98 protein-coding genes, 1 tRNA gene and 1 pseudogene (1 of these 100 only partly in view) are annotated in these 98,772 nt (G+C 37.5%); 27 read left to right on the top strand and 73 right to left on the bottom strand.

Annotated features, from left to right (window positions below; genetic code table 11):
* Positions 1-364: 364 nt before the first annotated feature.
* From rnr to ABH957_RS11000, 5 genes are all read right to left on the bottom strand, one after another.
* Complete coding sequence (gene rnr, locus ABH957_RS11020) at positions 365-2,791, bottom strand: ribonuclease R (protein WP_404511199.1); 2,427 nt, start codon at positions 2,789-2,791, stop codon at positions 365-367.
* Between the two features lie 222 nt (positions 2,792-3,013).
* On the bottom strand, positions 3,014-3,754 hold the full coding sequence (locus ABH957_RS11015) for an alpha/beta hydrolase (RefSeq protein ID WP_162836430.1): 741 nt from the start codon (positions 3,752-3,754) through the stop codon (positions 3,014-3,016).
* A 161-nt stretch (positions 3,755-3,915) separates the two neighbouring features.
* Entirely contained in the window at positions 3,916-4,149 is a 234-nt protein-coding gene (gene secG / locus ABH957_RS11010; RefSeq protein WP_002016062.1) for a preprotein translocase subunit SecG, read from the bottom strand.
* A 96-nt stretch (positions 4,150-4,245) separates the two neighbouring features.
* Positions 4,246-4,938: an LrgB family protein gene (locus ABH957_RS11005; protein ID WP_404442048.1), complete on the bottom strand. Its 693-nt coding sequence runs from the start codon at positions 4,936-4,938 to the stop codon at positions 4,246-4,248.
* Complete coding sequence (locus ABH957_RS11000) at positions 4,935-5,312, bottom strand: CidA/LrgA family holin-like protein (RefSeq protein WP_199674426.1); 378 nt, start codon at positions 5,310-5,312, stop codon at positions 4,935-4,937. The genes ABH957_RS11005 and ABH957_RS11000 overlap by 4 nt, the downstream gene beginning before the upstream one ends.
* A 284-nt stretch (positions 5,313-5,596) precedes the next feature.
* Here ABH957_RS11000 and ABH957_RS10995 point away from each other — a divergent pair, with 284 nt between their 5' ends.
* A complete protein-coding gene (locus ABH957_RS10995) occupies positions 5,597-6,547 on the top strand; it encodes a nucleoside hydrolase (protein ID WP_404454575.1) in 951 nt (316 codons plus the stop codon).
* Between the two features lie 50 nt (positions 6,548-6,597).
* Here the strand turns inward: ABH957_RS10995 and eno are convergent, their stop codons facing one another.
* The 11 genes from eno to ABH957_RS10940 all read right to left on the bottom strand — a co-directional run bounded on the left by eno (position 6,598) and on the right by ABH957_RS10940 (position 17,058).
* Positions 6,598-7,893 (bottom strand): phosphopyruvate hydratase, encoded by a 1,296-nt coding sequence (eno, locus tag ABH957_RS10990; protein ID WP_000103948.1) that lies wholly within the window; start codon positions 7,891-7,893, stop codon positions 6,598-6,600.
* 30 nt (positions 7,894-7,923) lie between these two features.
* Positions 7,924-9,453 carry a 2,3-bisphosphoglycerate-independent phosphoglycerate mutase gene (gpmI, locus tag ABH957_RS10985; RefSeq protein WP_002144920.1) on the bottom strand — a complete coding sequence of 510 codons (1,530 nt, stop codon included), beginning with the start codon at positions 9,451-9,453 and terminating at the stop codon, positions 7,924-7,926.
* The gene (gene tpiA / locus ABH957_RS10980; RefSeq protein ID WP_002159914.1) at positions 9,450-10,205 is read right to left on the bottom strand and encodes a triose-phosphate isomerase; all 756 of its coding nucleotides are present in this window, start codon (positions 10,203-10,205) and stop codon (positions 9,450-9,452) included. Before tpiA ends, gpmI begins: the two co-directional genes overlap by 4 nt.
* A gap of 32 nt (positions 10,206-10,237) precedes the next feature.
* The gene (locus ABH957_RS10975) at positions 10,238-11,422 is read right to left on the bottom strand and encodes a phosphoglycerate kinase (protein WP_002016070.1); all 1,185 of its coding nucleotides are present in this window, start codon (positions 11,420-11,422) and stop codon (positions 10,238-10,240) included.
* Positions 11,423-11,561: 139 nt separating this feature from the next.
* A complete protein-coding gene (gene gap / locus ABH957_RS10970) occupies positions 11,562-12,566 on the bottom strand; it encodes a type I glyceraldehyde-3-phosphate dehydrogenase (protein WP_002016071.1) in 1,005 nt (334 codons plus the stop codon).
* A 26-nt stretch (positions 12,567-12,592) separates the two neighbouring features.
* Positions 12,593-13,621 (bottom strand): gapA transcriptional regulator CggR, encoded by a 1,029-nt coding sequence (gene cggR, locus ABH957_RS10965; RefSeq protein WP_002089545.1) that lies wholly within the window; start codon positions 13,619-13,621, stop codon positions 12,593-12,595.
* Positions 13,622-13,756: 135 nt separating this feature from the next.
* On the bottom strand, positions 13,757-14,002 hold the full coding sequence (locus tag ABH957_RS10960; protein ID WP_002159911.1) for a glutaredoxin family protein: 246 nt from the start codon (positions 14,000-14,002) through the stop codon (positions 13,757-13,759).
* A gap of 9 nt (positions 14,003-14,011) precedes the next feature.
* Positions 14,012-15,319 carry an RNA polymerase factor sigma-54 gene (rpoN, locus tag ABH957_RS10955; RefSeq protein ID WP_404491652.1) on the bottom strand — a complete coding sequence of 436 codons (1,308 nt, stop codon included), beginning with the start codon at positions 15,317-15,319 and terminating at the stop codon, positions 14,012-14,014.
* Between the two features lie 510 nt (positions 15,320-15,829).
* Positions 15,830-16,096, bottom strand: a complete 267-nt coding sequence (locus ABH957_RS10950) for a hypothetical protein (protein ID WP_404511186.1) — start codon at positions 16,094-16,096, stop codon at positions 15,830-15,832.
* A 400-nt stretch (positions 16,097-16,496) separates the two neighbouring features.
* A tRNA-Arg gene (locus tag ABH957_RS10945) sits at positions 16,497-16,572 on the bottom strand.
* Between the two features lie 285 nt (positions 16,573-16,857).
* The gene (locus ABH957_RS10940) at positions 16,858-17,058 is read right to left on the bottom strand and encodes a hypothetical protein (RefSeq protein ID WP_002129884.1); all 201 of its coding nucleotides are present in this window, start codon (positions 17,056-17,058) and stop codon (positions 16,858-16,860) included.
* 912 nt (positions 17,059-17,970) lie between these two features.
* On the opposite strand from ABH957_RS10940, the gene ABH957_RS10935 reads away from it, so the two are divergent.
* The 8 genes from ABH957_RS10935 to clpP all read left to right on the top strand — a co-directional run bounded on the left by ABH957_RS10935 (position 17,971) and on the right by clpP (position 22,570).
* Positions 17,971-18,177, top strand: coding sequence for a DUF1657 domain-containing protein (locus tag ABH957_RS10935; protein ID WP_000216167.1), 207 nt, complete (start codon positions 17,971-17,973; stop codon positions 18,175-18,177).
* Between the two features lie 107 nt (positions 18,178-18,284).
* Positions 18,285-18,773 (top strand): YhcN/YlaJ family sporulation lipoprotein, encoded by a 489-nt coding sequence (locus ABH957_RS10930; protein ID WP_003192317.1) that lies wholly within the window; start codon positions 18,285-18,287, stop codon positions 18,771-18,773.
* A gap of 28 nt (positions 18,774-18,801) precedes the next feature.
* Positions 18,802-19,278 carry a stage V sporulation protein AC gene (gene spoVAC, locus ABH957_RS10925; RefSeq protein ID WP_002129887.1) on the top strand — a complete coding sequence of 159 codons (477 nt, stop codon included), beginning with the start codon at positions 18,802-18,804 and terminating at the stop codon, positions 19,276-19,278.
* Complete coding sequence (gene spoVAD / locus ABH957_RS10920) at positions 19,279-20,295, top strand: stage V sporulation protein AD (RefSeq protein WP_000938981.1); 1,017 nt, start codon at positions 19,279-19,281, stop codon at positions 20,293-20,295.
* Entirely contained in the window at positions 20,292-20,642 is a 351-nt protein-coding gene (gene spoVAE / locus ABH957_RS10915) for a stage V sporulation protein AE (protein ID WP_000575919.1), read from the top strand. The genes spoVAD and spoVAE overlap by 4 nt, the downstream gene beginning before the upstream one ends.
* Positions 20,643-20,651: 9 nt before the next feature.
* Positions 20,652-20,858 carry a DUF1657 domain-containing protein gene (locus ABH957_RS10910; protein ID WP_002034728.1) on the top strand — a complete coding sequence of 69 codons (207 nt, stop codon included), beginning with the start codon at positions 20,652-20,654 and terminating at the stop codon, positions 20,856-20,858.
* A 20-nt stretch (positions 20,859-20,878) separates the two neighbouring features.
* Positions 20,879-21,748 (top strand): DUF421 domain-containing protein, encoded by an 870-nt coding sequence (locus tag ABH957_RS10905; protein ID WP_002016080.1) that lies wholly within the window; start codon positions 20,879-20,881, stop codon positions 21,746-21,748.
* Between the two features lie 240 nt (positions 21,749-21,988).
* Complete coding sequence (clpP, locus tag ABH957_RS10900) at positions 21,989-22,570, top strand: ATP-dependent Clp endopeptidase proteolytic subunit ClpP (protein ID WP_001049163.1); 582 nt, start codon at positions 21,989-21,991, stop codon at positions 22,568-22,570.
* Positions 22,571-22,942: 372 nt separating this feature from the next.
* Here clpP and ABH957_RS10895 read toward each other — a convergent pair whose 3' ends face one another.
* From ABH957_RS10895 to ABH957_RS10775, 25 genes are all read right to left on the bottom strand, one after another.
* Entirely contained in the window at positions 22,943-23,191 is a 249-nt protein-coding gene (locus ABH957_RS10895; protein WP_002016081.1) for an HPr family phosphocarrier protein, read from the bottom strand.
* 23 nt (positions 23,192-23,214) lie between these two features.
* Positions 23,215-24,165, bottom strand: a complete 951-nt coding sequence (gene whiA, locus ABH957_RS10890) for a DNA-binding protein WhiA (protein ID WP_002016082.1) — start codon at positions 24,163-24,165, stop codon at positions 23,215-23,217.
* A gap of 88 nt (positions 24,166-24,253) precedes the next feature.
* Complete coding sequence (locus tag ABH957_RS10885) at positions 24,254-25,207, bottom strand: gluconeogenesis factor YvcK family protein (RefSeq protein WP_404454585.1); 954 nt, start codon at positions 25,205-25,207, stop codon at positions 24,254-24,256.
* Positions 25,208-25,210: 3 nt separating this feature from the next.
* Positions 25,211-26,092: an RNase adapter RapZ gene (rapZ, locus tag ABH957_RS10880; RefSeq protein ID WP_002016084.1), complete on the bottom strand. Its 882-nt coding sequence runs from the start codon at positions 26,090-26,092 to the stop codon at positions 25,211-25,213.
* Between the two features lie 20 nt (positions 26,093-26,112).
* The gene (locus tag ABH957_RS10875; RefSeq protein WP_002124062.1) at positions 26,113-26,571 is read right to left on the bottom strand and encodes an NUDIX hydrolase; all 459 of its coding nucleotides are present in this window, start codon (positions 26,569-26,571) and stop codon (positions 26,113-26,115) included.
* A gap of 215 nt (positions 26,572-26,786) precedes the next feature.
* Positions 26,787-27,593 (bottom strand): DUF368 domain-containing protein, encoded by an 807-nt coding sequence (locus ABH957_RS10870; protein ID WP_151305031.1) that lies wholly within the window; start codon positions 27,591-27,593, stop codon positions 26,787-26,789.
* 161 nt (positions 27,594-27,754) lie between these two features.
* Positions 27,755-28,711 carry a thioredoxin-disulfide reductase gene (gene trxB, locus ABH957_RS10865; protein ID WP_002089563.1) on the bottom strand — a complete coding sequence of 319 codons (957 nt, stop codon included), beginning with the start codon at positions 28,709-28,711 and terminating at the stop codon, positions 27,755-27,757.
* An 84-nt stretch (positions 28,712-28,795) separates the two neighbouring features.
* Complete coding sequence (locus ABH957_RS10860) at positions 28,796-30,307, bottom strand: tetratricopeptide repeat protein (RefSeq protein WP_113936266.1); 1,512 nt, start codon at positions 30,305-30,307, stop codon at positions 28,796-28,798.
* 145 nt (positions 30,308-30,452) lie between these two features.
* Complete coding sequence (locus tag ABH957_RS10855) at positions 30,453-30,959, bottom strand: acyltransferase (RefSeq protein ID WP_404442095.1); 507 nt, start codon at positions 30,957-30,959, stop codon at positions 30,453-30,455.
* A 53-nt stretch (positions 30,960-31,012) separates the two neighbouring features.
* A complete protein-coding gene (gene ppaX, locus ABH957_RS10850) occupies positions 31,013-31,660 on the bottom strand; it encodes a pyrophosphatase PpaX (RefSeq protein ID WP_002112826.1) in 648 nt (215 codons plus the stop codon).
* Positions 31,661-31,726: 66 nt separating this feature from the next.
* On the bottom strand, positions 31,727-32,539 hold the full coding sequence (gene lgt, locus ABH957_RS10845; protein WP_002016090.1) for a prolipoprotein diacylglyceryl transferase: 813 nt from the start codon (positions 32,537-32,539) through the stop codon (positions 31,727-31,729).
* 24 nt (positions 32,540-32,563) lie between these two features.
* A complete protein-coding gene (hprK, locus tag ABH957_RS10840; protein WP_002016091.1) occupies positions 32,564-33,493 on the bottom strand; it encodes an HPr(Ser) kinase/phosphatase in 930 nt (309 codons plus the stop codon).
* Positions 33,494-33,649: 156 nt separating this feature from the next.
* Positions 33,650-34,030 carry a phage holin family protein gene (locus tag ABH957_RS10835; RefSeq protein WP_002089574.1) on the bottom strand — a complete coding sequence of 127 codons (381 nt, stop codon included), beginning with the start codon at positions 34,028-34,030 and terminating at the stop codon, positions 33,650-33,652.
* Positions 34,031-34,144: 114 nt separating this feature from the next.
* Positions 34,145-34,594 (bottom strand): DUF4275 family protein, encoded by a 450-nt coding sequence (locus ABH957_RS10830; protein ID WP_404454589.1) that lies wholly within the window; start codon positions 34,592-34,594, stop codon positions 34,145-34,147.
* Positions 34,595-34,653: 59 nt separating this feature from the next.
* A complete protein-coding gene (uvrA, locus tag ABH957_RS10825; protein ID WP_002016096.1) occupies positions 34,654-37,524 on the bottom strand; it encodes an excinuclease ABC subunit UvrA in 2,871 nt (956 codons plus the stop codon).
* A gap of 5 nt (positions 37,525-37,529) precedes the next feature.
* Entirely contained in the window at positions 37,530-39,506 is a 1,977-nt protein-coding gene (gene uvrB, locus ABH957_RS10820) for an excinuclease ABC subunit B (protein WP_002016097.1), read from the bottom strand.
* A 150-nt stretch (positions 39,507-39,656) separates the two neighbouring features.
* Positions 39,657-40,088: a DUF4362 domain-containing protein gene (locus ABH957_RS10815; protein WP_404454910.1), complete on the bottom strand. Its 432-nt coding sequence runs from the start codon at positions 40,086-40,088 to the stop codon at positions 39,657-39,659.
* Positions 40,089-40,134: 46 nt separating this feature from the next.
* The gene (locus ABH957_RS10810) at positions 40,135-40,755 is read right to left on the bottom strand and encodes a hypothetical protein (protein ID WP_404454592.1); all 621 of its coding nucleotides are present in this window, start codon (positions 40,753-40,755) and stop codon (positions 40,135-40,137) included.
* Complete coding sequence (locus ABH957_RS10805; protein WP_404454595.1) at positions 40,752-41,513, bottom strand: MerR family transcriptional regulator; 762 nt, start codon at positions 41,511-41,513, stop codon at positions 40,752-40,754. Before ABH957_RS10805 ends, ABH957_RS10810 begins: the two co-directional genes overlap by 4 nt.
* A gap of 100 nt (positions 41,514-41,613) precedes the next feature.
* Positions 41,614-41,841, bottom strand: coding sequence for a hypothetical protein (locus ABH957_RS10800; RefSeq protein ID WP_404454598.1), 228 nt, complete (start codon positions 41,839-41,841; stop codon positions 41,614-41,616).
* Positions 41,842-41,857: 16 nt separating this feature from the next.
* Entirely contained in the window at positions 41,858-42,250 is a 393-nt protein-coding gene (locus ABH957_RS10795) for a hypothetical protein (RefSeq protein WP_012261978.1), read from the bottom strand.
* Positions 42,247-42,468 (bottom strand): hypothetical protein, encoded by a 222-nt coding sequence (locus tag ABH957_RS10790; RefSeq protein WP_002143738.1) that lies wholly within the window; start codon positions 42,466-42,468, stop codon positions 42,247-42,249. Before ABH957_RS10790 ends, ABH957_RS10795 begins: the two co-directional genes overlap by 4 nt.
* Before the next feature lie 17 nt (positions 42,469-42,485).
* The gene (locus ABH957_RS10785) at positions 42,486-42,875 is read right to left on the bottom strand and encodes a hypothetical protein (protein ID WP_404454601.1); all 390 of its coding nucleotides are present in this window, start codon (positions 42,873-42,875) and stop codon (positions 42,486-42,488) included.
* Positions 42,876-42,886: 11 nt separating this feature from the next.
* Complete coding sequence (locus tag ABH957_RS10780; RefSeq protein WP_002143740.1) at positions 42,887-43,084, bottom strand: helix-turn-helix transcriptional regulator; 198 nt, start codon at positions 43,082-43,084, stop codon at positions 42,887-42,889.
* Between the two features lie 122 nt (positions 43,085-43,206).
* Positions 43,207-44,229, bottom strand: a complete 1,023-nt coding sequence (locus ABH957_RS10775) for a YeiH family protein (RefSeq protein ID WP_219300926.1) — start codon at positions 44,227-44,229, stop codon at positions 43,207-43,209.
* A 152-nt stretch (positions 44,230-44,381) separates the two neighbouring features.
* Between ABH957_RS10775 and ABH957_RS10770 the strand changes: the two genes are divergently transcribed.
* From ABH957_RS10770 to abc-f, 4 genes are all read left to right on the top strand, one after another.
* Entirely contained in the window at positions 44,382-45,275 is an 894-nt protein-coding gene (locus ABH957_RS10770) for a LysR family transcriptional regulator (protein WP_044439365.1), read from the top strand.
* 51 nt (positions 45,276-45,326) lie between these two features.
* Positions 45,327-45,695 carry a MerR family transcriptional regulator gene (locus tag ABH957_RS10765; protein ID WP_404454605.1) on the top strand — a complete coding sequence of 123 codons (369 nt, stop codon included), beginning with the start codon at positions 45,327-45,329 and terminating at the stop codon, positions 45,693-45,695.
* A gap of 4 nt (positions 45,696-45,699) precedes the next feature.
* Positions 45,700-46,245: a flavodoxin family protein gene (locus ABH957_RS10760; RefSeq protein ID WP_404454608.1), complete on the top strand. Its 546-nt coding sequence runs from the start codon at positions 45,700-45,702 to the stop codon at positions 46,243-46,245.
* 265 nt (positions 46,246-46,510) lie between these two features.
* Complete coding sequence (abc-f, locus tag ABH957_RS10755; RefSeq protein ID WP_404511183.1) at positions 46,511-48,145, top strand: ribosomal protection-like ABC-F family protein; 1,635 nt, start codon at positions 46,511-46,513, stop codon at positions 48,143-48,145.
* 133 nt (positions 48,146-48,278) lie between these two features.
* On the opposite strand, the gene ABH957_RS10750 is transcribed toward abc-f, so the two are convergent.
* The 10 genes from ABH957_RS10750 to ABH957_RS10705 form a co-directional block, all read right to left on the bottom strand.
* A complete protein-coding gene (locus ABH957_RS10750; RefSeq protein ID WP_002068307.1) occupies positions 48,279-48,590 on the bottom strand; it encodes a heavy metal-binding domain-containing protein in 312 nt (103 codons plus the stop codon).
* Between the two features lie 65 nt (positions 48,591-48,655).
* Entirely contained in the window at positions 48,656-50,371 is a 1,716-nt protein-coding gene (locus tag ABH957_RS10745) for an ABC transporter ATP-binding protein (protein WP_002089591.1), read from the bottom strand.
* A 128-nt stretch (positions 50,372-50,499) separates the two neighbouring features.
* Positions 50,500-51,684: a PDZ domain-containing protein gene (locus ABH957_RS10740; protein WP_404454614.1), complete on the bottom strand. Its 1,185-nt coding sequence runs from the start codon at positions 51,682-51,684 to the stop codon at positions 50,500-50,502.
* Between the two features lie 95 nt (positions 51,685-51,779).
* On the bottom strand, positions 51,780-53,216 hold the full coding sequence (locus tag ABH957_RS10735; RefSeq protein WP_012261984.1) for a S41 family peptidase: 1,437 nt from the start codon (positions 53,214-53,216) through the stop codon (positions 51,780-51,782).
* A gap of 118 nt (positions 53,217-53,334) precedes the next feature.
* A complete protein-coding gene (gene ftsX, locus ABH957_RS10730; protein WP_002089596.1) occupies positions 53,335-54,228 on the bottom strand; it encodes a permease-like cell division protein FtsX in 894 nt (297 codons plus the stop codon).
* Complete coding sequence (gene ftsE, locus ABH957_RS10725; RefSeq protein ID WP_002016128.1) at positions 54,218-54,904, bottom strand: cell division ATP-binding protein FtsE; 687 nt, start codon at positions 54,902-54,904, stop codon at positions 54,218-54,220. Before ftsE ends, ftsX begins: the two co-directional genes overlap by 11 nt.
* A gap of 323 nt (positions 54,905-55,227) precedes the next feature.
* The gene (cccB, locus tag ABH957_RS10720) at positions 55,228-55,551 is read right to left on the bottom strand and encodes a cytochrome c551 (RefSeq protein WP_002089600.1); all 324 of its coding nucleotides are present in this window, start codon (positions 55,549-55,551) and stop codon (positions 55,228-55,230) included.
* A 456-nt stretch (positions 55,552-56,007) separates the two neighbouring features.
* Positions 56,008-57,106 (bottom strand): peptide chain release factor 2 gene (prfB, locus tag ABH957_RS10715; protein WP_100248371.1). Its coding sequence is split into 2 segments (ribosomal slippage): positions 56,008-57,033 and positions 57,035-57,106, totalling 1,098 coding nucleotides; the frame shifts between segments, so codons are not numbered across the junction.
* Between the two features lie 143 nt (positions 57,107-57,249).
* On the bottom strand, positions 57,250-59,757 hold the full coding sequence (gene secA, locus ABH957_RS10710) for a preprotein translocase subunit SecA (protein WP_404511181.1): 2,508 nt from the start codon (positions 59,755-59,757) through the stop codon (positions 57,250-57,252).
* Between the two features lie 253 nt (positions 59,758-60,010).
* Positions 60,011-60,949 carry a helix-turn-helix transcriptional regulator gene (locus tag ABH957_RS10705; RefSeq protein ID WP_085312788.1) on the bottom strand — a complete coding sequence of 313 codons (939 nt, stop codon included), beginning with the start codon at positions 60,947-60,949 and terminating at the stop codon, positions 60,011-60,013.
* 82 nt (positions 60,950-61,031) lie between these two features.
* On the opposite strand from ABH957_RS10705, the gene ABH957_RS10700 reads away from it, so the two are divergent.
* Entirely contained in the window at positions 61,032-61,475 is a 444-nt protein-coding gene (locus tag ABH957_RS10700; RefSeq protein WP_002139133.1) for a VOC family protein, read from the top strand.
* A gap of 103 nt (positions 61,476-61,578) precedes the next feature.
* Here ABH957_RS10700 and hpf read toward each other — a convergent pair whose 3' ends face one another.
* The 7 genes and pseudogenes from hpf to ABH957_RS10665 all read right to left on the bottom strand — a co-directional run bounded on the left by hpf (position 61,579) and on the right by ABH957_RS10665 (position 67,851).
* Positions 61,579-62,121 (bottom strand): ribosome hibernation-promoting factor, HPF/YfiA family, encoded by a 543-nt coding sequence (hpf, locus tag ABH957_RS10695; RefSeq protein ID WP_000671183.1) that lies wholly within the window; start codon positions 62,119-62,121, stop codon positions 61,579-61,581.
* A 320-nt stretch (positions 62,122-62,441) separates the two neighbouring features.
* On the bottom strand, positions 62,442-62,639 hold the full coding sequence (cspC, locus tag ABH957_RS10690; protein WP_404511197.1) for a cold shock protein CspC: 198 nt from the start codon (positions 62,637-62,639) through the stop codon (positions 62,442-62,444).
* A gap of 126 nt (positions 62,640-62,765) precedes the next feature.
* Positions 62,766-63,470 (bottom strand): ComFC family protein, encoded by a 705-nt coding sequence (locus tag ABH957_RS10685; RefSeq protein WP_404454619.1) that lies wholly within the window; start codon positions 63,468-63,470, stop codon positions 62,766-62,768.
* The gene (comFA, locus tag ABH957_RS10680) at positions 63,470-64,819 is read right to left on the bottom strand and encodes an ATP-dependent helicase ComFA (protein WP_404511179.1); all 1,350 of its coding nucleotides are present in this window, start codon (positions 64,817-64,819) and stop codon (positions 63,470-63,472) included. Before comFA ends, ABH957_RS10685 begins: the two co-directional genes overlap by 1 nt.
* Positions 64,820-64,949: 130 nt before the next feature.
* Positions 64,950-66,393, bottom strand: a pseudogene (locus tag ABH957_RS10675) (C40 family peptidase).
* 138 nt (positions 66,394-66,531) lie between these two features.
* Positions 66,532-66,846, bottom strand: coding sequence for a winged helix-turn-helix transcriptional regulator (locus ABH957_RS10670; RefSeq protein ID WP_002089608.1), 315 nt, complete (start codon positions 66,844-66,846; stop codon positions 66,532-66,534).
* A 162-nt stretch (positions 66,847-67,008) separates the two neighbouring features.
* Positions 67,009-67,851: a DegV family protein gene (locus tag ABH957_RS10665; RefSeq protein ID WP_002016143.1), complete on the bottom strand. Its 843-nt coding sequence runs from the start codon at positions 67,849-67,851 to the stop codon at positions 67,009-67,011.
* A 238-nt stretch (positions 67,852-68,089) separates the two neighbouring features.
* Between ABH957_RS10665 and ABH957_RS10660 the strand changes: the two genes are divergently transcribed.
* Complete coding sequence (locus ABH957_RS10660) at positions 68,090-68,725, top strand: YigZ family protein (RefSeq protein WP_404454622.1); 636 nt, start codon at positions 68,090-68,092, stop codon at positions 68,723-68,725.
* A 74-nt stretch (positions 68,726-68,799) separates the two neighbouring features.
* Positions 68,800-69,927 (top strand): LCP family protein, encoded by a 1,128-nt coding sequence (locus tag ABH957_RS10655; protein WP_002016146.1) that lies wholly within the window; start codon positions 68,800-68,802, stop codon positions 69,925-69,927.
* Between the two features lie 53 nt (positions 69,928-69,980).
* Here the strand turns inward: ABH957_RS10655 and wecB are convergent, their stop codons facing one another.
* Both wecB and ABH957_RS10645 read right to left on the bottom strand, forming a co-directional pair.
* On the bottom strand, positions 69,981-71,096 hold the full coding sequence (wecB, locus tag ABH957_RS10650; protein WP_002034751.1) for a non-hydrolyzing UDP-N-acetylglucosamine 2-epimerase: 1,116 nt from the start codon (positions 71,094-71,096) through the stop codon (positions 69,981-69,983).
* Between the two features lie 75 nt (positions 71,097-71,171).
* Positions 71,172-72,542, bottom strand: coding sequence for a UDP-glucose dehydrogenase family protein (locus tag ABH957_RS10645; protein WP_404511177.1), 1,371 nt, complete (start codon positions 72,540-72,542; stop codon positions 71,172-71,174).
* 449 nt (positions 72,543-72,991) lie between these two features.
* Here ABH957_RS10645 and ABH957_RS10640 point away from each other — a divergent pair, with 449 nt between their 5' ends.
* The 3 genes from ABH957_RS10640 to ABH957_RS10630 all read left to right on the top strand — a co-directional run bounded on the left by ABH957_RS10640 (position 72,992) and on the right by ABH957_RS10630 (position 77,874).
* Positions 72,992-74,065: a glycosyltransferase family 4 protein gene (locus tag ABH957_RS10640; RefSeq protein WP_002068377.1), complete on the top strand. Its 1,074-nt coding sequence runs from the start codon at positions 72,992-72,994 to the stop codon at positions 74,063-74,065.
* Between the two features lie 208 nt (positions 74,066-74,273).
* Positions 74,274-75,011 carry a polysaccharide deacetylase family protein gene (locus ABH957_RS10635; protein ID WP_107887206.1) on the top strand — a complete coding sequence of 246 codons (738 nt, stop codon included), beginning with the start codon at positions 74,274-74,276 and terminating at the stop codon, positions 75,009-75,011.
* Positions 75,012-75,195: 184 nt separating this feature from the next.
* Positions 75,196-77,874, top strand: coding sequence for a sigma-54-dependent transcriptional regulator (locus ABH957_RS10630; protein WP_404491487.1), 2,679 nt, complete (start codon positions 75,196-75,198; stop codon positions 77,872-77,874).
* A gap of 187 nt (positions 77,875-78,061) precedes the next feature.
* Here the strand turns inward: ABH957_RS10630 and exsM are convergent, their stop codons facing one another.
* The gene (exsM, locus tag ABH957_RS10625; RefSeq protein WP_404491486.1) at positions 78,062-78,475 is read right to left on the bottom strand and encodes an exosporium regulatory protein ExsM; all 414 of its coding nucleotides are present in this window, start codon (positions 78,473-78,475) and stop codon (positions 78,062-78,064) included.
* A gap of 189 nt (positions 78,476-78,664) precedes the next feature.
* On the opposite strand from exsM, the gene ABH957_RS10620 reads away from it, so the two are divergent.
* Positions 78,665-79,846, top strand: coding sequence for a chromate transporter (locus ABH957_RS10620; protein ID WP_404491484.1), 1,182 nt, complete (start codon positions 78,665-78,667; stop codon positions 79,844-79,846).
* Positions 79,847-79,886: 40 nt separating this feature from the next.
* Here ABH957_RS10620 and chbG read toward each other — a convergent pair whose 3' ends face one another.
* The 8 genes from chbG to ABH957_RS10580 all read right to left on the bottom strand — a co-directional run bounded on the left by chbG (position 79,887) and on the right by ABH957_RS10580 (position 86,359).
* Positions 79,887-80,591 (bottom strand): chitin disaccharide deacetylase, encoded by a 705-nt coding sequence (gene chbG, locus ABH957_RS10615; protein WP_404491482.1) that lies wholly within the window; start codon positions 80,589-80,591, stop codon positions 79,887-79,889.
* Between the two features lie 51 nt (positions 80,592-80,642).
* Positions 80,643-81,968, bottom strand: coding sequence for a 6-phospho-beta-glucosidase (celF, locus tag ABH957_RS10610; RefSeq protein ID WP_002034744.1), 1,326 nt, complete (start codon positions 81,966-81,968; stop codon positions 80,643-80,645).
* Positions 81,969-81,971: 3 nt separating this feature from the next.
* A complete protein-coding gene (locus ABH957_RS10605; protein WP_000989054.1) occupies positions 81,972-82,295 on the bottom strand; it encodes a PTS lactose/cellobiose transporter subunit IIA in 324 nt (107 codons plus the stop codon).
* A gap of 183 nt (positions 82,296-82,478) precedes the next feature.
* Positions 82,479-83,786, bottom strand: a complete 1,308-nt coding sequence (gene celB, locus ABH957_RS10600) for a PTS cellobiose transporter subunit IIC (RefSeq protein WP_012261997.1) — start codon at positions 83,784-83,786, stop codon at positions 82,479-82,481.
* A 16-nt stretch (positions 83,787-83,802) separates the two neighbouring features.
* A complete protein-coding gene (locus ABH957_RS10595; protein ID WP_002089627.1) occupies positions 83,803-84,105 on the bottom strand; it encodes a PTS sugar transporter subunit IIB in 303 nt (100 codons plus the stop codon).
* A 308-nt stretch (positions 84,106-84,413) separates the two neighbouring features.
* Complete coding sequence (locus ABH957_RS10590; protein ID WP_002016162.1) at positions 84,414-84,731, bottom strand: PTS sugar transporter subunit IIA; 318 nt, start codon at positions 84,729-84,731, stop codon at positions 84,414-84,416.
* Between the two features lie 9 nt (positions 84,732-84,740).
* Complete coding sequence (gene celB, locus ABH957_RS10585; RefSeq protein ID WP_242247621.1) at positions 84,741-86,042, bottom strand: PTS cellobiose transporter subunit IIC; 1,302 nt, start codon at positions 86,040-86,042, stop codon at positions 84,741-84,743.
* 14 nt (positions 86,043-86,056) lie between these two features.
* Entirely contained in the window at positions 86,057-86,359 is a 303-nt protein-coding gene (locus ABH957_RS10580) for a PTS sugar transporter subunit IIB (RefSeq protein WP_002139105.1), read from the bottom strand.
* Between the two features lie 224 nt (positions 86,360-86,583).
* Here ABH957_RS10580 and ABH957_RS10575 point away from each other — a divergent pair, with 224 nt between their 5' ends.
* The 3 genes from ABH957_RS10575 to ABH957_RS10565 all read left to right on the top strand — a co-directional run bounded on the left by ABH957_RS10575 (position 86,584) and on the right by ABH957_RS10565 (position 89,703).
* Positions 86,584-87,801 carry a dicarboxylate/amino acid:cation symporter gene (locus ABH957_RS10575; RefSeq protein WP_002089631.1) on the top strand — a complete coding sequence of 406 codons (1,218 nt, stop codon included), beginning with the start codon at positions 86,584-86,586 and terminating at the stop codon, positions 87,799-87,801.
* Positions 87,802-87,969: 168 nt separating this feature from the next.
* Entirely contained in the window at positions 87,970-89,127 is a 1,158-nt protein-coding gene (locus ABH957_RS10570; RefSeq protein ID WP_404491479.1) for an acyltransferase family protein, read from the top strand.
* A 195-nt stretch (positions 89,128-89,322) separates the two neighbouring features.
* Complete coding sequence (locus tag ABH957_RS10565; protein ID WP_219300911.1) at positions 89,323-89,703, top strand: VOC family protein; 381 nt, start codon at positions 89,323-89,325, stop codon at positions 89,701-89,703.
* 40 nt (positions 89,704-89,743) lie between these two features.
* Here ABH957_RS10565 and ABH957_RS10560 read toward each other — a convergent pair whose 3' ends face one another.
* Positions 89,744-91,744: a YhgE/Pip family protein gene (locus ABH957_RS10560; RefSeq protein WP_404491477.1), complete on the bottom strand. Its 2,001-nt coding sequence runs from the start codon at positions 91,742-91,744 to the stop codon at positions 89,744-89,746.
* A gap of 135 nt (positions 91,745-91,879) precedes the next feature.
* Here ABH957_RS10560 and ABH957_RS10555 point away from each other — a divergent pair, with 135 nt between their 5' ends.
* Entirely contained in the window at positions 91,880-92,764 is an 885-nt protein-coding gene (locus ABH957_RS10555; protein WP_002129960.1) for a LysR family transcriptional regulator, read from the top strand.
* A 67-nt stretch (positions 92,765-92,831) separates the two neighbouring features.
* Here the strand turns inward: ABH957_RS10555 and ABH957_RS10550 are convergent, their stop codons facing one another.
* Together ABH957_RS10550 and ABH957_RS10545 are read right to left on the bottom strand one after the other, a co-directional pair.
* The gene (locus ABH957_RS10550) at positions 92,832-93,917 is read right to left on the bottom strand and encodes a hypothetical protein (protein ID WP_044439412.1); all 1,086 of its coding nucleotides are present in this window, start codon (positions 93,915-93,917) and stop codon (positions 92,832-92,834) included.
* Between the two features lie 89 nt (positions 93,918-94,006).
* Positions 94,007-94,156, bottom strand: a complete 150-nt coding sequence (locus tag ABH957_RS10545) for a hypothetical protein (protein WP_002016173.1) — start codon at positions 94,154-94,156, stop codon at positions 94,007-94,009.
* A gap of 252 nt (positions 94,157-94,408) precedes the next feature.
* Here ABH957_RS10545 and cydA point away from each other — a divergent pair, with 252 nt between their 5' ends.
* The 3 genes from cydA to ABH957_RS10530 all read left to right on the top strand — a co-directional run bounded on the left by cydA (position 94,409) and on the right by ABH957_RS10530 (position 98,360).
* Positions 94,409-95,764 (top strand): cytochrome ubiquinol oxidase subunit I, encoded by a 1,356-nt coding sequence (gene cydA, locus ABH957_RS10540; RefSeq protein ID WP_002034780.1) that lies wholly within the window; start codon positions 94,409-94,411, stop codon positions 95,762-95,764.
* Positions 95,757-96,782 (top strand): cytochrome d ubiquinol oxidase subunit II, encoded by a 1,026-nt coding sequence (locus ABH957_RS10535; protein WP_002089640.1) that lies wholly within the window; start codon positions 95,757-95,759, stop codon positions 96,780-96,782. Before cydA ends, ABH957_RS10535 begins: the two co-directional genes overlap by 8 nt.
* A 219-nt stretch (positions 96,783-97,001) precedes the next feature.
* Positions 97,002-98,360, top strand: a complete 1,359-nt coding sequence (locus ABH957_RS10530; protein ID WP_113936238.1) for an arsenic transporter — start codon at positions 97,002-97,004, stop codon at positions 98,358-98,360.
* A 98-nt stretch (positions 98,361-98,458) separates the two neighbouring features.
* Here ABH957_RS10530 and thiC read toward each other — a convergent pair whose 3' ends face one another.
* Positions 98,459-98,772, bottom strand: the 3' portion of a protein-coding gene (thiC, locus tag ABH957_RS10525; protein ID WP_242310176.1) for a phosphomethylpyrimidine synthase ThiC. The gene runs 1,447 nt beyond the window's last position; 314 of the gene's 1,761 nt are visible here — the last part of the coding sequence; its start codon lies off the right edge, out of view; the stop codon is at positions 98,459-98,461.

The raw sequence follows: 98,772 nt of genomic DNA, 5'->3' as shown, positions 1-98,772 counted from the left end.
GCGCTTTTTGCTTCGTCCGAGGGAGTGAAATGACCAACAGATTCTAGCCACTGTAGCTGGATTACAATAAAAAGCGAAAGTGGCTCGCTCAGAATCTTTGGACATTGGAACTCCTGACAGAGAAGCGCTTTTTGCTTCGTCCGAGGGAGTGAAATGACCAACAGATTCTAGCCACTGTAGCTGGATTACAATAAAAAGCGAAAGTGGCTCGCTCAGAATGTAAGGTGGATGGAGCTTCTGACCTTGAGGCGCTCTTTGCCTCCTGGGAAGAAGCGAAGCCGCCAAACATTCTAGCCACTGTAGCTAGCTTACAACAAAAAGCGAAAGTGGCTCGCTCAGAATGTAAGGCGAAGCCACTCTTTTCTTACTTGCGCTTTTTCTTTTTCTTCTTGAATCCTGGTACATTTTCAAAGAATCCTTTTTTCTTCTTACCATTACCATTACCATTACCATTACCATCTTTTTTCCCTGGCTGACTAGCGGATGTGGATGCAGATGCTGATGCTTTTCCTTGTCCACCACGATCAAACTTTCTTCCTGTGCCGCGTTCACCACCGCGCTCATTACTACGTTCGCTACGTCCACCGCGTTTCTTTCTGCCTGTTCTTGGCTGTTCAATCACAACTGGACGATCTTTGAACTTACGACGAGGTGTGCCTTTCATGCCAACGATTTCAAAGTCGATTGCGCGCTCGTCTTTATTTACGTTAATAACACGAATTGTAATTTCGTCACCGATGCGGAATACGTTACCTGTACGTTCCCCAATCATCGCAAAATGTTTTTCGTCATAACGGTAGTAATCATCTGTTAAATAGCTAACGTGTACAAGACCTTCAATTGTATTTGGAAGCTCTACGAATAAACCGAAGTTTGTTACAGAGCTAATCATACCGTCATACTCTTCGCCAATCTTATCAACCATATACTCTGCTTTTTTCATTTCATCTGTTTCACGCTCTGCTTCAACAGCGCGGCGTTCCATATTAGAAGAGTGCTCTGCAATCTCAGGTAAGTTTTCACGCCATTTCGCTTGCGTTTCGTTGTCTACTTTACCATTAATGATGTATTCACGAATCAATCTATGAACAATCGTATCTGGGTAACGACGAATTGGCGATGTGAAATGCGTGTAGAACTCAGTTGATAAACCAAAATGTCCTAAGCTGTTCGAATCGTAACGTGCTTGCTTCATAGAACGAAGCATAACTGTTGAAATGACTATTTCTTCCGGCTGACCTTGAACCATTTCAAGAATTTGCTGCAATGCACGAGGGTGTATTTCATTCGCACGTCCTTTTACTGCATATCCGAAGTTTGTTACAAACTCGAAGAAACGCTCAAGCTTATCTTCTTTCGGATCTTCATGGACACGGTACATAAACGGTACGTTCATCCAGTGGAAATGCTCCGCTACTGTTTCGTTCGCAACAAGCATAAACTCTTCAATTAACTTCTCTGATACAGAACGATCACGCATTACAACATCAGTCGGTTTTCCTTCTTCATCTACTAGTACTTTCGCTTCTTTAAAGTCAAAGTCAATCGCACCACGGCGCATACGTTTTTCACGTAAAATTTGTGCTAACTGCCCCATTTCTTTAAACATTGGTACTAGCGGCTCGTAGCGTTCAATTAGCGCTTCGTCTTCATCTTCTAAAATGCTTCTTACGTCAGCATACGTCATACGCTCTGTCGTTTTAATTACACTTTGGAAAATCTCGTGTTTTACAACATCGCCTAGATTGTTGATTTCCATTTCACAAGATAGTGTCAGACGGTCTACTTTCGGATTTAATGAACAAATACCGTTTGATAAACGATGCGGAATCATCGGAATTACACGGTCTACAAGATATACACTCGTTGCTCTCTCTGCCGCTTCAACATCAATTGGAGAACCTTCTTGAACGTAATGACTTACATCCGCAATATGAACGCCAAGCTTATAGTTACCGTTCTCAAGCTTCGTTACTGTAACAGCATCATCTAAGTCTTTTGCATCTGCACCGTCAATTGTAACAATCATTTGATCACGTAAATCACGGCGATCTTTTATATCTTCTTCTGAAATCGTTTCTGGTACACTGTTTGCATGCTCCATCACCTCTTCAGGGAACGCTAAAGGTAAATGATGTTTATGAATAACAGATAAAATATCTACCCCTGGGTCATTTTTATGACCTAGAATTTGAATAACTTCACCTTCCGCACTTAAACGATTCTCTGGATAACTCGTAATTTTCACAACTACTTTATGGCCTTCTACAGCGCCCATTGATGCGCTTTTCAAGATGAAAATATCACTTGTCCAACGCTTATTATCAGGTATAACAAACCCAAAGTTCTTCGATTCTGTATATGTACCAACTAATTCTTTCGTTCCACGCTCTAAAATACGAACGATTGTACCTTCTGGGCGTGATCCACTTGATTGTGAGCTAACACGTGCTAATACTGTATCACCATGAAGTGCGCCGTTTAATTCTGTGGGTGGAATGAAAAGATCATCATCTCCAGTTTTCTTCTCTTCTGGAACAACGAACGCAAAACCACGTGCGTGCCCAATTAATTTACCGCGTACTAAATTCATTTTTTCTGGAAGACCGTAGCGGTTACTACGTGTGCGGATAACAAGCCCCTTCTCTTCCATCATTACAAGTGCCTTTACGAAATCTTTAAAGCCCTCAGAGCCTTCGATTCCAAATGCCGATTCTAATTCTTGTATCGTTAACGGTTTATACGCTTCTTCCCTCATAAATAATAACAACTTATCAATATGTTCTTGCATGATTTCTTCCAAGCAGAAATACCTCCTTTAAACCCTTATATTATTTAGTGTATCCGAAAGATGGGGGATGTATAAAGTGAAACTTTAATCATCTCCCAATGATTTTTTACAGCTTTCATAAAGTGTAACTTTAACCAGTGGTTTTTTGTCCGTCCCCACTGATTATTAGCCCACAAATAGCGGGATAAAAATTCCCTTATGAAAAAAAGAGGCAACTAGACCTTACCAATCTAGTTGCTCCAAGAAGTTATATACATCCTCATGTAGCACATCACGTTCTTTATCAAGTGTAATGACATGCGTAGAGTCTTCATACCATTTAATGTCTTTTAACGTAGATTCTACACCGTTATAAATAATGTTAGCACTATCTGTATTAATCATCTCATCATGACGTGCTTGTACAACGAATGTTGGAGCATAAATCATATCAACATTATTGCGTACGTCACGAATCAACTCCTGTAATGCTTTTAATGTATTCATTGGTGTCTGTTTAAATTCAAACATTTCCTGCTCAATTCGTTCTGGTGATTTTTGCTCACGCTTTTTATATTCGCGGGCATATGCCAATATACCTTGGTACATAATTTCTTCACTTTTAATGTACATCGGTGCACACATTGGTACAACACCTAAAATCGGTAATGTATAAGCAAGTTTTAATGAGAATACTCCGCCTAATGATAATCCAACCGCAGCTATTTTCTCGTAACCTTGATCTTTTAAATGCTGGTAGGCATTCATTACATCTTTCCACCAGTCTTCAGGGCCTGTATGAACAAGCTCTTCTGGTGGTACACCGTGTCCTTTGTAAATTGGCGCATGACAAGTATAGCCTTTCTTCTCTAAGAAACGCCCTAGCATGCGTACGTCAGCTGAGTTCCCTGTGAATCCATGTAATAATAAAACAGCGCGGTCTCCACCTTCAAATGTAAATGGTTTCGGAGATGCTAATTTCATCATGTACTTCTCCTCTTTCTCTTCTGTAATCTAGTCGTATTCTTTCTATTCTTAGTGTACCATATTTATAATTCTATAATCTAATTAGAAACTTTTTTTGAATAACAAATCAAAAAAAGAAGAACCATTAGCATAATCCGCTAACGCTTCTTCTTTTAATTTTATAAATTTAAGTACGTAACACCAATTGTTAGTACGAAGAATAGTACAGCTAAGACAACTGTAACACGGTTTAATACCGCTTCAATTCCACGTGCTTTTTGCTTACCAAACAATTGCTCTGCACCACCTGAAATAGCGCCTGAAAGGCCTGAGCTATTACTAGACTGCATAAGTACCATAACAATCATTAAAATCGATACAATAATAAGTAAAACTGATAATAACGTATGCACTTGGCGTACCTCCTACAAAGATTCAGTTAGTTTAAATGTTAGCATAAATCCTATAGAAAAGCGAGAGCCTATAGTGTCGCTCTCGCTTTTCTTCTATTACATAAACACCATTGCGAATAACGGTCCGAGCAAACATGTCAAAATTGCTGTTAATGTCATTGTTACCGATCCAATAACACCTTCATGCTCATTATTTTTCATCGCTCTCATAACACCCATAATATGAGACGCACATCCAAAGCCAATCCCTTTACCAACTGAGTTTGTAACACGGCTCCATTTTAATAAAATTGGTCCTGAAATCGTTCCAGTAATCCCTGCGATAACGACGAATGCTGCTGTTAAGGACGGGACACCACCAACTTGTTCAGATACACTCATCGCAACTGGCATTGTCACTGATTTTGGTAAAGAAGATAAAATTAAGCTTTTATCTGTTCCCATAAGTGTGGCGATAGCAAAATCACTTGCAATAGCAACTGTTGTACCTACTAATACACCACCAGCAATTGGTACAACATATTTTTGCAGAACATGACGTTGTTTATAAAGCGGGATTGCAAATGCTACAACACCTGGTCCGAGTAGCTTCGCAATCCAGCCACCACCACTTTCCATATAATTTTGATATGGTATATCAAGCACTATAAATAAGAAAGCCATTAATCCTGTTGCAACAAGCATTGGAATGGTAAATGGCGTTGGAAATAATCCGTAGATTTTTTTAGATAATTGATATAATAGCACCGTAAAAAGAACCCAACCGATTCCGATTAATATTTGGCTCATTGTGTCTCTTTTTCCTTTCTATTCGCAAGATATTGTCCTGTATGTCCTGCGACAATAATAATTAAAAACGTACTCGCTACAACTGTAATGAAAAGAGAAATTCCTTTACTCATAAAAAAAGCACCGTAATTCATTAAGCCAAGCGTTGGCGGAATTAATAAAAACGGCATAATAGCAACGAGTGTTTCTGCTCCTAAATCAAACCATTTCACTGGAAGTACTTTTAGGCTAAGTAAAACAAGTAGGAGGAACATACCAATCAAACTTCCCGGAATCGGAATATTCAACATTTCTTGCACCCAATTTCCAACCATATAAAATACATAAAGAGCAGCAATTTGGACAAGAATCTTTGTAAGTTTCATGTTCATCATCCCTCATGTTTATACGATCTTCTGTTAATATCCTTATCATAGTATAAATTGTAAAAACCTGCAATTTATCAAATCAACAACGAAAATCCACTATATTATACGCTTACACCCTTGATATGACTGCGTTTCCGAATGTAATTTACGTCAAAAACCTTGACCTAATATATAAAGTTTATATTTTCTGAATTTTTATGGTTATTATTTCAATAAAATAAAACCCTTAACTCCATTTTCATTCTGCCTTCTCTCTAGCACACATATATATAAAGATAGGTGGTGAACATATGTCTAAAAAAGTTCTCATTTTTTGTGACCCTGGAATCGACGATACGATAGCCCTCCTCCTCGCATTCTTTATCGATGAAATTGACATCGTTGGGATTGTCGCTGATTACGGCAATGTTCCAAAAGAAATGGCCGTACAAAATGCTCATTTTCTTAAACAAAAATCAATAAATAGAGATATAAAAATATTTGGTGGTTCAGAACGTCCTCTCAATGGATGTCCACCTGCTTTTTTTACCGATGTTCACGGTAAAAAAGGATTAGGACCAATCATCCCAAATGAAAAGTTACAAAACGGAGAAATGGAGAATTTCTTTGAAGTTATCCCTCTTATCGAGCAGTATAAAGACGAACTAATCATTGTAAGTTTAGGGCGACTCACTTCCCTAGCTATTTTATTTATTTTATATAAAAACTTAATGCAGCAAATTAAATCTTATTATGTAATGGGTGGTTCCTTTTTGCACCCAGGTAATGTAACTCCCGTATCAGAAGCGAATTTTTATGGTGATCCAATCGCGGCTAACATTGTATTACAATCCGCATCCAACATGTACATATACCCGTTAAATGTAACGCAGTATTCCATCGTTACACCTGACATGGCTGAATATATTGAGGCGAAAGGAAAGGCTTCTCTCGTCAAACCTCTATTCGATCATTACTACTATGGATATTACGAAAAAATTTTACCACAATTAAAAGGCTGCCCTTTTCATGACACGCTACCGATATTAGCTTTACTTGATAATTCTATGTTTACCTACTACAAATCACCAATTACCGTCATGACCGAATCTTACGCTCAAGGAGTAAGCATCGGTGATTTCCGCTCTTTAGTAGGATCAAGCCCATTCGTCAATCGGCCCTCACAGCAAATTGCTATAGATTTTGATTATAATCTCTTCTTTAAATACTTCATGTCACTTATGACAGACGAACAATTTTAGCATAAAAAAACAGACCGTGATTTCTCACGGTCTGTCGTTATTTTCTACAATTATCGTTTGATGTTGTAGAAAGATTTGATACCATCGTAAACAGCGATTTCGCCTAGTTCGTCTTCGATGCGTAATAATTGGTTGTACTTAGCAATACGGTCAGTACGGCTCATAGAACCAGTTTTGATTTGTCCAGCGTTAGTTGCAACTGCGATGTCAGCGATTGTAGCATCTTCAGTTTCACCAGAACGGTGAGATACAACTGCTGTGTAACCAGCACGTTTAGCCATTTCGATTGCTTCGAAAGTCTCAGTTAAAGTACCGATTTGGTTAACTTTAATTAAGATTGAGTTAGAGATACCTTTTTCGATACCTTCAGCAAGTTTTTGAGTGTTAGTTACGAATAAATCGTCACCAACTAATTGTACTTTATCACCGATACGCTCAGTTAATAATTTATGACCATCCCAGTCGTTTTCGTCTAAACCATCTTCAATAGAGATGATTGGGAAGTCTTTGCAAAGCTCTTCGTAGAAATCAACCATTTCTGCAGAAGTTAAGCCAGTACGGCCTTCGCCTGCAAGGTCATATTTACCAGTTTCTTTGTTGTAGAACTCAGAAGAAGCAACGTCCATTCCTAAGAATACGTTCTCGCCAGCTTTGTAACCAGCTTTTTCGATAGCTTCGATGATTACTTCTAATGCTTCACGGTTAGAACCAAGGTTTGGAGCGAATCCACCTTCGTCACCTACTGCAGTGTTAAGACCTTTGTCATGTAATACAGCTTTAAGTGCATGGAATACTTCAGCACCCATACGGATTGATTCTTTGAATGTTGGAGCACCAACTGGTAAGATCATGAACTCTTGGAAGTCAACGTTGTTATCAGCGTGAGAACCACCGTTGATGATGTTCATCATTGGAGTTGGTAATTGTTTTGCATTGAATCCACCAAGGTAACGGTATAATGGAAGACCTACGAAGTCAGCTGCTGCGTGAGCTACTGCCATAGATACACCAAGGATAGCGTTAGCACCTAGTTTACCTTTGTTTGGAGTGCCATCTAATTCGATCATAGCACGGTCGATACCAGCTTGGTCAGTTACGTCGAAACCAACGATTTCTGGAGCGATTGCTTCGTTAACGTTGTTTACTGCGTTAAGAACACCTTTACCAAGGTAACGAGATTTGTCACCGTCACGTAATTCTACTGCTTCGTGCTCACCAGTAGATGCACCACTTGGTACGATAGCGCGTCCGAATGCGCCGCTTTCTGTGTAAACTTCTACTTCTACAGTTGGGTTACCACGAGAGTCAAGGACTTCGCGAGCATAAACATCAATAATTGTTGACATAATAAATTCTCTCCTTTTTATATAAGCAAATTATTTAATAATTGTTTTACCTGTCATTTCTTTCGGTTGTTCCACATTTAAAAGAGTAAGCATTGTTGGGGCGATATCTCCTAAAATACCACCTTCACGAAGCTCTACATCATTTTTTGTAACGATGAAAGGAACCGGGTTAGTTGTATGAGCTGTCATTGGTCCACCTTCAGCAGTTAACTCCTGATCGGCATTACCATGGTCAGCAGTAATAAGTGCTACACCATCTTTTGCAAGAATTGCTTCTACAACTTTTCCTAAACATTCGTCAGTTGCTTCTACTGCTTTAATTGTTGGTTCCATCATCCCAGAATGGCCAACCATATCACAGTTTGCAAAGTTAAGAATGATAACATCATGTTTATCATTTTCGATGTCATTTACTAAAGCGTCCGTTACTTCATAAATGCTCATTTCAGGTTTCAAGTCATACGTTGCAACCTTCGGTGAGTTAATTAAAATACGCTCTTCTCCTGGGAATTCAGCCTCACGACCACCGCTAAAGAAGAATGTAACGTGCGGATACTTTTCAGTTTCCGCGATGCGAAGTTGCTTTAATCCCGCTTGCGCAACAACTTCACCTAATGTGTTATCAAGGTTCATTGGCTTGAATGCCACGTAACCATCTACAGTTTCACTGAAATGTGTCATACAAACGAATTCAGGAATGTGAGGTACTTTTTCACCACGATCGAACTCACGGAAGTCTTCGTTTGTAAATACACGAGCAATTTGAATTGCACGGTCTGGACGGAAGTTATAGAAGATAACTGCATCATCATTATTGATTGTTGCAACTGGCGTGTCATCTTCGTTAACAATTACAGACGGCAATACGAATTCATCATAGATACCATTTGCATAAGAGTCTTCTACACACTCTTCTGCTGATTTATAAGTAGGGCCTTCACCATTCACCATAGCACGGTAACATTTTTCTACGCGATCCCAACGCTTGTCACGGTCCATGGAGTAATAACGACCAGAGATAGTCGCGAATTGTCCTACTCCTGTTTCTTTAATTACTTCATTTGTTGCATCGATATAACCTTTTGCTGTTTGTGGTCCAACATCGCGGCCATCTAAGAATGCATGGATATATACTTTCTCCACACCTTCTTTTGCTGCTAAGCGAAGAAGAGCAAACATATGGTTCATGTGACTGTGCACACCACCATCAGAAAGTAAACCGAATAAATGAAGAGCAGTACCTTTTTCTTTCACGCTTTTAATTGCATTTTGGAAAGTTTCGTTCTGATCGAACTCACCTTCACGAATTGCAACGTTTACGCGTGTTAAGCTTTGATATACGATGCGGCCAGCACCGATATTTAAGTGACCAACCTCTGAGTTACCCATTTGACCTGCTGGAAGACCTACTTCCTCACCAGAAGCTGTAAGCGTTGTGTGAGGGAATTTGTTCCAGTAACCATCAAAATTAGGTTTCTTAGCTTGTGCTACAGCATTCCCGTAAGTTTCTTCACGTAGTCCGAAACCATCAAGAATGATTAAAGCTGTTGGCTTTCTCATTTTACCGCCCCCAGAAGACCTAAGAACGAAGCAGGCTCTAAGCTAGCACCGCCAACTAAAGCGCCGTCGATGTCAGATTGTGCCATATACTCTTTAATGTTTTCTGGTTTTACGCTACCGCCGTATTGAATACGAACAGCTTCTGCAGCTTCTGGAGAAACAGCTTCTGCAACAACTTTACGGATGTGCGCACATACTTCATTTGCATCTGCAGAAGAAGAAGATTTACCTGTACCGATAGCCCAGATTGGCTCATAAGCGATAACAGTTACTTTAACTTGCTCTTCTGTTAAACCTGCAAGTGCTTTTGTTACTTGACCCGCTACTAGATCAAATGTTTTTCCGCTTTCGCGCTCTTCTAAAGTCTCACCACAACAAACGATTGGTGTTAAACCATGTTCAAATGCTGCAAGAGTCTTTTTATTTACTGACTCGTCTGTTTCAGCAAACATTTCACGACGCTCAGAGTGGCCAAGTACTACGTAGCCTACTTTTAAGTCGCTAAGTGCTACTGGGCTAATTTCGCCAGTGAATGCACCATTTTTTTCGAAGTGCATGTTTTGTGCACCTACTTGTAAGTCAGTTCCTTCAGCCTTTGCTACTAAGCGCTCTAAGAATAGAGCTGGCGAACAAACTACTGCATCAACAGCTGAAGCTGCTGGGATTTGACCTTTAACTTCCTCTACGAAGCTAACTGCTTCAGCTAGAGTTTTATTCATTTTCCAGTTACCTGCGATAATTGGTTTACGCATGCTTTGCACCGTCCTTTTTCTTTGGCTGCTACTTATTTGTCGTTAAGACAAACTACACCTGGAAGCTCTTTACCTTCCATGAATTCTAATGACGCACCGCCGCCAGTAGAAATGTGGCTCATTTTATCAGCCATACCGAATTTTTCAACAGCTGCTGCGGAGTCACCACCGCCGATAACAGAGTATGTATCTTCTGCATCTGCTAATGCTTGCCCTACTGCTTTTGTACCTTCTGCGAATGGAGTCATTTCGAATACACCCATTGGTCCATTCCATACAACAAGCTTAGAGTTTTTAATTACATCTGCATAAATTTCACGTGTTTTAGGACCGATGTCCACGCCTTCCCATGTAGAAGGGATAGAGTCGATACCAACGATTTGAGTTGTTGCAGTTTCAGAGAATTCCTCTGTGATTACAACATCAACTGGCATATAGAAGTTTACGCCTTTTTCTTTTGCAAGTTGCATAAATTCTTTAGCTAGTTCAATTTTGTCGTTTTCACATAGAGATAGACCAATTTCATGACCTAATGCTTTAACGAATGTGTAAGCAAGTCCGCCACCGATGATTAAGTTATCTACTTTGTCTAATAGATGACGAATTACACCGATTTTATCTTTTACTTTCGCACCACCGATGATAGCTGTGAATGGACGTTCTGGGTTAGAAAGTGCTTTACCTAATACATCTAACTCTTTTTCCATTAATAAACCAGATACTGCTGGTAGGTAGTCTGCGATTCCTGCTGTAGAAGCATGAGCACGGTGAGCTGCACCGAATGCATCGTTTACGAAGATATCAGCAAGAGCTGCAAATTCTTTCGCAAGTTCTGCATCGTTCTTTTCTTCGCCCGCATAGAAACGTACGTTTTCAAGAACTAATACGTCGCCTTCGTTCATTGCTGCAACCATTTCTTGTGCAACTGGTCCGAATGCTTCGTCCGCTTTTTTAACATCTTTACCAAGAAGCTCGCCTAAACGTGCTGCTACTGGAGTAAGACGTAATTCTTCTACTGCTTGACCTTTTGGACGGCCTAAATGACTTGCTAAAATTACTTTCGCACCTTGCTCTATTAAATATTGAATTGTAGGAAGAGCTGCACGGATACGAGTTTCATCTGTAATTTTGCCTTCTTTCATAGGTACGTTGAAATCAACGCGGCAAAATACACGCTTACCTTTTAAATCTACGTCACGAATTGATTTTTTGTTCATTGGATTTCCCTCCGACTACTAGTTAGGATTGACAAAACCCATTCAAAAGCTTAACACATTTGCTTCTAAAACGAAAGAAGAGAGAGAGGGAACAAACCCTCTCCCTCGTTTTGTCATTGATTACTTATATACTTAAGAATTAAAGACCTTTAGAAGTCATGTATGCAGCTAGGTCTACTACGCGGTTAGAGTAACCAGTTTCGTTATCGTACCAAGAAAGTACTTTAACCATGTTACCTTCCATTACCATTGTAGATAATGCATCGATTGTAGAAGAAGCTGTACATCCGTTATAGTCGATAGATACTAATGGCTCTTCGCTGTATCCAAGGATACCTTTTAATTCGCCTTCAGAAGCTGCTTTGAATGCTGCGTTTACATCTTCAACTGTTACTTCTTTGTCAAGTTCAACAACTAAGTCAACAAGAGAAACGTTAGCAGTTGGAACACGTACAGCGCCGCCGTTTAATTTACCTTTAAGTTCTGGTAATACTAATGCTACAGCTTTAGCAGCACCAGTAGATGTTGGGATCATGTTTTCAGCTGCTGCACGAGCACGACGTAAATCTTTGTGTGGTAAGTCTAAGATTTGTTGGTCGTTAGTGTAAGAGTGAATTGTTGTCATCATTCCGCGTTTTACGCCGAATTTTTCGTTTAATACTTTAGCGAATGGAGCTAGACAGTTTGTAGTACAAGAAGCATTAGATACTACGTTGTGGTTAGCTGCATCGTATTGTTCGTGGTTAACACCCATAACTACAGTGATATCTTCGTCAGAAGCTGGAGCTGAGATGATAACTTTCTTAACTGATCCACCTAAGTGTTTCTCAGCGTCTGATTTTTTAGTGAAACGGCCAGTAGATTCTACTACTACTTCTACTCCGTAGTCGCTCCATGGTAATTGAGCTGGGTCACGCTCAGCGATAACTTTAATTTCTTTACCGTTAACAACGATGCTGTTTTCGTTAGCAGATACTTCTGCATTTAAAGTTCCGTGAACTGTATCATATTTTAAAAGGTGAGCTAATGTTTTAGCATCTGTTAAGTCGTTGATTGCTACTACTTCTACCTCAGAGTTGTTAAGAGCTGCGCGGAATACGTTACGTCCGATACGTCCAAATCCATTAATACCAATTTTAGTCATTTAAATTTCCTCCTTGGGGGATTATATTAAAGGGTAATACCCTTTGTTAATTGTTTTGCTGCACCTTCATCTGTAATTAGAATTGAAGTGTGCCCTTGCTTTATTACAGCCTGTATTGCTTTTGCTTTTGAAGAACCTCCAGCGACTGCGACAACGTGAGATACATGTTGTAAATCTTCAAGTTGCATACCAACTGTTCTTACTTTATGAACAACATTTCCTTGTTCATTAAAGTAGTAACCGAAAGCTTCGCCAACTGCTTCGCTTGCCTGAATCTTTAACCAATCTGCTTCTGAAGTATTTCTGCGACGTGCCATTGTTAACGCATCACCGATTCCATGAATGACGATATTGGAAGATCGAATCAACTCAAGAACTTCTTTCACGGAGGGCTCTGTTACAATAGATGCATATGCTTCGCTACTAACGTGATCTGGAACATACAATAAGCGATAATTACTCATCGTATTTTGTGCCATTTTGGCGCAAATGGTATTGGCTTCTAACTCGACACCTTCTCCAATTCCACCACGTGCTGGGACAAATAGCATATGTAAATCTTTGCAATCAAGTTGCATCATGTCCGCAGCAGCAGCTAGCGTAGTTCCTCCAGCCACAGCAACGATATTATTCACTGTCAGACGGTCTTTTATACAAGTCACACAAGCACGGCCCATCTCCAGTTTGACCCAAGGTGATTCATCACTATCACCAGGGACAACGAAAACTTCATCCAAGTCTAATGTTTCCTTAAGTTGTTTTTCTAAAACCTTTAACCCGGAAATTTCTTTCATAAAGTCTTCCAAAGCAAGAACTAAAGCTGTTCCTTCTTCTGTCAAAGTCATTCCAGAAGAAGCGACGTGAACTAAGTTTTGTTCTTTCAAAACTTGAACTTCACTTCGCAATACTCGTTCTGTCATACCGAGACTTGCAGATAAGTTTCTTCTTCCAATCGGCTGCATAAGCCTAATGTACTGAAGCACTTGCATTCTCGTTTGCATAACAGGTAGCAGATCAGGTAATAATTTTTTTGTGTTCTGAATCCATGAGCGCATATCTTTTCTCCTCACTGCATCGGTTCATTTTCCTTCGTGGTCACTTTATGTCCCGTAGTGACATTTTGCGTCCCACTTAGGTTAAAAAAATAATCCCTGCTACGTGTATTATTGTAACAGGAGACAGAAACTTATTCAACTCTTAACTGCATTGTTTATATAGTTTATTATGACACCTTTGTGAATGTTACCATATTCTACTTGTCTTCCGCCTATTTCTACAACAGGAATCATTAGATGGTATTTCTCTAAAAGGTCATTATCTTCATATATATCTATTTCCTCAATTTGAAAAGAATATTCATATTGTACTTCCTTTAAAACTTGTTTCGCCTTTTCGCAAAGACCACAATCTTTTTTTGTATATAGTACAACTTTCATCTTCTTCACCTATCCAATTGTTTTTCTTAGAGACGAAGCAGGAATATGCATTTGTTCTCTATATTTCGCAACCGTTCTGCGAGAAATAACGATTTCATGCTCTTCTTCTAATAATTTTGAAATCTTTTGATCCGAAAGTGGCTTTTTCTTATTTTCTGCTCCAACAAGTGTTTGAATGAATTGTTTCACACGCTTTGTAGAAACCGCCTCATCTTCCGTCGTAGAAATAGAATTACTAAAGAACGATTTCATCTCAAATAAACCGTGCGGCGTTTGCACATATTTATTACGCGTTGCACGACTAATTGTAGACTCATGCACACCTAACTCTTCCGCCACCTCTTTTAAAGCAAGTGGTTTTAAATACTCTGGACCTCTCCAGAAGAAATCATGCTGTTTTTCCATAATAATATTCATCACTTGTAAGAGTGTTTGTTTTCTCTGTTTCAAACTGCGCATAATCCATTGCACATGCTGATACTTCTCCGATACGTAAGAAGCCACTTCACTTTCACTATTATTTAGTAACGCACTATACTCAGAGTGAATTTCAATTCTTGGCATATTTCTCTCATTCATCTGTAAAACGAGATGATCACCATCTTTTTTCACCGCCATATCAGGCACGATATAAAGTGGCTTATCAGAAGAAAATGCAAGACCTGGTTTCGGCTGTAATGATGTAATACAGTTCACCGCATCCTGTAATTCCTCGTTGGTACACTTCAACACCTGAACGAGCTTTCGCCAATCTTTCTTAACGAAATAATTAAAATGATCATCTATAATTTCTTCCGCTAAACCATTTCTCCTTTGTAAGCGCTTCAATTGAATTGATAGACATTCCTGAATATTACGCGCACCTACCCCTGCTGGCTCTAACGATTGAACAAGCTCCACGGAACAGTCCACTACATCAATTGGCGCAGAAAGAAGCTCTGATAACTCTTCATTTGTTTCTTGTAAATAGCCATTTCCATCCATGTTCATAATAATGAAAGAAGCTGCTTTTCGCTCTTCTTCATCTATTTTATAATACTGTAGTTGATTTAATAAATGTTGCTGAATCGTTGTAGAATCCACACTGTAGATTTCCATTTGATTCTCGACTTGTTTGCGGGTACTTTTACTTGTGTTAGAGCTCTTTTTCTTCTCCCTCTCAAAACCACCTAACTCAATAAGGGGATTCTCTAACGATTGCTCATACAAAAACTCCGATAATTCTTGTACATTATACTGGAGCATTGTAATCGCTTGCCTTAACTCTTGTGTCATTGCCAAACGTAAGCTTTGTTCTTGTAAAAGACTTGCCTTCAAACTAATCTCCCCCTTGTTTCTATTGTACAATAAGTTTGGTAAAAGGAGAATCCTCACGCAGACACCCATTCCAAAATATTATTAATTTATATGTATTAATGAGATTTAGATCTTACAACCGAAATTTGAATAATATTGAAAGAAAATAATAACGCATAAAATTTATTACCACATACTAATAGTAAATCTTATCATCAGATATAACAAGTGATAATAAAAAAAGGTCTGAACTTATACTTGTAAGTTCAGACCTTTTTTACAATGGCGAGTACATATCGAATATTATACGTTTCTTCACCATTGTCGCATTTTCATTTGATAGATTAATTCCGTTCGTATCCTCTACGAGTACCACACGCACCAAATTCACAGCGTTGCGATTTGCTATAAAGATACTTTCTTGTTTATCTGCTTTGTGTAATTTTCGAATTGTGACTTGGATTACCTCTGAGTTATTTTTCCAGGGTCTATTCTTACAAGTGAACAACATTTATGACATGTACTTTTTACTTAACTGCAATAAATACCTAGCGATGCCGTTATCTTATAAACTTCATTGAAATTTTCACCTTCCATGAAGCCCTCCATGATTTCAGGTATTCCTTTTGCATACGCAACTAACATTTCGAATGCATCATCTTTCGTTATCTTGTGACGAGTCACACTACTGTTGTGATGTTCCATCGTTACATAATAGACCTTTTCTCCGCACTCCTCTTCTTCAATACATGTAAGAAACGATTTTATTTCAAATAGCTTGCGAGAACCTTTTTTCATTCTTCTTCTCCTTCATAACGGTCAAGAAAGTCCGATAATGCCAACGAAAGATGATCACTTTTATTAAACTTCAGCTTACTGGCAAAGACGGCTAGCCTGTCCCTATTGCTTTGTGAATCACTACTATCTTACGTGTCATATTTTCGTTCAGCAACTTAACAATACGCTTGTGCAATATATCTCGTTACAATTTCTTTTAGTGCTAAAATCTGTTCTGATTTGAATTGCATTTCACTCTTTAATTCTTTTCATAACGAAAAACCCCCTATACACGATTATTTCTAATCACATACAAGGGGTTTCTTTAGATTTACTATTAATTTTCAACACGTTCTTCACGCTATTATGTGCTATTTACTCAATACTTTTAAATAGAACACATCACAACAACAATACATAACGCGCCCAGAGGGATTCGAACCCCCGGCAGACGTGGTACCGGAAACCACCGCTCTATCCGACTGAGCTATGGGCGCATGATTATTACGATAATATCAACGGTTTGCCTCCGTCTTCTCCCGACTTGTTCTTACCGAAAGTTAAACGTAGGATACGAACACCAACACGTAGACGTTCGCTTCTTTACATATGGATATTATATCCTGACGCTAACCTAATACGCAAGCATAAAAACCTCTTCTACACTAGCTTTAGCGCGCAGTTTTCCTTCTTTCGTTCCCCCTTAATCTACTTAAATCGAAATAGAACGCATATAGTCTATAAAAAAAAGACAGGCGAAGTGATGCCCGCCCATCTCCGCACTATTTTATATATTTTGATCGCAGGCTAAATATATCTTCCCCTTCACGAATGCCTGCCGATCCCTTCCTCACATTTTTTACGACAGTCCAATTCGGGTTAGTTTCATCACCGATGTTCTGTACTGTAAAGTTGCCGTCACCATATTCTCGGTGACCTTCTGCCAATTTCTCCGTTAAATCATTCTCTTTTGATCTCACCATCTTTGCGCCATCTCCCTTTTTATACAACTCTCTTAAACTGTCCAACCGATTACACGTCCAGTCAATTGGAGATCCTCGTTTTCCGCTTCGATTAATTTTAACACACTGTCGGGGGTAAGTTCCGATAACGGCTGCCCAATCGCATTAGAAACGTTATTTTCTTTGATAGTAGAAACTCGGCGAGAATTGGGTAAAAGACAATTCGCTGGGCTGCGTCAGGACTTCGCGAGAGATCAACCCCCTGATTCAAAAATCAAAAATACTATCTCTAAAGGACTCCTGCGACGGCTCAGCGGGGTGGCTTGGAGGGTTCGGAAAATTTTCGTTTGGGTTGGCTTGTGGTGAATAGCGTATTCATTTTGATGAATGACGAATACAACATAAATGACTTTTGTTACTTTCGACTTTCTCTTCTAAACGTTGATTTAAAAGAATTCGCAAGACTTTCGATGAACAAAACAATTCGTAAATGTTTTATGCATTAAAAGAAACGTTGATTTAATAACGTTCTTCTTTCGTGAATGACTTCGATTGAACGAATAAGATAATGAAGATATTATTTTTTTAAAACTGAACACATCCTTTTTTTTACTATACAAGAAAATTTTATTTTAAATTGAAAATAACTACAATAATAGAAATATATATATTTTATCGATATGTTTTTTGTGAATAACCAGAAATTTAACCTCATGTAATTTTCAGTTACTTTTTAATCTTCAACAGGTAACATACCTACATCATGAATTACATATCATCCTCTTCCATCTTATAAAGCGCCACTATAACAAAGAATTCATTGACGCTTGAATCAAAGCTTCAACTTCAAAAACCTAAATTTTCCAATCATAAATTCACCCAAACCCACAAATTATAATCTTTGAATTGATATTCCAAAGGGGGCTTCATTCAATGACTGTAATTACAAAACTAAAGCAAACTGTTTCTGGATTAAAAAGTGCACAAGCTAGCTTAGAGGGATTCGCTCTTGATACGGATAACCAACAAGCTAAGCAACTTTTCCAAACAGCTGCGCAACAAACACAAACAATTATCGATTCTTTAAACCCGCGTGTTGAAGAAGTCCAGCAAGAAGAACCACAATACACACAGCAATAACCAAAAGTGCCATTTCATCTAATGGTACACAATTTGAGAAAAAGGATGATATGCAATCATCCTTTTTCTCTCACATTACATACTGCAATAGAAATGGAATGATTATAATGCGAAAACTTGGAATCATAACCGCGTTATTTATGCTCCTATTCGGTTCACTTACCGGATGTGATAATAGCCCGTTAGATAAAAAAGTAAAGAAAGAAGAAGCTAAGCGGGCAGATGAGAAAAAGGGCCCTAAATTAACAAAAATGAGTACAGAATCCTTTAATCAATCTATATCGCAAGACGCTAAGAAAAAAGCTCTTGCTATGGAGGGAATTATAGAAGCTACCGCAGTTAATACAAATTTAGATCTTTACATAGCCGTTAAACCTGAACATCACGAAAGATTTGGTTTAAAACCTTTACGAAGTAAATTAAAAAAGAAGCTAAGTGATGAAAACCCTACTTTCGATATTCGTGTAAGTACAGACAAAAAGATTTTTATGCTCATAGAAGAACTTGAAAACAAAATTAAGAACAAGAAAATAAGCAAGGATGGCATTAAAGATCAATTGAAACTCATTCAATCAGAAATGGGATCTAATATTTAAGTTTTCTAAAAGAGAAGGAAGGATTCAAATGTCTAGTAAAGATAAAAATTTAACACCTGTGCAACAAGAATATAAAAAATTCGAACAACAGCGCGAACCGAAGCGCCCCGTTTTAAAAAATTGTATGAAAGCTTTTTTCGTCGGGGGACTAATTTGTCTAATAGGCCAACTGATTTCCACCTTTTATATTACGTACTTTGATTTCACTGAAAGATCTGCCGGGAACCCTACCGTTGCAACTCTTATTTTTATCTCCATGCTACTGACGGGATTTGGCGTCTACGATCGCCTTGGGCAATTTGCTGGTGCTGGTACCGCCGTTCCCGTTACTGGATTTGGTAACTCTGTTATTGCCGCATGTATTGAACACCGTACAGAAGGATTCGTTCTCGGCGTTGGTGGTAACATGTTTAAACTAGCAGGATCGGTCATCTTATTTGGCGTATTTTCCGCTTTCGTCATCGCTCTTATTAAAACGATTCTCTTTCAATGGGGAGGGCTGTAAATGTTACAAGGACACCGAACATGGGTATTCGAAAACAAACCAGTTATCATCTCAACAGGTGTAGTCGGTGGCCCATTTGAGGCAAATGGAAAAATTCCTGAAGACTTCGATACCCTGCATGAAGATTTATGGCTCGGACAAGATTCTTACGAAAAGGCGCATAAAATTTTATTTGAAGAAGCTTGTAGCCGCGCTACCGAAAAGGCAAAGCTCCGTAAAGACGATATTCAATTCGTACTCGCAGGGGATTTAATTAACCAAATAACTCCAACGAGCTTTGCATGCCGCACACTCGGAACACCTTATCTCGGTTTATTCGGCGCCTGTTCTACCTCTATGGAAGGCTTAGCACTCGGTGCAAGTATCGTAAATGCAAAAGGTGCAAAGTATTTATTAACTGGGGCATCAAGTCATAACGCTGCGGTAGAAAAACAATTCCGCTATCCAACTGAATATGGTGGTCAAAAACCTCCTACGGCTCAGTGGACAGTGACCGGTGCAGGCGCGGCTATTTTAAGCGACACTGGATATGGTCCACAAGTAACATCGGCCACCATTGGACGAGTTATTGATATGGGACTAACAGATCCTTTTAATATGGGTGGTGCGATGGCCCCAGCTGCTGTCGATACGATTGAAGCTCATTTACGCGAACGACAAATTGACGCCTCTTATTACGACTTAATCGTAACAGGTGACCTTGGACATGTCGGTCGCGAAATCGCTTACGACCTACTACATAAACATGGAACAAAGGTAAAGAGCGAGCAATTTCAAGATTGCGGAATCATCATTTATAGAGAAGGTCAACCTGTCATAGCTGGTGGAAGTGGTCCAGGCTGTTCAGCAACAGTCGTATACGGACATTTATTAAACCGAATGAAAAGAGGAGAATTCAAAAAAATACTTGTCGTTGCGACAGGCGCTTTACTATCTCCACTTACATTCCAACAAGAAGAAACGATTCCGTGTATCGCTCACGCTGTTTCGATTGAATTTGGAGGTGCAACGCAATGATTTTTTTCTGGGCTTTCGTCATTGGTGGACTCATATGCGTAATCGGACAGCTTATGTTTGATGTCGGCAAACTAACCCCCGCTCATACGATGGCAACACTCGTTGTTGCTGGAGCTATATTAGATGGATTCAATCTGTATGAACCATTAATAGACTTTGCAGGCGCTGGCGCAACTGTACCTATTACAAGTTTCGGTAATGCCCTCGTTCATGGCGCGATGGAGGAAGCAGCCAAACATGGCATCGTCGGCGTTATTACCGGTATGTTTAAAGTAACGAGTGCTGGTGTATCAGCTGCCATTATTTTCGGCTTCATTGGAGCATTGCTATTCAAACCGAAAGGATAAGGTGTTCGTATGACAGTTATCGCTAGCGTTAAAACCTGCCTTGCCAGTGTAAGGGGCGCTCAAGCAAGTTTAAGCTCCCTTTCACTAAATTCACAGGACGCGGAATCAAAACGTGTATTTCATGAATGTATGTTAGAAATGGACAGCATCATCACCGATTTACAGAATAGAGTTTCAGTATTAGAACGTGAAGAACCTCAATATAAAGGGTTTTAAGTAGACTGGAGGAAATGACTATGTCTCACCTGCCGGAATGGACACTTGTCATTCTTCGCTCTGTATTCATATTAATTATTTTATTCGCTATTACGAAATGGTTAGGAAAAAGACAAATCTCTCAGCTCTCCTTTTTTGAATACATAGCCGGAATGACAATCGGTGACATCGCTGCCCAAGTATCTACAGGGCTTGATTCAAAATTTTTCCACGGCGTCTTTGCGATACTCATTTTCGCTGTGGTACCTTTTTTCACTGGAATCCTCTCTTTAAAGAACAAAACAGCTCGAGATTTTTTTGAAGGAAAATCTACCGTATTAATAAAAGATGGCAAAATACTTGAAGATAATTTAAAGAAAGAAAAGTATACAAGTGATGAATTACTTGAGCTTCTCAGAGGAAAAAATGCGTTCAGCGTAGCTGATGTTGAATTTGCTGTACTAGAACCGAGCGGTGAATTAAATGTATTATTAAAGAAAGATCGCCAACCACTTACAGCAAAAGATATCAGCTTAAAAGTGCCAAACGAAAAAGAACCGCAAACTGTTATTATGGATGGAAATGTACTAGATGAACCTCTTTCTGCTAGCGGACATAATCGCGCTTGGTTACATTCTGAGCTAGAAAAACTCGGTGTTGTCATTGAAAATGTCTTTCTTGGTCAAGTTGATTCATACGGACAACTTACTATCGACATCTATAATGATAAACTCCAAATGCCTTCTCCTCAAAACAAGCCTTTATTATTAGCATCCTTAAAGAAATGCAATGCTGATCTTGAATTATTCTCTTTAGAAACGAAATCAAAATCAGCGAGTGATATGTATAGTAAAAACGCAAAACAAATCGAGAAAATCTTAAATAAAGTAACCTATCTGTTAAAAGAATAAAAAATGAAAGAACGCTTCTATACAAAAGGCGTTCTTTTGCCTTTTCCACACCATTAATCACGTTTAAATTTATGTAATTCGGTTATGATGTTGAAGATACATAAGCAGGGAATTTTAAAAACATAGCGAATAAATCATGATACAACTACATATTTTTTGATTTAAAGTGGTTTCGTTTGACCTTCATTGACCATAATTGTATTATAAGACTAAGAAAGCTTTTAAAGGAGGAAATAACAGATGAATTTAATTCCTACAGTAATTGAACAAACAAATCGTGGAGAACGCGCTTACGATATTTACTCTCGACTATTAAAGGATCGCATCATTATGCTTGGTAGCGCAATTGATGACAACGTAGCAAACTCAATCGTTTCCCAGCTTTTATTCTTGGAATCTCAAGATCCAGAAAAAGATATTCACATCTATATCAACAGCCCTGGTGGTTCTATCACAGCTGGTATGGCAATTTACGATACAATGCAGTTTATTAAACCACAAGTATCAACAATCTGTATCGGTATGGCTGCATCTATGGGTGCATTCTTACTTGCAGCAGGTGAAAAAGGAAAACGTTATGCACTTCCAAACAGTGAAGTTATGATTCACCAACCACTTGGCGGAGCACAAGGTCAAGCGACTGAAATCGAAATCGCTGCAAAACGTATCCTATTCTTACGTGAAAAATTAAACCAAATTCTTGCTGACCGCACAGGTCAACCACTTGAAGTTCTACAACGCGACACAGACCGCGACAACTTCATGACAGCAGAAAGAGCTCTAGAATACGGCTTAATCGATAAGATCTTTACAAATCGTTAATACTTAAAAGCGGAAGCGGCTCGTTTAGAACAGGAGGAAGTTGGAACCCCTGATTCCGAGGCGCTTTTTGCCTCGAATGAAGGGGCGAAACGACCGACTGCTCTAGCCGCTGGAGCTGGATACAACTAAAAGCGGAAGCGCCCTACTACAGGGCGCTTTTTTATTATGTACAAGGGTAGCACATATCCCACCTAGTATCTAATCCAATATATCGGTGATTTTTCAATTTTATCGACCACAACTTATCGACTTACCGACAATTTCCGACAAGCGCGAACCAGCTATATACCCACCGATCATTCGTTACCACACCAACCACGCACCCCACAAACAGAAAAATAAAAAAAGCTATCGCACATTCGCGATAACCCTTTATTGTACATATGCAGTTAATGCTTCCAAAGCCTCTTCTGCATCTGAACCTTCTGTTGTGATTGTAATCATGCTACCAGTTCCGATTGCTAAGCTCATAATCCCCATTATGCTCTTTGCATTCACTGTCTTTCCATCTTTCTCGATGAAGATATCCGCATGAAAGCGATTTGCCTCTTGTACAAACAACGCAGCCGGACGTGCTTGTAAGCCGTTTTTTAATGCCACTTTAACCAATTTTTGAACCACAGCTCCATTTCCCCTTTAACCTTTTATTTTTTTGCTACTGTTTCCCCCGCGCGTAATTTCTCTGCAATTTCATCGATTTTACGCAAACGATGATTAATACCCGATTTACTAATTTTCCCCCCGGATACCATCTCACCTAACTCTTTCAATGTTACATCTTGATAATCTCTTCGTAACTGTGCAATTTCTCTTAATTTATCTGGCAAAATATCAAGCCCAACCGTCTCATCAATATAGCGGATGTTCTCAATTTGCCTTAGCGCTGCACCAATTGTTTTATTTAAATTAGCTGTTTCGCAGTTAACTAAACGATTTACTGAATTACGCATATCGCGAACAATTCGAATATCTTCAAATCTTAAAAGTGCATTATGAGCACCTATAATATTTAAAAACTCTGTAATTTTTTCAGCTTCTTTCAAATACGTAATGTACCCTTTTCTTCTTTCCAACGTCTTACTATTTAAATCAAATCCGTTCATCAGTTCACATATAGAATCATTATGTTCCTTATATAACGAAAAGATCTCTAAATGATAAGATGATGTTTCTGGGTTATTTACTGAACCACCTGCTAAAAATGCACCGCGTAAATACGATCGTTTACAACATTTCTTCTCGATTAATTCCTGCGATATATTTCGAATAAACGAAAAGTCATCTCGAACAATGTGAAGATCTGCTAATATTTCGCGAGACTTCTCAACAAGCCGCACGATATATACATTATTTTTCTTCAATCGCATTTTTTTACGAACAAGTAATTCTACCGTCACATCATATCCTTTTTTCAAAAGCGTATAAATCCTTCTTGCAATTGCTGCATTTTCCGTTTGAATATCGATAGATAGGCGACGGTTTGAAAAAGAAAGCGATCCGTTCATTCGAAGCAACGCCGATAATTCTGATTTCTCGCAGCATTCCTTCATTTCAAGGTTGGTCAACTCTTTCTTTGTTTCTGATGCAAATGACACAGTCAACACCTCCTTATACTATTACTTTGGAACAAAAATCTTGTCCTATATGAATGAGGAGCGTTACCTCAAATGAGGCAACGCACTTTTATAACAATGAATATAAAATAGAAGCTAACTTTAATGTATCATGTCTTACAACACGATCATCATATTTCGCTAATCGATCTTGAATGATTTCGATATTATGTTCAGCAAAACGATTTGTATCCAGTGCAACTGGTTCCGACATTTCTTCCTCATATAAATTACGTAATTCACGAGGAATATCACGATTATTTACAATCGCAGTGTCGATAAATGGTTTACCTAAATGATCATGTAACGCCTGCACATGATCAAACGCAGTATAACCCTTCGTTTCGCCCGCTTGCGTCATAACATTACATACATATACCTTCTTCGCTTTTGCAGCAAGAACAGCGTCTCCAATTTTGTTAACAACTAAATTCGGTAATATACTTGTGTACAGACTTCCTGGACCGAAAACAAGCAAATCAGCTCGTTTAATTTCCGTCAACGTTTCACATAACGGTTCTACATCTTCTGGAGTTAAAAAGACACGATTAATCTTCTTCCCGAAATGAGGAATCTTTGATTCACCTGTTACAATTTCTCCATCTTCTAATTCTGCATGAAGTACCGCACTTTGATTCGCTGCTGGTAATACACGTCCTCTGACATTTAATACTTTACTCGTTTCCGTAATCGCGTGGTAAAAGTCTCCTGTAATCGAAGTCATACCTGCCAACAATAAATTTCCTAACGCATGCCCTTTCAGTCCGTCTCCAGTTGTAAAACGGTGCTGAAATAAAGCCTCCACTAATGGTTCTACATCCGATAACGCAACAAGTACGTTACGAATATCACCTGGAGGTGGAATTTCTAGCTCATCACGTAGTCTACCTGAACTGCCTCCATCGTCGGCTACTGTTACAACTGCTGTAATATCAACAGGATATTGTTTTAATCCCCTTAATAAAACAGAAAGTCCAGTTCCACCTCCCATGATAACAATTTTAGGTTTTCTCTCTTTTTTCATCCCTTAATGGCCCTTTCTCTTCTCCACATCACGATGAGATACATGAACGCTATACTCTGGTTTCAAATGTTTCCCAAGGTACTCTGTAAGCGTAACAGAACGATGTTGCCCACCTGTACATCCAATCGCAATTACAAGTTGACTCTTACCTTCTCTTTTATAATGAGGCAGCATGAAAGTGATAAGATCCGTCAATTTCTCTAAAAACTTATGTGTTTCATTAAATTTCAACACATACGACGAAACTTCTTCATCCAGTCCTGTTAATGGCTTCATATGTGGAATATAATATGGATTTGGTAAAAAACGAACATCAAATACTAAATCAGCATCAATTGGAATTCCGTACTTAAATCCAAATGACATAACATTTACACGAAATGCTTGCTCAGTTTCTGTTGAGAATAAGTGAACAATTTTTTCTCGTAATTCTTTCGGTTTCAAATCAGATGTATCAAGCACAATATTCGCTCGTGCCTTCATATCAGTTAAGAGACCACGCTCAGCTTCAATTCCCTTTAACGGCAATCCAGTTGGCGCAAGTGGATGTGAACGTCTCGTTTCTTTATAACGAGTTACAAGTGTGCTATCTTTCGCATCTAAAAATAAAATATGAGGAATAATCCATGTGCGTTCTGATAAATCATCAAGCGCTCCCCATAAATATTCAAAAAACTCTCGGCCACGTAAATCAATACCGAGTGCCACTTTATTCATTTTACCTTTTGAATCTGCCATAAGTTCAATAAACTTCGGCAATAACATCGGTGGTAAATTATCTACACAAAAATATCCTAAATCTTCAAAACTTTGTAACGCTACCGTTTTTCCAGCTCCAGACATCCCTGTAATAATTACCATTTTTATATCATTATTCTCTGTCATCGTATCCTCTCCTTGCAGGTTTAACTCGGATCTAATCGATATGAAAGCAACTCAAAATCTGGGGTATATACAAATGTACCGTAGATTATACCATTCCCTTTAATTAAATAATCAATAATGTGATAATCTCCTGGTGCCATTGCTAAGTCATCAATTTTATCAAATGTATGCCAACCAATGATGCCTTCTTCGCTCTCTAATTTGTTTTCTCCTGCAAAATCTGTTGCTAAAAAGGAGAACATCATCCATTCAGAAACAACTTTATCACCTTCTTGGATGACAAAAGTGAAGACCCCTTTTAATGCTGGATTCTTTAAATAAATACCTGTTTCTTCACGATACTCGCGAACAACGGTATCTCTTACTGTCTCACCACGCTCCATTTTCCCGCCCGGTGCAACCCACCAATTCCGGCGAGGTTTTTGGAGTAAAAGTACTTCATTATCTCTAATTAACACACAGTTTGTCACTCTTTGCATGTTTCTTCACCTCAGCTACTTGCAGCAAAATTTCTCACTGCATACTCATTTCATTATACTATCAAAAACAGTTTGCTACAACGAAGGTGCCAGTCTCCTTTCGCTAAGCAATTGTAAAAATTCTTTCTACAACAAGCAATCAAAATACCTTACTTCCCATGAATAGCACATAAAAATCCCCTTAACGATTTTTATCGTTAAGGGGATTAAAACACTTATTTCTTACCGAAATAAGTAACAACCGCAAATCCTAAAATAAAAGTAATAATTGAACTTAAAATTGAAATTCCACCAGTCGGGATGCCAGGGAACACAATGACAATCGACCCGATAACGAGCCCAATAATTGCCGCAAATGTCATACTTTTATAACGATCTAACAAATAACTAATTCCTTTACTACTTACAACAAATCCGGCCATCACGCCGGCACCGATAACCACGATTAACGGTAAATTGAGTGTAGTTAAAGCGTTAATTGCTGTCGGATACACACCAATAATTAATAAAATAAACGATCCACTAATTCCAGGAAGAAGCATAGCCATACTAGCCATCCATCCTGCGAAAAATAAGCCAATTGCATTTAAAATTGTTAACGTCGTAATCGGATCAGCTGCCTTATCTGGTTTAAAGAATGCTGTTATTGCAACAAGAATTGCTGCAATTATTAATAAGGCAATATGACTACCTTTAAACGTTGCCTTTGCATCAGCTTCTCTCATTAACATCGGTAATATACTAATAATTAAACCGAGGAAGAAAAATTGAGTCGGTTCATAATGATTTGCTAATAAATATTTAATAACATGACTTAACGTTAGAAAAGCTGCCGCTACACCAGCTGCAAGTGGGATTAAAAACGCTAAATGTTTTTTCCATTCACGACTAAAGAATCCGCTAATTGCTGCGAGCAATTGTTCATAAATCCCCAACACAACAGCGATTGTTCCGCCGCTCACACCAGGAATTAAATCACTAACGCCCATACAAAATCCACGATATATATTACGCCATTCCATACTGAATAAATTCCTCATTTCTTATAGTGATTTTTTCCGTAAAGTCCAGTATATCAATAAGAAATCTTATAATCCTAATTGTTTTTGACAAAACTTTGACATTTTCAAAAAAAAAAGAAAGCTCCTATCGGTAGCTTTCTTCTCAAAAGGTATATTACCCCTTATTTCTCTGTTACAGTTTTTAATTCTTCTACTAACTCTTCTATATAATGCTGTGCACTCTGCGCTGCAATACTACCATCACCTGTTGCAGTTACAATTTGACGAAGCATTTTTTCACGAACATCACCAGCTGCGAAAATACCAGGAACTTTCGTTTCCATACGCTCGTTCGTTTCAACATAACCATTTTCATTTGTAATACCTAGCTCAACAAACGGTTTTGATAAAGGTAACATACCGATGTATATGAAAACGCCGTCAGTTTTAACTTCTTGTTCTTCTCCGCTGTTTACATCTACAAGTGTTACGCTTCCTACTTTACCATTTGCATCGTTAATTTCTTTTATAGTGTGATTCCAAATGAAATCTACTTTCTCATTTTGGAAAGCACGATCTTGTAAAATTTTCTGTGCACGAAGAGTGTCACGACGGTGAACGATCGTTACTTTTGATGCGAAGCGTGTTAAGAATACACCCTCTTCAACAGCAGAATCTCCGCCGCCAATAACAACAAGTTCTTTCCCTTTAAAGAATGCACCATCACATACTGCACAATATGATACACCGCGGCCGCCAAGTTCTGTTTCACCCGGCACACCAATTTTTTTATACTCTGCACCGCTTGCAACGATAATTGCACGTGCTTTATATTCTTTTTTACCAGCAATAATTGTTTTGTACTCTTTACCATCGATGATTGCTTTCACATCACCGTATGCATATTCAGCACCAAATTTCTTCGCATGCTCAAACATTTTATTTGATAAGTCTGGTCCTAAAATAGACTCATAACCTGGATAGTTCTCTACATCTTCTGTATTTGCCATTTGTCCACCTGGGATACCACGCTCAAGCATCAGTGTGCTTAAATTCGCACGAGATGTATATACCGCAGCTGTCATACCAGCTGGTCCTGCACCAATAATAATGACATCATAAATTTTTTCTTCTGACACACTATTCACTCCCATTCATTCATACACATTAAGTTACCCTCATTATACTGTTAGCATCATTTTTTTCCCAATGATTTGCCTACCCTACGTGTGCGTGCGCTTAACAGCCTGCACATACTTTCGTACAGTCGCTACAGATACATTATATACATCACCAAGCTCTGCCTGTGTCATCTTATTTCTTTGTTCGCCGCGCACAATGTATTCAATTGCCGCTGACCAACCGTACACATTTGTAAAAGTCGCTCCAGATGTATATAAACGTATGAACGTGCAAAACCAAAAATTTAAACACTCTTCGATTAATTCATCGTCTTTTTTCGTATAATTGTATAATGCATCCGCGATTCGTACGCACTGTTCAAATTGCTGTAAATCAGCTGGGATACTTTTATGACTATTAAGTAAAAAGAAATATTTTGCAAGTTGCGATACGATTGGAACACCATTTTTCGCTTGCGTTACATCAAAGAAGAATCCAACCTTCTCTGGTGTTGACAATTCATTCATTAAATATAAAGCTAGCATTTTCTCTTCTAGCGTCGTACTTTGCTGAAATGATTTTCGTAACTCTTCAAATAAAAGATTTTGTCCTTCATCTGCTAAATTCAGTGCATTCCACGGTTCTTTTCCTTTTTTATCAGGATGCAATTCTACAACATGTTGCCACATTTTTTCAGCTACTTGCTGTTCCTTCACCATATACGCAGAGTATGCAAACCAGTAATAAAAACTGACGTCTCCTTCATACCCTTGACGCTTTAATACTTTGAACCATTTATATGCAGGTTCAAAATGACCAATTGTTGCAAGCGTTGTTCCAAGTTTCAAACGATGCTCAAATGAAATTGGATATACCGAAACTAACTGCCCCGCTAATGACTCTACTTGCTTATGCTCTCCAATTGAATATAGAAAAATAAGCGTATTACAAAGCGCATGCATATTACCAGGATTTTTCTCTAAAATCATTTCTGTTAACTTAAGCGCTTGATCTACATTACCTGATTGAAAATGTGCAATCGCTAAATTATTATGTCCTGACCAAAATTCTGGATATTCTTTCGTAACAACTTCTAGTGTAGCAATCGCCTCTTCTAATTGTCCGTTACGAATGTAGCGGTTCGCTTCTTCTTGCATAACAATTAGCTCATCTTCATCCTCAATCTCTTCCGCACCCATTGCATCTTCTTCCATAATCTCAAGCAATTCTAATGTATCTTTTACAAATTCCTTCTCTTCCGCAACTTCTAAATATCGCTCTGCATACTTCTTCGCCTGTTGAAACAAGCCCATATATGCATAATTATTTGAAATAAAATAATAGCATTGCTCAAGTTCAGGATTGGATCTAACAAGCTTTAGAAATATCTGATTCGACTCTTGATATTCACCAGATTCAGATAATGCTATTGCTAGTTGGCATAAAATAAACGGCTCCTTCTCGCTTTGTGCTGCTCTTCGAAAATATTTAATTGCATCTTGCAATTTTTGCCCTTTATAAGCCCTCATCCCTTTTTTATAAAAGAAGTCCGCTAACTGATTAAAAGAGATAACTTGTCCGTTCTCCTTATATATTCTTTGATTTTTCCCCATATATCCTCCAGTTTTTTGTTTTCTTCGTTCACACATTCTTCTATCTATAAGTATAAACGATTCCGTAAAAAACAAAACAGTATATTATAATCAATTATTTCCTTTTTATTCATAAAAAGAGAAGGGAAATGTTACATTTTTAACATCAACCTTCTCTAGTGGCCATTTCCTCTTTCGTATAAATAATACGCATCGGATTTCCGCCTACGAAAGCGCCGCCTGGTACATCTTTATGGACAAGTGTGCCTGCAGAAACGATAGCTCCATCTCCAATTGTCACACCTGGTAAAATTGTCGTATTCGCTCCAATCATAACTTCATTCCCTATGACGATTTCTCCGAGTCGATACTCACGAATTAAATATTCATGCGCTAAAAGCGTTGTATTATAGCCGATAATTGAATTGTCTCCCACAGTAATCTTTTCTGGAAACATAATATCTGGCATTACCATAAGTGCAAACGACGTTTTCTTTCCTACTTCCATCCGTAAAAACGTGCGATATAACCAATTCTTTACGGATAAAAATGGCGTGTAACGTGCGATTTGGATGATAATAAAGTTTTTCATTACCTTCCAAAAAGAAACTGTTTTATACACATTCCACAATGAATTTTCTCCTGAAACAAGATAGCGCGTTGTCCGTCGCACTGAACTCTCTCCTCTACTTATATAAAGTGACACTTTAACCGGCAGGAATCTTACTACCCGTTAATGCGGGACAAAATCGGTAGTAAATCACTCATTTTATCTAGCACATAATCTGGTTTATACGCTTCTAAATACGCTCTACCTTTCAATGTCCATGAAACCGCTACTGTTTTCGTACCTGCATTTTGTCCACCGACGATATCATGATGATTATCACCAACCATCAATGTTTCTTCTGGCTTTGCATCTAATAATTCGAGTGCTTTTTGAAGTGGTTCTGGATGTGGTTTCACATGTTCCACATCATCAATCGTCACGACAACATCAAAAAACTGATCCAGTTTCGAAAGCTTTAATCCCATTTCAACCGTCTGTCTCGCTTTCGTTGTAACGATGCCGATCTTATAACCTTGCTTCTTCAATTCTTGAACCGTTTCATATACAGTTTCATACTCTTCCACTAATTCATCATGATGCTCATGATTAAATTGACGATAACATGTAATCATCTCTTCAACCTTACTTGCATCAATCTTACTAAAAGTATCATGCAAAGATGGACCGATAAATGGCAATACATCTTCACGCTTATACTGATTAGAATAATAGTGATTTAACGTATGTAAAAAAGAAGAGATAATAAGTTCATTTGTATTAATTAACGTTCCATCTAAATCAAATAACACTGTATTTATTTTCATCGTCCTTAATCCTTTCATTACCTGAATATGAAAGAAGCAGCATCTTATATAAGATGCTACTTTTCTCTAATTTTCTAAATATCTTTTATCAGCTTGCCCCATTTTTCGTCTCACAATAATGAAAATGATAGAAATAACAACAATTCCAATAGACATTACTTGTGCAATACGAAGTGGTCCTAGCATTAAACTATCTGTACGCAAACCTTCTACGAAGAAGCGTCCCACTGAATACCAAATTAAATATGTGAAGAATAATTCACCACGGCGTAAATTCACTTTTCGTAACGCGAGTAGTAAAATAACGCCTGCAAAGTTCCATAATGATTCATATAAAAACGTTGGGTGATAATACACACCATCAATGTACATTTGATTAATAATGAAATCCGGTAAATGAAGACCTTCTAAAAACTGTCTCGTCACTTCATCACCATGCGCCTCTTGGTTCATAAAGTTTCCCCATCGGCCAATTGCTTGTCCTAGTAAAATACTCGGCGCAGCAATATCCGCTAACTTCCAGAATGAAAGCCCGCGTCGTTTCGCAAAAAGGATTCCTGTAATAACAGCCCCGATTAAACCACCATGAATCGCCAAACCACCTTGACGAATATTAATAATTTGACTCGGATTTTGCGAATAATATTCCCATTCAAAAACGACATAATACATTCTCGCAAAAAGAATGGCAATTGGTACTGCGATTAATACAAGGTCGATAAATGTATCTTTGTGAATACCAAGCCTTTCTCCCTCGCGAGTTGCTAGCCAAAGACCTAATAGCACACCTGTACCGATAATAACCCCATACCAATAAACAGGGAACGGCCCAAGTTGGACTGCTATACGGTCAAGCTGTGGTACAGAACCTAACAGCATATATATGACCTCCCTCTCCAGAGTCTACTCTTGATTTCCTAACTCAATCGCACTCATTAATCGTTCAGAGAACTGTTGTGCCGCATTGACTCCCATACGTTTTAATCTGAAGTTCATCGCTGCTACTTCAATAATAACAGCCAAGTTTCGACCAGGACGAACTGGAAGTGTAATCTTCGTAAGTTCTGTATCAATAATCTTCATCTTCTCTTCATCAAGACCTAAGCGATCATAATTTTTCTTTTGATCCCAAATTTCAAGATTAATAACAAGTGTAATACGTTTATAATTTCGTACTGCCCCTGCACCGAATAACGTCATTACGTTAATGATACCTAGACCACGAATTTCTAATAAGTGCTCAATTAAATCAGGTGAGCTCCCTACTAATGTATCTTCATCTTCTTGACGAATTTCTACGCTATCATCCGCAACAAGGCGGTGACCACGCTTTACAAGTTCAAGCGCTGTCTCACTTTTCCCGACACCACTTTGACCTGTAATTAAAACACCAACACCATAAATATCTACTAACACACCATGAACAGCTGTTGTTGGCGCTAACTTACCTTCTAAATAGTTTGTTAAACGACTTGATAATCTCGTCGTCGTTTGAGCAGAACGTAATAAAGGCACGCCTGATTCACGTGATGCTTGTAATAACTCATCCGGTACATCTTGATTACGAGTTACAATAATACAAGGCGTCTCCTCAGTACAAAGCGCTTTCATTCTCTCTTGCTTTTGCTCTGTCGTTAACGTATCAAAGAACGTAAGCTCCGTTTTTCCAAGAAGCTGCACGCGATCAGCTGGATAATATGTAAAAAATCCTGCCATTTCAATTCCAGGTCGCGATAAATCACTCGTATCAATCGGACGATGAATCCCTTCTTCACCACTTACTAACTCCAATTGAAATTGTTCAATTAAATCTTTTGTCCTTACTTTCGGCATATGTATAAACCTCCACTCCGCTGCGGGTTCAGTCTCATTTGATGTAAAATTCCATTCTATCGGATATTGTACCATTTTTTTCTGGAAACAAGAAACTCGGTTTCTAATAAATAGAAAAAAACATTTCATATGAATCATGAAATGTTTTTCTTTTTGTCATTTTCTCTTTTTTTCATGTAATGGTTCAACAATTACTTTTTCAATTATCATATTAAAAATAGAAATACAAATTGCCGCAACAATCGCTACACCAAATCCAGATATATTAAAGGCGTCTCCTAATAACGAATCCGTCATCTTTAACGTAATCGCATTAATAACAATTAAGAAGAAACCGAAAGTTACAAGAGTAATCGGTAGCGTAATTAAGATTAAAAGCGGCTTTACAAATACGTTTAAAATCGCCAATATAATACTCGCAATAATTGCAGTTTGTATATTTGCTATGTAAAATGCGTCTGGTGCAACCCCTTTTAAAAGTCCGGATACAGCGATTAACACAACGCTATTTACAAGAAGTGATACAATCCATCTCATTTCCTTACACATCCTTTTAACATATATATTTCATCATACGCTAATAGACAATAAACGCAAGTATCATACAAATACTTATACCAACTTATTCTATTCTTTACGCTTGTATACCTACTAACATTTCCTAGTAAAATAAGGACCACACCATCTATGTTCGTGCGTTTTCACAAAGGTCCAAGTAAAGTCTTTGTCTACAATATATATATCACCTTTATACGCATCGTCTGTCTCCCGTAATATATCCTCCATATGTAATAAACTTGCATCCTTTATTAGCAGTGCATCATCACAATGTTGATAGAATATGTAACAATCCTTTTTCACTTCATTATGAAACGCTCTCTCTGCTGCTTCACCTTCTAAACATTTCTTCTTTTCATAACTAAATATGTGCCACAAATAACCACAGCTATATTTATCCCCGTACAAATGAATCTCTTCTTTCTCTTCATAACTCAAATGATTCGCAAAGTTATCCTCCCAGCGTTTTCTAAAGTATATTCCCCACTTTTGAAACTCTCTCACCTTCATATTTTTCTTTCTCAAAACATCTAAAAACTCCATTTTATCCCCCTATGAAATAAAAACCGAGTGTACTTCCCACTCGGTTTTCATAAATAAACTTATTGCGATAACTCTACTTCTTTTATTTTCTCTTTCATTCTTGCTTTATCACGATCTAAAATCTCTTTTAAATACTTACCTGTATAAGAGCGCTCTTCTTTCACTACTTGTTCTGGCGTTCCGGAAGCAACGATTTGTCCGCCTTTGTCTCCGCCTTCTGGTCCAAGGTCAATAATATAATCAGCTGTTTTAATAACATCTAAATTATGCTCAATTACAAGTACCGTCTCACCACTCTCAACAAGACGTTGCAACACTTCTAGAAGGCGTGCAATATCATGTGCATGTAAGCCAGTCGTTGGCTCATCTAAAATGTATAACGTACGCCCTGTAGAACGACGATGTAATTCAGAAGCTAATTTCACACGCTGCGCCTCACCACCTGATAACGTCGTAGCTGGTTGTCCTAATTTCATATAACCAAGCCCTACATCTACAAGAGTTTGAAGTTTACGCTTAATTTTCGGGATATTAGCAAAGAACTCTACCCCATCTTCAATTGTCATCCCTAACACTTCAGAAATATTCTTATCTTTATATTTCACTTCTAACGTTTCACGGTTGTAACGTTTACCGTGACAAACTTCACATGGAACATACACGTCTGGTAAGAAATGCATTTCGATTTTAATAATTCCATCACCGCGGCACGCTTCACAACGGCCGCCTTTTACGTTAAAGCTGAAACGTCCTTTTTGATACCCACGTACTTTCGCTTCATTCGTGTGCGCAAATACATCACGAATATCATCAAATACGCCAGTGTATGTCGCCGGATTTGAACGTGGTGTACGCCCGATTGGTGATTGATCAATATCAATAACTTTATCTAACTGCTCAAGACCTTTAATTTCTTTATGAGCCCCTGGCTTTGCTTTCGCTTTATATAGCTTTTGAGCTAATGATTTGTATAGTACTTCATTAATTATCGTACTTTTTCCAGAGCCAGATACGCCTGTTACTGCTACAAATGTTCCTAGAGGGAATGACATTTTCGCATTCTTTAAGTTATTTTCTTTCGCACCGACAATCTCCACTTTACGTCCGTCACCTTTACGTCTTTCAAGTGGTACCGGAATAAACTCTTTACCGCTTAAATATTTCCCAGTTAATGAATTCTCGTCTTGCATAACTTCAGCTGGTGTACCTGCTGATACAACTTGACCACCATGAATACCTGCACCAGGTCCGATATCAAGTAAATAATCAGCAGCCATCATCGTATCTTCATCATGCTCAACAACAATTAACGTATTTCCTAAATCACGCATTTCCTGCAATGTACGAATAAGACGATCATTATCACGCTGATGCAAACCAATAGAAGGCTCATCAAGAATGTAAAGTACGCCAGTAAGGCGAGAACCAATTTGTGTCGCTAAACGAATACGCTGCGCCTCACCACCTGATAAAGTTCCTGCGGCACGACTTAACGTTAAATAATCTAAACCGACGTTCACTAAGAACCCAACACGTTCCTGAATTTCTCTTAAAATTAAATGAGCAATTTTTTGTTGTTTCTCCGTTAACTCAACAGTTGAGAAGAACTCCTGTACTTCTTGAACAGAATATTTCGTTACATCGGCTATCGTTTTATCACCAACGAACACAGCTAAACTCTCAGGCTTTAAGCGTCCACCTTTACACTTCGGACAAGCTTGCTCTGCCATATATTTCTCCATTTGCTCACGAATATAATCAGAACTCGTCTCACGATAACGACGCTCAATATTCGGAATAACACCTTCAAATAAAATCTCATTTTCCTTTACTTGACCAAATTCATTCACATAGCGGAAATAAAGCTTCTCTTCCCCGCTTCCGTACAGCACTTTATCAAATAAATCCTTCGGTATATCTTTCACCGGCATATCCATATCGATGCCGTAATGATTACACACAGATTTTAATAATTGCGGGTAATATTGTGAACTTGTCGGTTCCCAAGGAGCAATCGCATGTTCATTTAATGATACATCCCAGTTCGGAATAACAAGTTCTAAATCTACCTCTAACTTCGATCCAAGTCCATCACAAGAAGGACACGCGCCGAACGGACTATTAAACGAGAACATACGCGGCTCTAATTCTCCGATTGAAAAACCACAATGTGGGCAAGCATGATGTTCACTAAATAGAAGTTCTTCCTCTCCCATTACATCGATTAAAACTCGGCCCCCGCCAAGCTTTAAAGCACTTTCTAGTGAATCTGCAAGTCGGCTTGCAATTCCTTCTTTCACAACAATACGGTCAATAACAACTTCAATTGAATGCTTCTTATTTTTTTCTAAAGTAATCTCTTCAGATACATCCAGCATCTCTCCATCAACGCGCACACGAACATAACCTTGCTTCTTAATATCTTCTAATACTTTCGCATGCGCACCTTTACGCCCAGACACGATAGGCGCTAATACTTGCAACTTCGTACGTTCAGGATATTCAAGAACACGGTCTACCATCTGTTCCACTGTTTGTGATGTAATTTCAATTCCATGATTCGGACAAATAGGCGTACCAATTCGTGCGAATAATAAACGTAAATAATCATAAATCTCCGTTACCGTTCCAACCGTTGAACGAGGATTACGACTCGTCGTTTTTTGATCAATTGAAATCGCTGGAGATAAACCTTCAATCATATCAACATCCGGCTTATCCATTTGCCCTAAAAACTGGCGCGCATACGCAGATAAAGATTCCACGTATCTACGCTGTCCCTCTGCATAAATCGTATCGAATGCTAACGATGATTTCCCCGAACCAGACAATCCCGTCACAACAACAAGCTGATTTCTCGGAATGGTTACGTCAATATTTTTTAAATTATGCGCTCTAGCACCTTTTACAACAATAAAATCTTTACTCACTCTTTTCACCCTTCCGCTTTTAATTCTAATAGTAAATCTCTTAATTCAGCTGCACGCTCGAAATCTAATGCCTTTGCTGCTTCTTTCATCTCTGCTTCCATCTTCGCAATTGTATTTTCACGTTCTTTTTTCGTCATCTTCTTAGCTGGTGTTGCTTCATATATTTCCGTATCCTCAGCTGCTGTTGTCGCACGAATAACGTCACGTACTCCTTTTTGAATCGTTTTCGGCGTAATACCATGCTTTTCATTGTAAGCTTCTTGTATACTACGACGACGCTGTGTTTCTTCAATTGCAATTCCCATTGATCTCGTTATGCGATCTGCGTACATAATAACGCGGCCGTTTGCATTACGCGCCGCACGACCAATTGTTTGAATTAATGAACGCTCTGAACGTAGGAACCCTTCCTTATCAGCATCTAAAATAGCTACAAGTGATACTTCTGGAATATCTAATCCTTCTCGTAATAAGTTAATACCGACAAGTACATCAAACTTACCAAGGCGAAGATCACGGATAATTTCAATACGCTCTAATGTTTTAATTTCAGAGTGAAGATAATTCACTTTAATTCCTACATCTTTTAAATAGTCCGTTAAATCCTCTGACATTTTCTTCGTTAAAGTCGTAATTAATACACGTTCATTTTTCGCAATCCGGTCATGGATTTCTCCTAATAAATCATCTATTTGTCCTTCAATTGGTCGTATATCAATTGGTGGATCTAAAAGCCCTGTTGGACGAATAATTTGTTCTATTGCTTTCGGTGACTGCTCTAACTCGTATGGTCCTGGCGTTGCCGAAACGTAAATAACTTGATTCGTTTTCTCTTCAAACTCATCAAACGTGAGCGGTCTATTATCTAAAGCTGATGGCAGACGGAATCCATGATCAACAAGCACTTGCTTACGTGCTTGGTCCCCGTTATACATCGCTCTTACTTGCGGAACCGATACGTGCGACTCATCCATAACGATTAAGAAATCCTCTGGAAAATAATCTAAAAGCGTATACGGCGTTGAACCTGCTGGACGAAGTGTTAAATGACGGGAATAGTTTTCAATCCCTGAACAAAAGCCCATCTCGCGCATCATTTCTAAATCATAACGCGTTCGCTGTTCTATGCGCTGCGCCTCTAACAACTTACCATTATCATTTAATTCTTTTAAACGCTCTTCTAATTCTTTTTCGATATTTTCAATAGCGACCTTCAGCTTTTCTTCACGTGTAACGAAGTGAGATGCCGGGAAGATTGCTACATGATCACGTTCTGCTAATACTTCACCCGTTAATGCATTTACTTCTCGAATACGATCTATTTCATCCCCAAAAAATTCAATTCGAATACAATGCTCATCAAGTGATGCGGGGAAGATTTCAACTACATCTCCGCGCACACGGAATGTACCACGCTTAAAATCAATATCATTACGTCCATACTGTACATCAACAAGTTCACGAAGCAATTGATTGCGGTCCTTTTCCATACCAACTCGAAGCGAAACAACTAACTCGCGGTATTCTTCCGGAGAACCTAAACCGTATATGCACGAAACACTCGCAACGATAATAACATCATCTCTTTCAAATAAAGAAGACGTTGCCGAGTGGCGTAATTTATCAATTTCATCGTTAATTTGCGCATCTTTTTCAATAAACGTATCCGTATGTGGTACGTACGCTTCCGGCTGATAATAATCGTAATAACTAACAAAATACTCCACAGAATTGTTAGGAAAGAAATCTTTCAGCTCACTATATAACTGTCCTGCTAACGTTTTATTATGAGCCATTACAAGTGTTGGCTTCTGCACTTCTTTAATGACATTTGAAATCGTAAATGTCTTACCCGTTCCTGTCGCTCCAAGCAACACTTGCTTTTTCTTCCCACTATTAATTCCCTCTACAAGCTTCTCTATCGCTCCCGGCTGATCACCTTGCGGGGAATACTCTGAGATAATTTCAAATGGATGTTCCAACTAAAAACCGACCTCCTCATAAAAATCTGTATTATTATTTTACCACGAATGCCCATAAAAAACCTAAAAAAACGAACAGATATTCGGTAAAATTTTCGACAAGATATACATAAAAAAAGAAGGAATAAATACTTCCTTCCCCTACTAACTCTATTTTTTAAGTACATATAATAAGTCATATCCATTGCGCCCATTTTCATTCGTACAATCTATTAACCTATATGCCGTTTCTGATTCACGTTGCTCTTTAACAATCCTTTTACAACTATCTTTATGTAACCCTTTATGGTCACCAGCAAATTGATCTTGCCTATTATCTAACACATAAAGTATATCTTTCTCACTATGCTCTAACGTTTGAAAAATCGGGTCACCTTCATGTGTATACTGTACAATTCTTATTTTATCAGCTTTCCCTTGTTCCACATTCCAAATGAACTTTTCGAATTTATCTAGATTAGAAATTTCTGCCCACTTCGCAAAGACATCATTCTTCCTATCAATTGCACTGTTAGGTTGTGAACATGCTACTAAACTAAAGAGAAATAAGCATATGAAACCTGTTCTTTTTCCTGTTGTTATCCTCTCCTATACAAACTATTGGTATACTAGAAAAAGCTACTTTCCTCTATGAAAGTAGCTTCTTGTTTCCTTTCTCCTTCTTCGGAAAAATAGCATATGAAAATGAAATCACAGTATCCACTAAAAGAATAATAGCCCACACTTTGCTTACACGGCTTGCTGTTTTATTTAAAACGATTCCTGACTCTAACCAATTTCCCCACTGCTCTACCGGAATAAGCCCATACATGAAGAAAAAGAATATATGAACCGCAACAAACAAAATAAGATGTAAAACCCAATTTTTTATTTCCTGCTTCGCATGCGCCATCCCTGTTACTTCAAGTGGTTCTTCGATAATAGGCGCCGGTTCATTCCGCCACTTCGCAACTAATTTTTGTACATATATATCTAATTTCTTCAAATCCTTTTTCCCATAAAAAACTGCATATAATAAAATGATTACCGTAATGATTTGAAAATTAGAGAACTTCCCTGTTTGATAATAGTCCACTACCCCTAAAGTTAAAATAAACACTTCATTTACGAGGAGTACAATCCCCATAATAAAACTCGCCTTTTTCAAACGGAATCCGTAACGAAGTAAAAAGAAACCGATAGCTGATAACCAAAATACAATTTCTGCCCCAATTAAAAAATACCAACGATATTCTGCGAGTATACTCATTTATCCCTCTCCTTCTCATCATATATACGAAAAGCCTCATCCATATATAATAAAAGTTCTTCTTCAATTGGATACATGCTCATTTTCTGTGAATCTTCCTTCGATTTTCTAACTTCCCATAACTTATCTAAAAACGCTTCGTCACCATTGGCCATTTCTAAACACTTCTGCATTAATCTCTTCGTTGCCCCTTGTACCTCATCACTCGCGGCTTCTTTGCCGTCTTTCATAAAAGTACGTAATTGCTTTAATAAATCTACCCATTCTAAAATATTCGGATCCTCTTCACTCATATTCGGCAAGTTATGAAGCAATTTTTGTTCTTCCTTTGAAAATACTTCATTTTGAAACATTTCACGTATACGAGACGACTGTTTCGAAAGCTGAATAAGTTCAAACATAACTTTCCAATCAAGTTCTCCTTCCACATCTACCGAATAAACAACAGCTTGTAAAACACGCTCCATTCGATTGAATTTCTTTTGTTCTTCCTGTACAAACCGAAGTTGTTTTTCAAGAGAATCCTTTAAGTTAAGCTCACCTTTTACTAACATATTCGCAGCCTCTTTTAATGAAAATCCCATTTCCTTTAAAAACAAAATTTGTTGTAGTCGAATGACATCAGTTTCACTATATAACCGATGTCCACCCTCCGTTTTCCCGCTCGGCTTTAATAAATCTATTTGATCATAATAACGTAATGTACGTACTGTTACCCCTGTCTCTTTCGTCAATTGTTGTATTGAAATCACTACCATCACCTCTTCCCCTTCATTATAAAAGATGACGTTACGTAACTTTCAAGACTTTTGTAAAAAAAATACAAAAAGCTGTTTATACTCTTTGTATCAACAGCTTTTACGGAAATAATCCCTTTTGTATAGAGCGCCCACAAAATAAAATAAGTGCGCCAACAACAACACTCGTTGCTGTTTTATGATAATGAGTTGAAACTAATAAATAATATGATAAACCTACAGTACCAAGCATAATACAAATACTTGGCACTGGATTACGAGAGAAATTTTGCATCCCCCAAAACAAAGCAAAAATAGCCGTAGCGACACATAATACCGGTAATCCCATCCCAGTTCCCCTTTTTCTATCTATTCCTTGTTGCTAACACACTCGTCGATGCCATACTTATTAATAAACCAAAAATAGCAATATATAATAACTCATTTACATGCACTGCTTGCCTATCTAAATACTTATTTACACAAAGATACATAATGAACAAGAAAATGAAGCTTGTAATACAAATCGTAAAATACGACTTTATCTTATTCACAACTCGCTCATCAATCGACGGTACTCCCTCTTCTTTCAAACGCTTTTGTTCTCTATATTCCGAAATACCATATAAAATGACTAGTGCTACATTTGAAATCAATATCGCTCCCCACGAAATATTTAAAATGACTAAACTTGTATTTAAAATAAGCCCCGCTAAAGATAAGCTTCCTATAAACCTCATAACTTCTTGCTTATTCATGTATTACCAGCCTCTTTCTTATTTCTATACTTCCACTTCGGCCAATAATTCACAAAGAAATAAACAAACTGTCCTAATACAAATAAAACAAATGGCATGCCCGCATTTCCATAAACAATTAAATTATACAAACTCCATACCGCTAAACTCATTGTTAAAAACAACCCTAAATATTTAAACGCTTTATCCGACTGAAATCTCTCAAACTCATCTTGCATTTTCATTCCTCCTATCGTTATGCCCGTTTTCCCGCCATTACTCCTATGATGAGACTACCCGCAAATAAGGAACTACATATCATAAATATTTCTTGCACTGGTATAACAGCTCTGCCTATTGCTTTACTCGCAACAATATAAACAATAAGCAATAAAAACGCGCATACAAATGAAACATTTACATACCTTTTTATGTTTTCATTTACTCGCTCATCTATATCTGGAAGTTCTTCTTTTTTGTACTTACGCTTTTTGTAATACACACACACTATCAAAAATGCAATTGCTAAAATGTTACTCACTACGATTGATAAAATTGGTATAGCCGGATTCATAATATGAACTACAATGTCTCCCAAAAACAATCCAAAAGTCACACCGGTAAATAATTTTTTAGTATCGTTCATTTTTTCTCCCCTTACTCTAGCGTAAATATTTCCTCCACCTTCATCCCAAAATATTTGGCGATTTTTAAGGATAACTCTAGACTCGGGTTATAATGATGGTTTTCAATCGCCACAATTGTCTGCCGCGTCACTTGCATCGCCTTTGCCATTTCAACTTGCGTTATATGATTTTGCTTTCTTAACTCTTTTATTGTATTTTTTACACCCATAGGCTCCACCTTCGAAAGTAAAGATATCTTTACTTTAATTATAAATATTTTCCAATTGCAAGTAAAGATATCTTTACAAAAAAAGGTAAAAAAAGAGACACCTATAAGATGCCTCTTTGCTACTACATAAATCCTAATGCATATACAAGAACGTACCCAAGAACAGATAAGCAAACCGAGCCAATCAATCCTGCCACGAATGCCCTACTTCCTAATTTGCGGAACGTTTTAAACTCTACATTTAAACCGAGTCCTGCCATTGCCATTGCAATAAGCATGTACGCAATGACTACAATATATCCAGCAACAACTTCTGGGATAATCCCAATCGAATGCACTGCACTCATCGCTAAAAATCCAAAGATGAACCATGGAATTGGAAGGTCGCGCCACGATCTTTTTTCCTCGCTATCTTCACTCTTACCAAACCATAATCCAATTAAAATTGCTACTGGCACAAGCATCGCAACGCGCGTTAATTTCACAATAACCGCGATGTCTACAGCCGTGCTACCTCCTGGCGCCGCCGCAGCGATAACGTGAGCGATTTCGTGCAATGTCGCACCTGAAAACACCCCGTAACCGTACGGTGAGAAGCCCAGCACTGGGTATAATAGCGTATAAATAAGTGTAAATATTGTACCTAAAATTGCAATAATCGCTGCCCCAACTGCCGTTTCTTCATCTTTCGCTTTCACTTGCGGTGCAATCGCGACGACTGCGGCCGCACCACAAATCGCCGTCCCGCATGCTGTTAAAATCCCAAGTTTCTTTTCTACTTTAAATACTTTCGTTAGTCCATATACAACGAAAATTGTAAATGTAATAACAACCGCTGCGATGACCAATACTTTCGGCCCCGCCTTCGCAATATCTACAAGATTTAACCGCATTCCAAGTAAGATGATCCCAAAGCGTAGCAACTTCTTACTCGCAAAGTTCGTTCCCGCTATCGCTTCTTGAGGAATCCCGATTGCGGCGCGCCAAACCATCCCGATTAGAATAGCGATTACTAATTGTCCCATAATATTTAAAAATGGAAGCTCTGCTAAATATTTCGCGGCGATTGCGATTAATAACGTAATCCCAATACCTTGCGAAAATCCAAAGCCCTTCTTCTTTTGTATAACAAGTGTTTGTTCCACTTTGTACCACCCCAATAATCGTATTGGAACATGCATGTTCTTTCTAGTTACATTATAAGAGAGTTTTAATAATAAGTTTAATATCAATATTGAATCCCTATCATCAGAAATACTTATGATAAAATAAAAGCAAAAATAAAGGGGCCTAACAAATGAACGTCGACATTTTAAAGATCTTTGTTACTGTCGTTGAACAAAAACATTTTTCGCGTGCTGCGGAACTATTAAACCTTTCACAACCTGGCGTTAGTATGCACATTCGCAACCTGGAAAATGAATTTGGGACTACACTTATTCAGCGGTCCCCAAAGCACGTCCAAGTTACGGAAGCTGGAAACATATTATACATACACGCAAAGCAAATGCTTTCACTTTATGAAGATGCAAAACAGGAAATTAATGCGCTGCATAACGTCGTAACAGGGACACTTCGCATCGGCGCTAGCTTTACAATTGGCGAATACTTACTTCCAAAAATACTTGCGCGCTTTGCCAATGAAAATGCACACGTCGAAGTTCATACATTTATCTCCAATACGGAAGAAGTTTTGCAAAGCCTCCGCTCTAATCAAATTGATATCGGCTTAGTGGAAGGCCAAGTCGTATACGCTGACGTAGATGTTGAAACTTTTATGCAAGATGAAATGAAACTCGTCGTCCCGCCAAACCACCCATTGCTCCATATCGAGGGAATTAACGAAAATACATTGCAAGATCAAGTCTGGGTATTAAGGGAGAGCGGCTCTGGCACACGTGCCTATAGCGATCGATTTATACACCAACATCATTTAAAAATGAAACGCTTCTTTACATTTAGCAGTATTCAAAGCGTGAAGGAAGCCGTTGCAGCCGGTCTTGGCATCGCTATCCTTTCAGATTGGACTGTTCGAAAAGAACTGTTGGCACAAGAAATATTCCACATCCCTGTTCCGAACGAAGAGCTAATCCGTCCATTCTCCATCGTGCGCGGCAAATATTTTATCCCGTCTAAAGCTATTCAAGTCTTTTTAAAACACGTAGATTCTTTTGCGAAAAAACAGAGTTGACCTTCACATTAGTGTGAAGGTTTACAATACATGTAAAAGGAGTGAAACGCATTGCGAATTGGAGAGTTATCAAAAGAAACTGGGGTTAGCGAAAGGGCACTAAGACATTATGAAGAAAAGGGATTACTCCCTTCGAAACGCCTTGAAAATGGCTACCGCAAATTTGATGAAAGTGCTATCAAAAAAGTAGAACTTATTCAAATGTACTTACAGCTTGGTTTAAACTTAGAAGAGACGGCGAGGATGCTGCGCTGCCTTGAAATCGAGCCACATTTATACGAAAACCCATGCAGTAGTATTCTTAGGCTTTACGAAGATAAACTATGTGAAGTTACGAAACAAATCGAATTGCTCTCTAGTATTCAAGCCAACTTGCAAAAACACGTTTCACTCCTAAAACAAGCAAAAGAAAAGGGATGATTACATGTTTGTTATACATGGCAGTTCAAGACAAAACGGAAATACGGAAGCTTTAACACATATGGTGATTGATGGGATTGAAACAGAACAAATTTACTTGCGTGATCATATCGTCCACCCAATCATAGATCAGCGCCATGATGTAGAAGGATTTCAACCTGTAAATGATGATTACGAGCAGTTAACCAAACGCATGCTAGAGCACGACACGATTATCTTCGCTACACCGCTATACTGGTACGGAATGAGCGGCCACATGAAGAACTTCGTTGATCGCTGGTCACAAAGCTTGCGTAATAAATCTCTTCATTTCAAAGAAAAAATGAAAGGCAAAAAAATGTACGTTGTCATCGTTGGCGGAGACAGTCCAAAACTGAAAGCATTGCCGCTTATCGCCCAGTTTCAATATATCTTTGATTTTGTTGGTTCATCATTTGAAGGGTATATTATTGGGGATGCGAATGGACTAGATGAAATCAAGAACGATGCTGAGGTGCTGGCAAAAGCACAATTGTATAATAATAAATTCAAAAATAGCACACAGAAATAAGTTTGACAAATCCATTTGTATGCGCATACAATAAAAATAATATTATGAAAGGAAGGTACTTTGACCAATGAAGTTCTAATTCTCTTATTTATTTCATCCATCACAAATAGTGAACAAAAATGATGAAAACTAGCAGAGGATTAGTCTGTCCATTTGTCGATACTTTCTTTCGATACGATCATGTAAAAAATCGTTTATTTATGTACGATTTTTACATTGAAGGGCGACATTTATCCTCTCTAGTGAAACTAGGGAGGTTTTTTTTATGACTATTTTAATCGCACGTAATATCGAAAAGAGCTTTGGTGATCGCACCATATTTACGTTACCATCACTAGAAATTCAAGCAAACGATCGTATAGGAATTGTCGGAGTCAACGGAGCTGGAAAATCTACGTTATTACAAATATTAAGTAAAGAAATAGAAGCTGACAAAGGCACAGTAACTCATCATAGTTCTATCGCCATCATTCCACAGCTTAGCGAGGGGATACCGGAAACCGCTTCTTCCCTCGCTAAGGGCAAATGGAATATTTCAAACGTCACAAATTCAATGAGCGGCGGTGAACGAATGCGCCTAAAGATCGCCCATGCCCTCGAACAAGATGCAGGCATTCTATTTGCTGATGAGCCAACAAGTCACTTAGATATGTTCGGTACAGAGCAATTAGAAAAGGCACTTTTATCTTATAAAGGAGCACTTGTTTTAATATCGCATGATCGTGATCTTTTAGATGCCATATGTACAAAGATCATTGAAGTTGAAGACGGTACTATTCAAGAATATAAAGGTAATTATTCAAACTATCGAAAGCAAAAAGAACGTGAGCGAATACAAAAGCAGGCAGAATATGATCAATATATACAAGAAAAAAATCGGTTAGAACAGTCAATTTCACAAAGAAAGCAACGTGCTTCTAGCATGACAAAAATCCCAACACGGTTCAGTTCATCTGAATCTAAACTTTATAAGTGCAGTGGGGCTCATGGGCAAGAAAATGTTAGCAAAGTAGCGAAAGCACTAGAAACACGCCTTGAAAAGTTGGAACAGAAAGAAAAACCGAAAGACTTTTCTCAAGCTCAGTTTGACGTACAATACCACACACCAATTCATAGTAAAGCAGTTGTTCAGTTTAATAAAACAACGAAGAAAATAGGGGATCGCACACTATTTAAAAATATGAATGGAACAATTGTCCCTGGGGCAAAGCTTGCTATTTTAGGGGAAAACGGAAGCGGAAAAACAACTTTGTTCAAAATGCTTCTCGCGAACGAGCGTGGCATTCAGCTTTCGAAAAGTTGTAAAATTGGATACTTTGAACAAACATTATCTATTTTAAAAACAGATAAAACAATTTTAGAAAACGTTCTAGAAGAAACAAACTATACAGAATCGTTCGTTCGAACAATACTTGCAAGGCTCCTATTCCGCCGTGAAGATGTTCATAAACCTGTGCACATCTTAAGTGGTGGAGAACGAATGAAGGTTGCACTCGCAAAAGTATTTTTAGGAAACTATAATATGCTTCTGCTCGACGAACCGACAAACTATTTAGACTTGGCAACGCAAGAAGAATTAGAAAGCATGTTACAGGAGTATCCTGGTACAATATTTTTCATTAGCCATGACCGTGCCTTTATTCGTTCTGTTGCAAACCATATTCTACAAGTAGATGAGAGAGAACCAAGAATATTCCACGGCAATTACGAGCAATACACAAAAAGAACCACCCAAGCTTCTGTAAACGTTACTGAACAAGAATTATTACGATTACAAACAAAATTAACAGAAATCATCAGCCGGATTTCTATTCCAAATCAGCATGATGACATCACATTTCTCGAACAAGAATACGAAAAATTATTAGTTCGAATTCGGCAGTGTAAAGAAGCGCTCTAATGTCTTCCCCATATATCGACGGGACCTTCCACACTTCCCAAGAAATATCGAGGCTTCGACATAGAATATCACCCTACCTATCATGTTAGACACAATAACAACAAAAAGCCGTGCACCAGCACGGCTTTTCACTTTATATACGGACAGCAGTCCCACTCACCGCAACCATTAGCATTCCTTCACGAACTACTTCGTAGTCCACGTCGATACCAACAATGGCGTTCGCATTTTTTTGTCTTGCGAGAGTTTTCATCTCTTCCATTGCAATGTCGCGCGCTTCTTTTAATTTACTTTCGTAGGCGCCTGCGCGACCACCGACAACGTCACGGACAGAAGCGAAAAGGTCACGCACGATATTCGCACCCATGATTGCTTCGCCATTAACGATATCGATATACTCAATAATTTCTTTCCCTTGAATTGTAGAAGTTGTTGTTACAATCATGCTTTATAGCCTCCCATATAAGATTTCCACTTACTTATGGTGCACTAATTCAGCAGAAATTATATTTACGAACTAAACTGCGCCTCATACAATCGGCTGTAACCCTCGCCTCGTTCGATTAGTTCCTCATGTGAACCTTGTTCTGCAATACCGTCTTTATTTACAACGACGATGCGATCTGCATTTTTAATAGTTGCAAGCCTGTGAGCGATAACTAATGTTGTACGACCGACAGATAGTTCTGCAAGTGATTTTTGGATAGCAAGTTCTGTCTCTGTATCTAGCGCAGAAGTTGCTTCATCTAAAATTAAAATTGGCGGGTTCTTCAAGAACATACGTGCAATCGCTAAGCGCTGCTTTTGTCCTCCTGAAAGTTTCACACCACGCTCACCGATAACTGTATCTAAACCGTCTGGTTGCGAGTAAATTAAGTCCTCTAGCTGAGCACGTTTTACCGCCTGCCAAATTTCAGATTCTGAAGCTTTTAAGTTTCCGTAAGCGATATTTTCACGAATTGTTCCTGAGAATAAGAAAACATCTTGCTGTACAATTCCGATTTGCTTACGAAGTGACGATAACGTCATCTCTTTGGTGTCAATGCCATCAATTTGAATTGATCCAGATGAGTGTTCATAAAAACGAGGTAATAAACTACATAGTGTTGTTTTCCCTGCCCCTGATGGTCCAACGAAAGCAACTGTTTCACCTGCATGTATTTTCAAACTAATATCGTTTAAAATCGGCTCTTTATTTTCATATCCGAACGTGATGTTATTGTATTGAATATCGCCGTGTACATGTTTAACTTCTATTGCATCTTTAGAATCTACAATATCCGGCTCTGTTTCCAGAAGTTCTACATATCTTTTAAAACCAGCGATTCCTTTCGGATAACTTTCAATAACCGCATTAATTTTTTCAATTGGGCGGAAGAAAATATTCGTTAATAAAACGAATCCAATAAATCCACCGTACGTTAATTCACCTTGCAGAACAAACCATGTACCACATATTAATACAAAGAGTGTTACAAGACGCATCAGCATATAACTAATCGATGAATTTAACGCCATAATTTTATACGCCATTAATTTTGTTGTACGGAAACGAGCATTATTTACAGCAAATTGCTCTTTCTCAAACTTTTCATTTCCGAATGCTTGTACAACGCGGATACCACCTACATTGTTCTCGATACATGCATTGAAATCAGCAACGTCTGAGAATAAACGTCTAAACGTGCCTGTCATTTTTTTATTGAAGTAAAGTGCCAACCATAATAAGAACGGGATTACGAAGAATGTTAGAAGTGCTAACTTCCAGTTAATCATCATCATAAATGAAAATGCTCCAACTAAAGTCATAATGGCAATGAATAAATCTTCTGGTCCATGGTGAGCAATTTCCCCAATTTCCATTAAATCGTTTGTAAGACGTGAAATTAAATGACCTGTTTTATTATTATCAAAAAATCTGAATGATAGCTTTTGAATGTGATCAAATAATTTCTGCCTCATATCTGTTTCAATGTTAACCCCAAGCATATGTCCCCAATATGTAACGACATATTGCAAACCTGCATTTAACACATAAACTACGAACAAGCCGAAACAAGCCCATAAAATAAGCGTCCAGTTTTGTCCTGGTAATAACTTATCAATAAATTGATTTACGATAAGCGGGAAACCAAGTTCGAGTAAACCTGCGATAACTGCACAGGAAAAATCGAGTACGAATAAACCTTTGTACGGTTTATAGTAAGAAAAAAATTTACGTAGCATATCTTTCCTCCCTTTTCCAAATTAAAAGACTCTCCAAATGATAACCATTATCAAATAATTATTCAAGTTATCCGTCTATGAAACTAAAAAAACCTTCATCTATATTTGATGAAGGTTTCCATTTTATTTTATATAGCTTCCGAATCCCACTCGTGCTCTTGCTGAACAAATACAACACCTAATTCATGATGTCCCCCGGCGTATAATGCCGTTTGAGCAAGACGAAGCTCACCATTTGTATCTACTACTTCTAATTTACAAAACGCTCCTGTCGTCTTCGTTTGAAGCGCGTCATAAAACTCTTCGGTACTTCTTGGAATGATTCCATTTACTTTCGTAATAACTTCTCCAGGCTTTAAATTCATCTCTGCCCCAATTGTATTAGGAATTGTATCTAACACAACAAGTCCATCATTACGTGCGGCAAAGTATGCTGGTCTTTTCTCGTCTGCAATTTTCTCTTGCATCGAGATTGTAAAGCGTCCAAGCATTGCGACTCCCATCGCGATAATTGCGAATACGTGCCACCAGTAACTTGCGATACCTAAAACGAGTACGAGCCCCGCTAAACCATAGACACGTCTTCCTGTAAATAATAAAGCTTCCGTCGGCTCATAACTTCTAACCTTTCTCATAAATCCAATTAAAAATGGAACGAGGAATAAAGAGTATGTAGTCGAACCTATTGAAACGACAGGCCACCAAGAAATAAATCCTGTCACCGCGTCTCCTGGTATAAGAATAAATACTGGTACAAGCCATAAACGATTGGATTCATGTAGTCCAATTCGTAGCCCACGCTTACCTTTGTTAATTTTTGGCGTAGAATAACGAACTGCATTTTTAGAGATTAATAAACCCTCTACAACGAGCATAACGCCTAGTAAAATAGCAAGGGATACAATCGTACCCTCTTCACCTTCTCCAAGCTGTAAGAAGGAAACTGGCATCTTAGACGATAACAACACGAGTGCAATCGCGATTCCGAAAGTATAAGCTACAGATAAATATCGATACATAGCAGTTAATCCGAATAATAACGTCCAAAGTAAAATTGCCCATAAACTCGCTTTTGAAACAACAAGCCCGAGTCCAATCGTAATAATAGATACGATTAATCCGTACCCAATACCTGCAAATAGAGTTGTTCGTAGTTCAAACCAAATATCATATACTTTAAAAGAAAAATCTTTTCGTTCTCGTAATATACGTAAGTATCCAACGAAGATACTACTAATTAAAAATACATAGACAGCAGGGTGTAAGAAAAAACGTCCAACTCCTCGTAGTATTTCAAAAATCCATGCCTCCACGAATTCATTCACCACCATTTATATCATTCTTTCTTTTTATTTTATCATATTTAACACATAAAAAAATACAGGCATCGAAGTGCCTGTATTCTTTCTTATTTCGCTATTAATTTCAATGCCGTCTGTAATTGTAAATCGTTTTCTCCAGAACGGATTTTTTCAATGATTTTAGTTTGAATCGCTTCAGCTGTCTTTTTATCGAGTTGTCCTGTTGCTTCCATCTCATTCGCATTTTGGAATGCTTTTAGTGCTGATTCTGTCTCTTTGCTAAAGTATCCATCTTCACGTCCTGGTACATATCCTAAGCTCTTAAGCATTTCTTGTGCGTGTTTTACTTGTACATCATTTGAATTGTATGAAAGTGTCTTTTCAATTTGAATTGGTGTCGCATGATAATAATCTGGTTGCTTCACTTCTACAGTTGGCGCGATTCCTTTTTTATGAATCCAATTGCCATCTGGTGTTAACCATTTAAACATTGTTAATTTAATGTTGCTGCCATCTTTAAATGGAACAGCCTGCTGAACAGTACCTTTACCAAACGTTTTTTCACCAATTAAATCGTATCCTTCTCCTTCTTTTAGCGCACCAGCTAAAATCTCTGAAGCAGAAGCACTTCCGTTATCAATTAATACTGAAATTGGATATGACTTTCTCTCTTTCAGTTCCGTAGAGAATTTCTTCTTCTCACCATTTCGCTGTTCTACTTGTAGCATTGGCTTTTTATCTGTCATGATGTCTCCTAGTATATCTTCTACACTATTTAAATAACCGCCAGGATTACCACGCACGTCAATAACTAAGCCTTTTATGTTTTTCTTCTCTAGCTCTTTTAACTGATCCTTAAATTCTTTCGCAGTATTTTCAGCGAAAGAAGTAATTTGCATATAACCGATATCTTTTCCGCTATCTTGCTTTACGGAACTAAATACAGTGAAAATCGGAATCTTTTCACGCTTAATTTTAAATTCTATCGGATCAGCCACTCCTGCGCGCTTAATTTCAATTGCAACAGTCGTTCCTTTTTTACCACGAATTTTTAATACTGCTTCTTCACGTGATAAATCTTTCACACTATTTCCATCTACAGATAAAATTTGGTCATTCGGTTTAATTCCTATCTTTTCTGCTGGTGAACCTTTAATTGGCGATACGATAATAAGCTTACCGTCCGTCTTGTTCACTTCAGCTCCAATCCCTTCAAGTTCAGGATCCAGTGACTGACTAAACTGTTTTGCCGTTTCTTTATCCATATACGTGGAATAAGGGTCCTTCAGCGTAGACAACATTCCCTGTATCGCACCTTCGACTAATTTGTCGTCTTTCACGTCTTCCACATAACGTGAATCAATTAGTGCATACGCCTCATTAATCTTTACCAAATTCCCTTGCGCTGTGCCAGCATTACCATTCGATACTGTTTGCGTTACATACGCTGGGTTTATCCCAAACCAGTACATACCACCAAACATCCCGCCAGCACCAATTAAAAATGCAACAACCATTCCAATAATTGCAACTCTACGTTTCAATGCGGAATTCCCCTTTCCAGAACACACAGGTGGTGTAGCAAAAGGCATCACACGATGTGTGATGCCTTTACCTATTTCTACTATATGATAAGCTTGTACGAATTATGTTTGCAACTTTTTATACTTTTAAGAAGCGACGAATTGACATTACACTTCCCCACATACCGATTAATGCACCGATTAACATTAATAAACCAGCTAATTGGAATACGAATGGGTTGTATGGTAGAAGCTCGAAAATTGTTCCGCCAAGTTTTTCATTAAACACACCTTGCAACGAATTATACATAACTAAAATTAGGCCAATTGGAATAATTGATCCTAATACTCCTAGGAATAATCCCTCTAACAAGAACGGCCAACGAATAAACCAGTTTGTTGCACCAACAAGTTTCATAATTTCAATCTCAGTACTACGAGCATAAATTGTAATTTTAATTGTGTTAGAGATTAAGAACATCGCTGTGAATAGAAGACCCGCAATTAACGCAATCCCGATGTTACGACCAGTTTTTACAGTATCAAATAATTTTTCAACTTGACCTTTACCGTATTGAACATTACTTACAAACTGCATTTTCTCAATCTTTTTCGCAATTGTTGCCGTATCTGTTGGTTCTTTCGCCTTTACAACAAATACGTTTTTCAGTGGGTTATCTTGCTCAAATAACTCGAACGTTTTTCCACTATCGCCTAAGCTTTTAATTAAACGTTTCAACTCTTCTTCTTTAGAAGAATATTTAATAGAATCTACTTTCGCAATTTTACTCATATCTTCTTCTAATTTCTTTTGATCAGCTTCTTTTGCTGCTGGATCAACATGCACACGAATTTCTACATCTTGCTCTACTTTCGTCGCAAAATGGTTCATATTCATAATCGCTGTCAAAAAGACACCTACAAGTAATAATGTAACTGTTACTGCACTTACAGAAGCAAATGTCATCCATCCGTTACGGGATAGATTTTTCACACCTTCTCGCAAATGTCGACTAAGGGTTTTAGCCTTCATATCCGTATCCTCCCTCAATCTCGTCTCGAACAATTCTTCCGCCTTCAATTGCAATTACACGATGACGAATTGTATTTACGATATCTGCGTTATGTGTCGCCATAACAATCGTTGTACCACGCTCATTAATACGTTTGAAAATCTTCATAATATCAAGAGCTGTTTCAATATCTAAGTTACCTGTTGGCTCATCGGCAATTACAACCTTTGGCTTATTTACAATCGCTCTTGCAATCGCCACACGTTGTTGCTCTCCGCCCGAAAGCTCATTTGGAAGTGCATCGGCACGCTCTTCAAGACCAACAAGACCTAACACTTCTGTAACGCGCTCACGAATCGCTTCCTTCTCTTCTTCAATTACTTCTAAAGCAAACGCAACATTCTCATATACCGTTAATTTAGGTAGCAATTTAAAATCTTGGAAAATTACGCCTAATTGACGACGGAAATACGGAACATCTCTTTCTGCTAATGTTTCAATTACAAGTCCATTTACATTAATTGATCCTGTAGATGGCTTCTCTTCACGATACATCATTTTAATAAATGTAGATTTTCCGGCTCCACTCGGTCCAACTACGTATACGAATTCACCTTGTTTAATGTTAACTGTGAGACCAGCAATGGCTTTCATACCATTTGGGTACTCCTTATAAACATTCGTCATTTTTATCATTATTTATCACCCAATACTTAATGATTTTTTTCGAAATACTTTTCTGTACATTTGAAAATAAAAAAACAACCTTTATTTTCGCTCGACCATTCTTGTTGAAGGTAGCTTCCATACATGCTCTTTATTAGCAACGCTACTCTATGTAATATATTTCATCAAAATTCTACAAACCCCATTGTAACATCAATCGGTTTCCAATTCGGATACAGTTTTGTTACAGTTCTGTTACATCCCAAGAAAAGGTAAACGAGCTCATGTAATTACTTAACCCGAAGCACTTTTCGGTCAAGTTATACAATCAGCTCGTTTATTAATTACGTTTCTTATTTATGCTCCGCTAACCATTCAGCTACTTTTTTTGCGTCTTCACCTTGAATAAGTCCAGGTGACATTGAGCCGCGACCTTTTTTAATAATTTCTTCGATATCTGCAGCGTCATACTTACTGCCTACTTTTCTTAAATCAGGTCCAGTTGCTCCTGATAAATCTTTAGCGTGACAACCTATACAACTTTTTTGGTAAATTTGCTCTGCGCTATCTGTGCTTGCAGATTGTTTTGATGGTTTACTCTCTTCTTTATTTCCACATGCTCCTAAAGCAAAAACGACTGATGTCCCCAGCGTAATAGCCAACAATTTCTTTTTCACTTCTATCGCTCCCCATTGTTGATATTCTTTTCATTCATAACTAGGCAATAGTTTTCATAACACATTCAATATTCATTATAAGCATTATCTTTATATAGAAAAACTAAGGTGTATTTCATATTTTTTACAAATATAGTGAGAAGCCTAATGAAATAAGCTTTCATAAATTGTTTCAATTCTGTGAACACCTTAGAAAGTTCTATAAAGAGCCTTTTTCTCCAATCAAAACTGAGAAATTCTATATAAAGTCCTACTCTATTACCACTTTGTTTTACTATTCTCTACCTTTTACAAAACAATATACGGCATTGTATTCTACATATAATCTCATCAAAAAGAGAAGTTGTCGTTTCCAACTTCTCTTCCTCTTTATTTCATCAATATAAATAAGATAAGCCTCTTTATATCCTCTTGGACCTCAACATGTGCCAACAATTCTGTTGGCTTTTTCTCTTATTAAATACGAGAACGTAAATACGCATCAATAAACGGATTAATTTCTCCATCCATAACTGCTTGTACGTTACCAACTTCTGTATTTGTACGATGGTCTTTCACAAGAGAATACGGGTGGAATACGTAAGAACGGATTTGGCTTCCCCATCCAATTTCTTTTTGCTCTCCGCGAATCTCATCTAATTGTGCTTGTTGTTCTTCTAATTTCTTTTGATATAATTTCGCTTTTAGCATTTTCATCGCATGCTCACGGTTTTTAATTTGAGAACGCTCTGACTGACATGTTACAACCGTGTTTGTTGGTAGATGAGTTATACGAACTGCTGAATCTGTCGTATTAACGTGCTGTCCACCTGCACCACTTGCACGATACGTATCTATTTTCAAATCTTCTGTACGCACTTCAATTTCAACTTCATCATTGAATTCAGGTACAACTTCACAAGATACGAACGATGTATGACGACGACCTGAAGAATCGAACGGTGAAATACGTACAAGACGATGTACACCTTTCTCCGCTTTCAAGTAACCGTAAGCGTTATGACCTTTAATTAATAATGTAACACTCTTAATACCAGCTTCATCGCCCGGTAAGTAGTCAACCGTTTCTACTTTAAACCTACGTTTTTCAGCCCAGCGCGTGTACATACGTAATAACATAGAACCCCAGTCTTGTGACTCTGTTCCACCTGCACCTGGGTGTAATTCTAAAATAGCGTTATTTTTATCATAAGGATCGCTTAATAGTAACTGCAGCTCGTACTCATTCATTTCTTGAATTAAAGTTTTCACTTCAGATTCTAGTTCCTCATGTAAATCTTCATCATACTCTTCTTTAAGTAAGTCATGCGTCATTTCTAAGTTTTCGAACGTCTCATCTAACTGACGGAACCTTCCAACCATATCTTTCAGCGCATTCGCTTCATTAATTACAGCTTGTGCGCCTTGTTGGTCATCCCAAAATCCTGCGCCCATCATCGTTTCTTCTAATTCTGCAATTTGTTTTTCCTTAGTAGGAAGGTCAAAGAGACCCCCTAAAAGCCGCTAATCTCTTAGCCATTTTTTCTAATTCTTGCCTAATTTCTACTAATTCCATTTCCTTCACCTCTATGTAATTGCTGTTACTTTCATATGAAAACAAGGGAAACTCTCTCCGCTTATTACGGAGAGAGTTTAATCCTTTTCATTATACATTTTTGATGTAAAAATTTGCAAAGCAGTCTAAACTACAGTTTCTTATTACTGCCCAATGCCACAACAGTTTTTATGTTTCTTGCCACTACCACATTTACATAAATCGTTGCGTCCCATTTGGTCACCTTTTACAACCGGTTTTTTCTTCGCGTCTTCGCCATCGCTTGATGGATGAACAGCTTCACCTTGAACAACTTCTTGACGCTCTAAGTTTTGCTCAATTTCAGCTTTCATAATGTAACGAGAGATTTCCTCTTCAATAGAAGCGATCATCGACTCGAACATTGCGAATCCTTCCATTTGGTATTCACGAAGTGGATCGATTTGCCCGTAAGCACGTAAATGAATACCTTCACGAAGATGATCCATTGCATCGATATGATCTGTCCATTTCGTATCTACAACACGGAATACAACAACCTTTTCGAATTCACGCGTCTGCTCTTCAGGTAGAAGCTTCTCTCTTTCATTATAACGCTCTAACAATTTCGCGATAATTGATTCGCTCATTTCTTCTGGAGCAAGGCGACGTAACTCTTCTTCTTTTACATCTCCTTCTTCAAGAAGGTTTGTATTTAAGTAATCGACAAGACCTTTAATGCTCCAATCTTCTTCGATTTCTTCTTGCGTATGAAGTGCAACAGCACGTTCTATCGTAGATTTCATCATACCTTCAATAATACTGCGTAAGTTCTCTGAATCCATTACTTCTTGACGCTGTTTATAAATTACTTCACGTTGTTGACGAAGTACATCGTCGTATTGCAATAGTTGCTTACGTGCATCATAGTTATTTCCTTCCACACGTTTTTGTGCAGATTCTACAGCACGAGAAACCATTTTACTTTCGATTGGCTGTGAATCATCCATACCAAGACGATCCATCATCGCTTTCATATTGTCAGAACCGAAGCGGCGCATTAGTTCATCTTCCATTGATAAGTAGAACTGTGTTACACCAGGGTCCCCTTGACGACCAGAACGACCACGTAACTGATTATCAATACGACGGCTTTCGTGACGCTCTGTACCGATAACTGCTAGACCGACGTTTCTAATATCGTCGCCTAACTTAATATCCGTACCACGACCAGCCATATTCGTCGCAATTGTTACAGCGCCTTTCATACCAGCTTCTGCAATGATATCTGCTTCACGCGCATGGTTTTTTGCATTTAAGATATTATGACGTACACCTTTACGTGTTAACATTTTTGAAATAAGCTCTGACGTTTCAATTGCAACTGTACCAACAAGAATAGGTTGCCCTTGCTTATGACGATTTACAATATCCTCAACAACTGCATTGAATTTACCTTCCATTGATTTGAAGATTAAATCAGCACGATCATCACGAATAATATCTTTATTCGTTGGAATTACGATAACATTCATATTGTAAATACTACGGAATTCTTCTTCTTCCGTTTTCGCTGTACCAGTCATACCAGATAATTTTTCGTACATACGGAAGTAGTTTTGGAACGTAATTGTTGCAAGCGTCATACTTTCATTTTGAATTTCTACGCCTTCTTTTGCTTCAATAGCTTGATGTAAACCTTCGCTATAACGACGACCTTTCATAAGACGACCAGTGAATTGGTCTACGATTACGATTTCGCCTTCTTGTACAACATAATCTGTATCAAGGTGCATAACAACATGTGCACGAAGCGCCTGATTAATATGGTGAAGAAGTGCTACATGTTTTAAATCGAATAAGTTATCGATATGGAAAGCTTTCTCAGCTTTCGTAATACCATCTTCTGTTAACATTACATTTTTCGTTTTCACATCAAATGAATATTCTTTTTCATTTTCTAATGTACGAACGAATGCATTTGCAAACATGTATAGCTCTGCTGATTTTTGAGCTTGTCCCGAAATAATAAGCGGCGTACGTGCTTCATCGACTAAAATAGAATCGACTTCATCGATGATAGCAAAATTAAGTGGACGCTGAACGCACTGCTCTCTATATAACACCATGTTGTCACGTAAGTAATCGAACCCAAGCTCGTTATTTGTGCTATACGTAATATCAGCAGCATAAGCAGCTTGTTTCTCTTCACGTGACATACTATTTAAGTTAATCCCTACAGTTAAGCCAAGGAACTCATGAAGTTGTCCCATTTCGCTCGCATCACGTTGCGCTAAGTATTCATTGACTGTAACAACGTGAACACCTTTTCCTGTTAATGCGTTTAAATATACAGGTAAAGTAGATGTTAACGTTTTACCTTCACCTGTTTTCATCTCAGAGATATTTCCTTCATGTAAGGCGATACCACCCATTAGCTGTACGCCATATGGACGCATTCCAAGAACACGATTCGCTGCTTCACGAACAACCGCAAAAGCTTCAGGAAGTAGATCATCTACTGTCTCACCTTTTGTCAGACGTTCTTTAAATTCAATCGTCTTTCCTTTTAATTGTTCATCAGTTAGCGGCTTAATAGATGATTCTAATGCATCAATTTGCTCCACTGTCTTCTGCATACGTTTAATTTGGCGTTGGTTGACATCAAATACCTTTTTTAAAATACCGATCATAGGAAATACGCTCCTCTTTTATTAAAATAAAACTTCCGATTGCTTTCTTTTTCTCTTTACAATCAGTCGTTATAAAAATCAAATTTATGTTATGCCAATTTTTCTCCTAATTAAAAAACTAAAATGTATAAACCTAATGATAATTGTAACACTTGTCTTATAACTATGACAACAATCGTCCAAATGTCGAGCCATAGATTCAGAAAAAGTTTTTATTTTATTTTATTTTTTCCAACAAACTACTATCTCTTCGTTACAAATTTTGTATTAAATCTAAGTAGTATTCTTTCAAGTTCTCTTTTAAAGAAGATGGCTCAATTATTTTTATAGTTTTACCAAAACTAGCTAGATATGAAATGATAAAGTTGATTTCAGCAGGCTCATAAGTTCCTATTAAATATGTATCTTCACATTCTTCCCATAATTTCATCGAAGGATATTGTTGTTGCTTGAATATCTCTATCCCCCTCGCAGTAATTGAGCATTTAAATTGAATAGCTTGTTCAGTTGCCTTCCAAAGACTATGTGCGTTATGTATATTTATATTTTCCAAATCCAGACTATCCTGAGCATCTACCATTTCTAACGACCTAATACGATCACAGCGAAACACTCGATAAGTCGCTTTATCTAAATCGTAAGCCTGACAATACCAATAACCTTTCATTGCATAAATCGAAATCGGCTGAATACGGCGCATTGTCGTTTGTTTCGGCGTTACATAGTTTATAGTTAAAGCCCTATTTTGAACAGCAGCTAACAAAATCTCTTCTAGATAACCACATTCATGTGCTTGTTCCAAATGAAAAAAGGATACTCTTTTTTGCAAGTTTTCAATTTGCTCACGCTGTTTTGACGAAACACTATCTAAAAATTTCTTATTAATGGAACGAAACGAGATTTGAAAAGGAATACTTACAAAACTACTTAGTGCCTGCATTGCAAAATAAAGTGCAAAAACTTCATGATTTGTAAATGAAATCGGTGGTAATGTCATCGTTTTTATTAAACGATACCCTCCATACCGACCATACTCTGCAAAAAGAGGTACACCCATTTCCTCTAATGATGCAATATCACGTAAAGCTGTCCTTTTTGAAATTTGAAATTCATCCATTAAATCTTTCAATGTGAATATTTGTTTTTGATTAATAAAACGTAGCATCTGATTTAAACGCTCAACTTTTTTCATAAACTCTCCCTATAGGTGCCACATATTGGCACCTTATATTTGTATAGTAATAAGTGTAAACATATATGAAGGAGGCAATACAATGAACTTTGAAGTAATCCCTTTTTTATCATTAAATGGGCAAGGTGCTAAAGCAATTGCATTTTACGAACAGTATTTAGACGCAAAAGTTTTATTTAAAAAGAATTATAAAGAAATGAAAGAAATAGATCCGAATTTCACGTATAAAGAAAGCCAAGAACATTATATTACCCATTCCGTTTTACAAATTGGCACTAATAAAATTATGATTGCAGAACAGGCAGTGGATTCCACACGCCCTTGGCAATTAAGTAATAGCTCATCATTATGCATTCAATCTAAAGATTTCCAAACCATTGAAGCACTCTATCACAATCTAATTCAACATGATGAGGTTTATATTTTAACACCTTTTGAAAAAAACTCCTTCAGCCCTGGTTACGCCATTGTGCGAGATCCTTTTGGAATAGTAATACAATTGACCGTTACAAAACATGACTTCTAAATTTCATTACGAATAAGCCATTTAAATTCATATCAATATTACAAGATAGGAAGGCAAAAACATATAAAAAAAGCGCAGCCATTTCGGCTGCGCTTTTGAATGATTATTTTGTTTCGATTAAACCATATTTCCCATCTTTACGGCCATATACAACATTAGTTTCATTTGTATCAGCATTTGTGAAGACGAAGAAATTATGTCCTAGCATATCCATTTGTAAGATCGCTTCTTCAACGTCCATCGGTTTTAAATCGAATCGTTTTGTACGTACAAGTTCTAATTCATCCTCTTCTACCGCATCCAGAACAGCTACTGCTTCTGGAAGGATAAAGTTAGTTTTCACAGAACCTTTTTCACGTAATTTACGGTTTACTTTTGTTTTATGTTTACGAATTTGTCGCTCAAGTTTATCAACTACTAAATCGATAGCAGCGTACATATCGCTATTTGTTTCTTCTGCACGAAGTAATAAATCTGTAAATGGAATTGTTACCTCGATACGTTGCTTGTCAGAGTATACTTTTAAATTAACTTTAATCTCTGGGAATGTATCAAAATAACGCTCTAATTTACTTAGTTTTTTCTCTACATATTCCTTTAATGCTGGAGTTACTTCAATATTTTCACCACGAATGTTGAATTTCATAGATGAATTCCTCCTTTCAAGCCTATGTACTATAATTTCGACATTGGCTTAAAAACTCCTTCTAATTTTTTTGAAAAATTAGTGGAATTGCGATTTTTTTATCGTTTTTTGTTGAAATGAAAAGATGCATCGTTTCTATCTTTATTTTATCCTATTAACATCATGAATAACGAATGTAACTGTGGACAATTAGTTACAGAAAAGAAACAACTTTTTGACAACTTACCCACAACAAAAAAGCCCTTGTTACGAGCAAGAGCTTTCGCCATCTATATAATGCTGCTAAAAATACAGCTCTATCTTTTCCAAAAACTTAATTTTTACAGTTTCACAACATTATCCGCTTGTGGCCCACGTGCTCCATCAACAATATCAAACTCCACTTGTTGACCTTCTTCTAACGACTTATACCCATCTTGTTGAATAGCAGAAAAATGAACAAACACATCGTCACCATCCGCACGCTCAATAAACCCAAATCCCTTTTCTGCATTGAACCATTTTACTCGTCCTTGCATGTTCATTCCATTCCCTTCACTCTTAAAATCAGGGCATTCGCCCCATATTCTGACTATAGCGAATGACAAGACTGTAAGTCAAAGAAGACCTGTCGTCTTTTTATTACCCCTTTCGACATTCACATATTAACCTCTACAAAGCGTCAAACAAGAAACCTCTCTCGCTCCTCGATCATACAAAAGGCTTCCAATTTGCCTAACAGTAATTCCTGTCGTATACACATCATCCACGATTAAAACATGTTGCTCATGAAACATCTCTTCTCCCTGAAAATAAAAAGGATTAACTCCTGATATCCTTTCTTTACGCTTCTTCTTACTTTGTTTTTCTGTTTCAATTCTTCTTAATGATGTACAAAACATTTTGATAGGCAAACAAGAAGCTAGTAACTCCGCTTGATTAAAACCACGCTCGTATTCTCGCGCTTCACTAAGAGGAACAGGAATGGCAACTGAAACATTCGCAAAATATTTTTGAAAAAGACTTCGAAAAGGCTGATGAAAAATACGCACTAATTCAGCATCTCCTCGAAATTTAAACTGTGCTAATATTTCTTTCATCGCTTCATCATACACATACAACGAACGATTTATGAGAGGCGGAAACCCCTGCTCGTTCGTCCACCTTATGCAGTCCATACAAATATCCCCGTTTTTATATTCAGCTGGTACAAGTTCTAAAGGCCGACCACACTCCTTGCAAATATCTCCTATAATATAGGAAAGTTTTTGTTCACATCTATCACATATATACTTTTTATGAAGCTTAACAAAAAAAGTGTACCAACTAATCGCATATGAAATATACTCATCACAAAGTAGACAATGCATCAATCTATCAATCCTTGTTCTTTAGCATTCTTATTCATACTTTGAATATGTTTTTTCGCACGCACCATCGCCTCTGTCTTTCCATAATGAAAATAGATAACATCTCCATGCGGTTCATCAGAGCTTCTGCCAGCACGCCCTGCAATTTGAACGAGAGCACTTTCTGAAAATATTTCTTCCTCAGCTCCTAAAACTGCAACTTGTAAATTTTTCACAGTTACTCCTCGTTCCAAAATCGTCGTTGTAACTAATAAAGGGATTTCTCCTTTTCTGAAAGCTGCTACCTTCTCTTTTCTCGCCGAATCTTCTGCATGCACACCGTCAATTTGATTGTTTAATGATTTTAATAACTGGCTAATTTCTTCTACATATCGCACATGAGGAACAAATAGAAAAATGGGGTATCGTTTCGATAAGTACAGATTTAACCATTGTAATAAAGCACGAGGAATTTTTTTACGTATAACACCCTTTTTCCAATTTCCGCACCACCGAAATATCGGAACTGGCAATGGATGACGATGGTATCGCCCTGAAATAATAACCCCTTTTTGCTTACCACTTCGCAACTTACGCTTCCACTTTTCATCTGGAGTTGCAGTTAAATAAATACGTGCTGCCTTCTCTTTCATCGCTTCGTTTACTGCATACTGCAACATCTTATCTGCATGATACGGAAAAGCATCTATCTCATCTACAATCATGACATGGAACGCCCTATAATAACGTAACAATTGATGTGTAGTTGCAACGATTAACGCCGCATCTTTTTCTCGGTCTAAACTCCCTCCATATAGAGCAGCTACATTTATATTTGGAAACACTGCTTGTAATCTTGGTGCTAATTCAAGTACAACGTCCGTTCTCGGCGTTGCAATACAAACCCTTTCTCCATTTTGTAGTGCCTCTGCAATTCCACGAAACAACATTTCTGTTTTTCCAGCCCCGCACACCGCCCAAATAAAAAATGATTCTTTCTGCTTAACAGCGTCAACGACACTTTGCACAGCTAACTCCTGACCGTCAGACAAAATGCTTTCCCACTGTAACGGATTCAAATAACTTTCTCCGCTTATTTCAGCAATCCCGCGAACAAGTACAGTACATTCACTTACCCTGCCCATCGTTATACATTTCCGGCAATACGTACATACTTTATTGCACCTTTTACATAGCAATGATGCAAATAGTCGCTGCTCTATATTTCCGCAGCGCTGACACATATATTTTGAAGACTTCTTAATTACCCCTTGCACACAAACGACGTCTCGATTCCTTTTCAGATGATCCAATTTATTCTGCAAATCTGAAGAGAGTTCTTCTAACAGTAACTGTCTACCAGCTAACATCATCAATAGCCACCTCCAGCACTACTATAAATCCTTCTCTTTATCTCGTAAAAACTCAAAAAAGCCGATAACCTACTTATAAAATAGTAAGCTATCGACTTTATACACGTTTTTTATTCAATTATAAATCCTATAATCTACCGTAACCTAAGAAATGTTTTTGGTTGTAAGAGCTATTTACACTACCGTAAGTAACACCTGTTGACTCATCAGCAGCATGAATTATTTGACCGCCACCGATGTAAATTCCAACGTGAGATACGCCTTCTCTGTAAGTACCTTGTAAGAAGATAAGATCTCCTGGCTTCGCTTCAGATGCACTAATTTTTTGTACAGAGCTCCATAAGCTTCTTGTATCTTGACGACCTAAACCGTAAACATAAGAGATTAGTCCACTGCAGTCAAAACCACCATTTGAAATTGACGCACTACCCCATACATATTTTAGGCCCACTAAACCTCTAGCTTTTTCAACAACATCCTGTCTGCCACCATCTTGAGTATCCTGAACTGGAACTGGAGTTGGAGCTGGCTTTTTCGCTTCTTCTTTTTTAGGTTCTTCTTTTTGAGCTTGTCCAGCATTGTTTGCTGGAGCAGCTTGTTCTGCAGGCGCTTGCGCTGGTGCAGCTTGTTGAGCTTGTGCTTCTTTAGCAGCTTGTTCTGCTTGTTTTTGAGCAGCAGCTTCTTGTGCAGCTTTTTCTTGCGCTTCTTTTTCAGCGATTTGTTGTAATTTTAATGCCTGTTGTTCAAGCTCTTTCAATTGACCTTCCGTACTTGTCATTGTGGTTACAACTGTATCCATTTTACCGCTTAAATCGTTTACTGCTGTTGCTTTTTTCTCTTTTTCAACGTCAAGTTCTTTCTTAGCAGTTTCAATTTGAGCTTGTGCTTCTTTTAATTCTTTTTGTTTTTCTTTTACTGTCTCAACATCTTTTTTCACGTTCGTTTGATCTTCTTGTTGTGTTTTCATGATATCTTCGTCAGATTCCATAATTTTAGACACAGAAGCTAAACGATCAACTAAATCTGCAACGTTTTTAGAGTTTACAAGAACTTCTGTTACAATGTTCGTATTTGGCTGTTCTTGTAGTGCAACTAAACGTTTTCTTAATAACTCTTCACGTTTTGCAATCTTTGTTTGTAGTTCTGCAATATCTTTATTTTTATTTTCGATTAATTGCTCAGTATCAGAAACTTTTTTTGTTGTTTCATCAAGTTTTGAAGCGTTCTCTTGAACAGACTTATCCAAACCTTGGATTGTTTTGTTTAAGTCATTCATTTGTTTTTGTAATTCATCACGTTCTTGTTGTTGTTTATGTAAAGTATCATTTTGTGTGTTAATTTGTGATTTCACGTCAGAAATTTTATCTTCTGCAAATACATTTGGTGTTAGCCCTGAAAACATTAACCCTGCAACTAATGCGCAAGATGCCATTTTTAGCTTTTTCATTTTATTTTTTACACCGCTTTCTTTTTTCATTTTCCGTATATAACCTATTAAAATTTATACCATAATTCGGGAGTTTTTTTGCTAATGTTACGGTTTTGTAAAATAAATGTAATATTACATTTATCTCTATAGCAAAGTATATCTAAATTTGTATATATATGTAGAATTTTAAGAGCCTTACACCGTTTTTTATAGGATTGAAAAAAACGTAAGGGAACCCCTTACGTTTTGAAAATACTCCAATATGAATGAAATAGAAACGTTACTTCATCCATTTCTCAGCCCAATTTTGGACCTCATCCATAACACTTTCCAACGCTTTCCCTTTATCAGTTACACCGTACTCGATTCTAACTGGTACTTCTGGGTAAACATTACGAACTACAATACCTTCGCCTTCTAATTCCTTTAAACGTTCTGACAACATACGATCGCTCATATTCGGTATAATATCTGCGATTTCTCTGAAACGTTTCGGCTCTTCAAGTAAAGATTTAATAATTAAGCCAGTCCATTTCTTACTAAGCATTGTAAAAGCTGACTCAAACTTTGGACATAAACAAGAATTATGCTCCATATGTTTCACCTCTCTTCTATTATAATATAGTTTCTTGTAAAAAGTAAGTAATAAAACTTTCCTCATTATTTAATTTTACATACATTTTACCATTTCCAAATATTAACTTGTCAAATCCCCGTAAAAAAACCCTCTTCAAGTAAGAGAGCTTTTATATCTTTATCACTTCGTATACCAACCTAAACCAAGCGCACCTTCACCTAAATGCGTCCCAATTACAGCTCCGAAATAACTCGTACGAATTGTAACATGAGGGTATATCTCTTCTAATTCTTGTTTCCATTCATTAGCTTCCTCTTCACGATTCGCATGAATAATAACAGCTTCCATAGGCACACCTTTATTTGCCTGCTCATCAAAGATTTCAACGATACGCTTTAACGCTTTTTTACGCGTACGAATTTTTTCGAATGGAATAATTACTTTATCTCTAAAGTATAATACTGGTTTTACTTGTAACAAACTACCAATAAAAGCTTGTGCACTATTTAATCTTCCACCACGTTGTAAATGATGTAAATCATCCACTACAAAATAAGCATCCATCGTTTGCTTCATTTCATCAAAGCGAGCGATAATCTCTTCTGGGGCTTTCCCTTCACTTACTAATTTCGCCCCTTCACGCACGTAAAACCCTTGTACTTCACAACTAATTTCAGAGTCGTACGTATATACATCAATACCATCTACCATCTGTCCAGCTGCCGTTGCTGTTTGATATGTACCACTAATTCCACTGGAAAGGTGAATGCTAATAACTGCATCATATTCTTTAGATAACTCTTCATATAACTCTAAAAACTTTCCAATTGCTGGTTGCGAAGTTTTCGGAAGTTCTTCTTGTTCACGTACCTTTATATAAAAATCATTTGCTGAAACTTCAGCCTCTTCTTGATAAGATTCCGTTCCAAACACAACGTTTAATGGAATCATATATATATTGAGTTCGTCACGAATATGCTTCGGTATATATGCTGTACTATCGGTAACAATAGCTGTTTTCATTTTCGTACCTGCCTTATAAAAAATTTTTATCCCCTAATTTTACACGAAAACTAGAAAAGGTGCATCCATACATAAAAATGCCGGCTAGAAACTACAATCACTCGCTCGACAAATTACAACAAAAAGATAAAATACTCACCAAAAATTTCAACATATTTGTAAAAAATGTTTGAATATAAAAACGCTCGCTTTTAAAATGTAAAGTACTAGTTATTTTGAAAGATAGGGGCGTATACCATTGTTATTACAATATTTAACAATAAAAGGCTATGGAGAGCACGAAATTGTGATTCAAAAATCAAGATTCATTTGCTATGTGAATCGCGCCACAACGGAAGAGGAAGCTCAAGCATTTATACAAAAAATAAAAAAACAGCATTGGAATGCAACACATAATTGTTCCGCATATTTAATCGGTGAACAAGATCAAATTCAAAAGGCAAACGATGACGGCGAACCGAGTGGCACAGCTGGTGTACCTATGTTAGAAGTATTAAAAAAGCGAGGTCTAAAGGATACTGTCGTTGTCGTCACGCGCTATTTTGGTGGCATTAAACTTGGTGCTGGTGGATTAATTCGCGCATATGGAAAATGTACAAGTGAAGGACTTAATCACGTAGGCGTTGTTGAGCGAAAACTAATGCGCGTTATGGAAACAGAAATTGATTACACATTGCTTGGCAAAGCTGAAAATGAATTACGTAATTCAGAATATAACATTAAAGATATACATTATCTAGAAAACGTCACATTCGATACGTATGTAGAAGAAAATCGAAAACAAGCATTTACGGATTGGATGATTGAATTAACAAACGGGAAGTGTACAATTAAAGAAGGAGATATGTTGTACTTAGAACAAGGTGTTATCTAAGAATAGCTAACGTCTCGCCTTTAAAGATTAATGTAGTGAATTAATTCCCTACAAATGAACTAAGGAGATTATATATGGAAGAACGTTATTATCATCTCCAAAATAGCAGAATAAAAAAGAAACGTAGAAGAAAGTTTTTCTTCTTTCTTATTTTCGCATTTTTATTTGGTAGCGTAGGACTTTATATGTTAAATTCCTACACTTCTCTCATGGGGATGTACAGTGGATTTAGCCGTGAAAAATCTAAATTACGAGCAGAAGATGTGGAAATCACAAAAAAACCTTTCACAATACTAATTATGGGTATTGAGGATTACGCAACAGATGGTCAAAACGGCCGAACAGATTCACTCATGTTCGCGACAGTTAATCCAAACTCAAAAAAGGTTTCACTTATGAGTATCCCACGCGATTCTCGTGTTAAGATTGTTGGCAAAAATAAAGAAGACAAAATTAACGCTGCCCATGCTTACGGTGGAGAAAAAATGGCAATCGACACCGTCGAAGAGTTTTTAAAAGTTCCTGTTGATCATTATATTAAAATTGATTTCCAAGGATTTAAAGGTATCGTTGATGCTGTTGACGGTATTACCGTTGATGTCCCCTTCGATTTCTGGGAACGCTCTGACGTGGATTACTATAAAAAAATCCAATTTAAACAAGGTCAACAGAACTTAAATGGTGAAGAAGCACTCGCATACGTCCGTATGCGAAAGCAAGATCCTAACGGTGATTATGGTCGAGCTGCTAGACAAAGACAAGTACTGGCTGCTGTTGCCCAAAAGCTAAACTCTGCTTCTACCGTATTTAAAATTAAAGATTTAACAAAGGTAGTTGGCAAATATATAAAAACCGATATTCCTATTTCAGACGGACTTGCTCTTTACAATAAAATCTCTGGATTCGACCCTTCTACAATACAAACGTTAAAACTTGAAGGAGAAGACAGAAAAATTGGCGGTATTTATTACTTCCTTCCAGATCCAATCAGTGTAGAGACTGTACGTAACGAAATTGAAAAGGAAATAGGAGAAAAAGCAAAAGTTCCAACAGAGACTACGAAAAATGAGAATACAAATTCCGATTCAAATTCTAACTCCAGCGCAAAAGCAAAGAAGGAGCCGAGTGAGAACAAAACACCACCGCCTCCTCCCCCTTCTACAAATGCTCATGCAGAGTGGATTATGAGGAATCATGAATAAAAAAAGAGCCAAATCGTATACGATTTGGCTCTTTTTATTTCACGCAATTGTTGTTACTTCTTAAAGTGTTGTAAAATCGCTTCTACAATACGCTCAGACGCACGACCATCGCCGTAAGGGTTAGATGCTTTCGTCATCTTATCATGAGCTTCTTTATCAGATAACAACTCATCAGCAAGACCAAAGATTGTCTCTTCATCTGTTCCTGCTAATTTCAGCGTACCTGCTTCGATACCTTCTGGGCGTTCCGTCGTATCACGAAGGACAAGGACTGGCACACCTAGTGATGGTGCTTCCTCTTGTACACCACCAGAATCAGTTAACATTAAGTATGAACGAGCTGCAACGTTATGGAAATCAATTACATCTAACGGCTCAATTAAATGAATACGGCTATGCTCACCTAAAATATCATTCGCTATTTCGCGAACAACAGGATTCATATGAACAGGGTATACAACTTGTACATCTTCGTGCTTATCAACAAGACGCTTAATTGCACGGAACATATTGCGCATTGGTTCTCCTAAATTTTCGCGACGGTGTGCTGTCATAAGTACAAGACGATCATTTCCAAGTTTCTCTAACACCGAATGGCTATAAGTTTCTTTTACAGTTGTCTTCAGTGCATCGATCGCTGTATTTCCTGTTACGAAAATGCGTGACTCATCTTTATTTTCTTTTTGTAAGTTCGTTGCTGATTTTGTTGTAGGTGAGAAATGAAGATCCGCCATTACACCTGTTAGTTGGCGATTCATCTCTTCTGGATATGGAGAATACTTATCCCATGTACGAAGTCCTGCTTCAACATGTCCTACTGGAATTTGATTATAAAAAGCAGCTAAGCTTGCAATAAATGTCGTCGTTGTATCACCATGCACAAGTACGATATCAGGCTTCGCTTCTTTCATTACTTTATCTAAACCTTCTAAACCACGTGTTGTAATATCGATTAACGTTTGACGATCTTTCATGATATTCAAATCGAAATCTGGCGTAATTCCAAAGATATTTAATACTTGATCTAACATTTGACGGTGTTGTGCTGTTACAGTCACAATTGATTCAATCTTTTCTGGGTGCTTTTGCAACTCTAATACAAGAGGTGCCATTTTAATTGCTTCTGGTCGTGTCCCGAAAATTGTCATTACTTTTAAACGTTCAGTCATTTCATTGCCTCTTTTCTTTCACTAGTTAAAACTTCTATTATCGCATATAAAAATATGCATGTGAAAATACATTTTTTAACGCGCCTGAGAAACATTACTATTACAGACGTCTTTTCGCCCAACTGAGTAATAATCTAATCCATGCTTCTCGGCATCCTCATTAGTATAACAATTTCTCCCATCAAATAGAATAGGTTCCCTCATAAGCTGTGCATACTTTGCTAGCGGATAATTTCGAATTGATTCCCATTCTGTTACGATAAAAACTGCATGCGCCTCTCTAATCGATTCATCTATACACTCAGTGTATCGTATCGTATTTCCAAATAAACTTCTTACATTTTGAATAGCTTGCGGGTCATATAAAACCACATCCGCACCTATAGTAATTAATCCATCTATTATAATAAGAGATGACGCTTCCCTAATATCGTCAGTATTCGGTTTGAATGCTGCACCAAGAACCGCAATTCGCTTCTTCTTCATATCTATAATTTTCTTCGCTTTTTCAACTAACAACAACTGTTGTTTATTATTCACTTCAATGACTGCTTTCAACAAGCGAAAATCATGAGAAACATTCCCTGCAATTTGCACAAGTGCTTTCGTATCTTTTGGAAAACAAGATCCTCCATATCCGATGCCTGCATTTAAAAAAGATGCACCAATTCTCTTATCCATCCCCATCCCTGTAGCTACATCTACTATATCTGCACCCACTTGCTCACATATATTAGCAATTTCATTAATAAAACTAATCTTCGTAGCTAAAAAAGCATTAGATGCATATTTAATCATCTCAGCACTTCGAATATCTGTAATATACGTTTGTAAGCTTAATTTGCTGTACAAATTCTCTACTTTCCTTGCCGCTTCTTCACTACATGATCCAATTACGATACGATCACCATGAAAAAAATCATAAATACCAGAACCTTCTCTTAAAAACTCTGGATTCGATACAATATATAATTCATGTCTACCTTGTAGTTTATCCTCAATCCATTCTCTCATTACATCATTTGTCCCTACAGGAACCGTACTTTTCGTAACAACAATAATATCGTTATTCACATATGTTCCAATATCATCACAAGCGCTACGAATATACGTTAAATCTGCTGTTCCATCTAATAAAGATGGCGTTCCAACTGCAATAAATATAAACTCTACATCATTAAATGCCGCTGATTTACTTGCTGTAAAAGTTAAATGATTATTCTCGTATGCTTCATTTATTAATTCATTTAATCCACATTCATAAATAGGTAACTCGCCTTGTTTAATCCGTTCAATTTTCCCACTATTTATATCGAAACATGTGACTGAATGTCCCAATCTCGCCAATCCTACTCCTGTAATCAATCCAACATATCCGGTACCTATTATCGTAATTTTCATTTTCTTTTCGCACAGGAATATACATAAGAAAATATACGAATACATAGAACTCCCCTGTGCTTCCCCCTCTCACACTAAGAATGAGAAAACTCTTTCACTTCTTTATTATATGAATCGTTTTTTTATTATTTTTTAAGATTTTGTAAAGTTAAATGATGCAATATATACAAAATGTAAATTCCCACAATTTAACACGGAACTTACTCATTTTACGTGCAACACTTATAATACTGAAACAAAAGTCATCGCTATATGAGAGGAGAGTACAATGTCATATTACAAGCCACAATATGAAATCAACCTTCTCAAAGGACACAACATTCCATATCCAATTGTCATATATTCTATTCACTCCCCTTTACAGTCAAAAGAAAAAAAGATTGAATTCTAATCTTTTTGTGATACCATATGTTATGAGCCTGTAAACAAACATCATAATTTTCAGATAAATACGATTGAAAAAATTACGTTAAACTATAAAGGGTGGGGTATTAATGGACTCACAAGTGATTTATGCCATTTTGGCATCTTTCATCACTGTACTCGTCGTTACTCCTTTAGTTATTAAATTAGCTTTCAAAATAGGAGCAACAGACAAGCCAAATGCGCGTAAAGTACACCAAAAAATTATGCCTCGTCTTGGCGGGTTAGCAATTTTCATCGGTGTAGCCGTAGGATTTGTTGTCGGTGGATTGTACGAACAAAGAATGTTATCGATAACTTTAGGTGCTATCATCATTGTTATCATCGGGATTTTAGATGATATGTACGAACTATCTGCGAGGGTAAAATTCGGTGGACAACTATTAGTTGCCATCATGATTGTAAAAAGTGGATTATTAGTGCAAGTATTATATATTCCAATTCTTGGAGATACTGAACTCGGATGGCTTGCTTATCCAATTACTGTATTTTGGATTGTAGGTATTACAAATGCCATCAACTTAATTGATGGATTAGATGGATTATCCGCAGGGATTTCATCTATCGTACTTGCAACGCTAGCATATATGGCCTTCACTAGCCCATGGGGTACTGGAGCAGCTATTATATTACCTCTAGCACTGATTACATTAGCAAGTACAATTGGATTTTTATTCTACAACTTCCATCCAGCAAAAATTTTCATGGGAGATACAGGAGCACTATTTTTAGGATACTGTATTTCTGTTATATCGTTACTTGGATTATACAAAAGCGTAACGTTATTCAGTTTTATCGTTCCAATCATTATTTTAGGTGTACCTATATTTGATACGACATTTGCAATTATCCGCCGTATCGTAAATAAAAAGCCTATTTCAGCACCTGATAAATCGCATTTACATCACCGTTTGCTTGCAATGGGATTCTCTCATCGTAAAACGGTACTAATTATTTACGCATTGGGTATTTTCTTTAGTGTAAATGCAATTATTTTCAGTAGTGCAACATTATGGTTATCCATTATTCTTCTTTTCATTTTAATCTTCTTTACAGAAATCATTGCTGAAGTAATCGGTCTTGTACACGAACGTTACAAACCAATTATTTCCTTCTATAAAAAAGTGAAAAAACGCGAAGACTAATTGTAGTATAGCCTTTACTATTATGAAATATTCAAATAGCATCCTCTTTTCATAAGAGGATGCTATTTTTTATTTTTTAATCCTTATTCCCCATTTCCAAAATATAGATTGTTTGAGAGTGCCTCTATTGGAGAAAGATATACGTATAACGAAAAAAGTATCAAATTTTCATTTTTACATCTTGATTGTCAAACTGAGGGTGAATGTTATGATCAAGCGATTACTTCAATGTATAATTTTATTTTTAACTATTACTATGTACGCATCATCGAATACAAAAGCAACTACAGACATTCAAGTAAAAGATTACCAAAGTACTCAAACTACCTCTCCTACAACAAAAATTGCGTACTTAACATTTGATGACGGACCAAATAAATACACACCACAAATTTTAAATATTTTAAAAGAGAAGAACGGAAAAGCAACTTTCTTCGTTATTGGCGGAAAGGTGCCACATTATAAAAAAACGATGGAGCGATTGATTAAAGATGGACATTATATCGGTCTCCATAGTATGTCGCATGATGTAAAACGTCTTTATACTGGCGATCCATCTGTTTTAATTGCAGAAATGGAGCAAACCCAAAGCATTGTCCAGCAAGTTACACATTTAAATACACATCTCGTTCGGGTCCCATATGGTAGCATGCCTTACTTAAAAAAGAATTACCGTGACGCACTCGTATCGGCCCAGTATAAAATGTGGGATTGGACAATTGATACATATGACTGGAAAAGCTATGATAATCCTTCCGCAATACTAGAAAGAGTACGAAATCAAAGCGATGAACAAGTAGAGGTTATTTTAATGCATGATTCTAGTGTCACAGTGCAAATACTCCCAAAAGTAATTGATTATTTACACTCACAAGGATATAAACTACTTCCCTACAATCCATCTTCACATCTCGAAGTGAATTTTTGGAAAGACACAAGATTGTAACAGCTTTAGTGCCTATGTACTAAAGCTGTTTTACCCCGCGTTAACGGGCAATTGGTGAAGGCTAATAATCAGTGGGAATGAACAAAAACCCCACTGATTAAAGTTTCACTTTATTTTTCTCTTCCCACACTTCTCATTTTTGTGTAAAATTTTAAATAGTGATGAAGTTTCGAGGTGAATAGAAATGAAACGAATAGATCTCATTTTTAACGCAATACAAAAAGGGAATTATACAGAAGGTATAACAGCATCAGAAATCGCTACACTTCTACAGTTAGACCGTGCAAATGTTAGTAGCGATTTAAACAAGCTTGTGAAAGATAATCGTTTATTAAAAACGAGTACACGCCCTGTCCGTTTTCATATAGAAACGAACTCTTCATTGGAAACGCATTCAAAAAAAGGCACTTCATTAGATACATTTGCTATTGAAAATACAAGCCTAAAAATTGCAATTGAAAAAGCAAAAGCTTCTATTCTCTATCCTCCAAACGGTATGCATACTTTATTACTTGGAGAAACAGGTGTCGGAAAATCGATGTTCGCTTCTTTAATGCACGAATACGCAATTGAAGTGGAACAACTTCCAAAAGATGCACCTTTTATCGTCTTTAACTGTGCTGATTATGCAAACAATCCACAACTACTACTTGGACAGTTATTTGGGATAAAAAAAGGAGCTTACACAGGTGCCAGTGATCAAAAAGGGTTAATTGAAAAAGCACATGAAGGAATCCTCTTCTTAGATGAAGTACATCGCCTTCCTCCAGAAGGACAAGAGATGCTCTTCACATTTATTGATCGCGGAGTATACCGCCGCCTTGGAGAAACGGAAAATGAACGTAAGGCACGAGTGTTGATTATTACTGCAACAACCGAAGAACCGAATTCATTTTTATTAAAAACATTTACAAGACGTATTCCGATGACCGTTACGCTTCCACCACTTCGTGAGCGAACACATAAAGAACGGTTTGCTTTACTACAGCTATTTTTCACAAATGAAGCAATTCGTCTAAGGAAAGAGATTCATGTTAGTCCAAATACAATGCGTGCTTTCGTCTTTTACAATTGTCCAAATAACATCGGCCAATTGAAAACGGACGTACAAATTGCCTGTGCAAAAGCTTATTCTGATTTCGTAACAAAAAAACGTGATTCTGTCTGTGTTTCAAGTACAGATTTACCTTGGTATATGAAAGAAGGATTATTTATTGAAAGAAAGAGCCGTCATCTATATCAAATACCAAATGAAACATTTGTATTTACAGGTGATGAAGGTTGGAGTAAACATACAATAAAACCCGAAGGAAGTCGCTCTTCTATTTACGATTATATTGATTATAAATATGAAGAACTTCAAGCACGCGGCATTGAAGAGGAAGAATTAGAATTACTAATAGAAAATGATATTCAAAGCTTTTTCGTCCAATACTTTAACCAAATATCTAAAAAAACAAGTCATGAAAATGTTTTTAAAATTGTGGATCGTAATATCGTTTCCGTATGTGAAAAAATTGCGGAACTAGCTGAAAAATATTTATCTAAAACTTTCGATGAAAAAGTATTTCTCGCTTTAAGTTTACATGTACAGACAACTCTACAACGTTTGCAGGGTGGGAAACAAATTCACCATCCACAATTAAATCAAATTCGCACGAAATATAAAGAAGCTTTTTCCGTAGCTATGCAATGTATTCAGCTATTAGAAGAAGAATTACAAATAACAATACCTATTGATGAAGCTGGCTTTTTAACAATGTTCTTCGTTGTTGATCCAATTCCTGCCTCACAAACAGAAGTAAAAGTATTAATATTAGCACACGGTAATGGTATCGCAACAGAAATGGCAAACGTTGCAAACGAACTTCTCGGTATTGATGAAGTAACTGGTATCGATATGCCCTTGCATGAATCACCAAAAGACTTCTTAGAGCGTGTTAAAGTGTATATGAAAACACTTCAAAATGTAAACGGGCTTCTCTTACTTGTTGATATGGGGTCTCTCGCTTATATTGGTGATATATTAGAAACTGAATTCAAAATCCCTGTACGTGTTCTTTCCATGACGAGTACACCACACGCACTAGAAGCAGCTCGAAAAGCTCAACTTGGCTATTCATTAGATGCACTCTACGAAACAGTGAAGAACTTAACGCCGTTCTATTTAAACGTACAGGAAGAAAAGAAAAAGCCACTATCGCCAATGAAATCCGTGATTTTAACAGCTTGTTTAACCGGTGAAGGAAGTGCTTTAGCAATTCAAAAAATGTTAGAGAACTATTTACGCTTTGATAAAGACTTAATTGAAATTATTCCGATTAGCATCGTTCATGAAAAAGATTTAACGAAAATGATCGAGAACATAAAAAAAGAGCGTAATATCATTTGTATCGTCACGAATTTCGATATGCAAATACCTTGCTTAACATATCATTTCCAAGATATTGTGAACTACACAGCTATTCAACCAATTCAAGAATTGATTACGTATGAAGAAACCTATGCAAAAATGGCTGATATTCTTGAACAACAAATGCAGCGTAACGATGGAGCATTACTTATTAAAACAATTCGTTATGCATTAAATACAATTCAAGAATTGATTTCTTTACAGCTAACTCCCGACAGTTTAATGGGTGTGATTTTGCATATGAGCTGCATGGTTGACCGTCTTCAAAAAGGCGAAAGTCTCCTCCCTCATCCTGATAAAGAGAAACGAAGACAAGATGAGTACTGGATGTATATGAAAGTGAAAAAAGCATTGCAACCTATTGAAAATACATTTGAGATACAAATCCCAGATGACGAAGTATTTTATATAATGGACTTCTTCATTAAAAATCAACCTGTAAAAAATTAAACTAGGCAGTTTTTTAAATATATCGACCGTAACACGAATTATATCAGCGATTTTTTAAATATATCGGCGTAACCCGGATTATATCAGCGATTTTCAAAATATATCGATTTACTGACAATAATCGCTAAAATTTGCACCTTATAGCAGAAAAGGCTGTTCCAAAATGTTTTTTGGACAGCCTTTTCGCTTACTTCTTTACTTCCCTTATTCTCCCCCTTATTTCTCCCTTTTTATTAGATTTCGTATTAACATTTACATATACATTTGCTTGCATTATCTCTTGAAACAAGCTGTCAAATGCTCTCCCCTGTAAAGGCCCTTCAAAATCCTCTATTCTAGCTACACCAGTAACGACTCCTTCATTCACACTAATTCCTTGCTCTAACGGACCAAACAAACTTAAAATAACTGGACCAATTTGATTCGCTTTTCCTAAATGAATTTGGCATGACGTGATTTTTTTTATATTTTTTAATATGACCCGATATTGCAACTTCTTTAAATCTTCACTAAAAATGAGCTCTGTTACACCGTAAGCTTCTGTATTTACAGGAGGTACTTCCCTCTTTCCTGTTAACCTAGCAAAGAAATGTGTTGTCATACGGGCATTCTCCTCATATAAATTTCCCAGCACTACTTCTACTACTTTATGGTTTAGACATAATCATTTATGACTTTTTCAAATTTTAATTACGAAGAAAAGATTCACACAATCTTTACATTAAAATCGTTTCTTTTGCTTTACTCCCTCTTGTATAATGCACTTAGAAAAACAGTCTAGGAGGAAATTTTGAAAAATAATAACTACTCTTTCCAATCATTAATAGAGATTTTTCTCGTATCATTTAAATTAGGACTTACTTCATTTGGTGGTCCCGTCGCCCATCTTGGTTATTTTCATCATGAATACGTGCAAAAAAGAAAATGGATGGATGAACGAAGTTACGGAGACTTAGTAGCACTATGTCAATTCCTTCCTGGCCCTGCTAGCAGCCAAGTCGGTATGGGAGTTGGCTTATTGCGCGGCGGATTATTAGGAGCCATTATTTCATGGATCGGATTCACTCTCCCATCTGTGCTCGTTTTAGTTTTCTTCGCTTCATTTCTTAACCAATTCGAGCTTGGAAGTACTGGCTGGATTCACGGACTGAAACTTGTAGCGGTCGCAATTGTCGCTCATGCAATATGGGGAATGGCTCAAAAGTTAACACCAGACCGAAACCGTGCAACAATCGCAATTGCAACTGCCGCAATCGCCCTATTATGGCCAAGTAGCTGGACACAAGTAATTCTCATTATAGTATCTGGTTTCATCGGTTGGTTTTTATATCGCGATCAACCAGTTAGCCAAGCTCATAAAATAAACGTACCTATTTCAAAAATGGTAGCCATATCTTGTCTCGTCTTATTCTTCGGACTATTAATACTGTTACCGATGTTACGACCATACTCTTATTTCATCTCTTTATTTGACAGCTTCTATCGCTCTGGTGCACTTGTATTTGGCGGAGGGCACGTCGTACTTCCTCTTCTTGAAAGTGAGTTTGTACAAAACGGGATGATGACAAAAGAACAATTTCTTGCTGGATACGGATTAACACAAGCAGTGCCAGGGCCACTATTTACATTCGCTTCTTATATAGGAGCAGTGCTAAATGGAACCGCCGGAGCAGTTGTTGCAACGATCGCTATCTTTCTTCCTGCCTTCCTGCTCGTTGTTGGCGTTTTACCATTTTGGGACAGTGTAAGGAGATTATCTTACATACAAGGTGCACTACTTGGAGTAAACGCAGCCGTTGTCGGCATTTTACTTGCAGCTTTTTATGATCCAATTTGGACGAGTACAATTATGAATTCTGTAGATTTCGTTTTTGCTTCTCTTCTATTTTGCTTACTCGCTTTTTGGAAAACACCACCTTGGGTTATCGTTATACTCGGGGCCTTCGGTGGATATGTTCTATCCATTTTGTAAGCACAAAAAACGACGGCCCCATTTAGCCGTCGTTTGCCTATTAAAACTTCACAAGCTCCATTCCCTCAGGCAACTCACTCTCCGTTAAAATACGCAACTCTTTCACGCGATCCATTACGTAAGAAGAACGCTTCACAAGCTCTGGGTCAATATAAGCTGGATGCACCATAATTTCTACCGTTTGCTCATCCTGTACTCTTTCTTTTAACTGCACAAAGTAATCTTCCGTCACACCGTCAGCGTAAAAGTCACTGTAAAACACATCTGAAAATGGGCGCACCGCTCGCTCTTCTTCACAACGACGAATTGGAACATTATACTTAGCCGCTAATCTCTCAAGAACGTCATGTAAAAGCGGTAATCCATGCACGTGATGATGACTATCTAAATGAGTTGGTGTTAATCCGTAAGATAAAAACTTCTCAATTTGAGCAGTCCATTCTTTTTCTACCTCTTCTGGATTTATATTTCCTTCCCATACAACACTTTGTTTATGAAACAATCCATCGCTACTTACAAGTGATGGAACGTCTTTAAGAAGCGGTTCTCCTGCCGTTAATACGAGATGAACTCCTACTCCTAACGTTTTATACTCTTTCGCTAAGCGTACGGCATGCTCTGTCCCTGGCATATTCATCATCATCGTCGTTGAATTTACAATCCCGTTTTTATGTCCATCAATAATTCCGTAATTTGTACCTTCCGTAAGACCGAAATCATCTGCATTTACAATTAGTTTAATCATCGCAATACCTCCTACTAGAATTAAAAAAAGCGGGCTAAACAGCGCCGCTTTTTATTTCTCTATCTTCTTAAAGAATTGTGGAAGATGTTCTTTATGTGCTTCCAACATTTCATCTAAAATTTGTTTTGCAACTTTATCTGATGGTACAAGTGGGTTAATTGTCATAGCAAGCAGCGCCTTATGATAATCCCCTGTAACAGCAGCTTCAATTGTTGTGCGCTCAAATGATTTAATTTGCTGTACTAAACCGCGAACTGGTACCGGTAAGTCTCCGACCGCAATTGGTTTTGGACCTTCTTTCGTAATAATACAGTTCACTTCAACAGCCGAATCATGTGGCAAGCTTGCAATTGTTCCGTTGTTTCGTGTATTAACAGGCTGGATATCACCTTTATTATTGTAAATAGACGTAATTAAGCTACATGCTGCGTCACTATAATAAGCTCCGCCGCGCTTTTCTAATTGTGGTGGCTTAATATCTAAATTCGGGTCTTTATATAGCTCGAATAAATCATCTTCTAATTGTTTTACTACTTCTGCACGTGTACCTTTTTCAATCGAAGCTGCTTTCTCTTCTTCCAACATTTCACGTGTTTTATAGTAGTAACGATGATATGGACACGGAATTGCACGAAGACCGCGAATAAAGTCTGGCTCCCAGTTAAGCGCAGCAATGTTTTCCATCGTAATTTGCTTTTCTGGATCTGTTACAAGTTCTAATACACGATCCATTACGCTTACGCCATCCAAGTATACATCTAATCCGTATACCATATGATTTAAACCAGCGAAATCAACGTGTACCCGGCTTGCATCTACTTCAAGTAATCTCGCAAGACCCATACGAATTCCAATTGGAACGTTACACAGACCAACTACTCTTTGAATGTTTGTATAACGAAGGACAGCTTCTGTTACCATACCAGCCGGATTCGCAAAGTTAATTAACCATGCATTCGGACAAAGTTCCTCCATATCCTTACAAATATCTAAAATAACAGGAATCGTTCTCAGCGCTTTGAACAAACCACCAGGACCATTCGTTTCCTGACCAATTACATCATATTTTAATGGAATTGCTTCATCTTTTGCACGTGCTTCTAACAAACCAACGCGAAGCTGCGTTGTTACGAAGTCAGCATCTTTTAATGCCTCACGGCGATCAAGTGTTAAATGAATATCAATTGGTAAACCTGATTTTTTCACCATACGTTTCGCTAAGTCACCAACGATTTCTAACTTCTCTTTTCCTGCCTCAATATCTACTAACCAAATTTCACGAACAGGAAGCTCGTCATAACGTTTAATAAACCCTTCAATTAACTCTGGTGTATAACTAGAGCCACCGCCGATTGTAGCAATTTTAATTCCAGTCATGCTTTATTCCCCTTTCGCTTCTAGCTTTTTATAAAGGTCAATAAATTCTGCCGCTAATTCTTTTACCGTAATAGAATTCATTAAATGATCTTGCGCATGAATTAAGAGAACACTAATCTCTGTTTTTTCCCCTCTTGCTTCTGATTGTATGAGCTCTGTTTGGAAATGATGCGCTTCATTAATCGCTTCTTTCGCCTTTACCATCGCTTCATCAGCTTCTGCCATTTTCCCCTGTTTGGCGAATTGCAGTGCCTCCATTGCAAAGCTTCGTGCATTACCACTATTTAAAATTAATTGGAATGGAATTTGTTCTGCTGTAGTCATCATAATTACCGCCCTCTCTATTATGGTTCAACCGATTTAAATACCCCTTCAGTTTGAACATTTCTATTAAATTATTATTTTATTAATGATAGTTTGGTGTTCTTGTAGATGGGTTTCATCTTTCTGAACATGATATAAAGGTAATTGTTCTCACAGACAATATCGTCTGTGAGAACAATCTTTATGTTACATAGGTACAGAGTTGTTATTTCCTTGTGCTGCTGCTTTTTCAGTACGAACAACAGAACGGTCAGATAATACAACGAATGGATAGTAGATTACCATCGCAATTACAAAGTTGAATAACTGTAGAATTGCACCTGAAAGATGTCCACCTGTTACAAGATAACCACTAATAATTGGTGGTGTTGCCCATGGAATCATCACAACTGTTTTTGGTACCCAACCAATAGATAGAGCTGTATAAGAAGTAATTACTAATACAATTGGTGTTAGGATAAACGGTAAGAATAAAATTGGATTTAAAATAATTGGTGTACCAAAGATTACTGGTTCGTTAATATTGAATGCACCTGGTCCAATTGATAAGCGAGATACACCGCGTAATTGTGCACTTTTTGCTACAAGTAATACGACCACTAAGAACGCTAATGTTGCACCAGAACCACCAAGATATACAAAAGTATCAAAGAATGGTTTTGTAATAATGTTTGGAACATCAAATGCAGATGTACCACCTTGGAATAACTTCATATTTTTCTCTAATGCCGGTAAGTATAATGGCTCAATAATACCACCAACGATATTTGGCCCATGTAAACCGAAGAACCAAAGAAGATGAACAAGGAGTACAATGACAATTGCACTTGGTAATGTCCCTGCTAAACTTTGCAGTGGTGATTGAATCGTATTAAAGATAAATTCATGAACACTTGTACCAGCTAATTTCACTGCTAATTGAATACCTGCAACTGCTGTTAAGATAACAAATGCTGGAACTATAGCTGCGAAAGATCTTAAAACTGCTGGTGGTACTCCATCAGGCATTTTAAAAGTAATGTTTCTTTGTACAAAGAAACGGAATACCTCAGTAACAAGGAGTGCCACGATAATTGCTACAAATAGCCCTTGTGCCCCTGTCCAAGCTAAGTTCAATCCGCCTTCTTTCGGTGTTGTTGGCGTAAGAATAATTAACGCACCAAATGAAATAATACCTGCTGACAAACCATCAACGCCGTAAGATTTTGCTAAGTTATAACTTGTTGTAAATGCTATGATTAGTGCTAGAATTGCGAAAGAACCAGTCCACATTCCACCGCCAACTTGTTTCCACGTTTCACCAAACAAACCTTTCATGAACTCTTGGAAAGCTTCAGACGGAAAACCATTAATTAGTGATGCCAATGCACCAACTAAAATAAGTGGCATAACTGCAATAAATCCATCACGGATCGCAGCTAAGTGACGTTGCGATCCGATTTTACCAGCGACAGGAACAATATACTTCTCCATAAATGCAATAAATTTTTGCATTTCGCTTCCCCCCTAATTATTTTTTAAGTGTTAATGCGTGATCTAAAACTGCTTCTCCATTCATCATGCCGTAGTGCATTGAGTTAATAACATCGACTCCAACATTTTTCTCATCGGCAAGCGTTTTCATTGTAGAAAGCATGTAACGAACTTGTGGTCCTAGTAATAATACATCTGCTTGATCGATATTGTTTTTTACTGCATCCCCAGATACAGCCCAAATTTTACCTTCTAGACCACGAGCTTTTGCAGCCGCTTCCATTTTTGTAACTAGTAAACTTGTAGACATCCCTGCTGAACAACATAATAAAATATTCATTTATAAATCCCCCTTGTGTAGTATAAAAATTTTATGTTTTATTTATTTTTCTTTACGCTATTTATTATTGCAATTAGCGTGCCAACTTTTCAAAACGCCTAAAATCAGCGTTTTTTCGAGTGATTTCTTTGTGTGTTACCGCTTTCAATCAGTGTGTCCCCCAGAAAACACACAGTGTGTTATAAAACACCTCACTTTTAACACATAACTGTATGAAAATAGATTAGTGTTTAGTTGTCTAGTTGTGTTTAAACAAAAAAACACTAAATTATTTTTTAACACATAAAAAAACCTTGCCTAAGCAAGGTTCATTCATCCACCGACATCTTCCTATATAATTCTACAAACTCACTCGCCAATTCCTTCACCGTAATTGCGTTCATTAAATGATCTTGTGCATGCACCATCAGAAGGGTAACTTCGGTTTTTTCCCCGGCAGCCTCTTTCTGTATGAGCTCTGTTTGTAAGCGATGCGCCTCTTGCAATTCATTTAAAGCTTCTTGTAGTTTCGCTTCTGCTTCCTGAAATTCACCGCGCTTTGCACAATCAATTGCTTCCATTGAGCAGCTTCTCGCATTACCACCATGCAAAATTAAGTGAAAAGCTTTCGTCTCTATCGTATCCATTTTAGTTCTTTACTCCCCCTTTTCTTCCGCTACTTTTTGTTTATCCCATATTTTTAAGAACGGTAAGTAAATAAAGAATGCAAGTGCAAAGTTAACAAGTTGTAAAACAACACCTGAAATTTTCCCGCCTGATCCTAAATATCCACTAAAAAGAATAGGTGTCGTCCAAGGTACAGCCGCTCCGCTCGGACGTGCGACCCATCCCCATTCCATTGCAAAGTAAGAAACAACCGTTAACACAACTGGAACCAGTATAAATGGAATAAGTAAAATTGGATTCATTACAATCGGCATACCAAAAGTTACCATTTCATTAATATTAAATATACCAGGCGCAATTGACAATCGCCCTAAACTTTTTAATTGCTGACTTCGCGCAAATAGTAACATTCCTACAACTAAAGCGAGTGTTGCACCAGAACCACCCATATAAATCCATAAATCAAAAAACTGTGCGGTAATTGTATTCGGTACATCTTGCCCTGCTTGGAAAGCAACTCGGTTTTGATCCATTAACGACAACCAAACAGGGCTCATTACACCACCAACAATAGTAGCACCATGAATTCCACACGACCAAAGAACATGAACGAGAATAACTGCTATTATTGCGCCCCAAAGACTAGCACCAAGTACACTAAGTGGTTCCTGTAAAATTTGCCCCACAATATTATGGATACTGCCAAAAGAAGTATTTTCTATAATTAAGCGCAAAATCCAAATAACCGTTACAACAATAAAACCTGGAACAAGTGCCGCAAATGAACGTGTCACAGCTGGTGGAACTGTCTCCGGCATCTTTATAATCATCTTTTTTTGTACAATAAACCGATAAAGTTCAGTAGATATAATTGCAATAATCATCGCTACAAATAAACCTTGGCTTCCCATTAGCGCCGCTGGGATTGCTCCATCTACAATCACACTTTCCTTCGTGCCTGGTATAATATATGCAACTTGAAATGGAGTTGCAAGTAAAAACGTCACAAGCGACAATGCTCCAGATGCTAAAGCGTCCACTTTATAATATTCTCCAAGTCTGTAAGCGATTCCAAAAACGGCTATTAAAGCCATTATATTAAAAGTTGCACTAACTGGATACCCTAAAGCCCTCTGCCAATTCTCACCAAATAAACCTGCCATAAAATCATTATATCCTGGTATTGGTAATGCACTAATAATAAGGAAAAATGATCCAATAATTAAGAAAGGCATCGTTAAAACAATTCCATCACGAATCGCTTGCAAATGCCTCTGCTCTGCAACCTTCCCTGCCACTGGCATCACATATTTCTCTAAAAACTTTATCATCTATCCCACTCTCCTCATGGTTTCATGGACAAAGCTGCTTGTAAGATAGCCTCTCCATTACAAAGTCCGTAATGGACGGATTGAATGACATCAACAGGTATTCCCTTCTCCTTACATAATTCCTTCATTTTCGGTAATAAATAACGTACTTGCGGTCCAAGTAAAAGTACATCTGCAGTATCAATATGATTTCGCACTTCTGAACCTGATACTGCCCAAATCTTTACCTCTATCCCTCTTGCCTCTGCTGCTTTCTCCATTTTTGTAACAATCAAACTGGAAGACATTCCCGCTGCACAGCAAAGTAAAATATTCATCTCGCTCCCCTCCCCCTTTTTCCAAACCTAAGTTATGGTGTAGCCCTTGCCACCACTAGGTTACAAATATATATGTCTAGATTTCTAACTGTATGCCGAGCTTAAAAACAAAAATTTCTCGGTTTTCACGCTATTCCATCTATCCGTATTTTCCTAGTAAAGAAGTCTCTAACTCGCTATAATGATTCAGTATGATTTTTTATAATCGATAGGAGGATATATTTATGAAGGCATATCGCTTTCCGCTTATTTTATTATCTTCTATCCTAATTGGTGGTTTCATTGGTTATTTCATGGGTGCCGATGCAGTTGCTTTAAAGCCGCTTGGTGACATTTTCTTAAACTTAATGTTTACGATTGTTGTACCGTTAGTGTTCTTTAGCATCGCGTCATCTATTGCTAATATGGATGGATTAAAACGTTTCGGTAAAATTATGTCTAGTATGGCTGGAACTTTCTTATTTACAAGTATTTTAGCTGCTATTTTTATGATTATTATCGTGAAAGTATTCCCGCCAGCACAAGGTGTTGTATTAGAACTAACGCAGCCTGATAAAGCTGAAAAAGCAGTTAGTGTTGCTGATCAAATTGTTGGTATCATAACAGTATCAGACTTTTCAAAGTTACTATCTCGCGAGAACATGCTAGCTCTTATTTTCTTCTCTATCTTAATGGGGGTTGCAACTTCAGCAGTTGGTGAAAAAGGGAAACCATTCGCTACATTCCTACAAGCTGGTGCAGAAATTTCAATGAAAGTCGTATCTTTCATTATGTACTACGCTCCAATCGGACTAGCTGCCTACTTCGCAGCATTAGTTGGTGAATTCGGACCACAACTTCTTGGAACTTACTTCCGAGCTGCAATGGTATACTATCCAGCTTCTCTTATTTACTTCTTTGTATTCTTTACATTCTATGCGTACCTTGCAGGTCGCAAACAAGGTGTACAAATATTTTGGAAGAACATGGTCTCTCCTACAGTTACATCACTTGCAACTTGTAGTAGTGCCGCAAGTATTCCATCGAACTTAGAAGCAACGAAGAAAATGGGTATTTCTTCTGACGTTCGTGAAACAGTTGTCCTTCTTGGATCTACACTTCATAAAGACGGATCTGTTTTAGGCGGCGTATTAAAAATTGCTTTCTTATTCGGTATTTTCAACATGGAATTCGAAGGACCGAAAACATTAGCAATTGCACTTGTTGTTTCTCTATTAGTAGGAACAGTAATGGGTGCTATTCCGGGCGGGGGTATGATTGGTGAAATGTTAATCGTTTCTCTATACGGATTCCCACCAGAAGCATTGCCAATTATCGCAGCAATTAGTACAATCATCGATCCTCCTGCAACAGTGTTAAACGTAACAGGAGATAACGCTTGTGCCGTAATGACAGCTCGCCTTGTAGAAGGTAAAAACTGGATCAAAAATAAATTTGCTTAATATATAGAAAGAGGATGCTCGCTTTGAGCATCCTCTTTTTTGTTGTTATTTGTCGAAACGTCGATATAATCCCATCCCGCCACAATTTTGTTATAATCTTCACAAATATTCCACATCCATTATCCATTCTCCGTACTATAATCATGTATGGAAAAGGAGATGGATACAATGACTCAAAGCGCACCAGAATTCAAAGTTTTGCAAAGCATTGCATTTCTTGCTGTCGTTTTGCAAAGTTCCTTATTATATACAATGAATCAAGGAAATGTCTTACTCGAGCAATCCCTCATTATGGGCATGCTATTTAATCTTGCAAAATTTTCAGCACCTGCATTCATATTTATCGTCGGCTTCCATTTAATTCGGCAATATACGAAGAAACTCGTTTATACAGAGTATATTTATGAAAAATCCACACATTTACTCATCCCTTATTTCTTTTGGTCTATTCTTTATCTATTAACAACAAACGATGTCATTACACTACAAGGCGGAATAAAAAGTTTATTACTCGGAACAGCTGCACCTCATCTTTGGTACGTTATTATGATGTTCCAAATTCACTTATTGTTCCCGTTACTATGCACACTATTTTATTGGTTTCAAAAACGAACAGAAAATAAAAAAGACATATATAAATATATGACCATTTTCGCTTGTCTATATTTCTTCTTAATGTGGTATTCTTCCCACTACATTTTTAATGGAGAGAAACTGACTAGTTCAACCATTTTACATTATACAGATCGTTCCTTCTTCTTCTACTCATTCTATTTCGTCATGGGAGGAATAGCTGCTGTATCATTAAAAACTTGGCGTATATTTGTCATGAAACATATTCCGCTTATCACAATACTATTTTTCATCTTATTTTTATTCATCAATTATGAGTTATTTAGTTTTTACGGCGCCAATTCTATTCATTTAACGGTTTCTACTTATATAAAACCGTCCATGTTTTTATATATTGTTTGTGAAATTATGATACTGTACGTGTTATCTATTACAATTGTACAGCGACGTGGTTTCTTATATAAAGCTTTACGCTTTATCGGGAATTACACGTATGGCGCTTATTTAGCTCATTTTTTCTTCTTACAACTATGTACAAAATTTCTTTCTTTATTTACATTGCAAGAAAACACAATATTATATAGCCTATTATTATTTATATTAACGACCACAACCTCTATTTCAGCAATGGTCATTGGTAGCATACTACCATTTCACACGTGGGTTACAGGGCCTTCCCCTACGACAAATATGAAATGGGCGAAGATTGTACTTCGGAAAAATCACGAAAAGGTATTCAAACCATATCTTTGATATAATAAAGTGAAACTTTAATCAGTGGAGGGGTTCTTCATCCCCCACTGATTATCAGCCCTCACCAATCGGGCATTAACGGGCAGCCCGATCCCCACTTAACTTCTTTTCTTTTGCTGAATTTTGAGGTAGGGGTCTTACTGCCCGTTAATGCGGGATAGTATTTCATATAAGAAAAGAAAGTAGGACACACCTATGATTAATCAAATTGGACAAATTATGTTATATGTAAATAACCAAGATGAATCAGTACAATTTTGGACAGAAACAGTAGGATTCCAAATCGTTGCGGAAGAAAATAACGGTCAAGGATTTCGCTGGATTGAAATTGCGCCGGCAAAAGAAGCTGGAACAAGCATCGTCCTTCACGATAAGGCGTTAATTGCGAAGATGCAACCTGAATTAAACTTAAATACACCTTCACTTATGTTCTTCTCTAATAACTTAGATCAACTGTATAAAGATCTTTCTGAGAAAAACGTTACAGTTGGACAAGTTGTAGATTTACCTACTGGTAGAGCATTCAACTTTGCTGATAATGAAAATAATTACTTTGCGGTAATGGAACGTAAATAAAAAAGAAGCTATCCTAAAAAAACGGATAGCTTCTTTCATTTTAAGAAACTTGTTCTGCATTCGTTTCCCTATGTTGTATATGACTCGTAATCCAAGCAATTCCGCCAGCAACAACGAGATAGCATAACAATATTAAAATTTGCATTTTTAATTGTGACCAATCTCCTAAAGAGATAACATCTTGTAATCCTCTAAGAGAATGGGACATTGGGAGAAACTGTCCAATTTTGCTAAGAACAGCTATATTTAATTCTCCTGGGAAAGTCCCCCCGCTCGCCGCTAATTGCAGGACGAGAAGCGTTACTGCTAAGAACTTTCCAACAAGACCAAATACCGTTACTAGCATAAGAATAAATGTCATGAACGTAAAGGAAATAACGATACTTGATAAAACAAAGAGTGGCACACTTGCAACTTCTAATTTCATAACTCCTAGCACAGCCACATCCACAAGTAATGCTTGAATAAGTCCAATTAAATATACCAATCCTAGTTTATTAATAAAATGTACTGTTCCGCTTACCTTCATATTTTGTCTACGGCCAAGAGGTAAAATATTCGATGCCATAATTCCGCCAACATAAAATGCCAGTGATAAAAAGTATGGTGCAATACCTGAACCGTAGTTAGGCACATCAGAAACTGTCGACTTCACTAATTGAACCGGCTCTGAGAACATCGTATTGCGTGCATCATCATTGCGAACATCCGCTATCTTCTCTGCGCCCTCTCCCAATTTCGTAGAAAGTTCTTTCGTACCATCGTCAAGTTTAACAAGTCCGTTCGTTAACTTATCAGCACCATGATTCAGCTCTGTTCCGCCACTCGCAAGGTGATTTACACCTTCTTGTAATGATGTAAATCCATTTCCCCACTTCGTAAATCCATCAGCTAAATTCGAAGTACCATCTGCTATCTTTTTCGTTCCAGCGGTAGCTTCGTTTAACTTAACTCCGAATGTATTCATGCCTTCCTCAATCTTATGCTGACCATCAGTAAGCTTCCGCGCACCTTGTGTCAATTGTTGTTGGCTATTATTTAAAGTGTTTGTTGCTTTAGCTAATCCGTTAGAAGTAGCAATGATCTTTTGAAAAGCAGGATCTTGCTGCACTTCTGGATGACTTTTCACGTACTCTTCTAATTGTTGTTTTACACTATTTGCTGCATTGTCCGCTTTCACTTGCCCTTCAGCAAGTTTCTCACTTCCGTTCACCCATTCATTTGTACCAGCACTTAATTCACTAACTCCTGATTGTAAAGACTTCTCACCTTGTGCTAGCAGCTCCATACCATTATGAAGTGATGTCGCTCCTTGACTAAGCTCATTTGCTCCCCCAGTTAAGGCCGATTGACTAGAGGCAAGCTTATCACTTCCTTCTTTTAACTTCACTGTTCCATCATTTAAACGATGAATACCATCTGCAAGCTGATTCGCCCCATTTTTCGCATCCGTCGTTCCTTCGTGCAACTTCTCAGCGCCATTTCTTGCATCACCCAACCCTTGTGCCAAATCTTGAAACTTTGAAAAGACACCTTCTGTATAAGATTTCGTAATACTATTTGAAATTTTTGTTTTCATATTTTCAACAGCTGTCGTTCCAATTTGAGCTGCTACAAAGTTTTTCCCTGGATTTACTTTGTACTGCAGCCTCGCCGGCTCTGGTTTCTCATCCATTAGTGTACTTACCTTTTTAGAGAACTCCTCCGGAATCGTAACCACCATATAATACTTATCTTCTTTTAGCCCTTCATCAGCATCTTTTTCTGATACGAAATGAAACGCCAATTCCTTATTCTCTTTTAAATTTTCAACAAAATCGTCTCCAGCCTGGATTGTTTTTTCATCCATCACAGCACCCTTATCTAAATTAACAACTGCAACAGGTAATTTATCTAATTTTCCGTACGGATCCCAATATCCAGCTAAGAAGAATCCTGAATAAATTAAAGGAACGATTAATAAAAAAATTAAAGCGATACGTCCATGTTTATGGTTCCACATCGCCTTCCAATCTTTAAATATAAGTTGAATTCCCTTCATGAAACATACTCCTTCTCCTAATTTAACACCCTTCGAATGGTTTAACAGATTTACTATACACGTCACTTTCCATACTGTATAATACATCTTTAATTATCAATTCATTCCTTTTGGTCTATAGAAAGGAGATTCGAAGTGGAACTTCTTCAATTAAAATACTTTCAGACAGTCGCACGACTAGAACATATGACAAAAGCAGCTGAAGAATTGCATATCGCGCAGCCTTCACTCAGTAAAACAATCGCTAGACTAGAAAAGGACTTAGGCGTCCCCTTATTTGATCGCCAAGGTCGACAGATTACATTAAACTCTTTCGGCAAAGTATTTTTAAAACGAGTAGAACGCATTTTTCATGAATTAAGTGAAGGGGAACGCGAAATTAAAGATTTAGCTGAATTACAACAAGGCTCTATTACACTTGCAGTTTCTATTCCAAGAATACTACCCGAGTTACTCGGTTCTTTTTTACTAGAACACCCTAACGTTCGATTCCAACAATTTCTCGCATCTACTCCTTCTATGAAACGGCAACTAGATAATATGGAAATTGATTTTTGTATCTCCTCTGTACCAATTGAAGGCGAGGAAATGGTTTGGGAACCACTTATCACAGAAGAAATTTTCTTAGCTGTTCCTTCAGGACATCGGTTATCAAACCGCGAAAGTATCTATTTGCATGAAGTAAAAGACGAATCGTTTATTAGTATGAACACTGGTTACGGATTTCGGCACTTAACAGATGAATTTTGTAAAAAAGCTGGTTTCACTCCACATATCGCTTTTGAAGTAGATGAACCAACCGTGATTAGCGATCTCATTAAGCAAGGTCTTGGCATCGCCTTTGTCCCAAGTTTAACTTTATTAAAAAACTCTACTTTAGCATCAAATAAGTTACGTATCATTGAACCTAATTGCGAACGAACTATCGGCTTAAGTTGGTCGAAGAAGCGCTATTTATCAAACACCGCCCAGCAATTTCGTGAATTCGTGATTGATTACTTCTCCAATATTAGGGCGTAAAATTATATCGCTTTACAAACAAATAACGACACAAATAAAAGGTACCATCCCCATAGGGTGGCACCTTCTATTTTTTACTCTTATCCAATTCCATTTCCGCTAAAAGCGGCAATACGTTATCGAAAATATGTGTATTATTATTCTCACCTGTTACATATCCACCATAATATCTACTAAATACATTATCATTTCGGAATGTATTCATCCGCTCATACAATTCCTTCGCAAACTTTGTATCACCTGTTTGTAGTACGTACAAAATTGTTAATCCGTAAGATGCTGGTGATTCATAGTTCACAGCTTGTTTTCCCGTTTCTAAGTTATAACGACCATATAACTTTTCGTCTTCGCGAAATTTCTTCTTTATAAATTCCAAATAAGCATCTGATGAAAGACCGCCTAAACTACGATGATAAGCAACGTATGATTGATCAATAAGATTCACTTCTTTATCGTACGTAAATGTCCCATCATCTTTATACTCTTTCGGGAATGCCCAGCCCTGCCTTGGATAATCCGCTAAAAACTGAACAACTTCCTGATACTGCTGTGCAGAAATTTTTCCATACTTTTTCATATAAGAGAATGCATGCGGATTTATGTAAGATGTTGTTGCAAAGTTATTTTGTTTCCCTGTATCTGCATCGTAATAATCAACGTAATAATTACCTTTTTTATTATAACGAAGTACAGAATCACTCAATTGATCTGCAAGGTTTTTATAGCGATCTTCCTTGTACATTTCATAAGCACGATATAATTGTTCTATAATACGAAGATCATCGATAAGTGCATTAGTAGCTGACTGCATTTCTCCCTTTTCAGAGATTTTCCATATAACGATGCGATCCTTGTGTACAAAGTTATTTTGAATAACCTTCACTTGTTCATCAAATAAAGCTTGATCATCTTTATCAAGTGTATATTGTAGCCATAACCCTGCAGATTCTGATAAAGCTTCACGGCCCTTCGCTTCACCCTTACCTGCCTTTGTATCCTCTAAGCGATACGTTGCAAGTGTTCCATTTTCATTCACCATATGTCGTAAAATAAAATGCTCGGTACGATTTCCTTGTAAAGCTGACCAAAATACAACTCCACCTAAAGCGATTAAGAGAATAACCCCAATCCCTATATATAAACGTTTTCGCAAGCTTTTCACCTCCTTTTAAGGCTAACCTTAATTTTACCAGAACATACGCAAATATAAAAAAGACAATCCTTTAGATTGTCTCTCCCACCTTATCCTTCGCAAGCCTCTTTAGAAGGTCTATATAGCGATTCCACAAGTCGATCATATTCACGACGCGTAATTTCTTTATTATACAACTTTAATAATAAATCTCTATGCTCTCTTGAAAATGCCATCTTTTTAATGACTTCAGGATACATAAAACACCCTCTCCATTTCACATAAACTTCTTCATCCCGGAAACAGAACTTACGTTCGCATAAAAGATTATAAAAGATTCAGCCCTAAAAAACAAATAAAATATTACCAAATATCAATTTCTTTTTCTTTAGAATATTTAAACATTAAATTATCGTACTCATTTTTTAAATACATATATATTTTTGGTAGTTTTTTGAATAAATTTTCCAATTAAATCAGAAAATAATGGCAAAAAGAAGAGGAGTATACATATGGATACCGTAACATTAGCAAGGGCATTTTTTGGTTCTTCATTAGCATTCCACATTATCTTTGCAACGCTTGGAGTCGGGCTTTCTTTAATGATTTTTATAAGTGAAATACTCTATCACTGGAAGAAAGATTCCGACTATGCCATTATGGCAAAAAGATGGACAAAGGCTTTTGCTATCCTTCTCGGTGTAGCAATTCCAACTGGAACAATTGTTGGTGTACAAATTTCACTTCTTTGGCCTGGTTTCGCCAAAATTGTTGGGCAAGTTATTTCCGTTCCGTTTCAAATTGAGATTTTCGCCTTCTTTTTAGAGGCTTTATTCATGTCTATTTACGTATATGCGGCTGATAAACTCCCTCCAGTTATGAGATTAATCTCGCTATTTTTCGTTATGATTGGCGCCACTGCATCCGCCGTGCTTATTACATCGGCAAACACATGGATGAATACACCTGCGGGCTTTTCAATGAATCCAGATGGCTCAGTCTTTAACGTTGATCCGTGGAAAGCTTTCTTTAATCCGAGCTTTGGCACAAGTGCATTCCACGTCGTTATTACGGCCTATACAACTGGAGCTGCTGTTATCGCTTCTATCGCTGGATTTAAATTATTAAAGAAAAATTTAAGCGCTCGTGAAATTGCTTACCATAAAAAAGGATTACTGTTAGGGCTTGTCGTTACATTTATCACAGGTGCTACGATGTGGCTTTCAGGACACGAATCTGCTATTGCCTTACATAAACATTCACCTGAAAAACTAGCATCTGCTGAAGCTTTGTTTGAAACGACATCACACGCGCCTTTATCGATTGGCGGGGTTGTGGACCCTAACACACTTGAACTAAACTATGCCCTTGAAATTCCGAACATGCTTAGCTTATTAGTGGGACTAGACCCTAACACCGTTGTAAAAGGTCTAAAGGAATTCCCGCAAGAAACATGGCCACCATTTTACACACATACACTGTTCAATTTAATGGTTGGCACCGCTGCCTTTACCTTTGCAGTTGCAGCTATTGCCCTCTTATATTGGTACTTTGTTTACCGAAAAAAAGGAGTAGAGTTACCGAAGTGGCTTCTTTGGGGAGCTGCCGCCTGTGGACCCGTTATGTTGCTCGGTATTGAATTCGGATGGATTTTTAGTTGTAGTGGTCGTCAGCCATGGACAATTTATGGCATGCAACGCACGGTAGATGCTTCTACGCGCGCTGATTTCGTCGGTCCTTTATTTGTTTTATTCATCATTTTATATATCGGACTCGGTATTTTAACAGTCTTTGTACTACGGACATTCTTTAAGAAACATCCATTAAAGAATGATTTACATCACGAAGGAGGCGATTCTCGTGCATGAGGAAAGCATTGCAATCATCATCTTATGGGCTCTTATTTTCGTATATAGCATACTAGGTTCTATTGATTTTGGAGCTGGTTTTTGGGGCATGGTATACGCTAAACACCCGACACTTGCTGCCAAGCTTGCTAATCGGTACTTATCACCAACTTGGGAAGTAACAAATACGTTTCTTGTCTTTGTCGTCGTTGCTTTTCTCGGTTTCTTCCCAAAAGCGGCCTTTACCCTTGCAACCGTTATGTTTGTACCAGTTATGTTAATTTTAGTACTCGTTGCGATTCGTAGTACTTTTATGGTATTTGCTTACTCCCTGCCAAAATACCAACACCTTCTTCGGATTATTTCAGGTATTACTGGGCTCTTAATCCCAGCTCTATTAATTACCGTTCTGCCAGTTACAGAAGGTGCCTATATTACGATGTCTGAAGGAAAAGAAGTGCTCCTTTATGGAAAACTTCTTTCTAGTCCCGTTATTTATTGTTATATGCTCTTCGGACTAACTTCGGAACTATTTCTATCATCTCTCTTTCTTGCTGATTTTGCTAGGGAACAAGGTTCTGAAGATACGTACCGAATTTATAGAAGAAATGCCATCATACTTGGTCCTGCAACGCTCGTGACTGCTATTATCGCTCTCGTTGTAATGGACCCTGAAACACACTGGCTTATGCAAGGACTCATAAAGCAATTCCCATGGTTTACAGTCTCTATCATTTTATTTGTTATCGGATACTCTTCCCTTTGGTGGACAAATAAGAAATATGGCACACTAGGCTTTCCTCGCATTGCAGTTTTAGCTGTCGTCGCTCAATATGCATTTGCAAGCTACGCTTACGGCGTCGCCCATTTACCTTATATCATTTACCCGGACGTAACTGTATTTACAAGCTTTACGACGGTCGAAACATTCTATGCACTTCTTATTCTTTACGCAATCGGGATTGCAATTTTACTACCAGGATTTATTTTCTTCTGGAATTTATTCTTAAAAGATCGAACATTTTTAAAGGAAAAATAGTAAATGAGGGGCATTCACACATTGAATGCCCCTCATTTATTAGACTCCTCTCCTAATAGTTATTACACTACTACTTATACTTGCCTTATTGCTCAAAATACACATATTCACTAGATTCAGGTAGATGCCTAGTTCTTCTTATTTTCTTTTGAATATAATGCTATATAAACTTGAGACAAGCTACATTTGTTCAAGGGAAAATAGAAAGGTAGGTTAAATATGAGCATTGAAATATGGATTACTATTATTGTATTCTTCTTAACGATGATTGTTATCTTTTGGCGCCCTCGTGGTATAAATGAGGCGTGGCCGGCAGCAGTCGGCGCCGGCATTATCCTCATTACTGGACTTGTATCAAAACCAGACGTCATAGACATTATAAGTAAAATTGGAGGCGCCTCCATAACGATATTAGCGACCATCGTTATGGCAGTTATATTAGAAAGCTTCGGCTTCTTCCACTGGTCCGCAGCAAAACTCGCAAATTTAGCGAAAGGTTCCGGACACCGCCTATACTGGTACATTCAATTACTATGTTTTCTTATGACTCTTTTATTTAATAATGACGGTAGTATTTTAATTACAACTCCAATTTTAATCCTTCTTCTGAAAAATCTTCAATTAAAACCTCATCAACAAATCCCTTATTTATTAAGTGGCGCTCTAATTGCCACTGCATCTAGTGCACCAATCGGTGTAAGTAATATCGTAAACTTAATCGCATTAAACATCGTCCATATGACTCTTTATATGCATACTGCTATGATGTTTGTACCTGCAACATTAGGACTACTGTTTATGTCATGGCTTATGTATACAGTTTTAAAGAAAAAGCTACCAGAAAGATTACCTGTTTCTTCATATGATATTGAAGAAATTTTCTTCACGAAAAACTTCCATCCGTTAAAAGGACAAAATTCTGTTAATACGAAACAAAAACGTACGAAATTCATGTTAAAAGTATTAGGCTTCGTCTTCCTTATGCGCTGCCTTCTATTCGTTGCATCCTTCTTATCGATTCCAATCGAAATTGTTGCCGTACTCGGTTCACTCGTTCTTCTCATCTGGAGATGGTACTACTTACGAACAAACCCAGTCGATATTTTGAAAAAGACACCGTGGCACATTTTAATTTTCGCCTTCTCTATGTACGTAATTATTTACGGGCTTCATAACGCAGGATTAACAGCGGCGCTTGTCCATTGGCTCGAACCAGTTGTAAGTCAGCATCTACTCTATGCCAGCTTTGCAATGGGCGGACTCGTTTCCCTCCTCTCTAACGTCTTCAATAACCACCCTGCACTTATGATTGGTACAATCACATTAACAGAAATGGGACTAGATCCAGTCACATTAAAAACGATCTACCTCGCAAATATCATCGGTAGTGACATCGGTTCACTATTATTACCAATCGGTACACTAGCTTCCCTCATTTGGATGTATATCTTAAGACAAAACAAAATTAAAGTGAAATGGAAAGATTATTTAAGCGTATCTCTCATCGTAATCCCACTCACAACAGTCGTCACATTATTCCTCTTATACTACTGGGTACAATTATTCTTCGCCTTATAGACGACAGAAGCCCCCTTTGCTACCGTCTTAGCAAAGGGGGCTTCTTCTATATTTAAGTTAGGTACAGTGTGATCAATCAAGTAAAGAGGTGTGACGTGTTATTGATATAAGTGACTACCAGTTTCTTTGAATTCTACCGCTTTCTCTTTCATTCCTTTTTCAATTGCTTCTGTCGTTTCTAAGTCATTTTCTTTCGCATATTCACGAATATCATGTGAAATTCTCATACTACAAAACTTTGGGCCACACATTGAACAGAAATGCGCTGTTTTCGCCCCTTCTGCTGGCAACGTTTCATCATGGTACTCCATCGCGCGTTCAGGATCTAAAGATAAATTAAATTGGTCGCGCCAACGGAATTCAAATCGTGCTTTTGAAAGTGCATCATCACGCTGATGAGCCGTTTTATGCC

Origin of the sequence: Bacillus sp. RC242 (assembly GCF_044908245.1) — a bacterium.
Taxonomy (GTDB): domain Bacteria; phylum Bacillota; class Bacilli; order Bacillales; family Bacillaceae_G; genus Bacillus_A; species Bacillus_A mycoides.
The sequence above is the reverse complement of the archived record's forward strand: the minus strand, read 5'-3'. Positions and strand labels throughout refer to the sequence as shown.

Coding starts and splice junctions, on each gene's coding strand:
- ABH957_RS10905 (WP_002016080.1), top strand. CDS start 20,879: ATGTCTCACCTGCCGGAATGGACACTTGTCATTCTTCGCTCTGTATTC.
- ABH957_RS10770 (WP_044439365.1), top strand. CDS start 44,382: ATGAACGTCGACATTTTAAAGATCTTTGTTACTGTCGTTGAACAAAAA.
- ABH957_RS10635 (WP_107887206.1), top strand. CDS start 74,274: ATGATCAAGCGATTACTTCAATGTATAATTTTATTTTTAACTATTACT.
- ABH957_RS10565 (WP_219300911.1), top strand. CDS start 89,323: ATGATTAATCAAATTGGACAAATTATGTTATATGTAAATAACCAAGAT.
- ABH957_RS10795 (WP_012261978.1), bottom strand. CDS start 42,250: ATGAATAAGCAAGAAGTTATGAGGTTTATAGGAAGCTTATCTTTAGCG.
- ABH957_RS10940 (WP_002129884.1), bottom strand. CDS start 17,058: ATGGTGAGATCAAAAGAGAATGATTTAACGGAGAAATTGGCAGAAGGT.
- ABH957_RS10790 (WP_002143738.1), bottom strand. CDS start 42,468: ATGCAAGATGAGTTTGAGAGATTTCAGTCGGATAAAGCGTTTAAATAT.
- ABH957_RS10950 (WP_404511186.1), bottom strand. CDS start 16,096: ATGAAAAAAGGTTCTCGCAAGCTATTTGAAATAAAATCGTTTCTTACA.
- ftsX (WP_002089596.1), bottom strand. CDS start 54,228: ATGAAGGCTAAAACCCTTAGTCGACATTTGCGAGAAGGTGTGAAAAAT.
- ABH957_RS10580 (WP_002139105.1), bottom strand. CDS start 86,359: ATGAATATTTTACTTTGCTGTGCAGCGGGAATGTCTTCCAGTTTGATT.
- ABH957_RS10655 (WP_002016146.1), top strand. CDS start 68,800: ATGGAAGAACGTTATTATCATCTCCAAAATAGCAGAATAAAAAAGAAA.
- ABH957_RS10745 (WP_002089591.1), bottom strand. CDS start 50,371: ATGCTACGTAAATTTTTTTCTTACTATAAACCGTACAAAGGTTTATTC.
- ABH957_RS10560 (WP_404491477.1), bottom strand. CDS start 91,744: ATGAAGGGAATTCAACTTATATTTAAAGATTGGAAGGCGATGTGGAAC.
- ABH957_RS10995 (WP_404454575.1), top strand. CDS start 5,597: ATGTCTAAAAAAGTTCTCATTTTTTGTGACCCTGGAATCGACGATACG.
- celB (WP_242247621.1), bottom strand. CDS start 86,042: ATGATAAAGTTTTTAGAGAAATATGTGATGCCAGTGGCAGGGAAGGTT.
- ABH957_RS10885 (WP_404454585.1), bottom strand. CDS start 25,207: ATGAAAAAAGAGAGAAAACCTAAAATTGTTATCATGGGAGGTGGAACT.
- ABH957_RS10530 (WP_113936238.1), top strand. CDS start 97,002: ATGAGCATTGAAATATGGATTACTATTATTGTATTCTTCTTAACGATG.
- clpP (WP_001049163.1), top strand. CDS start 21,989: ATGAATTTAATTCCTACAGTAATTGAACAAACAAATCGTGGAGAACGC.
- secA (WP_404511181.1), bottom strand. CDS start 59,757: ATGATCGGTATTTTAAAAAAGGTATTTGATGTCAACCAACGCCAAATT.
- ABH957_RS10785 (WP_404454601.1), bottom strand. CDS start 42,875: ATGAACGATACTAAAAAATTATTTACCGGTGTGACTTTTGGATTGTTT.
- ABH957_RS10870 (WP_151305031.1), bottom strand. CDS start 27,593: ATGGAATGGCGTAATATATATCGTGGATTTTGTATGGGCGTTAGTGAT.
- hprK (WP_002016091.1), bottom strand. CDS start 33,493: ATGCCGAAAGTAAGGACAAAAGATTTAATTGAACAATTTCAATTGGAG.
- ABH957_RS10575 (WP_002089631.1), top strand. CDS start 86,584: ATGAAGGCATATCGCTTTCCGCTTATTTTATTATCTTCTATCCTAATT.
- cggR (WP_002089545.1), bottom strand. CDS start 13,621: ATGCGCTCATGGATTCAGAACACAAAAAAATTATTACCTGATCTGCTA.
- ABH957_RS11005 (WP_404442048.1), bottom strand. CDS start 4,938: ATGAGCCAAATATTAATCGGAATCGGTTGGGTTCTTTTTACGGTGCTA.
- ABH957_RS10685 (WP_404454619.1), bottom strand. CDS start 63,470: ATGCATTGTCTACTTTGTGATGAGTATATTTCATATGCGATTAGTTGG.
- ABH957_RS10595 (WP_002089627.1), bottom strand. CDS start 84,105: ATGAATATTTTATTATGTTGTTCAGCAGGGATGTCTACAAGTTTACTA.
- ABH957_RS10935 (WP_000216167.1), top strand. CDS start 17,971: ATGACTGTAATTACAAAACTAAAGCAAACTGTTTCTGGATTAAAAAGT.
- ABH957_RS10860 (WP_113936266.1), bottom strand. CDS start 30,307: ATGGGGAAAAATCAAAGAATATATAAGGAGAACGGACAAGTTATCTCT.
- wecB (WP_002034751.1), bottom strand. CDS start 71,096: ATGACTGAACGTTTAAAAGTAATGACAATTTTCGGGACACGACCAGAA.
- ABH957_RS10835 (WP_002089574.1), bottom strand. CDS start 34,030: ATGAGATGGATTGTATCACTTCTTGTAAATAGCGTTGTGTTAATCGCT.
- spoVAD (WP_000938981.1), top strand. CDS start 19,279: ATGTTACAAGGACACCGAACATGGGTATTCGAAAACAAACCAGTTATC.
- ABH957_RS10590 (WP_002016162.1), bottom strand. CDS start 84,731: ATGGATACGATAGAGACGAAAGCTTTTCACTTAATTTTGCATGGTGGT.
- ABH957_RS10750 (WP_002068307.1), bottom strand. CDS start 48,590: ATGATTGTAACAACAACTTCTACAATTCAAGGGAAAGAAATTATTGAG.
- ABH957_RS10645 (WP_404511177.1), bottom strand. CDS start 72,542: ATGTATTCGTATATTTTCTTATGTATATTCCTGTGCGAAAAGAAAATG.
- abc-f (WP_404511183.1), top strand. CDS start 46,511: ATGACTATTTTAATCGCACGTAATATCGAAAAGAGCTTTGGTGATCGC.
- rapZ (WP_002016084.1), bottom strand. CDS start 26,092: ATGACAGAGAATAATGATATAAAAATGGTAATTATTACAGGGATGTCT.
- ABH957_RS10910 (WP_002034728.1), top strand. CDS start 20,652: ATGACAGTTATCGCTAGCGTTAAAACCTGCCTTGCCAGTGTAAGGGGC.
- ABH957_RS10780 (WP_002143740.1), bottom strand. CDS start 43,084: ATGGGTGTAAAAAATACAATAAAAGAGTTAAGAAAGCAAAATCATATA.
- ABH957_RS10975 (WP_002016070.1), bottom strand. CDS start 11,422: ATGAACAAAAAATCAATTCGTGACGTAGATTTAAAAGGTAAGCGTGTA.
- ABH957_RS10640 (WP_002068377.1), top strand. CDS start 72,992: ATGGACTCACAAGTGATTTATGCCATTTTGGCATCTTTCATCACTGTA.
- exsM (WP_404491486.1), bottom strand. CDS start 78,475: ATGACAACACATTTCTTTGCTAGGTTAACAGGAAAGAGGGAAGTACCT.
- ABH957_RS11015 (WP_162836430.1), bottom strand. CDS start 3,754: ATGAAATTAGCATCTCCGAAACCATTTACATTTGAAGGTGGAGACCGC.
- ABH957_RS10545 (WP_002016173.1), bottom strand. CDS start 94,156: ATGTATCCTGAAGTCATTAAAAAGATGGCATTTTCAAGAGAGCATAGA.
- ABH957_RS10830 (WP_404454589.1), bottom strand. CDS start 34,594: ATGGAGTTTTTAGATGTTTTGAGAAAGAAAAATATGAAGGTGAGAGAG.
- ABH957_RS10570 (WP_404491479.1), top strand. CDS start 87,970: ATGACTCAAAGCGCACCAGAATTCAAAGTTTTGCAAAGCATTGCATTT.
- spoVAE (WP_000575919.1), top strand. CDS start 20,292: ATGATTTTTTTCTGGGCTTTCGTCATTGGTGGACTCATATGCGTAATC.
- hpf (WP_000671183.1), bottom strand. CDS start 62,121: ATGAAATTCAACATTCGTGGTGAAAATATTGAAGTAACTCCAGCATTA.
- ABH957_RS10875 (WP_002124062.1), bottom strand. CDS start 26,571: ATGCAAAGAGTGACAAACTGTGTGTTAATTAGAGATAATGAAGTACTT.
- ppaX (WP_002112826.1), bottom strand. CDS start 31,660: ATGAAAATAAATACAGTGTTATTTGATTTAGATGGAACGTTAATTAAT.
- ABH957_RS11000 (WP_199674426.1), bottom strand. CDS start 5,312: ATGATGAACATGAAACTTACAAAGATTCTTGTCCAAATTGCTGCTCTT.
- ABH957_RS10705 (WP_085312788.1), bottom strand. CDS start 60,949: ATGAAAAAAGTTGAGCGTTTAAATCAGATGCTACGTTTTATTAATCAA.
- ABH957_RS10800 (WP_404454598.1), bottom strand. CDS start 41,841: ATGGGATTACCGGTATTATGTGTCGCTACGGCTATTTTTGCTTTGTTT.
- eno (WP_000103948.1), bottom strand. CDS start 7,893: ATGTCAACAATTATTGATGTTTATGCTCGCGAAGTCCTTGACTCTCGT.
- gap (WP_002016071.1), bottom strand. CDS start 12,566: ATGACTAAAATTGGTATTAATGGATTTGGACGTATCGGACGTAACGTA.
- ABH957_RS10665 (WP_002016143.1), bottom strand. CDS start 67,851: ATGAAAACAGCTATTGTTACCGATAGTACAGCATATATACCGAAGCAT.
- celB (WP_012261997.1), bottom strand. CDS start 83,786: ATGCAAAAATTTATTGCATTTATGGAGAAGTATATTGTTCCTGTCGCT.
- spoVAC (WP_002129887.1), top strand. CDS start 18,802: ATGTCTAGTAAAGATAAAAATTTAACACCTGTGCAACAAGAATATAAA.
- ABH957_RS10670 (WP_002089608.1), bottom strand. CDS start 66,846: ATGGAGCATAATTCTTGTTTATGTCCAAAGTTTGAGTCAGCTTTTACA.
- gpmI (WP_002144920.1), bottom strand. CDS start 9,453: ATGAGAAAGCCAACAGCTTTAATCATTCTTGATGGTTTCGGACTACGT.
- comFA (WP_404511179.1), bottom strand. CDS start 64,819: ATGTTAGCTGGTAGACAGTTACTGTTAGAAGAACTCTCTTCAGATTTG.
- ABH957_RS10605 (WP_000989054.1), bottom strand. CDS start 82,295: ATGATGACTACAGCAGAACAAATTCCATTCCAATTAATTTTAAATAGT.
- ABH957_RS10630 (WP_404491487.1), top strand. CDS start 75,196: ATGAAACGAATAGATCTCATTTTTAACGCAATACAAAAAGGGAATTAT.
- ABH957_RS10960 (WP_002159911.1), bottom strand. CDS start 14,002: ATGAAAGTTGTACTATATACAAAAAAAGATTGTGGTCTTTGCGAAAAG.
- ABH957_RS10930 (WP_003192317.1), top strand. CDS start 18,285: ATGCGAAAACTTGGAATCATAACCGCGTTATTTATGCTCCTATTCGGT.
- celF (WP_002034744.1), bottom strand. CDS start 81,968: ATGACTGGAATTAAAATTGCTACAATCGGCGGTGGCTCTAGTTATACA.
- cydA (WP_002034780.1), top strand. CDS start 94,409: ATGGATACCGTAACATTAGCAAGGGCATTTTTTGGTTCTTCATTAGCA.
- cspC (WP_404511197.1), bottom strand. CDS start 62,639: ATGCAAGGACGAGTAAAATGGTTCAATGCAGAAAAGGGATTTGGGTTT.
- chbG (WP_404491482.1), bottom strand. CDS start 80,591: ATGATTAAACTAATTGTAAATGCAGATGATTTCGGTCTTACGGAAGGT.
- rnr (WP_404511199.1), bottom strand. CDS start 2,791: ATGCAAGAACATATTGATAAGTTGTTATTATTTATGAGGGAAGAAGCG.
- ABH957_RS10805 (WP_404454595.1), bottom strand. CDS start 41,513: ATGGTAGTGATTTCAATACAACAATTGACGAAAGAGACAGGGGTAACA.
- ABH957_RS10810 (WP_404454592.1), bottom strand. CDS start 40,755: ATGAGTATACTCGCAGAATATCGTTGGTATTTTTTAATTGGGGCAGAA.
- lgt (WP_002016090.1), bottom strand. CDS start 32,539: ATGCTGTTAGGTTCTGTACCACAGCTTGACCGTATAGCAGTCCAACTT.
- ABH957_RS10760 (WP_404454608.1), top strand. CDS start 45,700: ATGTTTGTTATACATGGCAGTTCAAGACAAAACGGAAATACGGAAGCT.
- tpiA (WP_002159914.1), bottom strand. CDS start 10,205: ATGCGTAAACCAATTATCGCAGGTAACTGGAAAATGAATAAAACTCTA.
- ftsE (WP_002016128.1), bottom strand. CDS start 54,904: ATGATAAAAATGACGAATGTTTATAAGGAGTACCCAAATGGTATGAAA.
- ABH957_RS10700 (WP_002139133.1), top strand. CDS start 61,032: ATGAACTTTGAAGTAATCCCTTTTTTATCATTAAATGGGCAAGGTGCT.